Here is a 110,566-nt window from a genome sequence, read left to right as displayed (position 1 = left end):
GTTCACAATTGCGCACCGATCCCCTTTTTTGCTCCCAACCCCTGCCAGGAGACCCCCATGAAAGTCGAGCCCTATCTGATGTTTGAAGGCCGCTGCGAAGAGGCGCTGGATTTCTACCGCCGTGCGCTGGGCGCCCAGGTCAAGCTGCTCATGCGCTACAAGGACAACCCCGATCCGGCCGGTGCCCCGGGCTGTGCGGACGGCAGCGGCGGCGGGCCCACGCCCGAGATGGTGATGCACGCCGAGTTTTCCGTCGGCCAGACCACGCTGATGGCGTCGGACGGGATGGGTTCGGGCAAGGCGAAGTTCGAGGGCATCTCGCTGGCCCTGAGCCCCGCCAGCGTGGCGGATGCCGAGCGCCTGTTCCATGCGCTGGCCGATGGCGGCCAGGTGCAGATGCCGCTCGCCAAGACCTTCTTCTCGCAGGCCTTCGGCATGGTGGCCGACCGCTTCGGCGTGCCGTGGATGGTGGTGGGGCCGGAGTGAACGTGCACGCGCACGCGCGCTGGCCCCGCATCCATCCAACCGTTCTTTCCACTTCCGTTGATCGTTTCACTCCAGGAGACACCCATGATGAATCCCGAACCCCATGCCATGCACCGCTGGCTACAGCAGTTGCTGGGCCACTGGACCAGCACCTCCAGCTGCGACGCGCCGCCCGGCGGGTCGGCCGAGCAATCCGTGGGCGCTGAGCACGGCCGTGCGCTGGGCGATCTGTGGGTGATCCTGGAAGGCACGGGCACCATGCCCGATGGCGGCGAGGCGCGCATGCAGATGACGCTGGGCTACGACCCCGAGAAGCAGGTGTTTCTGGGCACCTGGGTGGGCTCGATGATGAGCCACATGTGGATCTATCGGGGCACGCTCGATGCCGACCAGAAGGTGCTGACGCTGGAGACCGAGGGCCCAAGCTTCAAGGGCGACGGCAAGACGGCGCGCTATCGCGATGTGATCACCATCGTGGGGCCGGGCGAGCGCACGCTGACCTCGTTTGGCGAGCAACCCGACGGCAGCTGGAACCAGATCATGCAAGCAAAATATGTAAAAACCCCCTGAGAGACTGAGAGTCTTTCGTCCACGCCCGTCTGGCACCCAAGAGCGCCCCGGCTCGTCGTTGCAAATGCTCGCCATAGCCCGCGCTATGGCTGTGCTTTGCGCCTAGATCCGGGGCGCTCTTGTGCACCCTTCGGGCGCGCCCAAAAAACTCCCAGTCTCTGAGCCTTGCGCGGCTTCCCCCTGAAAGGGAGCGCACCCGGTGGACTGGCGGAGCCAGATCCACGGGTGCGCGCGCGGTGCGCCGCGCCAGTTGCTGACGCCGCGCGCGTGACAAACTGTGGGGCGCGCCCTCGGCGCTTTCCACATTCCCATTGACCTCCATGACCCTCTCCATCGAAGGCCGCGCACGCTGGCCCGCGCTCATCCTGCTGTGCCTGGGCGAGCTGATGATCGTGCTCGACACCACCATCGTGAACGTGGCGCTGCCCAGCATCAAGGCCGACCTGGGGTTTACCGAGACCTCGCTGGTGTGGGTGGTCAATGCCTACATGCTCACGTTTGGCGGCTGCCTGCTGCTGGGGGGGCGGCTGGGGGATCTGTATGGCCACCGGCGGCTGTTCCTCGCGGGCATCACGCTGTTCACCCTCGCGTCGCTGGGCTGCGGGCTGGCCCACACGCAGGGGCTGCTGGTGGCGGCGCGTGCGGTGCAGGGTGTGGGCGGGGCGGTGGTGTCGGCCGTGGCGCTGTCGCTCATCATGAATCTGTTCACCGAACCCGGCGAGCGCGCGCGGGCCATGGGGGTGTATGGCTTTGTGTGCGCGGGCGGCGGCAGCATTGGTGTGCTGCTGGGTGGAGTGCTTACCAGTGCATTGAGCTGGCACTGGATCTTTTTGGTCAACATCCCCGTGGGCGTGGCGATCTACGCGGCCTGCCTGGTGCTGCTGCCGGGCGGCAAGGGGCAGGCACACGGGCAGCGGCTGGATGTGGCGGGCGCGGTCACCATCACCGCGTCGCTGATGCTGGCGGTGTACGCCATCGTCAACGGCAACGAGGCGGGCTGGGCCTCGCCGCAGTCGCTGGGCCTGCTGGGCGCCTCGGCGGTGCTGTTGCTGGTGTTTCTGTTCATCGAATCGCATGTGGCCACGCCACTGGTGCCGCTGGCCTTGCTGCGGCTGCGCAACCTGGCCATCTCCAACGTGGTGGGCGTGTTGTGGGCGGCAGGCATGTTTGCGTGGTTCTTCCTGTCGGCGTTGTACATGCAGCTGGTGCTGGGCTACGACGCGATGCAGGTGGGCCTGGCGTTTTTGCCGTCCAACCTCATCATGGCGGGCTGCTCGCTGGGGCTGTCGGCCTGGGTGGTGATGCGCTATGGCATCCGCAGCACACTGGGCTGGGGACTGGTGCTGGCCACCGTGGGGCTGGCGCTGTTTGCGCTGGCGCCGGTGGACGGCCAGTTTGTGCTGCATGTGCTGCCCGGCATGGTGCTGCTGGGCGTGGGGGCGGGCATTGCGCTCAACCCACTGCTGCTGGCCGCCATGGGCGATGTGAAGCCAGAGGACTCGGGCCTCGCATCCGGCGTGGTCAACACGGCCTTCATGATGGGCGGCGCGCTGGGCCTGGCGGTGCTGGCCAGCCTGGCCGATGCCCGGACCGGGGCGCTGCGCGAGGCGGGCGCATCGGCGCCGATGGCGCTGAACGGCGGCTACCAGCTGGCCTTCTGGGTGGCGGCGGCGGGATCGCTGGTGGCGGCGCTGCTGGGTGGCCTGGTGTTGCGGCCTGCGCAGCCGCCGGGGGCGGGGGCGCAGGGGGCGCTGCACTGAGAAAAAAATTGCTATCAAAAGTGAAGCTATTGGGGCAATGCCAGCAGGCGGAAGGGCCGAATTCCATTCAGATCCCGTGCTGTGTACACCTGCCAGGGCTGCCCCACTGTCCTGTTCGGTGGATCCCACTGTTCCACGCAGCGCACTTCTGCTCAGGCACCATTGGCGCCATATTCCACAGGCATGCCGCCCGATAGTGGCGGTGCACAACCCAAGGAGCCTTCCATGCCCTCGTCCACTTCTGCCGTTGCCCCCCTGCTGCCCATCGTGCGTGCGCAGCTGCTGGGCCCGCAGTGGCCCACGATGGACCCGTTTCTTTTCTGCGCCCACCACGACGATGCCTACCCCGCAGGCAACGGTGCCTTTGCGCCCGCCGTGCCCGTTGACGACCGCCAGATCGGCAGCGACTTCAGCCGCAAGGATGGCTGGAGCATGTACCACGGCGATCCGGTGCCTGGCTTTCCCGGCCATCCGCACCGGGGCTTTGAAACGGTGACGCTGGTGCGCAAGGGCCTCATCGACCATTCCGACTCGCTGGGCGCCGCCGCGCGGTTTGGCGGGGGCGATGTGCAGTGGGTCACGGCGGGCAAGGGCATCGTGCACTCCGAGATGTTCCCGCTGCTCAACGCCGACGGGCCGAACCCGCTCGAACTCTTCCAGATCTGGCTGAACCTGCCCGCGCGCAACAAGATGGTGGAACCGCACTTCACCATGCTGTGGAACGAGCGCATCCCGCGCCTGGTGCATGCCGACGCCGCAGGCCGCAAGACCACGGTGACGGTGGTGGCCGGTGCGCTGCCCGGCGCACCCGATCCGCTGTCGCCGCCGCCCGAGTCCTGGGCCTCGCAGCCCGAGGGCGATGTGGCGATCTGGACGCTGCACCTGGAGCCAGGCGCCGAGTGGACCTTGCCCGCAGCCAAGGGTGCCAACGGCGATGAAGGCACGCAGCGCATGCTGTACTTCTTTGTGGGCGACAGCCTGCGCGTGGGTCCGCAGGACGTAGACCGCCACGCCGCGCTGCAGGTGCGCGCCGGGCAGGACTGGCTGCTGACCAACACCGGCACCACCGCCGTGGAATGCCTGGTGCTGCAGGGCCGGCCCATTGCCGAGCCCGTGGCGCAGTACGGCCCGTTTGTGATGAACACGCAGGCCGAGATCATGCAGGCCATGAACGACTACCGCCGCACCCAGTTTGGCGGCTGGCCTTGGGCCCAGCAGGACCCGGTTCACGGCGCCACACCACGCCGGTTTGCGCGCTACCCCGGGCAGACCGAGGAAGAGCGTCCGGCCGAAAGCGCGGCTGCTTAGCCCGCCCGCGACGGGTGGAAACGCGGGTCGTGGACAATCCACGGTCCCGATCCGCGTTGTTATGCAAGACCTATGAACATCACCAAAGACTCCGCCGTCACCATCAGCTACAAGGTGACCACGCCCCAGGGCAAGCCGCTGGACGCGGGCCACCTGGCCTACCTGCACGGCGGCTATGAAAACATCTTCCCCAAGGTCGAAGCCGCGCTCGAAGGCCAGGCGGTGGGCTTCAGCACCACGCTGCAGCTGGCCGTGGAGGACGCGTTCGGCGCGCGCGACGAGAGCCTGGTGCGCACCATCCCCAAGAGCGAGTTCCCGCCCGGCGTGAAGGTCGGCGGCCAGCTGCAGGGCGTGGGCAACGACGGCCAGCCCGCCGTGTTCAACGTGGTCAAGATCAAGGGCCCCGAAGTGCACCTGGATGGCAACCACCCGCTGGCAGGCCAGGCCCTGGTATTCAGCTGCAAGGTGACCGAAGTGCGCGCGGCGTCGGCCGAAGAAGTCGCCCACCGCCATGTGCATGGCGGCCATGGCCACCACCATTGAGCCAGCAGGTTCTGTAGTGCAAGGATTCAAGGACCGACTCGGCTACGCGCTGATAGGCGCTTTCTTCGGCGCTCTGGTTGGATTGCTCGGCTGGTGGGTCTATGGATTCGCGCACACCCTGCGCTATCGAGGCCCTGGTATAGACCCGCTGCTGCGTCAATGGATAGTGCTTGGCAGCGTCATTTTTGCTGCGCTGGGCTTCATCCTGCGCGAGCGCGCTGCCGATGTGGTGGCTGGCGCGCTGTCTGCGGTGCTTGGGTCCGAGCCGACCAGCGTATCCGCGCGCGTGGGCTCTGCCGTGCTGCGTGGCGTTGTGCTGGTGATTGTGGTGGCATTGATTTGGATGTTGAACCAGAACAAAGGGTAGTTTGTGGTGGTCGGTACAGACGTGCCGCCGTATTTCTACATCCAACCTGCAGAGGCCCATCTTGCGGCGCTGGCTGAGGGCGCAGCGGCAGCCGTGGAGCGCGGCATTATCAATGAGGCCTGCTTCAGCATTCAGCCCATGTGAATGCCCAGGTCCTGGCATCCCCGCCCCAAGCTGATCGGCAGCTCCGTTGCAACGAATTCCTGACGCGTGCCAGTGAGAAGAAGGCCGATTGATTGGAGCGCAAGAGCGATCAGAAACACTTCTAAAAATCAGCGCCCTTTCCGGCGCAAGCCCCGGCCCTGCAGCACGGGCTCGGCCGCCAGTCGCTCGCGCGCAAACTCCACAAACGCCCGCACCTTGGCGGGCGCGCGCCGCCCGGCGGGATAGACGATGTGCACGGGCACCGGCGGGGGCTCAAACCCGGCCAGCACGATGCGCAGCCGCCCTGCGCGCAGGCTGGCTGCGGCCTGGTAGGCCAGGCAGCGTGTGAGGCCCAGGCCCGCCTCGGCAGCGGCAATGTCCACCTCGTTGGCGTTGCTGATCCACGCGATCTGCGGACTGCCCACCAGTCCGTTGCCAAACTTCCAGGGCGCGGCGGCCCGGGCCTCGAACGAGAACGCAATCGCCCGGTGCTGCACCAGGTCCTGCGGGTGCTGCGGCTCGCCGTGGCGCGCCAGATAGTCGGGCGACGCCACCACCAGATGCCGCAGCGCGCCCACGGGCAGGGCGGTGAGGCCCGAATCCGGCAGGTGGGCAATGCGCACCGCCACGTCCATGTCTTCCTCCAGCAGGTGCACCAGCCGGTTCACAAACAGCGTGCGCGCCTGCACGCGCGGCTGGGCCTGCAAGAAGCTCTGCACGATGGGCGCCACATGCTGGATGCCAAACATCTGCGGCGCGGTGATGGACAGCAGCCCCTGTGGCTGCACTTGCGCGCCGCTGGCGGTCTGCTCGGCCTCGGCCAGGTCGCTCAGGATGGGGCGGCAGTCGGTCAGAAAGCGCTCGCCCGCCTCCGTCAGCCGCACCCAGCGCGTGCTGCGCTGGAACAGCAGCACACCGAGCCGCGCCTCCAGCGCCGCAATGGCGCGCGTGACGGCCGCCGCCGAACAGCCCAGGCGCCGCCCCGCCACGGCAAAGCCGCCCGCATCGGCCACGGTCACAAAGCAGCGCAGGGTGTCGAGGTGGTCCATTGTTGCGTCTCGCGAAATTCTGAAAGACGCACTATCGCTATTCACGCTGTAGAGCGCAATAGATAAGGTTGAGCCCTTCTTTCCACGCCGTTTTGACAAGGACTCGCCCCATGACATCCGCCCCCCTTCCTGCCGCCCCGCTCACGCTGCACCGCACGGCCATCTCCGGCCACTGCCACCGCGTGGAGTTGCTGCTGTCCCTGCTCGGCCTGCCGTATCGGCTGGTGGAGGTGAACCTGCTGCAGGGCGAGCACCAGTTGCCCGCGCACCGCGCGCTGAACCCGCTGGGCCAGGTGCCCGTGCTGGTGGATGGCGAGGTGGTGCTGAGCGACAGCAATGCCATCCTGGTCTACCTGGTGCAGCGCTACGCGCCCGGCAGCGCATGGATGCCGCAGGACCCGGTGGGCCAGGCGCAGCTGCAGCGCTGGTTCAGTCTGGCGGCGGGCTTTCTGGCGCCGGGCATCGGTGGGCCGCGTTTTGCCACGCTGACCGGCAAGCCCATCAACGAGGTGGCGCAGGCCCAGGGCCGGCGGCTGCTGGACTTCATGGAATCCGAGCTGCAGGGGCGTGGCTGGTTGCTGGGCGGTGCTGCGCCCAGCCTGGCTGATGTGGCGATGATCAGCTACACCTCGCAGGCGCACCTGGCGGGCCTGCCTCTGCCTGCCGCCTACCCGCGCATTGCCGCCTGGGTGGCGCGCGTGCAGGCGCTGCCCGGCTATGTGCCGCTGCTGGACCACCTCAGCGGGTTGACTCCCCAGCCTGCGGAGGCCGTATGACCGCCCTGCCCGCAGGCGGCAGCGAAGGACCCGCCCCCAGCGCCTGGCACGCCGGTGAACAGGCGCTGCAAGCCCGCGCTGGCGTGCACGAGCGCATGGCCGCCGTGGGCGAGGTGGTGGTGCGCGACCACATGCCCGACCAGCACCGCGAGCTGTTCGAAAAGCTGCCCACGCTGCTGCTGGGTGCCATCGACGCGCAGGGCCAGCCCTGGGCCACCATGCTGGCGGGCCCGCCCGGCTTTGTGCACACGCCCCACGCGCAGCGCATGGATGTGGGCGCCGCCATCGACGCGGCCGACCCGGTGATGGCGGCGCTGGCCGCGCACGGCACTGGCGCGCCCGTGGGCGTGCTGGGGCTGGAGCCGCACACGCGCCGCCGCAACCGCATGAACGGCCATGTGGTGCGATGGGGGGCGCAGCAGGGCCTGTCGATCACGGTGGCGCAGAGCTTTGGCAACTGCCCCAAGTACATCCAGGCGCGTGCGCCGGGCCTGCGCGCCGCCGTCGCACCACCGCAGCCTGCGCAGGCGCTGGGCCCAGCGCTGGATGCCGACGCGCTGGCCCTCATTGCGCGCAGCGACACGCTGTTCATCGCCAGCGCCTCGGCCGCCCGGCCCGGTGCGCAGCGAGGCGAGGGCGTGGACATCTCCCACCGGGGTGGCGAGCCCGGCTTTGTGCAGGCGAAGCACACCGCAGAAGGCATGGAGCTGTGGCTGCCCGACTATCCTGGCAACCTGTTCTTCAACACCTTGGGCAACCTCGCGCAGCACCCGCTGGCCGGGCTGCTGTGGGTGGACTACGAAGACGGCGGCCTGCTGCACGTGGCCGCGCGCGCCGAGCTGCTGTGGAGCGAGGCCGACCGTGCGCCCTGGCCCGGCGCGCAGCGCGTGCTGCGGCTGCAGGTGCTGGGCGGGGTGTGGCGCGCACAGGCACTGCCCTGGCGGTGGACGGTGGCGCAGCCCGCGCCGCAGTTCCAGGCGATGCGCCAGGCCGCTACGGCAGCACCTGCGGCGCCGGGCGCTTGAGGGGCGCAATCGCCTTGCGTGGCGTGGTGGGCTCGGCCGCCACCATCTGCGCGCTGCGCTCGTGCGCGGTCTGCGCCAGCTCGGTGATGAGCGCGGCTTCGGGCAGGTTGTGCCAATAGCGCGTGGGCATCTCTTTTTTCATCATGTTCAGCTTGAGCCGTGCGGGGTTGAAGATGTGGCGGTAGTAGGTGAGCCACAGCGCCTCGCCCGCATCGGGTGGCGGTGCATCGCTGCGTTGCGCACCCGGGCCGGTGTGCAGCTGCTGCCCGTCCCAGCGCACGCTGGCGTCGGGCGTGAGGATGGCCCAGCGCATCTGCGTGAAGCGGCGGATGAAGAAGCCCGCGTTGGCCACGGTGATGTAGTGGTCGGGCTCGAACCAGGCCATGTGCAGGGTGTTGCCGTCAGGCTCCACCACAGGCCGAAAGCGCACAAAGGCGTGCATCTTGTGTTTGTCGCGCCCCACGGCGCGGACCATGTGGTGGGCCAGCATGCGGTCCGCGTCCAGCGGGTCGTGCCGCGCGGCTTCGGCCTCCGCGCCGCCTTGCGCCATGCGCCACAGCAGGCGGTACATCAGTGCAAAGCGGGCCGGGTCGCGGTGCAGGATGAGCTGCTCGCACAGGTGCACAAAGTCGGGGGGTACGCGCAGCGGCGGCGCATCGGGGGACGGGCTGGGCAAGGTGTGGCTGGCTGCAGGCTCGGGCGCGAACAGGTCTTCCGCGGCATCCGCCGGGCTGCGCCAGTCCACCGCCTGCGGGGGCACGTTGGCTTGCACCAGGGCGCGTGCGGCGGTGCGAAAACCGGGCCAGTCGGTGGCGTGGTCCAGCGTGACGGTGTGGCGCTGCATGCGGGTCGCTCCAGCTCAGAACAGGCTGCGCTGCACCGGCGGCGGCGCCAGCTGCGCGGCGAGGTCGGCAGCGTCCAGCGCACGGCCGGGGCGGTAATCGGCCGCCTCCACAAACGGCAGCACTTTCTTGAGCGGCACATGCAGCCGAGCCAGGTCGGCATGCCGCAGGCGGCGCACGTGGCGGGCGGCCAGCAGGCGCTCCACCGTCTGCACGCCAAAGCCGGGCACGCGCAGCAGCAGCTCGCGCGGGGCGGTGTTGAGGTTGACCGGAAAGCGCTCGCGGTGCGCCAGCGCCCAGGCCAGCTTGGGGTCCATGTCCAGCGCGAGCATGCCCACCATACCTCCGGGGGCGCCTTGGCTGGGCGGCACGATCTCGTCGTGCGTGAAGCCATAGAAGCGCATCAGCCAGTCGGCCTGGTACAGCCGGTGCTCGCGCACCGTGGGCGGCGCAGCCAGCGGCAGGGCGCGTGCCGCATCGGGGATGGGGCTGAAGGCCGAGTAGTACACGCGCCGCAGCCGGTGCACGCCGTACAGCCGCGCGCTGGTCGCCAGGATGGTGCGGTCGTCCGTGGCATCTGCCCCCACGATCATCTGCGTGCTTTGCCCGCCGGGCGCAAACAGCGGCGCGCTGGCCCGGCGCGTGGTGCGCGACTGCGGCATGGACACGATGGCCTGCGCGGCTTGCTCCTTGCGCGCCGCACGCGATTCGCCAATGTGCACCGCCATGCGGGCCATGGACCGGTCGATGGCGGCGCTGTTTTTCTCCGGCGCCAGGGCGGTGAGGCCCTCGGCCGTGGGCAGCTCGATGTTGATGGACAGGCGGTCGGCATAGCGGCCAGCGCGCTGCATCAGTTCGGGCGACGCGTCGGGAATGGTTTTGAGGTGGATGTAGCCGCGAAAGTCGTGCTCCTCGCGCAGCACGCGGGCCACTTCCACCACCTGCTCCATGGTGTAGTCGGGGCTCTGGATGATGCCGCTGGACAGGAACAGCCCCTCGATGCAATTGCGGCGGTAAAAGTCGAGCGTGAGCTGCACTACCTCATCGACCGTGAAGCGTGCGCGGGGCACGTTGCTGGTGACGCGGTTCACGCAGTACAGGCAGTCGTACTGGCAGAAGTTGGTGAGCAGAATCTTGAGCAGCGAGATGCAGCGCCCGTCGGGCGCGTAGCTGTGGCAGATACCCATGCCCTCGGTGGAGCCCATGCCGCGCCCGCCCACTGAGTTGCGCGGCGCAGCACCGCTGGATGCACACGAGGCGTCGTACTTGGCTGCATCGGCCAGGATGGCGAGTTTGGACTGTAAATTCACTGGGTGAATTTACAGTAAACACAATGCCTGATGCCAGTCTGTGGGAAAGCTGGGAGAGGTCAATACTCCTGAATTGATAGCTGCTTGCGCATGATGGATGGGCGCAGGCAGCCAAAAATGCTTGAACTTGACGAGGTCAGACTGTTTCCAGCGCCATCACGGCCGTCGCCGTGTTCGAGATCGGGATGTGGTAGTTGCTGTGCACCCGTCGCACGCCCGCGCTGGCGGTGGCCAGCGCCCCGCGCATGGCCAGCCACATCAGCAGCTCCACGCCCTGGGTGCCGGTCTTTTCCACCAGCTCGTGCACGCTGAACTGCGTGGCCCACTCGGGGTTGGTGGTCAGGCTCTCGATGAACTGCAGGTCAAACGCCTTGTTGATGAAGCCTGCGCGTTCGCCGTCAAGCTGGTGCGAAAGGCCGCCCGACGCAATCACCGCCACCTTCTTGTCGCTGTCCCAGCTCTGGATGGCCTGTCCCACGGCCTTGCCCAGCGCGTAGCAGCGCCTGGCCGACGGCAGCGGGAACTGCACGGTGTTGATGCACACCGGCACCACCGTCACGGGGCAATCGCCCCCGGGCCAGAAGAGCTTGAGCGGCAGCGTGCAGGCGTGGTCCACCAGCATCTCCTGGCAGGTGGTCACGTCAAACTCTTGCTCGATCAGCGTGTTGATGAGGTGCCACGACAAGTCCACCTCGCCTTTGAACGGCGGCAGCGTGGGGATGCCCCAGCCCTCGTCCGCGTTGTTGTATTCGGCCGCAGCGCCCACGGCAAAGGTCGGCATCTTGTCGAGGAAGAAGTTCAGGCCGTGGTCGTTGTAGAACATCACCACCACGTCGGGCTGCTTCTCACTCAGCCACTGGCGGATGGGCGGAAAGCCGTCGAAGAAGGGCTTCCAGTACGGCTCGTTTTGCAGGCCCTTGTGGATGGCGTTGCCAATGGCCGGAATGTGCGAGGTGCCGAGGCCGCCGATGAGTTGTGCCATGTGATGTCTCCTTATTTGCCCGCTGCGACCAGCATGGCTTTGAATTCGTCCTTGGTCATGCCCGTCTGCTGTGCGCCGATGTCCTGCATGTCCAGCTTGAAGATGCCAGCAAACTTGGCCAGGTAGTAGGCGTTGCCACCTGCGGCAATCAGCTGCAGCACGTTCTTGGCGCGGATGGCGGCGGCCTGCTGCTCGTTCAGGCCGTACTTGCGCATGTACGCCTCTTCGTCGGCCAGAAAGGCCTTGCGATTGGCCTCGTCGTTGAACGAAAAGCACATCTTGTTCAGCGCATAGCCCTTGCGGGCCTGGTCGCCATCGAACGGCGTGGTGCCGGGGATCGGGGGCAGTGGGGAAGGCATGGAAGTCTCCGGGGCTTGATGTAAGTCAGCCCGCAGTGTCGCGATGCCATTGCCAAAGATGAAGCCTGAAAACATCATCGAATGCATGAGCAATTTCGATGGATCAGCGCTGGACGGCCACCTGCTCAAGCTGCTGCTGGCCGTGCTGGAGACGGGCAGCATCACGGCGGCGGCTGATCGCCTGGGCGTCACCCAGTCGGCCGTGAGCCACCTGCTCGACAAGCTGCGCGCCATTACCGGCGACCCGCTGTTTGTGAAGCGCGGGCGCGGCATCGTGCCCACCGCACGGGCCGAAGCGCTGGCCCAGCCCGCGCGCGACATGCTGCACCAGATGCAGCTCTTTGCCCAAGGGGCCGAGTTTGATCCTGCCGCGTGGCAGACCGAGCTGACGATTGCGGCGAACGACTTTCAGCGTGATTTGCTGTTGCCCGCACTGGCCATGCGCCTGCGCACCGCAGCGCCGGGCGTCACGCTGCGTATCTTGCCCAGCGGCGCGCCCAGCGCGGAGCTGCTGCGGTCTGACGCGTGCCAACTGGTCATCAGCCCCCGTCCGCCCGATGGCACGGACATCGTGCAAAAGCGTTTGTTTGAAGACCAGTACCGCGTGTTCTACGACGCCAGCGTGCGCAGCGCCCCCGCCACCGAGGCCGACTACCTGGCCGCCGACCACACCACTGTGGCCTACGAGGCGCACCGGGGGTTGGACTTGGACCGCCAGCTGCTGGCCCGTGGCGTGCGCCGCCGCTTTGCGGTGCGCGTGCCGGGTTTTGCGGCGCTACCAGCCTTTGTGCGCGGCACGGCGCTGCTCACCACCGCGCCCTCGCTGCTGGCCCGCACGGCCTTGGCAGGTCTGGCCAGTGCGCCCGTGCCGGTGGTGTGCCCGGCCATGCCGATGTATTTGATCTGGCATGTGCGGTACCAGCAGGATGCGGCGCACCGGTGGCTGCGGGGGGAGGTGGAGGGAGTGGTGGGGCCGGTGTTAACGCTGCGATGTGACGCAAACCGAAAGTAGATTGTCCAATTGCATCGGGTTCCGTCTGGCCCGACTTGGGTCGCCAATACAGCGGGTCTCAACAGATAGATTGGCGAAAAGCGAAAACGCCCCTTTGAAAGGGGCGTTTTCTATTGTTGGTGGGGGCGGGCTCTCTTTGGACCTAAGACAACCAGTTCATCACAGTGACCTCCATGCAGTGTCCAGTGCGCATACCCCCAGAATCCCCGCGCCCTTTCGATTGCTTTGCAGCTTGAATTTGACTTTCATTTTTCCTCCTTTGATTTCTGATTGATCTCCAGGGAGAGATCGAACACCATAAAAAAGGCGGCAATGATCACCAGACACGTGCTGAAGAGGCCCCCCGTGATTGGCATGGTCGCCACGGCACCGAAGACTTGACTGCCCGCATCCTAGACGCTGTTTTGGATCGATGCAAGGCATTTGCAGTTGATCTAGTCAGCAGAGCTACGGATTGTTTTTCTCCTCGGCCCTGTCCCTGCGCAGCGCGCCGCGCAACAGCCGCGTTGCCCGGTCCCGCAACCCCACCGGCTTACCCGGCCGTACCGGGTGCTTGCGTGCCTCCACGCACGCCGCCAGAAAGTCCTGCAGGATGGCCGTGTCGTCCAGCGTGTCCGAGCCCTGTTTGTGGAACTCCGGGTGCCACTGCGTGGCCGCAATGTAGCCGCGCCCGGGCGCAGGCTTGAGGCGGATGGCCTCGGGCACGCCATCGGGCTCGCTCAGGGCCTCGACCTCGAACTCGGGGGCCAGGCGCTTGATGCCCTGGTGGTGAATGCTGTTCACGCGCGCGCGGGGTGCGTCGGGGTAGAGCTGGGCCAAGCGTGAGCCGGGCACGATCTGGATGTCGTGGAAATGCTGGTCGTAGGTGGTGGCGTTGCGGTGCTGCAGCGCGCCCGGGTGCTGGGTCTCGATGTCCTGGTACAGCGCGCCGCCAAAGGCCACGTTGATGAGCTGCAGGCCCCGGCACACGCCAAAGATGGGCTTGCCCACTTCGGCAAAGGCCTTGACCAGGGCCAGGTCGTAGATGTCGCGCACGCGGTCACCCACCCACTCTTCGCGCAGGGGCTCCTCACCATAGTTGCCGGGCCACACATCGGCGCCGCCGTGCATCACCACGCCATCGAGCCACTCGGCATAGTGCTGCAGCGTCACATCGCCGCGCGCCGTTTCGCCGGTGGGGCAGGGCACCATCACCACGATGGCGCCGGACGACATGATCCAGTGCGCGATGGATTGCTCCACATACTGCAGCGTCTTGTTGGTGAACAGCGGGCGGGTGGGGTCGGCGTGCTGGAAACAGGCCGACAGGCCGATCTTGAGGCGGGGGGCAGCGGGCATGGCAAAAGGCTCCGGGCGGCACACGCAGGGCGTGGCGGGCAACAAGAAGAAGGGGGTGGAGGGAGGGGCGAAAGGCCCCCACGGGTTTGTTTGTATCACCGCCTTCTTGGGCCGTCTGTAGGAAAGGGCCGTGCGGGGCAGGCTTCGCCGCTGCGCGGCCCTTTCGTCTGTTACGCGGTGCTACGAAATGTGGCTTTCTTCATGAAACGCGCGGCAGAGGCCCGCGCGCCAAGGGGCTGGAGCGCAGGGCGCTCGCGATAATTTCTGTTTGCCGGGTGCTGAGAGCCTGTTCAAAGCCTTTTTGGAGATCGCATTGGAGTGCAATCGGGATGAGTGGAAGCTTCGGATGCGCCGCATGGGCTCATGCCCATGCAAGCCGCCGAGGCTTCCAATCGCCCGATTTCACTCCAACCCTTCGGGCAAGTGCCTTGCCGGGCGGTCTGCGGCGTTGCGGCGCTTGTGGATAGCCAGGCTATCCACTGCGCACCGCGCCTAGCATCCCATCCCGGCAAGGTACTTGTGCGACTCCAAAAAGGCTTTGAACAGGCTCTGAGGCCCCGGCGAAGTTGATGTGTTTCCTGCCTTCCGCGAAAGCCCCACATGCACCAAAAGAAAAATCGCCTGCCCGCTCTCACCACGCTTGCGGCACTGGCCGCCATGGCCTGGCCCCAGTTCGCCCAGGCCGTTGTGCCTCCAGGTGCCGCCGCCGAGATCGTGAGCCTGCAAGGCACGGGCGACCAGCGCGCCGCCGCTGCGGCCGACTGGGGCCCCGCGCGCCTGGCGCAGCCGCTGGCCACGGGCGACTTTGTGCGCACGCGCCAGGCCGCGCGCATGGCGCTGCTGTTTGCCGACGACACACAACTGCGCCTGCACCAGAACACGGTGCTGCAGGTCAAGGGCGTGGCCACCCCCGCCCAGCCGGTGACCACCTTGCTGCTCAATGCGGGCCGCGCCTGGACCCAGACCAAACGCGCCGATGGCAGCCGCCTGAACCTGGAGACCCCTGCGGCCACGGCTGCGATCCGTGGCACAGATTGGGACATCAGCGTGGAGGACGATGGGCGCACGCTGATCACGGTGCTCTCGGGCACTGTGGAGTTCTCCAACGCACAGGGCGCGGTATCGGTGGGCGCCAACGAAGCCGCCGTGGCCGAAGTGGGCAAGGCCCCGGTCAAGCTGGTGCTGAGCCAGCCGCGCGACCGCATCCAGTGGGTGAATGCGCTGCGCGCCGACCCGCTGCCCCACCTGGCCGCCGAGCCCGTGCCCGACACCCTGGCCCCGGTGCGCACCGCGCTCGCGGCCCGCGACCTGGCCGCTGCACGCGCCGCCCTGGCCCAGGCCCGCAGTAGCGGCGCCCCCGCCGCCTGGCTGGCGGTGATGGACGCGGCCATTGCCCTGCAGGCGGGCGACCTGCTGGCCGCGCGCGAGCAACTGGCCCGCCAGGTAGCGCAACCTGCGGCGCCGCTCCCCGCCTGGCTCATGCAGTCCGACGTGCAGCTGGTGGAGGGCGAAGGCGCCGCAGCCGCCGACACGCTGCGCACGGCTTTGCAGCGCTGGCCCGCCCACTCCGCGCTGACGGCCCAGCGGGCCCGTGTGCTGATGCTGAGCGACCGTGTGGACGAGGCCAGCGCCGCGCTGGCCCCCGTGCAGGCCACGGCCCATGCCGAAGTGGCGCTGGTGCGTGCCGAACTGGCCCGGCGCCGGGGCGATGCGCCCGCCACGCTGGCCGCCTACACCGAGGCCACGCAGCTGGCCGCTGGCGATGCGCGTGCCTGGCAGGGCCTGGGCAGCGCGCATGTGGAGCGCGAAGACCCCCGCCCCGCCCGCGAGAACCTGCAACGCGCACTGGCGCTGTCGCCCCAGCAGCCCGGCGCCTGGGGTGAGCTGGGCACACTCGAAACCTTTGTGAACGAGTTCACCGAAGCCGGTGCGGCCTTTGCCACGGCCCTGGGCGACAACCCGGCGGACTATGTGGCGCTCACCGGCCAGGGCCTGCTGCACCTCAAGCAGGGCCACCCGCAGGCCGCGCTGGATGCGTTCTTGCGCGCGGGCGTGATGGAGCCGCGCTATGCCCGTGCCAAGACCTGGACGGCCGTCGCCTACTACCAGCTGGGCCGCCACCAGGATGCGCTGTCCACCCTGCACCAGGCCATCGTGCTGGACGACAAGGACCCTGTGCCCCACATGCTGCTGGCGCAGATCCACACCGACCTGTTCCAGCCCGGCGAGGCTGTGGAAGCCGCGCGCGCTGCGGTGCAGCGCATGCCCTACCTCAAGTCACTCAACCAAGTCGCCAACGACCAGAAGGGCAGCGCCAACCTGGGTGCGTCGCTGGCCTTTTTTGGCATGGAGGACTGGGCGCTGGAACTGGCGCAGCAGAGCTTTTATCCGTACTGGGGCGGCAGTCACTTGTTCATGGCGGACCGCTATGCGGGCGAGTTCAACAAGAACTCTGCGCTGTTCCAGGGCTTTCTGACTGACCCCATGGCGTTTGGCGCGAGCCAGCGGTACTCCTCGCTTCTGCAGCAGCCGGGGGCGCATGGGGCCGTGGGGGTGACGCTGGACCGCGACCTCTACCGCATGCGGGCCCCCGCCGTCACGCTCAACGGCATGAACAACACCCATGTGCCCGTGTCGTGGTTCTTCAAGGCCCAGTCGGCCCGTGCGAGCGAGTTCCCGTTTGATCTGCAGGTCAACAACGCGCCCGCTGTGCGCGGAGGTTATGGCGATGTGCGGGCGCGTGCCGTCACCATTGGCGCGGGCATGCAGCCCACCGAACGCATCAACCTGTTTGCCTATGTGAACCAGTTCGACATGCGCCTGGCCAGCCAGAACCTGTTCGAGACCGCGCTGGACAACCAGAGCACCCAGGGCGCCGTGGGCCTGGCCTACCGCTGGGGGCCCACCGAGCAGACCTGGATCAAGCTCGGCCGCAGCATGGAGCACATCCTGCTGCAGCGTTACCCCACGCTGTACCTGGAGCCGCCGTTTGTCAGCCTGATGGGCGTGAGCAGCCTGCCCCAGAAACAGTTCAACGACCTGCAACTGCGCCACACGGTGGACACCGCCCCCGGCAGCCGCTGGAGCGTGGCGCTGGAGCATGTGCGCGAGCGCCAGCACAACCTGATCGCAGGCGAGGCCGCCGTGGCGGCCGACATCCCGGGGGTGGGCCCCTTCCGCGACTCTCTTCTGGTGGCCGGCTACAACAACGTGGACCGCCGCTACACCGGCCTGACCCTGGCCACCACCCAGCGCCTGGATGCGGCATGGAATCTGGACGCGGCCCTCGGCCTGCAGCAAATTCGCCACCGGGTGGACGGCCTGACGCAAAGCTACCTGGTGAATCTGGACCACCTGAGCGAAGAGCAGGCACGTCGCGCCGAGATGGAACGGGTAGTCACGCCCCGCGTGGGCCTGGTGTGGCAGCCTGCCGCAGGCACCACGGTGCGCATGGCCTACCAGGACTGGTTGCGGCCGCTCAGTGTGTCCACCCTCACCAGCGTGGAGACGGCGGGCATTCCGGTGGAGGACCGCCTGGTCGAAGCGGGCGGCCGCCACAAGCGTGTGGTGGCGCAGCTGGGCATGGCGCTGGGCCAGAGCACCTTTGTGAGCCTGCGGGCCGACCACCTGCGGGTGCGCAACCCCGGCACCGTGGGCGTGGACCTGCGCACGCCCAGCCTGCCGTTCCTCGAAGAAATGCGCAACGCGCAGATGGTCAACCTCTCGACCACCGACCTGCTGGAAGACACACCCAGCTTCGACTCCGGCACGCTCAAGACCCTGGGCGCAGGTGTCAACCACATGTTCAGCCGCCGCTGGTCAGGCTATGCCAAATATCTGTACCAGGGCAGCGAAAGCCGCAGCTACGACGCCGACGGGGCCGTGGGCCGTATCCCCTACATCCCGCGCCACACGGCCGTGCTGGGCGCCACCTGGGTCGGCCCGCAGCGCTTCTATGTCAGTGGCCGGGCGGTGTACCGGTCAGAGCGGTTTGAGGACAAGGAAAACCTCACGCGCATCGCACCCGGCTGGGGCGTGGACCTGATGGGGTACTGGGAGTCGCAGGACAAACACTGGGTGGTGGGTGTGGCTGCCATGAACCTGTGGGCGCCCAAGTCAGACCGCCGCAAGACCCGCTATGTCCTGGACGCCCGCTACCGCTTCTGACCGGGCCTCGCCCGCCACCTGGCGCAGCCAGCCTTGGTGGCCCCTGGCGGCCTGTCTGCTGGCGCTGCTGCTGGTGGGCGCCGCCACCTTCACGCGCACCTGGCATCTGCTGGAGTTCAAGACCTTTGACGTGCTCACTGCGCTGGTGGCGCCACAGCGCAGCACGCTGCCGGTGGTGATCCTGGCGATTGACGAGCCCACCTTCCAGGAGCTGCAGCAGCCCTGGCCCTTCCCGCGCAGCGTACATGCAGCCCTGTTGCAGCGCTTGCATGCTGACGGCGCCGCTGCCGTGGGGTTTGATGTGGTGTTTGCCGATCCCTCCACCGAGGCCGAGGACGCGGCCCTGGACCGTGCCATTGCCGAGGCGGGCCCGGTGGTGCTGGCCGCCACGCGCGAGAAGATCGACAGCAGCAACGCCGCGCTCTGGCTCGACGTGTTGCCGCTGCAGCGCTTTCTGGATGCGGGCGCCGACGCGGGCGATGCCGGGGTGGAGCCGGACGACGACTTTGTGGTGCGCCGCGCCCCGGTGGCGCGCGAGAGTTTTGCGCTGCGGCTGGCCCAGCGCGCGGCCGAGGCGCGCGGCCAGCAGCGGCCCGCGCTGCGCCATTTCGACTGGATTGGCTACCGAGGGGCGCGCGGCACCTTCGACACGCGCTCGTACTACCAGGCGCTGGAGCCGGGCCTGCTGCCCGCGGGCTTTTTCAAGAACAAGATCGTGCTCGTGGGGCGCTCAGCGCGCACGGCCACCGAGCTGACGCGGTCGCAGGCCGATCTGTTCAACTCGCCGTTTGGCACGGCGGGCGGCGAGCGCCTGTTCCCCGGCGTGGAACTTCAGGCCACGCTGGTGGACAACTACCTCACGGGCGGGGGGCTGCGCAGCGTGCACGAAAGCTGGTCACTGGCCCTGGTGCTGCTGGTGCTGCCCGTGTTGCTGTGGGGCAACCGCAGGCTGCCCCTGGCCGGTGCGGCGGCGCTGGCGGCCGTGCTGGTGGGGGCCATCGCGCTGGGTTCGTGGTGGCTGTTTGCGCGGTTTCAGCTGTGGTGGCCGCCGCTGTTGCCTGCGGCGGCCACAGCGGCGATCTACGGCGGGGCGGCGCTGGCGGGTTATGCGGCGGTGCGCCAGCGCGCGCGCCAGACGCGCGCGATGTTTGCGCAGTATGTGCCGCCCGCCGTGGTGGAGCGTCTCATCGCGCAGCCCGAGCTGATGCGCCTGGGCGGCGAGTCGCGCGAGGTCACGCTCATGTTCACCGACCTGGCTAGCTTCACCACGCTGTCCGAGCAGCTCAGTGCCGACCAGACGGTGGAGGTGCTCACCGCCTACTTCAACGCGATGACGCCCATCGTGCACGCCACCGGCGGCACGCTGGACAAGTTCATCGGCGACGCCGTGATGGCCTTCTGGGGGGCGCCGCTGGACGATGCGCAGCACGCCGAACACGCCGTGGCCGCCGCCATTGCCATGCAGCAGGCCATGCAGGCGCTGGTGGCAGGCCTGGCCGCGCGCGGCCTGCCACCCATCCACATGCGCATCGGGCTGCACACGGGGCGCGTGGTGGTGGGCAATGTGGGCTCGGACCAGCGCTTTTCGTACACGGCGATTGGCGATGCGGTGAACCTGGCGGCACGGCTGGAGGGCGCCAACAAGGCGTTTGGCACCGGCGTCCTGCTGTCGGCCGCCACCGCAGCGCAGCTGCCGCCGACAGTGGCGCTGCGTGCGCTGGACGATGTGATCGTCAAGGGCAAGACCGAGCCTGTGCGCGTGTTCACGCCCTGCGACGACGCCACGGTGCGCGAGGCGAGTAACGCGGCGCTGACCGCATTCCATGCGCGCGACTGGCCCGGCGCCGAGGCGCAGCTGGCGCGGGTGCTGGAGCGGCTGCCCGGTGACCTGGCCGCCACCCGGCTGCGCGAGCGTGTGGCCGAGGCCCGGGCGCTCCCTGCCGATGCGCCCTGGGTACCTGCCGTGTCGCTTGACAAACTCTAGATCGGACGAATTCAACATCCTTTGACATGTGTTTACCGGGGGTATGGACGCCGGTGCCATGATGGGGCCTTCGCAACTTCATCAGGAAGGACCCTCGCCATGCAAGTACAAGTCAACACCGACGACCACATCCACGGCGGCGAATCACTGGCCCGCTGGATCACGGACGAATGCAAGAGCCGGCTGTCGCGTTTTCAGGACCATGTGACGCGGCTGGAGGTGTTTCTGAGCGACCTGGATGCGGGCAAGTCCGGCGCCAATGACAAGCGCTGCCGCATCGAGGCGCGCGTTACCGGCCGCCAGCCCGTCACCGTGACCGACGACGCCGACAAGATGGCCAACGCCTTCATCGGCGCGGCCGACAAGCTGGCGCGCGCGCTCGACACCGACCTGGGCCGCGTGAAGGACCGCAACGGCCGCGAGACCATCCGGGCGGCTGTGGCGGAGTGAAATTTGATTAAAAAATGGCTTCTGCGCTCGATGGATAAGCGCTGATAGCTATTTATTTGATAGCATTCAGGGAAAAGGCGCTGCAACCCACGGTTGCAGCGTTTTTTTGCTTGGGCCACTCACAGATCCAGCACCAGCAGCTTGCTGCGCGCGCGCGAGCAGCAGGGCATGAACTGTTCGTTGGCGGCTTTTTCTTCGTCCGTCAGGTACATGTCGCGGTGATCCACCTCGCCCTCCAGCACGCGCGTGAGGCAGGTGCCACACACGCCTTGCTCGCAGGATGTGAGGATGTCGATGCCCTCCTTGCGCAGCGCCTCCACCACCGACACATCGGCTGCAATCGGGTAGACCTTGCCGGTGCTGGCAATGCGCACTTCAAAGCCCTGGTCGCCCGAGGTGTCCTGCGCCGGGGCGCCAAAGTATTCGAGGTGGATGTTGTCCTGCGCCCAGCCCATGGCCTTGGCGGTGGTCACCACATGGTCGATGAAGCCTGCGGGGCCGCACACATACAGGCGCTTGTCCGCACCGGGCGCGGCGAGCACGGCGGCCAGGTCCAGCTTCTGCTCGGGCGAGCCTGCGTCGAAGTGGAAGTGCACATGGGGGCCCATCGCCGATGCCGCAATCTCGCTGGCAAACGCGGTGCGCTCCACCGAGCGGGTGCAGTAGTGCAGTGCAAAGTCGGCGCCCGTGCGGGCCAGCCGGTCGGCCATGCACAACAGGGGCGTCACGCCGATGCCCCCCGCCAGCAGCAGGGTGCGCTGCGCGGGGTGCAGCGCAAAGTGGTTGCGGGGTGTGCTGATGGTGATCACGTCGCCCTCGTGCACGCTGTCGTGCATGGCCACCGAGCCACCGCGCGATGCCGCGTCGCGCAGCACGGCGATGCGGTAGCGGTGCGACTCGTGCGATGCATTGCACAGCGAATACTGGCGCACCAGCCCACCGGGAACGTGCACGTCGATGTGCGACCCCGCGCTGAACGGGGGCAGCGCGGCGCCGTCCACGCGCGCCAGCTCAAAGCTGGCAATGCCTTCGGCTTCGGTCCGCTTCTGGACGACGCGGACCTGCAGGGTTTCCTGCGCGGTCATGCGGTCACCGCCTGGGGTGCGGGGGCCTGCTCGGCCGCCAGGATGCGGTCCAGGATCTTGCGCGACTGCACGCCGCCCGCGTCGATGTTGAGCATGAGCAGCTTGCGGTCAGGGTAACGCAGCAGGTTTTGTTGCTGCTGTTCCAGCATGTCCTGGTCCTCGGCAAAAATTTTGCCCTGGCCGTCGCGGATCTGGGTGGTGAGCGACGGGTCCTGCGGCTTGAAGTTGCGCGCCATGCCCCAGAAGTAGTGGATAGACGTTTCGGTTTCGGGCGTGATGAAGTCCACCACGATGCTGGATGCTTTCTTGTCGGCCGGGGCGTTGTAGCCGCCGTGGCCGGCCAGCGCCACACCCACTTCGATCAGCACATGGCTGGGCGGTGTGAAGTGGCAGATCTGCCAGCGGTCCACCGGCTGGTCGTCGGGCAGGCCGTTCATGCGCAGCGCCATCTGCCAGAAGGGCGGCGGCTGGATGCCTTCCATGAAGCGGCTGGTGATGACCTCGTCGCCCTCCACGCGGGTCTTGCAGGGCACCTCGTCGATCTCCTTCTGGCCGATGCTGGTGGAGTGCACATAGGTCTCGTGCGTCAGGTCCATCAGGTTGTCGATCATCAGGCGGTAGTCGCAGGCAATGTGGTACAGCCCGCCGCCATAGGCCCACTCGGGGTTGTTGGCCCAGGGCAGGTGGTGGATGGTGGCGGGGTCGGCCTTGTCGGCGTCACCCGGCCACACCCAGATGAAGCCATAGCGCTCCACCACCGGAAAGCTACGCGCCTTGGGAAAGCCCTGCACACGCTGGCCGGGCATGGACACCGACTTGCCCGTGCATTCCACCCGCAGGCCGTGGTAGCCGCACTGCAGGTGGCCCTCGCACACCGTGCCCAGCGACAGCGGGGCACCCCGGTGGGGGCAGAAGTCGTCCAGCGCGGCGACTTGGTCGGGCGCGGGGCGGTAGAACACGATCTTCTCGCCGCAGATGGTGCGGCCCAGGGGCTTTTCGGCGATCTCGTCGGGGGTGCAGGCGACGTACCAGGCGTTCTTGGGATACATGGGGCTTGTCTCTTTGTGTGGTGGGGCCGCGCTGGGGAGCATGCGTCGCCGCGCGGGGTGGGCTTGCTGGGCGGATTGTGCGAAAAAGCGGCACCAATGTATACATTGAATAGTGATAAATCAGCTATTGCGACCTGTGATATCCCATAAATCATTGTTTTTAAAAGATTTTCTTTGAAATCTATGGGGCTGATCCTTTGGCTATGTATACATTAATGGGCGGCGTCTCTCAGGCGAAGCGTCACCCCCAACCTCTTTGACTTGTTTGCCTATGAACCCCAGTGAATCCCCGGTGGCGGAGCCCACCCTTGGCGACGGCGCCGAAGCGGGAGCCTCCCAGTCGGTGAAAGCGCAGCTGCGCCTGCGCGAGATGATCCTGGCGGGCGAGCTGCCCGGCGGCGCGCGCATTGCCGAGCTGGCCATCGTCGAGAAGCTGGGGGTGTCGCGCACGCCCATCCGCGCGGCTCTGATGCGGCTGGAGCAGGAGGGGCTGCTGCAGCGCCTGCCCGGCGGCGGCTACGCCGTGCGCACTTTTTCTGAAGCCGATGTGGCCGATGCGATTGCGCTGCGCGGCACCCTGGAGGGGCTGGCGGCGCGTCTGGCGGCCGAACGCGGGGTGCCGCCCGCCGTGCTGGCCGACGCCCACGCCTGCCTGGACGCCATCGATGCCACGCTGGCACCCCCGGCCCTGGACGACCGGGGTTTTGCGCGCTATGTCGAGCTGAATGCGCAGTTCCATGTGCTGCTGGGCCGCATGCTGGGCGCCAGCGTGGTGGCGCGCGAGCTGGAGCGGGTCAAGGGCCTGCCTTTTGCCTCGCCCTCGGCCTTCGTGCTGGTGCAGACCCATTCGCCCCAGGCGCGCGACATGCTGGTGGTGGCGCAGGACCAGCACCGCCAGCTGCTCGATGCCATCGAACACCACGAAGGCGCACGCGCCGAGGCCATCCTGCGCGAGCACTCGCGCCTGGCCCAGCGCAACCTGCGTTCCGCCCTGTCCGCGCAGGCGGCCGGGCAGGGCGCTGCCAGCATGCCTGCCCTCGCTCTCATCCGCCGCCGATGAACCCGTCCTGCTGCCGTTCTGCGGGTTTCACCGGTTTCATAACGGTCTGGCATAGCTGAAAGTCCGTCATAGAACTGGCATGTGGCCGTGACCGCATGCACAGTGAGGCTCAGATGCGCCCCACGCATGCAGAAAAAGATACAAGTGCAGACCCACGGAGACTGGAGACAAAAATGAACTTCCTCAAGCGACGCGCCGCATTGACGGCCCTCGGGGCAGCTGCCCTGGCCACGGTGGCGGGCAGCGCCATGGCGCAGACCGTGACCCTGCGGCTGCACCAGATGCTGCCACCCCAGGCCACCATCCCGGCCAAGGCCCTGGTGCCCTGGGCCCAGAAGATCGAGGCCGAATCGGGCGGCAAGATCAAGGTGCAGCTGTTCCATGCCATGCAGCTGGGCGGCGCGCCCCCGCAGCTGTTCGACCAGGCGCGCGATGGCGTGGTGGACTTCACCTGGACGGTGCTGGGCTACACCCCGGGCCGCTTCCCCAAGACCGAAGTGTTCGAGCTGCCCTTCATGAGCGGCAATGCCGAAGCCTCCTCGCGCGCCATCCAGGAATACGTCGAGAAGTTCGCGGCCGACGAATTCAAGGATGTGAAGCTGATCGCTGTGCACACCCACGGCCCCGGCCTGTTCCACACCAAGACCCCCGTGACCGGCCTGGAAAGCCTGCGCGGCATGAAGGTGCGTGGTGGCTCGCGCATCATCAGCAACATGCTTACCAAGCTGGGCGCCACGCCCGTAGGCATGCCCGTGCCTGCGGTGACCGATGCGCTCAGCAAGGGCACCATCGATGGCACCACCATCCCGTGGGAGGTGACGCCGTCGCTCAAGGTGACCGAGCTGGTGCGCAACCACACCACCTTTGCGGGCAAGGAAGGCCTGTACACGCAGACCTTTGCGTTCTCGATGAACAAGGCCAGCTACGACAAGCTGCCCCCCGACCTCAAGGCCGTGATCGACAAGAACTCCGGCATCGAGACCGCTGCCATGTTCGGCCGCGCCATGGACGAAGGCGACAAGCTGGGCCGCCAGATTGCCGAGCGCGCCAAGAACAACATCGTGGCCCTGGACGTGGCCGAGACCCAGCGCTGGCGCCGCACCGCCGCCAGTGTGGAGACCGACTGGATCAACGAGGTCAAGGGCAAGGGCATCGACGGTGCCAAGCTCGCGGCCGAAGCCCGGGCCCTGATCGAGAAACACAGCAAATAAGCGTGGTGTTGCTTTTGGGTGCACCCGGGCGTGCCTGGGGCGCCTGTGCACGCCGATCCGCCCTGGCAGGCGCCGGGACGGATCGGTTTGATTTTTCTGACAGGACCCTGCCTTGAAGTTCCTATCGTTTCTCGCCCAGGCCTGCGCGGTGCTGGCCGGGATCATTCTCACGGGGGTGACGCTGATCACCTGCGCCAGTCTCATCGGCCGCAACACCACGGGCTGGACCCTGCTGGGCGACTATGAACTGACGGCCGTGGCCGCTGGTGCGGCCATTGCGCTGTTCATGCCCTGGTGCCAGTTGCGCCGCCAGAACATCATCGTGGACTTTTTCACCGCCCGGGCCTCTTCGGCCGTCAACGCGCGGCTGGACCGCTTTGGCGCGCTGCTGCTGGCCGCCATGTTCATCGTGCTGGCCTGGCGCACGGCCGCAGGCGGGCTCAGCGCCCGCAGCTCCATGACCACGACCATGATGCTGGGCTTTCCCGAGTGGATCACCTACGCCGTCATGGTGCCGCCCCTGCTGCTGACGGGGGTGATTGCCCTGGTGCAGGCCTTCGGCCCGGCGCAGAAAGAAGAAGAGGGCGTCGCATGAGCCCGCTGCTTCTCGCTCTCTGCATCTTTGGCGTGATGCTGGCGCTCATGGTGGTGCGTGTGCCCATTGCGGCGGCGATGTTTGCCGCCGGTGCCTTTGGCTACCTCTACCAGGTGGGGCTGCCGCCGTTTCTGAACAACCTCAATGGCCTGGCGTTTGCACGGTTTGCAAGCTACGACCTGTCGGTGATCCCGTTGTTCATCCTCATGGGCAACTTTGCCACCCAGGGGGGCATCTCCAAGGCGCTGTTCCAGTTCGCCAGCGTGCTCATGGCGCGCTTCAAGGGCGGGCTGGCCATGGCCGCCGTGGGGGCCAGCGCGGCGTTTGGTGCGATCTGCGGCTCGTCCATCGCCACGGCCGCCACCATCACCTCGGTGGCGCTGCCCGAGATGAAGCGGCATGGCTACTCGGGCCGCCTGGCCACCGGCACACTGGCGGCAGGCGGCACGCTGGGCATCCTGATCCCGCCCTCGGTGCCGCTGGTGATCTACGCCATCCTGACCGAGCAAAACATCGCCAAGCTGTTCGCTGCGGCCACCATCCCCGGCATCATCGCCATGCTGGGCTACATGATCGCGATTGCGATCTACGTGCGCATCCGCCCGGGCCATGCGCCCGACCATACGGTGGACCTGCCCAAGATGTCCCTGCAGGCCCTGATGGGTGTGCTGCCCATCGCCATCGTGTTCCTGGTGGTGTTTGGCGGCATCTACGGCGGCCTGTTCACCCCCACCGAAGGGGCAGGCGTGGGCGTGGCCTGCACCTTTGTCGCGGCGCTGCTCAAGCGCGAGCTGACGCTGGAGAAGGTCAAGCAGTGCTTCCTGTCCACCGCGTCTGCCAGCGCCATGATCTTCATGATCTTCATCGGCGCCGACATGATGAACACGGCGCTGGCGCTCACGCAGGTGCCCGGCCAGCTGGCCAGCCTGATCCAGGGCTGGAACGTCTCGCCCTACCTGGTGGTGGCGGGCATCCTGATCTTCTACGTGGTGCTGGGCGCGGTGATGGACGAGCTGTCCATGATCCTGCTGACCATCCCCATCTTCTTCCCGGTGATCATGGGCCTGGACTTCGGCATGTCGCAGGAGCACACGGCCATCTGGTTCGGCATCATGGTGCTCATGACCGTGGGCTTTGGTCTGCTCGCGCCGCCCGTGGGGTTGAACGTGTACGTGGTCAACGGCATGGCCAAGGATGTGCCGATTGCCGAGAGCTACAAGGGTGTGATGCCCTTCCTGGCCAGCGATGTGGTGCGCACCACGCTGCTGCTGCTGTTCCCGCCCATCTCGCTGTGGCTGGTGCAGTTCGTGGGCTGAGGGGCTGAGATGCCCTTGGATCGCCGTACCGCGCTCCGCGCCCTGGCCGCCGCAGGGCTGGCGCCCTGGGGTGGACTGCAGGCCCAGCCCGCCTTTCCTTCCAAGCCGCTGCGCATCGTGGTGCCGTTTGCGGCGGGCGGTGTGGGCGACCTCACGGCACGCGCTGTGGCCACCGGCCTGGCGGCGCGGCTGGGGCAGCCGGTGGTCATCGACAACCGCCCGGGTGCGGGTGGCGTGGTGGCGGCCGATGCCGTGGCCCGTGCCGAGCCCGACGGGCACACCCTGTTCCTCATGTCCAACGGCACGGCCGTCACGGCCAGCCTGTTCAAGGCGCTGCCCTACGACACCGTGGCCGGCTTCACGCCCATCAGCACGCTGGGCGTGTTCGACATCGCCGTGCTGGTGCCTGCCGATTCGCCGCACCACACGCTGGGCCAGCTGCTGGCGCACGCGCGCGCCCATCCGGGGCGGCTCAACATAGGTAGCATCAACACCGGCAGCACCCAGCACCTTGCGGCCGAGCTGTTCAAAAGCAGTGCGGCCATCGATGCGCAGGTGGTGCCCTTCAACGGCACGCCCGCGCTCATCACCGCGCTGCGGGGGCGCCAGGTGGATGTGGGCGTGGAGATCCTCGGCCCCGCACTGCCCCAGGTGCGCGCGGGTGCGCTGCGGGTGCTGGCCGTGGCCAGCGAGCAGCGGTCTGCCGCCCTGCCCGACCTGCCCACGGCGGCGGAGTCGGGGGTAAAGGGTTTTGTGGCCGCATCGTGGAACGCGCTGGCTGCCCCTGCGCGCACACCGCGCGCCGTGGTGGACCGCCTGCAGCGCGAGGTGGTGGCCTCCGTGGCCACGCCTGCGGTGCAGCAGCAGTTGCGCGCCCTCAACGTGGAGCCGCGAACCTCTACGCCCGAGCAGGCCGCCGCGCTGCTCAAGTCCGACATCGAACGCTGGCGCGCCGTGATCGAGCGCGCGGGCATCCCCAGGCAATGACAGAACACCGACCGCACCATGCAGACTGAAGAGAAGCAAGACACGCTCCCAATGCACCGTCTGGGCATCGTTGGCTACGGCGAGGTGGGCCGCATCTTTGCGGCAGGCCTGCGCGCCCGGGGTGTGGGCGATCTGGTGGTGTGGGATCTGAAGTTCATCGACCCCGCGAAGGGCTCCGAGCCGCTGGCCCACGCACAGGCCGCAGGCGTGCGCGCGGCCGACAGCGTGGCCGCGCTGTGCGCCGGGCGCCAACTCATCGTGTCGGCCGTCACGGCCAGCAACACGCTGGCGGTGGCCGAGGCGGTGGCGCCGCACATCGTCCCGGGCGCGTTTTTTCTGGACCTCAACTCCGCCTCGCCCGGCACCAAGCAGCAGGCCGCGCAATGCATCGAGGCGCGCGGCGGGCGGTATGTGGAGGCGGGCGTGATGACCTCGGTGCCGCCCTATGGCATGGCCGTGCCCATGCTGCTGGGCGGCCCCCACGCGGCTGCGCTGGCACCTGCACTGCAGGCCTGGGGCATGGACGCCACACCGGTCAGCGACCGCCTGGGCGTGGCCAGCGCCATCAAGATGTGCCGCAGCGTGATGATCAAAGGCCTCGAAGCCCTGGTCATCGAGAGCTACGCCACCGCCCGCCACTACGGCGTGGAAGACCATGTGCTGCCCACGCTGGCCGAGACCTTTCCGTCCATCGACTGGCACCAGCAGGGCCGCTACTTCTTCAGCCGCGTGGTGCAACACGGCCAGCGCCGCGCCGAAGAGATGCGCGAGTCGGCCCGCACCGTGGGCGAAGCCGGCATGGAGCCTTTGATGACATCGGCCATCGCCGACAAGCAGCAGTGGGTGGCCGACCTGGCGCGTGCCGGGGTGTTCGCGGACCTGCCTCAGGATGCGCGCTGGCAGGACTATGCGGACAGGGTGCTGGGCAGCGTGCGCAAGGCACCTTCTAACGACTGATTCGAAAGCAGGCGGCGCGCGGCGGCCGTTTTGTTTCTTGCGACGCTTGCTCCCGCCCGTTCACGTTGAGCTTGTCGAAACGCTGCACGAGGCTTCGACAAGCTCAGCCCGAACGGGTGGGGCTGCGCGGGCCCGGTCTGCAACTCAACCCGGCGTCTTGTACAGCGCCATCAGGGTCGTGCGAATCAGCTCCGCCATCGCCTGCTGCGTGAGCGTGGCCGGGCGTTGCGAACTCACGGCCAGATAGAGCTTGCTGCGCAGGCGGGCGCCGTCTTCGCTTCCGTCATCGCTGCTCGCGCCGTGGATGGGGCGGGTGCTGAACACCTCGGGCTTGCCCGAGGTGGTGACCGCGTTCATGGGCAGCACGGCGCAGCCCGCGCCGTCGGCCACCAGGTCCAGGATGGCGGCCACGCCGTCAATCTCCAGGCTGATCTGCGGGCGTTTGCCGCGCGTGGCCAGTTCCGACTCCACCAGCATGCGGATCGAGTTGGGGCGCGTGGGGATGACCAGCGGATACCGGGGCAGATCGCCCAGGGGCAGTGGGGTGCTGGTGTCTGCCTCGGCACCGGGTTGTGCGCCACCACGCCGCTGCACCAGGAACAGGTCTTCCTCCAGCAGCGCCGTGATCTCGATGCCCGGCGCGGGCGGTGTGTTGTAGAGCAGCGCAATGTCGAGCAGCCCCGTGGTCAGCGATTCGCGCATGGCCACCGACAGCCCTTCGCTGATGGCCAGCGCCGCGTCGGGCATCTTCACGCGGAAGGCGCGCGTCAGCGGCACCGTCAGCACCTTGGCAATGCTGGGCGGCAGGCCGATGGCCACACGCCCGGCGAGGGCCCCGCGCACGCGGCCCAGCTCCTCGCGCGCGCGCTCCACCTGGTGCAGGATGCCGCGCCCATGCTCCAGCAGCAGCTTGCCTGCCTCGGTGGGCGTGGCGCCCCGGCCGTTGCGCACCAGCAGGTTCTGGCGCAGTTCCACCTCCAGCAGGCGCACTTGGCGGCTCAGCGCGGGCTGGGCAATGTCCAGCACCACCGAGGCACGCGTGAAGCTGCCCAGCTCGGCCACCCGCACAAAGTATTCGATCTGCTTGAGGTCCATGGGCAAGGCTCTCTGCTATTTGCAATAGCTGTAGGTCAACAATCACGGAATGATATAGCTGGTAGTGCGGGTGCCGACTTCATGAATGCAGCCGCCCTCTCCACAATCGGTGCCACAGAAAGCCCCGTTGCGGCTTTCCCTGCGGCCCTTCAAGAGGCCGCGCAGAGCCCGCCAGGAGACAAACACCCATGACCACCGCACCGCTGCTTCGCGGCATCTCATCCATGGCCACCCGCCAGGTGCTGGCCGAGCTGACGGCGGCCTATGCAGCCAGTGCCCCCGGGGCGGGCGCGGTGCAGATCGAATCGGTGGGCGGCGTGGACGCGGCCAAGCGCGTGGCGGGCGGCGAGGTGTTCGATGTGGTCATCCTCGCGTCCGACGCCATCGACAAACTCATGGCCGCAGGCCATTTGCTGCCCGGCAGCAAGGTGGACTGGGTGCACTCCGGCGTGGCCGTGGCCGTGCCTGCGGTGGCACCGCTGCCCGACCTCAGCACCGAAGACGCCGTACGCAATGCCGTGCTGGCCGCGCCCAGCATCAGCCTGTCCACCGGCCCCAGCGGCGTGGCGCTGAGCAAACTGTTCGAGCGCTGGGGTATTGCCGGGCAGATTGCCCCGCGCATGGTGCAGGCACCCCCCGGTGTGCCTGTGGGCTCGCTGGTGGCCAAGGGCGAGGTGGCGCTGGGCTTTCAGCAACTGAGCGAGTTGTTGCACGTGCCGGGCATTCAGATCGCGGGTCCGCTGCCACCGGCCATCCAGATCACCACCACGTTTTCAGCGGGTATCGGCGCGCATTCACAGCAGGTGGATGCCGCGCGTGCCTTGCTGGCCTATCTGGCCTCCCCAGCCGCTGCCGAAGCCAAACGCAAGCAGGGCATGGAGCCCGCCTGACCGATCACAAGAACACCTTCCAGGAGCACCAACCATGAGCCTCATCATCGACTGCCACGGCCACTACACCACGGCCCCCAAGGCGCTGGAGAACTGGCGCAATGCGCAGATCGCCGGCATCAAAGACCCGGCGGCCATGCCCAAAGTGGCTGACCTGAAGATCAGCGACGACGAGCTGCGCGAGTCCATCGAGACCAACCAGCTCAAGCTGATGAAAGAGCGCGGCAGCGACATCACGCTGTTCAGCCCGCGCGCCAGCTTCATGGCCCACCACATTGGCGACTTCAACGTGTCCAGCACCTGGGCGGCCATCTGCAACGAGCTGTGCTTTCGCGTCTCCACGCTGTTCCCCGACCACTTCGTGCCCGTGGCCATGCTGCCGCAGTCGCCCGGTGTCGATCCCGCCACCTGCATCCCCGAGCTGGAAAAGTGCGTGCACGAATACGGCGCCGTGGGCATCAACCTGAACCCCGACCCCTCCGGCGGCCACTGGACCAGCCCGCCGCTGACCGACAAGCACTGGTACCCCATCTACGAAAAGATGGTGGAGTACGACCTGCCCGCCATGATCCACGTGAGCACCAGCTGCAACGCATGCTTCCACACCACGGGCGCGCACTACCTGAACGCTGACACCACGGCCTTCATGCAGCTGATCCAGGGCGACCTGTTCAAGGACTTCCCTACGCTCAAGTTTTTGATCCCGCATGGCGGCGGCGCAGTGCCCTACCACTGGGGCCGCTTCCGGGGCCTGGCGCAGGAGATGAAGAAACCGCTGCTGGACGAGCACCTGATGAACAACGTGTACTTCGACACCTGCGTGTACCACCAGCCCGGCATCGACCTGCTCAACACCGTGATCCCGGTGAAGAACGTGCTGTTCGCCAGCGAGATGATTGGTGCGGTGCGCGGCATCGACCCCACCACCGGCAACTACTACGACGACACCAAGCGCTACATCGAGGCGTCCACGATCCTGAGTGCCGAAGACAAGCACCAGATCTACGAAGCCAACACGCGCCGTGTGTTCTCCCGACTCGATACCCGTCTGAAAGCAAAGGGGCTCTGATATGTACGAACTAGGCGTTGTCTACCGCAACATCACCCGCGCCGACCGCGCAGCCGCCGATGGCCTGGCCGCCCTCGGCTCGGCCACCGTGCACGAGGCCATGGGCCGCGTGGGCCTGCTCAAGCCCTACATGCGCCCCATCCAGAGCGGCGTGCAGGTCAGCGGCACGGCCGTCACCGTGCTGCTGCACCCGGGCGACAACTGGATGATGCATGTGGTGGCCGAGCAGATCCAGCCCGGCGACATCGTGGTGGCCGCCATCACGGCCGAGTGCACTGATGGCTATTTTGGCGACCTGCTGGCCACGTCCTTCCAGGCGCGCGGCGCACGGGCGCTCATCATCGACGCCGGGGTGCGCGATGTGAAGACGCTCAACGAGATGAACTTCCCGGTGTGGAGCAAGTGCATCTCCAGCAAGGGCTGCATCAAGGCCACCATCGGCTCGGTCAACATCCCCGTGGTGTGTGCGGGCCAGCTCGTCACGCCCGGTGACGTGATCGTGGCCGACGACGACGGCATCGTGTGTGTGCCCGCCGCCCGCGCCGTGCAGACGCTCGAAGCCGCGCAAAAGCGCGAGAGCTTTGAAGGCGAAAAGCGCGCCAAGCTGGCCAGCGGCGTGCTGGGCCTGGACATGTACAAGATGCGCGAACCGCTGGCGGCAGCGGGGCTCAAGTACATCGACTGAACCCGGTCTTACAAGCTTTTTTGGCCATCTGCGCGCGTCCATATTGCGCTGATAGCTATCAATTTTGATTCTCTTTGTCTCTGACCCCATGACTTCCTCTTCTGCTGCTTCCTCTTTCCGTATCCGCCGCACGCTGGCCCTGGCGCTGGGTGTGGCCGCCGTCGCGGGCACGCTGGTGCAACCCGCTGCCGCGCAGCAGTTCCCCACCAAGCAGGTGCGCATCATCAGCCCCTTCCCCGTGGGCGGCGGCCCCGACGGCGTGGCCCGCCTGGTGGCCGACAAGCTCTCGCGCACCTGGGGCACGGGCGTGATCGTGGAAAACCGCCCCGGCGGCAACGGCTTCATCGCCATCGACGCCTGGAAGCGCGGCGCCAAGGACGGCCACGACCTGCTCATCCTGGACAACGTGCACCTGGCCGCCTACCCCAGCCTGTTCAAGAAGCTGCCCTACGACCCCGCCAAGGACTTCGACACGCTGCTGCCGCTGTTCAAGACGCATTTCTTCTTCACCGTGGGCACGGGCAGCAAGTACAAGACCGTGGCCGACATCGTGGCCGATGCCAAGGCGCGCCCCGGCAAGCTCAACTACGGCAGCTGGTCCGTGGGCAACCCGGTGCACCTGGGCTCGGAGTTGTTCGAATCGGCCACCGGCACGCAGATGGAGCATGTGATCTTCAAGGAGACCACGCAGCTCTACACCTCGGTGTCCACGGGTGAAATCGACTTTGCGCTGGGCAGCGCCGCCACCGCAGGCCCGCTGTACCGTGCGGGCAAGCTGCGCCTGGTCGCATTTGCCGGGCCCCAGCGCTCGGCCGAGTTCCCCGACGTGCCCACCGTGGCCGAATCCGGTGGCCCCAAGGACTTTGCCGTCACGGGTTGGAACGCCATCGCCGTGCCGCCCGGCCTGCCCGCCGCCGTGGCCGACAAGATCCGCAAGGACATCGAACAGGCCCTGACCGGCCCCGAAGTGGCGGAGAAGTTCAAGACCTTTGGCTACGAGCAGTTCCCCACCACGCGCGCCCAGTTCAACCAGTTCGTCAAGGACGAGAGCCAGCGTTTTGGCGACGTGATCCGCAAGGCCAACGTGTCGCTCGACTGATCTGCGAGCCTGCAAGAAACCAAGGAGTACGCGCATGAGCGAATTCACAAAAACCCCTGGCTGGCTCGACTGGTACGCGGGCCCGAGCAAGCCCCGGTTCCAGGTGCCTGCCGGTGCGGTGGACGCCCACTGCCATGTGTTCGGCCCGGGGGCCGAGTTTCCCTACGCCCCCGAGCGCAAGTACACGCCCTGCGACGCGAGCAAGCACCAGCTCTACGCGCTGCGCGACCACCTGGGTTTTGCGCGCAACGTGGTGGTGCAGGCCACCTGCCACGGTGCGGACAACCGCGCCATGGTCGATGCGCTGGTGCACTCGGGCGGCAAGGCGCGTGGCGTGGCCACCGTCAAGCGCTCGGTCACTGACGAAGAACTGCAGGCCATGCACGACGCCGGCGTGCGCGGCGTGCGCTTCAACTTCGTCAAGCGCCTGGTGGACTTCACGCCCAAGGACGAGCTGATGGAGATTGCCGCGCGCATCCACCAGCTGGGCTGGCATGTGGTGATCTACTTCGAGGCGGTGGACCTGCCCGAGCTGTGGGACTTCTTCACCGCCCTGCCCACCACCGTGGTGGTGGACCACATGGGCCGCCCCGATGTGAGCAAGCCGGTGGACGGGCCCGAGTTCGAACTGTTCCTGAAATTCATGCGCCAGCACCCCAACGTGTGGAGCAAGGTGAGCTGCCCCGAGCGCCTCTCCGTGACGGGCCCCAAGGCGCTGAATGGCGAGCAGAGCGCGTACCAGGACGTGGTGCCCTTTGCCCGCAGGGTGGTCGAGGAGTTCCCCGACCGCGTGCTCTGGGGCACCGACTGGCCGCACCCCAACCTCAAGGACCACATGCCCGACGACGGCCTGCTGGTGGACTTCATCCCGCACATCGCAACGACACCAGAGTTGCAAAAGAAGCTGCTGGTGGACAACCCCATGCGCCTGTACTGGCCCGAAGAAGTCACCGTGGAGGATTGACGCCATGTCGCTCGATAAACCCTACCTGGACGTGCCTGGCACGACCATCTTCGACGCCGAGCAAAGCCGCAAGGGCTACTGGCTCAACCAGTTCTGCATGAGCCTGATGAAGGCCGAGAACCGCGCCCGCTTCAAGGCCAACGAACGCGCCTACCTGGACGAGTGGGCGATGACCGAAGAGCAGAAGCAGGCCGTGCTGGCGCGCGACCTGAACTGGTGCATTCGCCTGGGCGGCAACATCTACTTTCTGGCCAAGATCGGCTCCACCGACGGCAAGAGCTTTCAGCAGATGGCGGGCAGCATGACCGGCATGACCGAAGAGGAATACCGCAACATGATGATCAACGGTGGCCGCAGTGCCGAAGGCAACCGCTACATCGGCGAAGACGGCGACGCCCAGGCGCACCGCCAGCCCCAGGGTAGCGCGGGCAAGAAAGGAATCTGACGATGGCCAAAATCACCGCCTCCGTGTTCACCTCGCATGTGCCTGCCATCGGCGCAGCCATGGACCTGGGCAAGACCCACGAGGACTACTGGAAACCCGTGTTCGCGGGCTATGACTTTGGCAAGCAGTGGGTCAAGGACCACAAGCCCGACGTGATCTTCCTGGTCTACAACGACCACGCCACGGCCTTCAGCCTGGACCTGATCCCCACCTTCGCCATCGGCACCGCCGCCGAGTACGAGGTGGCCGACGAGGGGTTTGGCCCGCGCCCCGTGCCCAAGGTCATCGGCCACCCTGACCTGGCCGCACACATTGCGCAGTCGGTCATCCAGCAGGATTTTGACCTCACCATCGTCAACAAGATGGCCGTGGACCACGGTCTGACCGTGCCCCTGTCGCTGATGTTTGGCGAACAAGACCCCGTGAAGGGCGCCTGGCCCTGCCCGGTGATCCCGTTCGCCGTGAATGTGGTGCAGTACCCCGTGCCCAGCGGCCGCCGCTGCTACAACCTGGGCCAGGCCATCCGCAAGGCCGTGGAAAGCTACGACGAAGACATCAACGTGCACATCTGGGGCACGGGTGGCATGAGCCACCAGCTGCAGGGCCCGCGTGCCGGCCTCATCAACAAAGAGTTTGACAACGCCTTCCTCGACAAGCTCATCAGCGACCCCGAGGCCGCCGCCAGCATCCCGCACATCGACTACGTGCGCGAGGCGGGCAGCGAGGGCATCGAGCTGGTGATGTGGCTCATCGCGCGTGGCGCGATGGCCGACGTGGCCGGTGGCAAGCCGCCCAAGCTGGCGCACCGCTTCTACCATGTGCCCGCGTCCAACACCGCCGTGGGTCACCTGATTCTTGAGAACACCTGAAAGGACACACACCATGACCATCAAAGTCGCACTCGCAGGCGCTGGCGCCTTCGGCATCAAGCACCTGGACGGCATCAAGAACATTGACGGCGTCGAAGTCGTCTCCCTCATCAGCCGCGACCTGGCCAAGACCCAGGAAGTGGCCGACAAGTACGGCATCAAGCACGTCACCACTGACCTGGCCGACAGCCTGGCCATCAAGGAAGTGGACGCAGTGATCCTGTGCACGCCCACGCAGATGCACGCCAGCCAGACCATCGCCTGCCTGGAAGCGGGCAAACACGTGCAGGTCGAGATCCCGCTGTGCGACGTGCTGGCCGATGGCGAGAAGGTTGTTGCCCTGCAAAAGCAGACCGGCCTGGTGGCCATGTGCGGCCACACGCGCCGCTTCAACCCCAGCCACCAGTACGTGCACAAGAAGATCACGGCCGGCGAGTTCAACATCCAGCAGATGGATGTGCAGACCTACTTCTTCCGCCGCACGAACATGAACGCCCTGGGCCAGCCCCGCAGCTGGACGGACCACCTGCTGTGGCACCACGCTGCCCACACCGTGGACCTGTTCGCCTACCAGGCAGGCAGCCCCATCGTCAAAGCCAACGCCATCCAGGGCCCCATCCACAAGGACCTGGGCATCGCCATGGACATGAGCATCCAGCTCCAGGCGGCCAACGGGGCGATCTGCACGCTCTCCTTGAGCTTCAACAACGACGGCCCGCTGGGCACCTTCTTCCGCTACATCGGCGACACCGCCACCTACATCGCCCGCTACGACGATCTGGTGAACGGCAAAGAAGAGAAGATCGATGTGAGCAAGGTGGATGTGTCGATGAACGGCATTGAGCTGCAGGACCGCGAGTTCTTCGCCGCCATCAAGGAGAGCCGTGAGCCGAACGCCAGCGTGGCGCAGGTGCTGCCTTGCTACCAGGTGCTGCACAACCTGGAGCAGCAGCTCAACGCAGGCTGATTGAAAGCCAAATTGGCTGCTGGCGCTTATCCATCAAGCGCTGGCAGCTATTCATTTGATAGTTTTTGGGGTGCGCGGCCTCACCCCTTCAATGCCGTCTTGTGCTCGATGATGCGCGAGACCAGGCCGTAATCCACCGCCTCTTCGGCCGACAGCCAGTGGTCGCGCTCAATGTCGGCCAGCACCACCTCCAGCGGCTTGCCCGTCTGCCGGGCGATGGTGCGCGCAATGCGCTCGCGGGCCTTCACGATCTCCTGCGCCTGGATGGCGATGTCGCTGGCCGGGCCGCCCGCGCCCCCGCTGGGCTGGTGGATCAAAAAGCGCGTATTCGGCAGGCAGAACCGCCGCTCGCGCGGCGCCGCCAGGTACAGGTGCGTGGCCGCGCTGCCCACCCAGCCGGTGCCGATCATGTTCACCGGCGCGGTGATGAATCGCACCAAGTCATGCATCGTGTCGCCCGATTCCAGGTGCCCGCCGGGCGAACTCACCAGCATGTCGATGGGCTCGGCGCTCTCGGCATCCAGCGCAATCAGCCGCCGCGCCACATCGGCGGCCAGGGTGTCGGTGATGGTGCCGAAGACCAGCAGGGTGCGGGCCTTGAAGGCCTTTTCTTCAAGGTACGACGTGCGTGGCTCGGAGCCTGGGGTGGCATGTGGGGTGTTGGTGTCTGGCGTGTCCATGGGGGGCAGGTCCTTGAAAAGAGTGGCAGGACTGCCATGACGAACGAGACACGCCGGGCGTGACAGCCCTCAGCCTGTGGCTACGCGCTGCCCCGGCGCAATGGTGGGCGGCGCCGCATTCAGCGTCTCGATCGCAAACCCCGCCGCCGCCTTGTAGCGGGCCATGAAGCCTTCGCGCTCCTCGCGCGGCAGCACGTCGTCGATGTGGTCGAACACCCCGCCGCAGCGCTCGTCCACCAGCCCCAGCAGGCCGAAGGGGCCGGAGCCCCGGTTGCGCAGCACCAGCGCCGAGATGTCCTTGCACAGCTGGTCGTCATAGGCACGCAGCGCCTGCGGGCCCACGCCATGCGCGATGAACTGCGCCCCCAGCACGCGCGCATCCACAATGGCCTGGCTGGCACCGTTGGAGCCCACCGGGTACATCACATGCGCCGCGTCGCCCAGCAGCGCCACGCGGCCGTCTACCCAGGTGGGCACGGGGTCGCGGTCGATCATGGGGTACTCAAAAATGTCCTTGGCGCCGCGCAGCATGGCGGGCACGTCGAGCCAGCTGTAGTTCCAGCCGTCAAAGTGGTGAGCGAATTCCTCCAGCGCCACACGCCGGTTCCAGTCGCCCTGCTGCCAGCCGCCCTGGTTGTCCACCGTGATCTCGGCGATCCAGTTGATGGTGGCGAGGCCTGTGGCCGGGTCGGGCGGTGTGATGGGGTAGAACACCACACGGTGCCGCAGCGAGCCCACGCCCACAAACGAAGCGCCCGTTCGCACGGGCACCCCCGGTGTGGTGCCGCGCCACATGATGGCTCCGCCCCACTGGATGGGCGGCTGCGTGGGGTGCATCTGCGCCCGCACGGCTGAGTGCAGGCCGTCGGCGGCGATCAGCAGCGATCCGTCCACTTCCCGGCGTTCACCATCGCGTGTCTCGATGATCGCCGTCACACCATCGGCATCTTGCCGGTAGCCCACCACCCGCTGCCCCAGTTGCACGGCGTCGTTTCCCAGGCGCTCTCGCACGGCGTTGAACAGCATCATCTGCAGCTGCCCCCGGTGCACGGAATACTGCGGCCAGTGGTAGCCCGCCTCCAGGCCGCGCGGCTCGGCATACACCTCGTTCCCGTTGCGGCCCACCAGGGCCCATTCGCGCGCCTGCAGGCCAATGGTGTCCAGCACTTCGTTGCCAAACCCCAGGTCGTGCAGCTCCCGCACGGCATTGGGCTGCAGGTTGATGCCCACGCCCAGCGGCTGCAGCTCGGGCACTGATTCAAAGACAATGCAGGGCACGCCGATCTGGTGCAGGGTCAGGGCAGTGGCCATGCCACCAATGCCACCACCGGCGATCAAGACGGGGCGGGCGGAAGAGGGGTGTGAAGTGGTAGGAGGTACGCCAGACATGCCGGGATTGTCCATGCATTGGCGGGTGGAGCTTGTCGCGGACGCCGCAGGCAAATGTGGCACTGGGCGCATGCCGGGGCGGGGGGCGCAGACAGAGGCCACCCGTTCAGAAAGCCGTTTTGTCAGGCGTAGGTATCGACGTTGTTGCCCAGCCCAGCAGGTGGATTCTTTGCCGATGGGGCCTTCTGCTGCTGCGCGGCACCGGCCGCCGCGCCTTCGGCCTTCGCCGCCTGGGCCCGTTGCTGCTCTTGCTGTTGCGCGCGCTGTATCGCCGTGATCTTGGCCTGCACCATCTGAATCTGGGCCTGCAGCAACTTGGCCTTCTGTTGCTTGGCCTTGGCATCCATGTCGGAGCTGGCCAAGCCCTTGAGCTGCTCGGTCAGCTCGCGCAGCTGCTTTTGCAGCTTGGCGATGTCGCTGCTGCCACTGGAGGAAGAGACCGGGCCGGTGGAGGAGGTGGTGCTGCCAATTTGCATCCCTGGTTATCGGCAAGGCGCCGGAAAAGTTGACCATACCCTTTGCGCTGCGGGCTGTTGAACGCCGCCAATCCATGCGATGGAGGTCATGACAACACCTTGCGTGTCATTGCCTGCCGGTGTGCGGCCTGATTCAGCCTGTGGCACCATGCCCCGATGCAGAACGATGAACACCTGATGGCGCTGGTGAACGCCAGCCGCAGCACCCTGCTGCGCGCCGCCACGCGCCTGCTGGGCCCGGCCGAGGCCGAGGACGCCGTGCAGGACGCCTACGTGCGTGCGCTGGAGGCCCAGACCCCGGCGCTCAATGCGGCCCAGGCGTGGCTGCTGACGGTGGTGCGCAACCTGGCCATCGACCGCCTGCGGCGGCGCCAGTGGATGGCGCAGTGGCTGACCGAAGCCACGCAGACCGCGCATGGCGATGTTGCCGGTTCGGTCGCACCCTCGGCAGAGGCCGATGCCGCGCTGGCGCAGCAAGCCACGCTCGCGCTGCGCTGGTTGGCGGCGTGTGTGACGCCCGCCGAGGGCGCTGCGGTGCTGTTGCATGTGGTGTTTGAGGCCAGCCACGCCGAGCTGGCACAGGCCATTGGCAGTTCTGAAGCGGCCAGTCGCCAGCAGTTGCGCCGCGCGTTGCTGCGTCTTCGGCAGGCTCGGGAAGGCGACGGTGTGCACCAAGGTGATGGGCGCGATGAATCCAAGGACGCCGACCCTGCGGTGCTGCGCCTGTACCTGCAGTCGCTGCAATTGCGAGATCCCCAGGGCCTGTGGGCCCTGCTGCGCCCGCCGCCCGTGAGTGCGCTGGCAATGCAGGGCTCCGTGCAGCCCGTGCCACCGCATGCCATGTGCGCACCGGCCAAGGTAGGTGGAGTGGTGCAAGTGGGTGGACAGTTGGGTCTGGTGCTCACGCTGGATGGTGTGACGCTGTGCGTGGTGCCGTTGGGGCCACGCGCCGAGCCAGTGCACGACGCCGTGGTGGCCTGACGTATGCACCCGCAGCTGCAGTTGGTAGAAAGAAGGCCAGACAGAAGGACGTTTGCCGCACCATGACCCAGCCGCCCGCGCCCACCTTCTTTGCCACGCCCCAGGCATTCCGCCAGTGGCTGGAGCGCCATGCGGCCAGCGCGCAGGAGTTGCTGGTGGGCTTTCACAAGGTTGGATCGGGCCGCCCCAGCATGGGCTGGTCAGAGTCGGTGGACGAAGCCCTGTGCTTTGGCTGGATCGATGGCATCCGGCGGCGCATTGACGAGCACACCTATTCGATCCGCTTTACCCCGCGCAAGCCGTCGTCGATCTGGAGCGCGGTCAACATCGCCAAGGTGGAGCAACTGCAGGCGGCAGGGCGCATGACGCCTGCGGGGCTCGCCGCCTTCGCACACCGCAAGGCTGACAAGTCGGCCATCTACTCGCACGAGCAGGCGGGGGTGGCCGAGCTGCCCGCACCCATGCTGCGCGCATTCCAGCGCAACAAGGCCGCGTGGCGGTTCTTTCAGGAATCCACCCCGCCCAGCTACCGCAAGAGCATGCTGCACTGGGTCACCTCGGCCAAGCGCGATGCGACCCGCGAGGCGCGGTTTGCGGAGCTGGTGGCTGCCTGCGCTGCGGGCGAGCGCATCGAGCTGTGGGCCAAGCGGCCACCTGTCGCAAAGCCTTAGACCCGCACCCAAGCCCGAGCCACCCGGTGGGTTGCCGCGCTTGCCGTAAGCTCGCGGCATGCAACAAAGAACCCTTGGACCTTTCTCCGTCTCGGCCATCGGCCTGGGCTGCATGAACCTTTCGCACGCCTATGGCGCGCCCGTGTCTGCCGAGCAGGGCGAGCGCGTGCTGCTGGCCGCACTCGACGCGGGCGTGACGCTGTTCGACACCGCCACGCTGTACGGCTTTGGCGCCAACGAAACGCTGGTGGGCCGCGTGATGAAGCAGCATCGCAGCCGCTTCACCCTGGCCAGCAAATGTGGCATGCAGGGTGTGGATGTGAATGGCGACGGCAAGCTGGTGCGCGTGATCGATGGCCGCCCCGCCACGCTGCGCCAGACCTGCGAAGACAGCCTGCGCCGCCTGCAGACCGATGTGATCGACCTGTACTACCTGCACCGCTGGGACAAGAACGTGCCCATTGAAGACAGTGTGGGCGCACTGGCCGATCTGGTGCGCGCGGGCAAGATCCGCAGCATTGGTTTGTCGGAGGTGTCGGCCACAACACTGCGCAAGGCACACGCCGTGCACCCCATCGCGGCGGTGCAGACCGAGTATTCGCTGTGGACGCGCAACCCCGAGATTGCGGTGCTGGACGCCTGCCGCGAGCTGGGCGCGGCCTTTGTGGCCTTCAGCCCCGTGGCGCGGGGCTTTTTGTGCGGGGACTTGCGCGATGTGAGTACCCTGGACGCCAAGGACATCCGCCGCGCCATGCCGCGGTTTGCGCCCGAGGCCTACGCCGCCAACCTGCAACTGCTGGACGGCTACCAACAGGTGGCGCGCGATGTGGGTTGCACGCCTGCGCAGCTGGCACTGGCCTGGCTGCTGCACCGGGGCGAGCACGTCATCCCCATTCCGGGCACGACGAGTGTGGAGCACCTGCACGACGACCTGGGGGCTGTGGATGTGACGCTGGACGCCGCGACGATGCAGCGCCTGGACGGGCTCATCAACCAGCACACGGTGGTGGGCGCACGCTACAACGCGCAGAACGCGAGCGAGGTGGACACCGAGGCTTTTGCGGGCTGATTGAGTTCCGGGCAAAAAAAAGCCGGCGGCCTTGGCAGGCGACCGGCTTGAACAGGGTAGTCGCTTCTAGCGCTTCGTCATCATCATCATCTTGAGAGGTGTCCACTGCGCAGGGGTAGCCCCGCGCAGCGGACCGTGGCGTGGTTACTTGGCTACCACGCGCACCATTTCCAGGCACTTGTTCGAGTAGCCCCATTCGTTGTCGTACCAGCTCACGACCTTGACGAAGGTGCCGTCCAGCGCGATGCCAGCGTCGGCGTCAAAGATCGAGGTGCGGGTGTCGCCACGGAAGTCGGTGGCCACCACCTTGTCTTCGGTGTAGCCCAGCACGCCCTTCAGCGCGCCTTCGGACTGGGCCTTCATCTCGGCCTTGATTTCTTCGTAGGTGGCGGCCTTTTCCAGCTCCACCGTCAGGTCCACCACCGACACGTCGGACGTGGGCACGCGGAAGGACATACCGGTCAGCTTCTTGTTGAGGGCAGGGATCACCACGCCCACGGCCTTGGCAGCGCCAGTGCTGGAGGGAATGATGTTTTCCAGAATGCCACGGCCACCGCGCCAGTCCTTATTCGAAGGGCCGTCCACGGTCTTTTGCGTGGCGGTGGCAGCGTGCACGGTGGTCATCAGGCCGCGCTTGATGCCCCACTTGTCATTCAGCACCTTGGCCACGGGGGCCAGGCAGTTGGTGGTGCACGATGCGTTGGAGATGATGGCCTGGCCCGCGTAGGTGTCGTGGTTCACGCCGAACACGAACATGGGGGTGTCGTCCTTGGAGGGGGCCGACAGCACGACCTTCTTGGCGCCTGCGTCGATGTGCTTCTGCGCCGTGACCTTGTCCAGGAACAGGCCGGTGGATTCGATCACGATGTCGGCGCCGACTTCGTTCCACTTCAGGTTGGCGGGGTCGCGCTCTTGCGTCAGGCGGATCTTCTTGCCGTTGACGATCAGGGTGTTGCCTTCAACGGCCACGGTGCCTTCAAAGCGGCCGTGCACCGAGTCGTACTGCAGCATGTAGGCCAGGTAGTCGGGCTCCAGCAGGTCGTTGATGCCCACGACTTCGATGTCGCTGAAGTTCTGGATGGCCGAGCGCAGCACGTTGCGGCCGATGCGGCCAAAGCCGTTGATACCAATCTTGATCGTCATAGGGAGCCTCTTCAAAGTTGCAAAGTCGAAATCGGGAATCTGCCGCTGCACGCCCGCTGGCAGCGGGGCACAGCGGGCAGGAGAAGTTTTAGCGGGCCTTCTTGGCGGGCTTCAGGCGCGCAGCGCCGATGGCGACCAGCACGGCATCGGCCACGTTTTCTTCGGTGAAGCCGAAGTGCTTGAACAGCACGGGCGCGGGGGCCGATTCGCCGTAGGTGTCGATGCCCACCACGGCAGCGCAGCCGTATTTCCACCAGCCGTCGGTCACGCCCATTTCCACGGCCACGCGCGGCACGCCGGCAGGCAGCACGCTGCTCTTGTACTTGGCGTCTTCGCGGTCAAAAGTGGTGGTGCTGGGCATGGAGACCACGCGCACCGGCACCTTCTTGTCGGCCAGCAGGCGCTGGGCCTTGAGCGCCAGCTGCACTTCAGAGCCGGTGGCGATGATCACGGCCACAGGCTTCTTCTTGATGCCCACGTCGGCGGGCTCGCTCAGCACATAGGCGCCGCGCGAGATCTCGCCCAGATCGCGCTTGGGCGCGTAGGGCAGGTTCTGGCGCGACAGGGCCAGCACGGTGGGCTTGTTCCGGTTGGAGAGGGCCACGCTCCAGGCCACGGCGGTTTCGGCCGTGTCGGCCGGGCGCCAGACATCGAGGTTGGGGATCAGGCGCAGGCTGGCCACATGCTCGATGGACTGGTGCGTGGGGCCGTCTTCGCCCAGGCCGATGGAGTCGTGCGTGAACACGTGGATCACGCGCTGCTTCATCAACGCGGCCATGCGGATGGCGTTGCGGCTGTAGTCGCTGAAGGTCAGGAAGGTGCCGCCGTAGGGGATGAAGCCACCGTGCAGCGCCACGCCGTTCATGATGGCCGCCATGCCGAATTCGCGCACGCCGTAGTTGATGTGGCGGCCGCCCACGCCAGCCTCGTTCTTCACCACGTGGCCTTGCATGTCAAAACGCAGGTTGGGCGTGCTCTTGGTGTTGGTGAGGTTGGAGCCGGTCAGGTCGGCGCTGCCGCCCAGCAGCTCTGGCAGGGCGGCGGTGAAGGCTTCGAGCGCCAGCTGGCTGGCCTTGCGGCTGGCCACGGTTTCGCCCTTGGTGTGGGCGGCCACCACGGTGTCCACGGCCACCTGGGCAAAGTTGGCGGGCAGGTCGCCGTTCATGCGGCGGGTGAGTTCGGCGGCCAGCTCGGGGAATGCCTTGCTATAGGCGGCAAAGCGGTCGTTCCAGGCAGCTTCGGCACTTTGGCCGTTGGCCTTGCAATCCCAGCTGGCGTAGACGTCTTCGGGAATCACGAAGGGCTCGCTGGTCCAGCCCAGGGCTTCGCGGGTCAGGGCGATTTCTTCAGCGCCGAGCGGTTCGCCGTGGGCCTTGGCGGTGTTGGCGCGGTTGGGGCTGCCCTTGCCGATGTGCGTCTTGCAGACGATCAGGGTGGGGCGCTCGGTCTGCTTCTTGGCTTCTTCGATGGCCGTGACCACTTTGTCGGCGTCATGGCCGTCGATGGGGCCGATCACGTTCCAGCCGCTGGCCACAAAACGCAGGGGGGTGTTGTCTGCAAACCAGGGAGCGACCTGGCCGTCGATGCTGATGCCGTTGTCGTCGTACAGGGCGATCAGCTTGTTGAGCTTCCAGGCGCCTGCCAGAGACACGGCTTCGTGGCTGATGCCTTCCATCAGGCAGCCGTCGCCCAGGAAGGCGTAGGTGTGGTGGTCCACCACGGCATGGCCTTCGCGGTTGAACTCGGCGGCCAGCAGCTTTTCGGCCAGCGCAAAGCCCACGGCGTTGGTGATGCCCTGGCCCAGCGGGCCGGTGGTGGTTTCCACGCCAGCGGTGTAGCCCACTTCGGGGTGGCCGGGGGTCTTGCTGTGCAGCTGGCGGAAGTTCTTCAGCTCGCCAATCGGCAGGTCGTAGCCGGTGAGGTGCAGCAGCGCGTACAGCAGCATCGAGCCGTGGCCGTTGGACAGCACAAACCGGTCGCGGTCAAACCACTGGGGGTTGGTGGGGTTGTGCTTGAGGTGGCGGCTCCACAGCGCCACGGCCATGTCGGCCATGCCCATGGGGGCGCCGGGGTGGCCCGAATTGGCTTGTTGAACGGCGTCCATGGCCAATGCGCGGATTGCATTTGCCATCTGTTGGGATTGCTGGGTGTTGGCCATGGGGAGTGGTTCGGGGTGGGTGGTTCAGGGGAAACCCGGCATTTTACCGGGGCGGCTTTCGCCCGCCTGAATTGGCATGGCAACGCCCCGGGGCACGGCGGCAATGCACTACAGTGCGGGCCATGCAAGGACTGCACCTCACCGCCGATCTCCAGGGCTGCCGCTGCGCCAGCGTCTGGCTGCTGGACGCCGCCGCCCTGGGGGGCGCCTGCACCGACGCCGTGCGCGCCGCCGGGTTGCAGGCCGTGGGGCAGCTGTTTCATGAATTTCCGGCTACTGCGCGCGGCCCTGGCGGGGTGACAGCTACTGTTTTGCTAGCGGAGTCGCACCTGTGTGTGCACACCTGGCCCGAGCAGCGCGCCGTCACCCTGGATGTGTATGTGTGCAATTTCGGCGCCGACCATTCGGCCAAGGCGCATGCGCTGATGGACGCGCTGCTGGCCTTGTTCCAGCCCACCACCGCAGATCGCCACGCGCTGCAGCGGGGTGTGGTGAGTGAGGTGGCCGCATGAGTCCTGCCCAGCACCAAGTCCCGGCCCTGCTGCTGGCTGCTGGCCGGGGCGAGCGCATGCGCCCCCTGACCGACACCACGCCCAAGCCTCTGCTGCAGGTGCAAGGCCAGCCGCTGCTGCAGTGGCACCTCCAGGCTTTGCGGGATGCGGGTGTCCGGCGGGCGGTGATCAACACCGCCTGGCTGGGCAGCCAGATCAGCGACTGTTTTTCAGATGTTTTTGGCCCTTCGCGCGCAACTGGCAAGCCTGAGCAGCTATCAATTTCATACTCCCACGAAGGGGTGGACTTTGGTGATGCTTTGGAAACCGCTGGCGGCATCGCGCGTGCGCTGCCCCAACTGGGGGGCGTGTTCTGGCTCGCGGCGGGCGACGTGTTTGCGCCTGACTTCGTGTTCGACAGCGCGGCCGTGGCGGCCTTCGAGGCCAGCACCCACCTGGCCCATCTGTGGCTGGTGCCCAACCCCGCCCACAACCCGCGCGGCGACTTTGGCCTGTCGGCCGACGGCCTGGCGCTGAACCTGCCCGCCGACGACCCCGCGCCGCGTTACACCTACAGCACCATCGCCCTGCTGCGCGCCGAGCTGTTCGCGGCGCCCTGGTGCGACATCCCGCCGGGCAACCCCGGCGGCATCAAAGCCCCGCTCGCGCCGCTGCTGCGCCGGGCGATGGACAATGGTCGCGTCAGCGCGCAGCTCTATACCGGCCGCTGGACCGATGTGGGCACGCCCGAACGGCTGGCCGAACTCAACACCCTTGCTTGCGACCCCCTCCCATGACCACCACCGTGCCTGCTTCCGTCTACGCTCAGCGCCGCGCGCACCTGGCTGCCCAGCTGGGCCCAGGGGGCATTGCCATCATTCCTACGGCGCCCGAGCGTCCGCGCAACCGCGATACGGACTTTCTGTACCGCCACGACAGCTACTTCTATTACCTGACCGGCTTCACTGAGCCGGGCGCCTGCCTGGTGCTGGCGCATGATGGCCGCAGCACGCTGTTCTGCCAGCCCAAGGACCTGGAGCGCGAAATCTGGGACGGCTACCGCCTGGGCCCCGCCGCTGCGCCCGCTGCCGTGGGCGTGGACGCCGCACATTCGATGGCCGAGATGGACAGCAAGCTGCCGCGCCTGCTCGAAAACACGGCCTGCGTCTGGTACCCCTTTGCCACGCACAGCGGTCTGGCCGCACGCGTGGAGGGCTGGCTCAACGTGGTGCGCGGGCGTGTGCGCTACGGCGCGCTGTGCCCCGCCGTGCAGAACGACCTGTGCACGCTGCTCGACGAGATGCGTCTGTTCAAGGACGCCTACGAGCAGGACATCATGCGCCGCGCGAGCAGCATCAGCGCGCAGGCCCACATCCGCGCCATGCAGCGTGCCGCCCGCATGCTGCGCGCCGGAGAGGATGTGCGCGAGTACCACCTCGAAGCCGAACTGCTGCACGAGTTCCGCCAGCACGGATCGCAGTACCCCGCCTACAACTCCATCGTGGCCGCCGGGGCCAACGCCTGTGTGCTGCACTACCGTGCCGATGCCGCGCCCGTGCGTGACGGGGAGCTGGTGCTGATCGACGCGGGTTGCGAGCTGCACGGCTACGCCAGCGACATCACGCGCACCTTCCCGGCCAACGGCAAGTTCACCGGGCCGCAGCGCGCGCTGTATGACCTGGTGCTGGCCAGCCAGGATGCGGCCGTGGCGGCCACCAAGGCGGGTGCCCGTTTCAACGACCCGCACGATGCCACGGTGGCCGTGCTGGCACAGGGCATGCTGGACCTGGGCCTGCTCGACAAGAACAAGGTGGGCACCGCACAGGACGTGATCGACCAGCGCGCCTACTTCCAGTTCTACATGCACCGCACCGGCCACTGGCTGGGCATGGATGTGCACGACTGCGGCAGCTATGTGGAGCCCGGCGAGGTCGGTCAGACCAGCGAACGCAAAGACCCGCTCTCGGGCGAAACCATCACCAACCGGCCCAGCCGCATCCTGCGGCCCGGCATGGTGCTGACCATCGAGCCCGGCATCTATGTGCGCCCCGCCGAGGGGGTGCCCGAGCAGTTCCATCACATCGGCATCCGCATCGAGGACGATGCCATCGTCACAGACACCGGTTGTGAGCTGATCACGCGCGGCGTGCCCGTCAAGGCCGACGAGATTGAGGCCCTGATGCGATGAGCGCGGCGCAAGGGGCGCTGGCCCGCTCGCCTGGGTGGCGCCTGGGCGCGCTGCTGTGGCTGCTGGGCTTGCCTGGTGTGGTGGCCGTGGTCTGGACGCTGCTGCCACCCCTGCAGGCCAACGCGGCCTTGCTGCCCTTGCCCCTGTGGGCGGTGCTGCTGCTCAGCGGCTTGCAGACAGCCGTGCTGCTGGCGCTGGCCGTGGCCATCGGCGTGTGGCTGGCGCCCCGCGTGGGGCTGCAGGTGCCGGTGCTGTCTGCGTGGCTGGGCGGCGGGCCCGTGGGCCCTGCACTGCGCGCGGTGGTGGCACCCGGCGTGATGGGCGGCGTGGCAGGCGCCGCGTGGCTGTGGGCGCTGGCCCAGGTGGCGCCGCAGGCGCTGCAGCCGTCCGACCCCGCCAGCGCGGTGCCGCTGGTGGTCAAGCTGCTTTACGGTGGCATTACCGAGGAGCTGCTGGTGCGCTGGGGCGTGATGACCCTGCTGCTGTGGCTGGGCTGGCGCGTGGTGCAGCGTGGGCAGGGCCTGCCCGGCAAGGCGCTGGTGGCTGTGGCGGTGGTGCTCAGCGCCCTGTTGTTTGCGGTGGGGCACCTGCCAGCGGCCCAGGCCATGGCCGGTGTGCTGACGCTGCCGGTGGTGCTGTTTGTGCTGGTTGGCAACGCCGCGTTTGGCCTGCTGGCCGGTGCGCTCTATGCCCGCCGTGGACTGGAGGCGGCCATCGTCGCGCATGTGCTGGCGCACCTGTTGTCACATCCTCTGCTGTGACGGTGCTGCGGGTAACCCGCATGTAACCGCTTCGTGTGAGAATTGAAACTCGATTACATCCTCAACGACCGAGAGAAAGAGACATGTCCATGCCTACCCGCCGCGCCACCAAGATTGTTGCCACCCTGGGCCCCGCATCGAGCGACCCGGCGCTGCTGGAGGCCATGATCCGAGCGGGCGTGAACGTGGTGCGGCTGAACTTCAGCCATGGCAAGGCGCAGGACCACATCGACCGCGCCGCCACCGTGCGCGCTGCCGCCCAGCGTGCGGGCCGCGAGGTGGCCATCATGGCCGACCTGCAGGGCCCCAAGATCCGCGTGGGCAAGTTTGCCGAAGGCAAGGTGATGCTCGAATCCGGCGCCCAATTTGTGCTGGATGCCTCGCGCACCGAGCTGGGCGACATCGAAGGCGTGGGCCTGGATTACAAGGAGCTGCCGCGCGACGTGAAGGCGGGCGATGTGCTGCTGCTCAACGATGGCCTGATCGTGCTCACGGTGGATGCCGTGCGTGGCGAGGCCGTGCACACCACGGTGAAGGTGGGTGGCGAGCTGTCCAACAACAAGGGCATCAACAAGAAGGGTGGCGGCCTCACGGCACCGGCCCTCACGGCCAAGGACATGGAAGACATCCGCACGGCCATGAGCTTCCAGGCCGACTACGTGGCGGTGAGCTTCCCCAAGAACGCGACCGACATGGAAATGGCGCGCCAGCTGTGCAACGTGGCAGCCTCCGAGTTCCGCCACAAGCCGGGCCTGATCGCGAAGATCGAGCGCGCCGAAGCCATCCCGCACCTTGAAGCCATCTTGCGCGTGAGCGACGGCATCATGGTGGCGCGCGGCGACCTGGCCGTGGAGGTGGGCAACGCTGCCGTGCCCGCGCTGCAGAAAAAGATGATCCGCATGGCGCGCGACATGGACAAGGTGGTCATCACCGCCACGCAGATGATGGAAAGCATGATCACCAACCCCGTGCCCACGCGCGCCGAGGTGAGCGACGTGGCCAACGCCGTGCTGGACGGCACCGACGCCGTGATGCTGAGCGCCGAGACGGCCGCAGGCCGCTACCCGCTCGAAACCGTGGAAGAAATGGCCACCATCTGCGCAGCCGCAGAAGCGGCGGAAGACCACCAGCTGGATGCCGATTTCACCGGCCAGACCTTTGGCCGCATTGACCAGTCCATCGCCATGGGCGCGCTGTTCACCGCCCACCACCTGGGTGCCAAGGCCATCGTGGCCATGACCGACAGCGGCGCCACGGCGCTGTGGATGAGCCGCCACAGCATCCGCATCCCCATCTATGCCCTCACCCCCAAGGTGGCGACGCAGCGCAAGATGGCCATGTACCGCAACGTGCGCCCTTTGCTCATGGACACCAGCGCCGACCGCGACACCGCGCTGGACCAGGCCGAGCGCCACTTGAAGAGCCGCAACATCGTGCAAAAGGGCGATGTGTACGCGATCACCTGCGGCGAACCCATGGGCGCGCCGGGCGGCACCAACATGCTGAAGATCTGCGTGGCGAGCTGACTGGCCAGGTTCTGAGCCGTTAGCTGGCTGCCTGCGGCGGGTCGTTGGCGAGAGACAACGCCGCCAGGCGTGGGCGCAGGGCCGACGCGGCCAGGTCGCACAGCCAGCCCACCGTCCAGCACAGCCAGCCGGTCCACAGCGTGTGGCTCATGAAATGTGCGCCCCGCACCTGCTGGGCACCACCCAGCGCCAAGCCCGCGAGCACTGCACCCGCCAGCCACCAGCGTGCGGCAATGGGGGCCTTGTGGCGCAGCGCGAAGTAACCCCCGACGAAGGCAAACCCCGCCGAGGCATGGCCCGCAGGGAAACACCGCCCGCCGCCACCGTCGATCACCCCCAGCGCCCAGTGGGAGGCGTAGCGCGCCACGCCGCCGAACTCCGCCAGGTCCCAGGGGCAGCTGGTGGTGCTCAGGTTCTTGCCTATGCTGACGGCCGCCAGCGCCAGCAGGGCGCTCAGGGCCATTTGCAGGCGCTCGCCCGCATCCAGCCGCCGCAGCACGCCCTGGGGCCACCACACCCCCAGCGCCAGCAGCAGCACCAGCAGCCACCCCAGGCGGCGCCCGCCTTCATGGAGTACCTGCACAAAGAACCAGTGGTCCCGCATCGGAAACCCGGTGTCCGAACCAAACAGGCGCGCCAGCGGAACGTCCTGCCCGCCTAGATCCCAGGCCACCACGGCGGCCAGGAGGCAGAGGGTCCACAGGAACAGGGCGCGGGGGCGGTGGACCGAACGGTGGGACGGGGGCTGCATGGTCATCATCCCCGGGACCATAGGGTCCGCCACTTAACACCGTCTTAATGGCCCCCGGTGCGCTGCACGCGGTGACAATGGCGCCATGCGAATACTCGTTGTCGAAGACGATGCGGGCATTGCCACGGGCCTGCGCACCAACCTCCAGCAGCGTGGCTATGCGGTGGATGTTTGCGATGGCGTGGCCAGCGCCTGGGGGGCATTGCGCGCAGAGCGTTTTGATGCCGTGCTGCTGGACCTGGGGCTGCCCGACGGGGACGGCGCGGAGCTGCTGCGGCGGCTGCGCCTGAGCCCGGCTGCGGGCGCGTCGGCTGCAGCGGTCCTGCCCGATCCCTCCACCCCTGTGCTCATCGTCACGGCCCGCGACCAGGTGCACCAGCGCATTGCAGGGCTGGACGGGGGCGCCGACGACTACCTGGCCAAACCTTTTGACATGGATGAGCTGGATGCGCGCCTGCGCGCCCTGCTGCGCCGGGCTGCAGGACGTGCGTCGCCCACCATCCGCCATGGTGATATCGAGATGGACCCCGCGGCGCGCACTGTGCACCAGGGCGGCAGGCTGGTGGAGATGTCGCCCCGGGAGTTTTCGGTGTTGCTGGTGCTGCTGGAGGCGCGGGGGCGGGTGCTGTCGCGCCAGCAGATCGAGGAGCGCCTCTACAGCTGGGACGCAGCCATCGAGAGCAATGCGGTGGAGGTCCATATCCACCACCTGCGGCGCAAGCTGGGCAGCGCCAGCATTCAGACCATGCGCGGCGTGGGCTACTTCATGCCCCAGGAGGCCACCGCATGAGCGCTGCCGCACCGCCCAGCGCCGGTGTGCGCAGGCCGTCGCTGACCCGCCAGCTGCTGCTGTGGTCGCTGGGCGCGCTGGTGCTGGTGTGGGGCAGCTTTGTGTTCATGGGCTACCAGACGGGCGTGCACGAGGCGGACGAGCTGACCGACGGGCACCTGGCCAGCGTGTCGGCGCTGCTGCTGAACCTGCGCGCCAACGCGGTGGGCGAGGCACCCCAGGTCACACCGCGCGTGGCCACGCCCTGGCTCAAGTCGCATGACTACCAGCAATCGCTCAGCGTGGTGCAGTGGGATGCGCAGGGGCGTCTGTTGCACCACAGCGGCTCGGCCCCCATGCCCGCTTTCAGCGCTGCCGAAGGGTTTGCCAACATGGCGCTGGGGGCGGAGGGGGTGGTGTGGCGCAGCTTTTCGCAATGGGATGCGGCGCGCGAGCGCAAGGTCATGGTGCTGCTGGAACTGCGCGAGCGGGACGAGCTGGCCCAGGACATTGCCGAGCAGATGATCGAGCCCGGCCTGTGGCTGCTGCCCGTGGTGTCCCTGGCCCTGGGGCTCGCGCTGTGGCGCGGCCTGCGCCCGCTGTATGCCCTGTCGGCCGACGTGGCGGCGCTGGACCCCGCCAGCACGCAGCGCCTGGCCTCGCGCCATGCCTGGAGCGAGTTCGAGTCGGTGGTGGCGTCGATCAACACCCTGCTGGACCGGCAGCAGGCCGCCATGGTGCGCGAGCGCCGACTGGCCAATGAAGTCGCGCACGAGCTGCGCACGCCACTGTCTTCCATCGCACTGCAGGCCAGCGCCCTGGGCGGGGCGCTGGACGCGGACGCCCGGGCCCAGGCCATTGCCCGCATCGGCCAGGACGCGTTGCGGGCGGGGCATGTGCTTAACCAGCTGCTGGCCCTGGCGCGCGCGAGCAGGGCCGAGCTGCACGAGGCCAAGGCGCCGGTGGACCTGTGTGCCGTGGCCCGCCAGGTCTGCGCCGACTTTGCCCAGGCAGCCTGGCAGCGGGGGGATGACATCGCGCTGTCGGCACCGCAGGCACTCTGGGTGTCCGGGCATGTGCTGCTGCTGGACATTGCGGCCCGCAACCTGGTGGAAAACGCGCTCAAGCACACACCGGAGGGCACACACATCGCCGTGCAGGTGGGGGCATCCGAAGGGGGCGGTGCATGGCTGCAGGTGTGCGACGACGGCGCCCGCAGCCGGGTCGATGACCCCTCTGCCGAAGGTGTGGGAAGCCCCCCGGACAGCCTGCATCTGGGCCATGAAATCCTGCGGCGGGTGGCAGACATCCATGGTGGTGAATTTGGCCCGGCGCCCGCCGTGCCGCCCTTTACCACCTGTTTCCGGTTGGATTTGCCCCCTGCGGTGGTCACGCCCCCCGGTTAAAATCGCGAGTTACCAAGCGGTTACCACCGCCCAGCCCGGCTCACAGCGCCTTCCCCAACCCTCAACGGACCCCACGACCATGCCTCTCGTTTCGATGCGCGAACTGCTCGACCATGCCGCAGCCAACAGCTACGGCATCCCTGCCTTCAACGTCAACAACCTGGAGCAGGTCCAGGCCGTGATGGCCGCCGCCGACGAAGTGGGTGCTCCAGTCATCCTGCAGGCCAGCGCCGGTGCCCGCAAGTACGCGGGCGAGCCCTTTATCAAGCACCTGATCCAGGCGGCAGTCGAGGCTTTCCCCCACATCCCGCTGGTCATGCACCAGGACCACGGCACCTCGCCCAAGGTGTGTGCCGGCGCCATCGATCTGGGCTTTGGCTCGGTGATGATGGACGGCTCGCTGATGGAAGACGGCAAGACGCCTTCGTCCTTCGAATACAACGTGGAAGTGACCCGCAAGGTCGTGGACATGGCCCACAAGGTGGGCGTGACGGTGGAAGGTGAACTGGGCTGCCTGGGCAACCTGGAAACCGGCGAAGCCGGTGAGGAAGACGGCATTGGCGCCGAGGGCAAGCTGGACCACAGCCAGATGCTGACCGACCCCGAAGAAGCCGCCGTGTTCGTCAAGGCCACCCAGCTCGACGCACTGGCGATCGCCATTGGCACCAGCCACGGCGCCTACAAGTTCAGCCGCAAGCCCACGGGCGACATCCTGGCCATCAGCCGCGTCAAGGAAATCCACAAGCGCATTCCCAACACCCACCTGGTGATGCACGGCTCCTCGTCGGTGCCCGCCGAGCTGCTGGCCATCATCAACCAGTACGGCGGCAAGATGAAGGAAACCTACGGCGTGCCCGTCGAGGAGATCCAGGAAGCCATCAAGCACGGCGTGCGCAAGATCAACATCGACACCGACATCCGCCTGGCCATGACGGGCGCGGTGCGCAAGTTCCTGGCCGAGAACCCCGACAAGTTCGACGCACGCGAATGGCTCAAGCCCGCCCGCGAAGCCGCCAAGCAGGTCTGCAAGGCCCGCTACCTGGAGTTCGGCTGCGAAGGCCAGGGCGCCAAGATCAAGGGCCACAGCCTGCAGGTGGTGGCCGCCCAGTACGCCTCGGGGGCGCTGGCCCAAGTGGTGAACTGATTCCCCCGGCACAGGCCCCCGCAGGGCCCTGCACAGCCTGGCTGCGTTCTGCAGCCAGGCTTTTTTTTGCCTGAACGGGACCTGGGCTGGGGAGTTCCCTCTACATCAGACAAAGGCGACAGCGATAAGAATTTCTTCATGTAAGCTCGCGGTCAGCTTTTCCGGAAGGGGCTGTGCAGGGTCTGATACCAGGGCGTGCACCGCAAATACCCTACCGGTTTTGCTCTACCCGAACGGAATGGGGTGGCATTGGATGGGATGATGGAAGGCGAATCCGCATGAACCTTTTTCTATGACTCTGATGATTTCGAAGTTCCGGTATCTGTTGCCCTGCGCCCTGGCTGTCCTGATGGCTGGATGTGCGCCGTTGACCGTTCCGCCCAAGGCGGAGTACCCCGTGGGCCGTGCGCGCCTCGTGCTGCCGCCGGGGGCCTGGCAAGACCTGGGCTCCACCGATGAAGCCCGTGCCACGCTGCAAACCCGGGCCGTGGGCCTGAGCGGTGCGCAAGGGGAATGGCTGGCCGTGCTGCGTGTGCAGACCAACCGCACCGGCGACCTGGCCGGGTTTCCGATCGGGCCCGGTGACTGCCCGCCCCAGCAGAATGTGACGGTGGTGGATGCAGCGGCTGGCAGTCCTGTGCGTGCAGACTGCCTGCGCCTCAAGAACTGGGGCAGCAGTGCCCAGTGGCTGGAAAAGAACCGCCCCGACCTGGCCCAATGGCTGAGCGGCCGCCAGATCGTGCTGAAACAGCCGTATTCGTACCTGAGCTACCGCTACGCCACCCCCACTGGTGCCTGGGTGGTGGTGGATGCGCTGGTGGACCAGCGGCTGCTGGGCACCCGGCCCCGCAACAACGACGAGTTCCTGGTCGCGGGGCGGCCCGCCCAGCAGTGGGGCCAGGACCTGGCCCAGGCCGCACGCCTGAGTGTCAGCATGATGGACGGCTACCTGGCCGTGCCACCGTTCCCGTTTGCCGAAGCCGCATCCAAAAAATAAGCGGCGCAAACAGACAGCCGAACAATAAATAAGACAGCAAGACAACATGAGAGAGGGAGATTCACCATGGGCGTGATCCTGCAAATCCTGGGGCTCATCATCACCTTCACGATGGCGATGGAGGCCCTGCGCCGTTTTGGCATTGATGTGGGCTGGCTGAACCCGCTGGCCTTTTTCCGCCGCCGCGCCTGGGCCAAGAAGGTCACGACACCGCCCTTGTACGCGCTGGAGCACCCGGTGGACGTGGTGGCGGTGATGGCGTTGGCCATGGTGCAGGCGACGGGCGCGGTGACTGTGGAGCAGAAAGAAGGCGTGCTGGCCCTGCTGCGCCAGCACCTGGGCCTGGGGGACGCCGATGCGAACAACCTCTGGGTGGCCAGCTCCCACATGCTGCGCAACCGCGCGCTGGCGCCCACTGAAGTGCCCGCTGTGCTGGAGCGCAGCATCGAAAAGTTCACCGATTACCACGTGCAGACCCTGCGCTCCGTGATGCAGGGCGCGGCGCAGATCGTGCCCCCCACCAGCGCTGCGCAGCAGCAGCTCCTGGAGGCCGTGGACGCCTGCTTTGCCAAGAAGCAGGCCGCTGCGCGCCCCTGGGCGGGCTGACGCTGCGGCAGTCGCGCAGGCCCTGGCCAAAAAGATTTCATCACTTCGAGGAGACCTCCCATGCAGACCAGCCCCGTCCCGCAGCCGCAGCGCATAGGCATCCCCAGGGAAACCTTCCCTGGCGAAAAGCGTGTGGCCACCGTGCCCGATGTGGTTGAAAAACTGGTCAAGCTGGGCTTCACGGTCGCCGTGGAGTCGGGGGCTGGTGAGGCCGCCAACTTCAGCGATGACGCCTACCGCGCCGCAGGGGCGGAGGTGGTGGACGGTGCTGCGGCGCTGTGGGCCGGGTCGGACATCGTTTTCAAGGTGCGCCCGCCCAGCAGCGGCGAAGTGGCGCTGATGCGCGAGGGGACGACACTCATCGACTTCATCTGGCCTGCACAGAATCCGGATCTGATGCAGCAACTGGCGGCGAAAAAGGCCACGGTGCTCGCCATCGACTGCCTGCCACGCACGCTCTCGCGCGCCCAGAAGATGGATGCGCTCACGTCCACTGCAGGCGTCAGCGGCTACCGCGCCGTGATCGAGGCGGCCAACGCCTTTGGCCGCTTCTTCAATGGCCAGATCACGGCTGCGGGCAAGGTGCCACCGGCCAAGGTGTTCATTGCTGGCGCTGGCGTGGCGGGCCTGGCGGCCATCGGCACGGCGGCCAACCTGGGCGCCATCGTGCGCGCGAACGACACGCGTGCCGAAGTGGCCGACCAGGTCAAGTCGCTGGGCGGCGAGTTCGTCAAGGTGGACTACGAGGAAGAAGGCTCGGGCGGCGGCGGCTATGCCAAGGTCATGAGCGAAGGCTTCCAGGCTGCGCAGCGCAAGATGTACGCCGAGCAGGCCAAGGACGCGGACATCATCATCACCACCGCACTGATCCCGGGCAAGCCTGCCCCCAAGCTCATCACCGCCGAGATGGTGCAGAGCATGAAGCCCGGCAGCGTGATCGTGGACATGGCCGCCGAACAGGGCGGCAACTGCGAGCTGACCGTACCCGGCGAGGCCGTGGTGCGCCATGGCGTGACCATCGTCGGCTACACCGACCTGGCCTCGCGCCTGGCCAAGCAGTCGTCCACGCTGTACGCCACCAACCTGCTGCGCCTGACGGAGGAGCTGTGCAAGGCCAAGGACGGCGTGGCTGTGGTCAACATGGAGGACGACGCGATCCGTGGGCTCACCGTGGTCAAGGATGGCGCCATCACCTGGCCCGCCCCACCGCTCAAACAGGCCCCTGCCCCTGCACCCAAGGCCGCTGCGGCGCCTGTGGAGCAGAAGAAGGGTGGACATGGCCATGGCAGCAGCGCGCCGCTGCCCGCCAAGACATTGGCGATCCTGTTTGCCGTAGCTGCCGTGGCCTTCTGGTTCATCGGCGCCTATGCGCCTGCCGCGTTCCTGGGCCACTTCACCGTGTTCGTGCTGGCCTGCTTCATCGGCTACATGGTGGTGTGGAATGTGACGCCTGCGCTGCACACGCCGCTGATGAGCGTGACCAACGCCATCTCCAGCATCATCGCCATCGGTGCGCTGGTGCAGATCGCACCGCCCGAAGCAGGCGTGAACGGGCGGCCCGACGGGCTCATCCTCTGGCTGGCCTTTGCAGGCACTGTGCTCACGGCCATCAACATGTTCGGCGGCTTTGCGGTCACGCGCCGCATGCTGGCCATGTTCCGCAAGTAATCCGATAACGACAAGTACAACGAGGAGCACAGAACATGTCCCAAAGTCTCGCCACCGTCGCCTACCTGGGCGCGGCCATTTTGTTCATCCTGAGCCTGGGCGGGCTCTCCAACCCCGAAACCTCGCGCCGGGGCAACCTGTTCGGCATGGTCGGCATGGCGCTGGCCGTGCTGGCCACCGTGTTTGGCCCGCGCGTGAGCAGCAGCGGCATCGCCTGGATCGTCGGCGCGCTGGTGATTGGTGGCGGCATCGGCCTGTATGCGGCCAAGGTCGTCAAGATGACGCAGATGCCCGAGCTGGTCGCACTCATGCACAGCCTGGTGGGCTTGGCCGCCTGCCTGGTGGGGTTTGCGAGTTACGTCGATACCTCGATCCAGCTGCAAGGGGCCGAAAAAATCATCCATGAAGTGGAGATCTACGTCGGCATCCTGATCGGCGCAGTCACGTTCAGCGGTTCGCTGATTGCGTTTGGCAAGCTCAACGGCAAGATCGGCGGCAAGCCGCTGCTGCTGCCCGGCCGCCACTGGCTCAACCTGGCCGCGCTGCTGATCGTGATCTGGTTCGGCCGCGAGTTCCTGCGTGCTGAAACGGTGGAGCAGGGCATGCTGCCGCTCACGGTGATGACGGTGATTGCGCTGCTGTTCGGCATCCACATGGTCATGGCCATCGGCGGCGCCGACATGCCGGTGGTGGTGTCCATGCTCAACAGCTATTCGGGTTGGGCGGCGGCGGCCACGGGCTTCATGCTCAGCAACGACCTGCTCATCGTGACCGGCGCGCTGGTGGGCTCCTCGGGGGCCATCCTGTCCTACATCATGTGCAATGCGATGAACCGCAACTTCATCAGCGTGATTGCCGGGGGATTTGGCTCTGGCGGCGGCGCCCCGGCCAAGAAGGGCGATGCCGCCGAGCCGCAGGGCGAGGTGGTGCCGGTGGCGGCCACGGAAACGGCCGAGCTGCTGCGCGATGCCAAGAGCGTGATCATCGTGCCGGGCTACGGCATGGCGGTGGCCCAGGCGCAGCACACGGTCAACGAGATCGTGAAGACCCTGCGCGAGAAGGGCACGAACGTGCGGTTTGCGATCCACCCGGTGGCAGGCCGCATGCCCGGCCACATGAACGTGCTGCTGGCCGAGGCCAAGGTGCCCTACGACATCGTGATGGAGATGGACGAGATCAACGAAGACTTCCCCGAAGCCGACGTGGCCATGGTCATCGGCGCCAACGACATCGTGAACCCCGCCGCACAGGACGACCCCGCCAGCCCGATTGCCGGCATGCCGGTGCTCGAAGTGTGGAAGGCCAAGACCTCCATCGTGATGAAGCGCTCCATGGCCTCGGGGTATGCGGGGGTGGACAACCCTTTGTTCTACAAGGACAACAACCGCATGCTCTTCGGCGATGCCAAGAAAATGCTCGACGAAGTGCTCGCCGCGCTCAAGGGCTGACGGGCATAATTCACCGGTGGAAAAAAGCACGACCGTGCTGAAAATGACGACGCGGTCCAATCACCGCCACTAAAAACTTACCAGGAGACAAAACACATGACCGACCGCCCATGGCTGGCCGCCTATCCGCAAGGAGTTCCCGCCGACATCGACACCTCGCAGTACACCTCCCTTGTCGCCCTCATGGACGAGGCATTCAAGAAGTACGCCGACCGTGTGGCCTACAGCTTCATGGGCAAGGAGGTCACCTATGGCCAGACCGACTCGCTCTCCAGCGCGTTTGCGGCCTACCTGCAAAGCCTGGGCCTGGTCAAGGGCGACCGCGTGGCCATCATGATGCCCAACGTGCCGCAGTACCCCGTTGCCGTAGCCGCCGTGTTGCGCGCAGGGTTTGTGGTGGTCAACGTGAACCCGCTGTACACCCCGCGCGAGCTGGAGCACCAGCTCAAGGACTCGGGCGCCAAGGCCATCGTCATCATCGAGAACTTCGCCGCTACGCTGGAGCAGTGCATTGCGCACACGCCCGTCAAGCATGTGGTGCTGTGCGCCATGGGCGACCAGCTGGGCCTGCTCAAGGGTGCGCTGGTCAACTACGTGGTGCGCAACGTCAAGAAGATGGTGCCCGCCTACAACCTGCCGGGAGCCGTGCGCTTCAACCAGGCCGTGGCCCAGGGCACGCGCAGCACGCTCAAGAAGCCCGACATCAAGCCCGACGACATCGCGCTGCTGCAGTACACCGGCGGCACCACGGGCGTGAGCAAGGGTGCGGTGCTGCTGCACCGCAACATCCTCGCCAACGTGCTGCAGTCCGAGGCCTGGAATTCGCCCGTGATGAGCAAGGTGCCCGCCGGTGAGCAGCCCACGGCCGTGTGCGCGCTGCCGCTGTATCACATCTTCGCGTTCACCGTGAACATGATGCTGAGCATGCGCACGGGCGGCAAGACCATCCTGATCCCCAACCCGCGCGACCTGCCTGCGGTGCTCAAGGAACTGTCCAAGCACACCTTCCACAGCTTCCCGGCCGTGAACACGCTGTTCAACGGCCTGGCCAACCACCCCGACTTCAACACCGTCAACTGGAAGAACCTCAAGGTCTCGGTGGGCGGTGGCATGGCCGTGCAGGGCGCCGTGGCCAAGCTCTGGCTGGAGAAGACCGGCTGCCCCATCTGCGAAGGCTACGGCCTGTCGGAAACCAGCCCCTCGACCAGCTGCAACCCCGTGACGGCGACCGAGTACACCGGCACCATCGGCGTGCCGATCCCGGGCACCTACATGAAGTTGCTGGATGACGAGGGCCGCGAGGTCACCACGCTGGGCGAGCCGGGCGAGATCGCCATCAAGGGCCCGCAGGTGATGGCGGGCTACTGGCAGCGCCCCGACGAAACCGCCAAGGTCATGACCGACGACGGCTACTTCAAGTCTGGCGACATCGGCATCATGGATGCACGCGGCTTCTTCAAGATCGTGGACCGCAAGAAGGACATGGTGCTGGTCAGCGGCTTCAACGTGTACCCGAATGAGGTCGAAGAGGTGGTTGCCAACTGCCCCGGCGTGCTCGAATGCGCCGTGGTGGGCGTGCCCGACGAAAAGACCGGCGAGGCCGTGAAGCTCGTCATCGTGAAGAAGGACCCGGCGCTCACCGAAGCGCAGGTCAAGGAGTTCTGCCGCCGCGAACTCACGGGCTACAAGCAGCCCAAGGTGATCGAGTTCCGCACGGATCTGCCCAAGACCCCTGTGGGCAAGATCCTGCGGCGCGAGCTGCGCGACAAGAAGTAACCCCGGGCGTGGCGGCGCGCGGGCTTTTGCGCGCCACAATCCACAGGCGGCTTCGGCCGCCTTTTTTCATGGCCGCGCCACGAGCGGCTGCTGCTGTGCGCCCCGGTGCCATGGCAAGTTTGAGGGTTTTTGTATGAGTACCGCCATCCTGAGTGCGCTGACCGAAGAGCAAAGCTCCCTGGTCGAGCACCTTGCCCACCCGCAGCGCGTGATGCACGCAGGCCGCGCCTTCTGGCGGGGCGAGCTGAACGACCGGCGCGTGGTGCTGGCACTGTCGGGCATCGGCAAGGTGGCGGCCGCCACCACGGCCACGGCGCTGATCGAGCATTTTGGTGTGGCACGCATCGTGTTCACCGGGGTGGCCGGGGGCGTGGGGGACGGGGTGAACGTGGGCGATGTGGTGGTCGCGCAGGACTACATCCAGCACGACATGGACGCCTCGCCCCTGTTCCCGCGCTGGGAGCTGCCGGGCTATGCGCGCAGCCGCCTGTCTTGCGATCCGGCCTTGACTGCTCTGCTTTTGGAAGCTGCAAAGGCATGTGTGGCAGGCGGTAGCAGCCAATTTGGCTTGAAAAAATCGCCCGATCAGGTGCCCCACCGCGTGCACCATGGCCTGGTGGCCAGCGGCGACCGCTTTGTCTCCACCGCTGCCGAGTCGATCCAGCTGCGCGCCGCACTGCGCAGCGCCGGGCACGATGTGCTGGCCGTGGAGATGGAAGGCGCCGCCGTGGCCCAGGTCTGCCAGGACTACGGCCTGCCCTTCGCCGCCGTGCGCACCATCTCCGACCGCGCCGACGACACCGCCCACGGCGACTTCGCGCTGTTCGTGCAGACCGTCGCCAGCCGCTATGCCGAACACATGGTGCAGACATTGCTTCAAAAGCTATAAATTTGATAGCTTGGAAGGCAATATGGACGCACGCAGAGGCCGAATTTTTCTCAAATTTTCAGCAAAAATCAGCCTGTAGTGTCTGTCGTAGCGGCACTCAACCAAGGGCGTGCCCCATACCAGCGCCACCGAGGAACCGGCTTTGCCGGGCCTCGGGTGGCGTCCCCCCTCGGGGGGGAAGGCGCGCAGCGCCACAGGGGGGCTACTTCAACCAGCCGCGCTTGCGGAAGTACCACATGGGCCCCAGCGCACTGGCCAGCATCAGCCCCAGCGCATACGGGTAGCCCAGCGACCAGTCCAGCTCGGGCATGAACTTGAAGTTCATGCCGTACACGCTGGCAATCAGCGTGGGCGGCAGCAAGGCGACGCTGGCCACCGAGAAGATCTTGATGATCTTGTTCTGGTTGATGTTGATGAAACCGACCGTGGCGTCCATCAGGAAGTTGATCTTGTCGAACAGGAAGGCCGTGTGGTTGTCCAGAGACTCGATGTCGCGCAGGATCTGGCGGGCCTCCTCGAACTGCTCGGCGTTGAGCATCTTGGAGCGCATCATGAAGCTCACGGCGCGGCGCGTGTCCATCACGTTGCGGCGGATGCGGCCGTTCAAGTCTTCCTGGCGTGCAATGGCGGCCAGCACCTCGCCCGCACGGGCGTCGGTCACATCGCCGGCCAGCACCTGGGTGCTGACCTTTTCCAGCTCGTCATAGATGCCTTCGAGCGTGTCGGCCGAGTACTCGGCGTCGGCGTCGAACAGCTTGAGCAGCACTTCCTTGGCGTCTTCGATGAGGCCCGGCGCGCGGCGTGCGCGCATGCGCAGCAGGCGGAACACGGGCACGTCTTCGTCGTGGATGGAGAACAGCACGCCCCGGCTCTTGAGGTTGGTGTTGTGCTGGTTCAGGATGAAGGCCACACGCACCGAGCGCGGGTCTTCGTCGTCGTCGATCAGGAAGTCGCTGCGGATGTGCAGCTCGCCGTTGTCTTCCTCGTAGAAGCGGGCGGATTCCTCGATGTCCTCGTCCATCGCATCCTCGGGGATGGACAGGCCGTAGTGCTGCTTGATCCAGCGTTTTTCTTCGAGCGTGGGGGCTTCCAGGTCCACCCAGATCGGCTGGAACTTGGTCAGCTCTTCCAGGGACTCGATTTCTTCCTGGAACAGCCGGCCATTGGCGAGCGTAAAGATGTTGAGCATGGGCTCACTCCCTTGTGTGTGGCATCTGCGGTGGGGGTTGTGGGGTGCTTTCAGCCCCACGGCAGGCCGGGGAGCGGAAAGCTACCAACTCGGGTAGGTTTCCAAGGAGCTGTCTCCGTCAAAAATGGACAAGTCGCGGATTATGGCACCGGGAGGGCGCCGGGCGGCCACGTTGGGCGGGATCACGCGGCGCGAGCGCCCCGCACCAGCGCCAGGGCGTGGCACAGGTCGGCCCAGGCGGCGGCCTTGGTGTCCTGCGAGCGCAGCAAAAAGGCCGGGTCGTAGGTCACCACCGCAGGGCAACCCGCCAGCTCGTGCGGGCCTGCCCGCAGGCGGCCCAGCGGCTCGGTGCGGCCCAGGGCGGCGCGCGCGGCCACATGGCCCAGCACCAGCACCATGGCGGGCTGCAGCGTGGTCACGGCATCGGCCAGGGTGGCGGGGATGTGGGCGCTGGCTTCGGTGCCGGGCCCGGGCCGCTCCAGCGCCGCAAAGTAGACGCGCGGGTGCTTGTGCAGCTGCATGGCGCGCAGCATGTTGTCCAGCAGGCGCCCAGCATCGCCGCCCAGCGGGTCGGCAGGGCTCGGGCTTTCCGCCACGATCAGCCAGCCGCTGCCCAGGTCCGCTGGCGTCTGCGCCGGGTCGGCCGTGGGATACAGCGCCCGGGGGGCATGCAACAGCAACGCCGGGGCGCCCGGGCCTGCGGCAGGCGCGGCCAGTTGGCTGGCGGGTGGTGTGCGTGGTGTGGTGGCGGGCTGGGGCGGTGTGCTGCGGGGCGCTGCCACCACGGGGGGCGGGGCGGGCAGGGGGGCTGCCTGGGGGGCGGCCGGGTGGCGGGCCTCCACAGGGGCGGCAGCGGGGGCGGCGGAGGTGGTTGCCGGTGACGGGCCCCACACGGTGACCCCCATTTCTTGCAGCATGGCGCGCTGGCGCGCATCGAGGTGGAGGCTCATACAGGCAGGCAATCGGTGGGTTCTTGGCGGTTGGGTCAGCGGGCAGTCATAGCCCCAGGCTCATGACCACGGCGTCCTCGCGCTGGCCATGGTCCGCCGGGTAGTAGCGTTTGCGGTCGCCCACGCGGCGGAAGCCGTGGGTCTGGTAGATGGCCTGGGCGCGCAGGTTGCTGGCACGCACCTCCAGCCACAGCCACTGCGCGCCGCGCTCGCGCGACCACAGGGCCAGCGCATCCAGCAGCACACGCGCCCAGCCTTGGCGCTGGAACTCGGGGGTGACGGTGATGTTGAGCAGGTGCACCTCGTCCACCCCCATCATGGCCACGAAGTAGCCCAGCAGGTGGTCTCCTGCCATCAGCACCTGCGCCTGGTAGCCCGAGGCCAGGGCGTCGGTGAAGTTGCCACGCGTCCAGGGGTGCGAGTAGGCGCGCTGCTCCACCGCCAGCACGGCGTCGAGCCGGTCCAGCGTGAGCGCTTCAAAACGCGCCTCGGGGCGTGCCGAGGCCGTGCCGTCTGCAGCCGAGGAGGAAGGGGTGGGCAAGGCACTCATGCGGGGCTCGGGGGCGTGGCCACGGCCTGGGCGGCGCGCAGCGCGGCGCGTTCGGCGGTGGTTTGCGCCACTTTATCGCGGATGTAGCGCGGCAGCGCGTCGCTGGCGGGCACGGCCGCCCCGGCGGCGATCAGCGCGGGCGCCAGGCGCAGCAGTGCGGTGGCGGTGGGCAGCGCGGCGACATGGCGGGCGCCCGCCGCCAGCCGCTCGCCATAGGGTGCTTGGGCATTGCCGGCCACCGTCCAGCCTGCGGGAACCAGCACGGATTCGGGCTTGCCCAGGCCAAAGTCGGCTTCGGCCTCCCATTGGCCGCTGGCGGCCTGCAATCCCGGCACATACCGGCAGCGTGTGTGATAGACCTCGTCCATGCGCGCATCCAGCACGGCCACGACCTGGGTGCAGCCATGCTGGTGGCGGGCTTCCTCGGCCACGGCGAGCAGGGTGTCCACCGGCAGCACAGGCACGCCCTGGCCACCGCGCGCCCCAAAGGCCAGCCCCTGGGCCACGGCGCAGGCCGTGCGCAGGCCGGTGAACGAGCCCGGCCCCCGCCCGAAGGCGATCACATCCAGCGTGTCGAAGGACAGGCCCGCCTGCTCCATCAGGGCGCGCACGGCAGGAATCAGCGTGGCCGAGGCCTGTGCGCCGCCAGGCCCCTGGTGCTGCCAGACGCCGTCGCCGTGCTGTACGGCGATGGAGAGGGTGTCGGTGCTGGTGTCGAAGGCGAGCAGGTTCATGGGCCGGGGGGTGTCTGGTGCATGTGCGGGGGGCGTGGGGTCAGGGAACGGCGCGGCGCGGGGCCGTGCTGGCCGGGGTTGTCGGGGCCGGGCTGGCGCGCAGAACGCCCACAAGGATACCGGCGGTCACCAGCAGCAGCCCGGCGACAAGGCTCCAGTGCATGGGCTCGCCCAGGAACAGCACGGCGCCCATGGCCGACAGTCCGGGCACCAGCGCGGTGATCATGGTGGAGCGCACCGGCCCGAAGTGCTGGATCATGCGCGTGAACGCAATGCCCGAGACCACCACCGAGCCCCCGCCCTGGAATGCCATCTGGAAGGCGATCTCGGTCCACGGCGCCTGGGCCAGGTGGCTGGTGACCGCGCCCAGCGCAATCAGCAGGGCGTAGGCGGGCGCATACACCAGGCACGCAAACGCCGTGATGGCGATGGTGGCCTGCACCGCGTCCACCGCGTGGCGCCGCGCGAGCACGCTGTAGGTGGCCCAGCAGGCTGCGGCCAGCATGAACAGCAGGTCGCCCTTCCAGACATCACCGCCCGAGAAGGCCGCCAGCAGGCTGCGCCCCCCCACCAGCAGGTCGCCCGCCACGATCAGCGCCAGCCCGGCGGCGCGCAGGGGCGTGATGTGATCGCGCAGCAGCCAGGCGGCCAGCAGCGCCGTCCACAGCGGCAGGCTGCCAGGCATGAGCACCGAGGCATGGGTGGCCGGGGCATGGAAGAAGCCCGCATAGGCCAGCAGCGCGTAGAGCAGGCCGCCAAACAGCCCCAGCAGGGCCGTGGTGCGCAGCGGCAGGGGCGAGATGCCCGCCAGACTGGAGGGCGGGGCGGATGTTCCCAAAGCCTGCACGCGCCGCCGCACCATCCACCAGCCCCAGGGCAGCAGCACCAGACTGGCGCCGGTGATGCGCAGCAGGGCAATGTCCAGCGGCGTGAGCGTGCGCTGGGCCGAGGCACGGGCGATGACGATGAAGCCCGTCCAGATGGTGACCGTCACAACGGCTGCCAGCAGGCCCATGGCGCGAGGAGAAAAACGCATGGGGGGATTATCGGTGGCCGCTGCAGACGGCGTTGGTGGCGGGGGCGCGTGGGCGGCCTGGTAGCGGGCGATAGACTCCCGCCATGCTGTCTGTTCCTGTTGTCTGGCGCTCTGCCGCGCCGCGTGGTGTGTTGCTGGGGGCCATGTTGTGGCTGGCGTTGGCAGGGGGTGCTGGCGCCCAGGCACCGGCGCCCTCGCCCAGCCCCTTGCCCGCCGAGGTGGAGGCCGCCCTGGCCCGGGCCCGGTTGCCCCGCGAGGCGTTGTCGGTGCTGGTGGTCGATGCGCAGGGCAGTGCGCGCACCGCCCCCCGCCTTGCGCACCGAGCCCAGGTGCCCGTCAACCCGGCATCGGTGATGAAGCTGGTGACCACTTACGCCGCGCTGGAGCAACTGGGCCCGGCCTATGTGTGGAACACCCCGGTCTATCTGCAGGGCACGGTGCAGGACGGCAGCCTGCGTGGCAATGTCTACATCCAGGGCCAGGGTGACCCCAAACTCGTCATGGAGCGCCTGTGGCTGCTGATGCGGCGCTTGCAGGGCCAGGGCATCCAGGTCATCGTGGGCGACATCGTGCTGGACCGGACGGCGTTCGACCTGCCCGAGCAGGACCCGGCGCGTTTTGACGGCGAGCCACTGCGCCCCTACAACGCAGCGCCCGATGCCTTGCTGCTCAATTTCAAGTCATCGGTCATGACCTTTGTGCCCGACGCGGCCGCCGGGCTGGCGCGCATCCAGTACGACCCGCCGCTGGCGGGCGTGCAGCGCCAGGCCACGGTGGCGCTGGCGGCGCCGGGCACCGAATGTGGCGACTGGCGGGGCGCCCTGCGGGCCGAACTGTCCGACCCTGCCAAGGTGGGCTTTCAGGGCGTGTACCCGGCCGCCTGTGGCGAGCGCGTGTGGCCCGTGGCCGCGGCCGACCCCCGGGGTTTTGCGGCGCGGGCGGTGGAGGGCATGTGGCGCGAGTTGGGCGGCAAGCTCACCGGCACGGTGCGCGACGGCAAGGTGCCTGCGGGCCTCAAGCCCGCGTTTGTGGTCACCTCCCCCGCATTGGCCGAGGTGGTGCGCGATGTGAACAAGTACAGCAACAACGTGATGGCGCAGCAGGTGTTCCTGACCCTGGCGCTGCAGAAGAACGGCGTGGCGACCTACGACAGCGCGCGCGAGGCGCTGCGCCAGTGGTGGCAGGGCCGCCTGGGCGACGTGGAGTTGCCCCAGGTGGACAACGGCGCCGGCCTGAGCCGCGATGCCCGCCTGACGGCCCAGGCGCTGGCCCGCATGCTGCAGCTGGCCTGGGCATCCCCGTCGATGCCGGAATTGCTGGCCTCGCTGCCCATCTCGGGGGTGGATGGCACGCTGCGCCGCAGCCAGAGCCGCGCGGGCACCGCCCACCTCAAGACGGGCAGCCTGCGCGACGTGATGGCCATCGCAGGCTATGTCCATGCAGCCAGCGGGCGCCGGTATGTGCTGGTGGCGGTCGTCAACCATGTCAGCGCGGGCGCCGCGCGGCCCGTGCTCGACAGCCTCATCGACTGGACCGCGCGCGACCAGTGACCGGACAACCCAACCCCCCGGCGCAGCCCGGCTGCCCTGCCCACCATGCAACTCCCTGAACTCATCGGCTATCTGGCCGCCACCCTCACCACCTGCAGCTTCGTGCCCCAGGCACTGCAGACCTTTCGCACACGGGACGTGAGCGGCATCTCCCTGGGCATGTACAGCGTGTTCACGGCCGGGGTGGCCCTGTGGCTGGTCTACGGGCTGGCCCTGGCCGCCTGGCCCATCGTGGTCGCCAACGCCATCACGCTGGCGCTGGCGGGCACCATCTTGGTCATGAAGGTCCGCTACGGCGTGCGTGGCGCGGGTTGATCCGGGCGGCCGCCCGGCGGCGGCTGTCGCGCAGGTGTCATTGGGCCCAGTTTCACGCGTTATCCCCTATGGATGCTGCAGCGCAGGTGCGCGCACGATGCATCGTTTTTCACTGACCCGAGGGACCCATCCATGAACTACTTCCGTCTTACCTGTGTTGCCGCCGCTGCGCTTGTGCTGGTTGCCTGCGGGGGCTCCGACGACCCGGTGCGTGGTGCACTGATTGACCCGCCCGCCACGGTGACCACGCTGACCGCTGCGCAGATCGACGCCAGCACGTCCAGCGCGGGGCTGCAGGCCCTCACCGGCAAGGCCAAGTGCGATGTGAAGGTGGTGGCGCTGAACTACGCCACCGTGGGCGCCAAGAGCGGCGAAAACACCAATGCATCGGGCGTGATGCTGGTGCCCGGTGGCAGCTGCACCACGGCAGCGCCGCTGGTGGCCTATGCCAAAGGCACCGATGTGCAGAAGCCCCGCACGCTGGCCAATCCGCAGGACTCCGAAACCTTCCTGCTGGCCGCCATGTACGCCGCCCAGGGCTATGCCGTGGTGGCCACCGACTACCTGGGCTTTGCCAAGTCCACCTACAGCTACCACCCCTACCTGCATGCCGACTCCGAAGCCACGTCGGTGATCGACTCGGTGCGTGCGGCGCGCAACGCAGCAGGCACCGTGGGGGCCAACCTGTCGGGCAAGGTCATGTTCACGGGGTACTCGCAAGGCGGGCATTCGTCGATGGCGGCCCACCGTGCCGCCGAGCGCGACTACGGCTCGGAATTCAACGTGGTGGCGGGCGCCCACCTGGCGGGCCCCTACAACCTGTCGGGTTCGCTGCGCATCCCCGATGCGATTGCGGGCGTGCAGTTCTTTGTGCCCTACCTCGTGACCTCGTGGCAGAAGGTCTATGGCAATGTGTACACCGATGTAAAGCAGGTCTTCAAGGCGCCGTACTCGGGCTACATCGAGAACCTGCTGCCGAACCCCACGATGACCTACACCACACTGGTCACCTCGGGCACCCTGCCTGCGGGCACGCCCAACCAGGCACGTGATGCGCTGTTCCAGTCCGACTTCATCACGGGCTCGCAGACCAGCACCACCCACCCGCTGTACCTGGCGGCCAAGAAGAACGACCTGCTCGGCTGGAGCCCCAAGGCGCGCGTGCTGCTGTGCGGCGGTGCGGGCGACCCCACGGTACCCCCCGCCGTGCACCAGGCCGTCATGAAGGCCGACTTCGACAGCCGGGGCCTGACCAACGTGAGTTCGGTGGACGTGGACGCCGCCATCCAGGCTACTTTCGGCCCGGGCGGCAAGGCGCCGACCGACCCCACCTCGGCGGCCTTTGCCACCTACTACGGCGCCTACCACGGCACCTACGAGCCACCGTTCTGCCACGCACAGGCCCGTGCCGTGTTCGACACGGTCAAGTAAACCGCCTGGGGCCCCCTGGGCCCTGTACGCCCGTGGTGCAAAGCAAAAAGCCGACCCCCGGGTCGGCTTTTTTTGTGGCTGCAGCCCTGGCACATCCGCGCGCGGCGGCCAGGAATCCAGTCCTGTTACCAGCGTGCGCGCAGGCGGTCGTAGGCGTAGGTGCCAAACTGGCGCTGGGCCGACGGGGTCAGGTACACGGAGTCGGCAAACACATACGACGCTTGGTTGGCGCCGGACAGCAGCGTGGAGCTGTTGCACAGGGCGGAGTTGACCTTGCCTGCGCCGATGCCGATGCCGTTGTTCGCGTCCACCGAGGTGCACACGGCCGTGGTGGCGTTGTTGAAGCCGTAGTTGCCGGGCACGCTGGTGTACAGGTTCACGTAGTAGGCCGAGTCCACGTACAGCACGTTGGCGCCCAGGTCCACGATGCCCACCAGCAGGCCATCGTTGAAGCGGCTGCTGGCGTCGGTCAGCAGGGCTTCGCGGCCAATCGACTTGGCCCAGGGGCTCTTGCTCAGGTCGTAGGTGCCGGTCACCACCACATACTTGGCACCGGCCGCGACCAGGCGGCGCACCTGGGCGGCCAGGTCTTCGCCCGCCTTGCGCGCAGCGGCCACCATGGCGGCCTCGGTCTGTGTGCCTGCGGTCACGGCGGCCATGCCGGCGATCACGTCGCTGACACCGCCGCTCACGATCACCACGTCGGTGTTGGTAAAGCTGCCGCCTGCCAGGAAGGCGTCGATCTGCTCGGTGATGGTGCGGGTGCTGGCGTTGCCTGCGGCGTCGGGCTTGGCGCTGACGCGGGCGTTGCCCGTGGCATAGCTGGTGCCGCCTGCGGATGCAGGGGTGAGGGTCTTGCCGTAGTTGGCGACCACCTGCAGGGTCCAGTTGTTGACGCTGCCGTCGTTGACGGTGTAGCGCGAGCCGTTTTGTCCCACATCGCTCATGGCATCGCCAAACGCGATGAAGCGCTGGGGCGTGATGGCCGATTCAGTGGTGCTGGAACCGCAGGCCGCGAGCAACGCGGCCGATGCACATGCGGCGACCATGACGGTGCGGCGCATCCAATTTGCTGCCATGTATTTCTCCAGAAAAGTGGGGGGTAGTTTAACGACGCAAAGTCAACGCATGTAAAGCAGCGCCTGCGTGGCCGATCAGGCCGCCGCCGCTCGCTGCAGTCGGTCGCGAACCCCTTCCCAATCCGGGCTGGCAGGGGGGGTCTCGATCCAGATGAGCTTCACGCCCTCGTCGTCAAAGCCGCGCAGCACGGCAAACAGCTGCTGGGCGGTGGCGGTGGCATCGTCGGGCATGCGCCGCAGCACGAGCCGGGACGAGTGCGAGCGCAGCGCAGAGCGGGCATACACGGCGATATGGGCCGCGTCAGCGCCGAGCAGGTCCAGGCTGGTCTGCAAGGCCTTGGCGTCCATCAACCGCACCTTGGCGGTGGGGGCGTAGTGGGCCTCCAGCGTGCCGGATGCGCGGGGGGTGAGGGCGGGCAGGTCTTCCTTGGACAGCGGCGCAATGCCGCAGGCCGCAGCGATCTGGGCGCGCGTGATGGCGCCGGGGCGCAGCAGCACGGGCACGCCACGGGTGCAGTCCACGATGGTGCTTTCAATGCCCACGCCGCAGGGGCCGCCGTCCAGCACCAGCAGGTCAGCGCCCAGCTCGTCCTGCACATGCTGGGCGGTGGTGGGGCTCACGCGGCCAAAGCGGTTGGCGCTGGGGGCGGCCACGCCCCACACAGGCGGTCCGCCCTGGTCGGTGCCGTCGATCGGTGCCGCGCAGGCCTCCAGCAGCGCGTGCGCGACCGGGTGCGCCGGACAGCGCAGGCCCACGCTGTCCTGCCCGCCGGTGGCGGCCGTGGCCACGCCGGGCAGGCGCGGCAGGATGAGCGTGAGCGGGCCGGGCCAGAAGGCATCGACCAGTTTCTGCGCGAAGCCGGGCACCTCGCTGGCAAAGTGCGCAATGCCCTGGGCATTGGCCACATGCACGATCAGCGGGTGGTCGCTGGGGCGCCCCTTGGCCGCAAAAATCTGCGCCACGGCCGCATCGCTGCTGGCGTCGGCGGCCAGGCCATACACGGTTTCGGTGGGCAGGCCCAGCAGCGCGCCGCTGCGCACCGCGCGCGCTGCGGCGGCGATGGCCGAAGGATCTTTGCCGTCAAGGATCATGGTCAGAACGCGTCAATGCCCAGCAGGGCGGCCGCCTTCAGGGCGGTGGCGCGCGCTGCTTCGGGCGTGGCGCCGGTCACATTGAGGTGGCCCATCTTGCGGCCCCGCTTGGCATCGCGCTTGCCGTACAGGTGCAAATGGGTGCCGGGCAGGGCCAGCACCTGGTCCCACGGGGGTGTCTGTTCGGTGTCGCTCTGGGCAAACCACAGGTCACCCAGCAGGTTGAGCATGACGGCCGGGCTGTGCTGGCGGGGCTGGGTCAGCGGCAGGCGGGCCATGGTGCGCACCTGCAACTCGAACTGCGACACATCGCAGGCGTTCTGGCTGTAGTGGCCGCTGTTGTGCGGGCGCGGGGCGATCTCGTTGACCACCAGGCTCCCGTCCTGCAGCACGAAGAACTCCACACAGAGCACGCCCACGTACTGCAGGCCTTCTGCTACAGATTTCGCAGCTGCTACTGCTTGTGCAGCCAGTGCAGAGGGCAGATTTTGTTCGTAAACCTCGGTCACGGCCAGGATGCCATCGCGGTGCAGGTTGCGCTGGACGGGCAGGTGCACCATGGCGCCATCAGCACCGCGCGCCACGATCACCGAGCATTCCAGCGCCAGCGGCAGCATCTTCTCCAGCACGCATGGCACCTTGCCCACCGCATCCCAGGCGGCGGCCAGTTCGGCGGTGGTCTTCACACGCACCTGGCCCTTGCCGTCGTAGCCCATGCGGGCGGTTTTCAGAATGCCGGGAAGGAGGTCGGCGGACACGGCGGCCAACTGCTGGGCCGTCTCGATCACCGCATAAGGCGCGCAGGGCACGCCGCAGGCCACAAAATGGGCCTTCTCGCGCGCGCGGTCCTGTGCCACCGATACCGCGCTGGCGGCCGGCGACACCGGGCGCTGCGCAGCCAGCGTGGCCAGCGCGGCGGCAGGCACGTTCTCGAATTCGGTGGTCACCGCATCGGCCACGCGGGCCAGCGCGGCCAAGCCTTGCGGATCTTCGTAGTCGGTCTGGATATGGTGGTGGCTCACCAGCCCGGCAGGGCTGGTGGGGTCGGCGTCGAGCACGGCAGTGAAGTAGCCCATGGCCTGGGCCTGGTGCACGAACATGCGGCCCAGCTGGCCGCCACCGAGCACGCCCAGCGTGCTGCCGGGCAAGAGCGGAGCCCCCACGCTTGCCACTGCGTGTGCGGCGCTGCCCCCCAAAGGGGCCTTCGCGCCTTCGGGCGGCCGTGCGGCGCTCAATGGCTTGGCAGCGTCGGTCATGCGGCGGGCGGCAGGGTCATGTTGCGGGCCACCTCGGTCTGCTCGGCGCGGAAGGCTTCCAGGCGCTGACGCAGTTCGGGGCTTTCGTTGGCCAGCAGGGCCACGGCAAACAGGGCCGCATTGGCAGCGCCCGCCGTGCCGATGGCGAACGTGGCCACCGGGATGCCCTTGGGCATCTGCACGATGCTGTGCAGAGAATCGACGCCCTGCAGGTGGCGGCTGGCCACGGGCACGCCCAGCACGGGCACGGGGGTCTTGGCGGCGATCATGCCGGGCAGGTGGGCAGCGCCGCCCGCGCCCGCGATGATGGCCTTCAGGCCCCGGCTGGCTGCGGCCTCGGCATAGGCGAACATGTCGTCGGGCATGCGGTGGGCGGAGACCACGCGGGCCTCGTGGGCGATGCCGAACTGTTCAAGAATCTGCACTGCATGCTGCATGGTGTCCCAGTCGCTGCTGGAACCCATGACCACGCCGATCTGGATGGGTTTCATGGTGGTTTGGGGGCAGCGGCAGTGCGCAGGGCCTGCCGCACCGCTGTGGGTGGAACCCGCGATTTTACTTTTTGCGCCTCCCTGCCCGGCCTGGGGCTGTTTCCATGCGCCAAAATAGCGCGAACCCACCAGCTCCACCGGCCTTGGCCCGGACACCATCCATCATGATTGACGTCACCGTAGAGAACTTTGAAGCCGAGGTGGTTGCCGCCTCGATGAACGTGCCCGTGCTGGTCGATTTCTGGGCGCCCTGGTGCGGCCCCTGCAAGTCGCTGGGCCCGGTGCTGGAAAAGCTCGAAACCGAATACGCGGGCCGCTTCAAGCTTGCCAAGATCGACTCCGACCAGGAGCAGCAGCTCGCCGGGATGTTCGGCATCCGCAGCATCCCAACCTGCGTGCTGCTCATGAACGGCCAGCCCGTGGACGGCTTCATGGGCGCCCTGCCCGAAGGCCAGGTGCGCGCCTTCCTCGACAAGCATGTGCCCACCGCCGAAGAAATGGCGGCCGAAGCCGAGGAGGAAGAAGCCCAGGAGGCTCTGGCCGATGGCGACACGGGCACGGCCCTCGAAAAGCTGCAGCACGCGGTGGTGACCGATCCCTCCAACGACGATGCACGCTTTGACTACGTCAAGCTGCTGCTGCAGCTGGGCCGCGAGGACGATGCCAAGGTTGCGTTTGCCCCTGTGATCGCCAAAGCCGCCGTGTCGCGCAAGCTCGGCGCGCTGAAGGCCTGGATGGATGCTATTGATTTTGTAGCTAATGGCGCATATGGAGTGAGCGCAGAGGTCGATTTTGAGGCAAAAATCACTGCCAACAAACGCGATTTCGACACCCGCTACGCCCGCGCCCGCTGGCTGATGGCCCAGCAGCGCTGGACCGATGCCATGGACGAACTGCTCGAAATCCTCATGCGCGACAAGGCCTGGAACGAAGAAGCCGCCCGCAAGACCTATGTGGCCATCCTCGAAGTCATCGAAGCCCCCAAACCCAAGGTGGCCGAGGGCCAGATCCCACCCGAGGACCCCGTGGTCGCCACGTACCGACGCCGGTTGTCGAGCGTGGTGCTGAGCTGAAAGCCTGCGGATGGGGGCGCGGTTGAACGGCGTGCAGGCGTTCACCACCGGGATGCTGTTGCCGTGTCGGCCCCTGCTGGTCGGCGGCTTGCATCGCGCGGCAATCGCCCGGCTGTGCGCTGCGGCACTGTGCTGCAGCCTCCTGCTGGGGTGCGCCGGCCGACCGCCTGCCCCCGATGCCATTGTTTCGGGCGTGGCCATGGCCCGAGAGCGCGTGGTGCTGCCGCCGGAGGCCGTGTTCGAGGCTACGCTGCTGGATGTCACCCACCCTGACATGCCCCCGGTGGTGCTGGGGCGCCAGCGCAGCACCCCTGCCGGGCAGGCGCCTTTTACGCTCTGGATTCCCTATCCTTCGTCACGGTTTGTGCCCAAGGGCCGCTACGAGGTGCGCGCCACGGTGACCTTGGAGGGGCGCCTGCTGCTGGCGACGGACAAGCGCCATCCGGTGCCGCAGGACGCCGCGTTTCGCCGTGTGGATGTTCAGTTGCAGCGGTTGCCACCTCTGGCCGCTACGGTGGAAGCCAGTGTGCCCCTGGTGCAGACCTACTGGCGGCTGGTCGAGATGGAGGGCGAGGCCGTGGGGCGCCCGCCCGAGGGGGCGGTTACCCCACACCTGGTGTTGCAAGCGGATGAGCCACGGGTGGCGGGCTCGGGCGGGTGCAACCGGTTCCTGGCGGACTACGCTTTGCAAGGCGGGCGGCTGCGTTTTGAGCGCCTCGTCTCCAACATCACACTGTGCCTGCAGGCCAGCGGGATGGAAACGCGTTTTTTCGAGGCGCTGTTGGCGGTGCAGAGCTTTCGGCAGCAAGGATCCCAGCTGGTGCTGCGGGGCGGCGAAGGGCAGGCACTGCTGCGCTTCGAGTCCGCCGAGACATTGCTGGACTGACCGCCCTGTGAGGGGGCCGGGGCTAGGCGCCGACGGCGCCCGCCGTTCAGCGGGAGGTCAGCCGTTCCAGCGCCTCGCGGTACTTGGCGGCCGTCTTCTCGATCACCTCCTGGGGCAGGCGCGGTGCGGGTGCGGTCTTGTCCCAGAGCTTGCCGCCCACCTTGGCCTGTTCCAGCCAGTCGCGCACGAACTGCTTGTCGTAGCTGGGCGGGTTGGCGCCCTGGGCGAGCGCGTCGGCGTAGCCTTCCACGGGCCAGTAGCGCGAGCTGTCGGGGGTGAGCACCTCGTCCATCAGCACCAGCGTGCCGTCAGGCGCCAGGCCGAATTCGAATTTTGTGTCGGCAATGATCATGCCCTTGGTCAGCGCGATCTCAGCGGCCGCCTGGTAGATGGCGATGCTCAGGTCGCGGATGCGGGTGGCCAAGTCCAGGCCGATCATCTCCACAGTGCGCTCGAAGGTGATGTTTTCGTCGTGCTCGCCCACAGCGGCCTTGGCGGCGGGCGTGTAGATGGGCTCGGGCAGCTTGGCCGCATTGGTCAGGCCTTGGGGCAGCGGCACGCCGCAGACCGAACGCGATTCCTGGTACTCCTTCCAGCCGCTGCCAGCCAGGTAGCCGCGCACCACGGCTTCCACCGGGATGGGCTTGAGGCGCTGCACCAGCATCGAGCGGCCGCGCACCTGGGCCACTTCCTCGGGCTTGACCACGCTCTCGGGGGCGTCGCCGGTGAGGTGGTTGGGGCAGATGTGGCCGAGCTTGTCGAACCAGAACAGCGCCATCTGCGTGAGCAGCTCGCCCTTGCCGGGGATGGGCTCGCCCATGATCACGTCAAAGGCCGAGAGGCGGTCGCTGGCCACCATCAGGATGCGGTCGTCGCCCACGGCGTAGTTGTCGCGCACCTTGCCGCGTGCCAGCAGGGGCAGCGACGTGAGGGCAGAGGTGTGCAGGGCGTTGGAGCTGGGCTGGGTCATGGTGTCGGTGTGGGCGGTCGATATCCGCAGCGGGCAATCCGAAGAAGAACGGGTGGGGCGAAGCGCTTGTGGGCGGGACCCGGCGCAACCTGCGGATTTTACGCGCCGGGCCCGGCCGCGCCTGCAAGGCCCCGGGTGCGGGCAAAAACGGGGTGGGCGCACGCGGCGGGGGCTGCGTGGTACGCGGGGTGCGCGAGGGGGGCGTCCTTGGGGCACACTGTGCGGCCCTGACTTTGACCAGGCCACCTGCGGCCTTTGCTCGTGTCCACCACCACTGCCCCTGCGCTCACTCCCCGCCGCGAACTCTGGCTGCTGCTGACCCTGGCGGGCATCCAGTTCACCCACATCCTCGACTTCATGATCATGATGCCGCTCGGGCCGCAGTTCACGCGGCTGTTCGCCATCAGCGACGCGCAGTTCGGCCTGCTGGTGTCGGCCTATACGCTGTCGGCCGGGGCATCGGGGCTGCTCGCGTCCACCTACATCGACCGCTTCGGCCGCAAGCGGCTGCTGCTGGTGCTGTATGTGCTGTTCGGGCTGGCGACGCTGGCCTGCGGCGTGGCGCCCACCTACGGCACGCTCATGGCGGCGCGCATCCTGGCGGGGGCGTTTGGCGGCGTGCTGTCGGCCCTGTCGCAGACCATCGTGGCGGATGTGGTGCCGTTCGAGCGGCGCGGGCGGGCGATGGGGATCGTCATGACGTCGTTTGCGGTGTCCACCGTGGCGGGTGTGCCTCTGGGGCTGATCCTGGCCGAGCATGGGGGCTGGAACCTGCCCTTCATCGCCATCGCGGCCCTGGTCGGGGTGCTGGCCATCCAGGCCGCCCGCACCCTGCCGCCCCTGACGGCCCATGTGCAGGCGGCCGGTGGCCGCTCGGCGCTCTCGGGCATTGCACATGTACTGGCCGACCCGAACCACCGCTGGGCCTTTGTGTACTCCGCGCTGCTGGTGTCCACGGGGTTCACGGTGATTCCCTACATCACCATCTACATGCAGGCCAATGCCGGGGTGCGGGCGGACCAGATTCCGCTGGCCTATCTGTGCGGGGGCATCGCCACGTTGTTCACGGCGCGCTGGTTTGGGCGCTGGACCGACCGCTGGGGCAAGGTGCGCACCTTCCGTGCGCTGGTGGTGGCCTCGGTGCCGTGCCTGCTCGGGATCACGCTGTGCCAGGGGCTGCCGCTTGGGGGCGTGTTGCTGGTGTCCACGCTGATGTTTGCCTTCGTGAGCGGGCGCATGATTCCGGGGATGGCCATCGTCACCTCGGCGGCGCAGCCCGCCTTGCGGGGCACGTTCATGACCCTGAATGCGTCGGTGCAGTCTGCCGCCATGGGGGTGGCGTCTTTTGTGGGCGGGGTATTGATCAGCCGCGATGCGCAGGGGCTGGTGCAAAACTACTGGGTGGCGGCCCTGGTGGGCATTGCGGCCGGTGTGCTGTCGATGTGGGTGGTGGGGCGCCTGCACCTGCATGGGGCCACCCCTGCGGCGCGCTAGAGGGGCTTGGGCGGCGGGGTGGCGGTTTCAGCCCCCTGCGAACTCGCCCATTGTGCGCGCTTTTTGGGGGCTTGGCACCTGGGCAGGCATAACCCAGCGGGCCGGGGCGGTATGGGATTGCTTTTCGGGGAGGGCGGGGGCATAGTGAACTCACGTCAACGGATGCATCCAAGTTCGCCGAGCCGCTCCTCTGATCCAGGGCGGCGTTTTTCCCACCGAGAGCTACAGGAGACTTATTTATGAACTTGACGATCAGCGGTCACCACCTCGAAGTTACCCCCGCCTTGCGCAGCTATGTCACCACCAAGCTGGATCGGATCACCCGCCATTTTGACCAAGTTGTTGATGTCAAGGTACTGCTGACGGTAGAGAAGCAAAAGGAAAAGGAAAAGAGACAGCGAGCGGAATGCAACATCCACGTGAAGGGCAACGACCTGTTTGCCGAAAGCTCCCACGCAGACCTCTATGCCGCCGTGGACGAGCTGGTGGACAAGATGGACCGCCAGGTGGTGCGCCACAAGGACCGTTTGCAGGACCACCACCACGAAGCCGCCAAGCGCGAACTGCACGCCTGATGCGCCAGCCTTGAGCCTGGCATCGCAGCCGCCCCTTCGGGCGGTTTTTTGTTGCCCAGGCCCTGGCGCTCAGGGTTTCTGCCAATATGTGCATAATTGTTACCCTTCACCATGAACCGACTCGCCTCCATCCTGCCCTCCGCTCAAGTGCTTGTGAGCGTTGACGCCACCAGCAAGAAGCGTGCTTTTGAAGAAGCGGGTCTGCTGTTCGAAAGCCAGCACGGCCTCTCGCGTGCGCTGATCACCGACAGCCTGTTTGCGCGTGAGCGGCTGGGCTCCACGGGGCTCGGCCACGGTGTGGCCATCCCGCACGGGCGCATCAAGGGGCTCAAGGCGCCCATGGCGGCTGTGTTCCAGCTGCTCAATCCGATTGGTTTTGACGCGCCTGACGAATTGCCTGTGGGGCTGCTGATCTTCCTGCTGGTGCCCGAGGCGGCCACGCAGAAGCACCTGGAAATCCTCTCTGAAATTGCGGAGCTGCTGAGCGACTCGGCCCTGCGCGAAAAGCTCAAGGCCTGCACCGATGCCGCCGAGCTGCACGGCATGATTGCAGGCTGGCAGTCCACACAGACCGCCTGATTGCCCACCCCACGCGCTGTGGCCCCTCCTCTGATCTGATTGAGCACTGACCCGCCGTGAAGCCCAATGTTGTCAGTGCCGATGTGCTTTTCGAGGAATTCCGCGGCCTCCTGAAATGGGAGTGGGTCGCGGGCCTGGGGGCATCGGAGCGGCGGTTTGACGAAGTGGCCGTGCGTTCTGCGCGGTCCGGTGCCGATCTCGTCGGCTACCTCAACTACATCCATCCCTACCGCGTCCAGATACTGGGCGAGCGCGAAATCGCGTACCTCAGCAACGCGTCGCCCGACGACTGCAAGCGCCGCATTGCGCGCATCGTGACGCTGGAGCCGCCCGTGCTGGTGCTGGCCGACAACCAGACTGCCCCCGATGCGCTGGTGTCCATGTGCGAACGTGCGCAGATCCCGATGTTCTCTACGCACGAGTCGTCGGCGTTTGTCATCGACGTGCTGCGCGCCTACCTGTCCAAGCACTTTGCCGACCGCACGACCATGCACGGCGTGTTCATGGACATCCTGGGCCTGGGGGTGCTGATCACCGGCGAATCGGGACTGGGCAAAAGCGAGCTGGGCCTGGAGCTGATCTCGCGCGGCAACGGCCTGGTGGCCGACGATGCCGTGGATTTCTTCCGTATCAACCAGACCACCATCGAGGGCAAATGCCCCGAGCTGCTGCAGAACCTGCTGGAAGTGCGCGGCATCGGCCTCCTGGACATCCGCGCCATCTTTGGCGAGACGGCCGTTCGCCGCAAGATGCGCCTCAAGCTCATCGTGCACCTGGTGCGCAAAGAGACGCTGGAGCGCGACTACGAACGCCTGCCCTACGAGCCGCTCACTCAGGACGTGCTGGGCGTGCCCGTGCTCAAGGTCGTGATCCAGGTGGTGGCCGGCCGCAACATCGCCGTGCTGGTCGAAGCCGCTGTGCGCAACACTATCCTGCAGCTGCGCGGCATCGACACCTACCAGGAATTCGTCGAACGCCACCGTCGCGCCATGGAGCGCGACACGGGGGGCTAGTCCGCTCTTTATTTGATAGCTTCTTGCGTTTGATGGATAGGCGCTGGCGGCTATTCAGACCACAATCCTTCCAAAACTGGCGCGCCCGACGCCAGTGCTCCCGCGCAAGGGCCGCCCCGCCGCGCTGGGGGCGTCCCCCTTCAGGGGGATGGCGCGAAGCGACTCAGGGGGTTACCCTTTTTTCGCGCAGGCGGCGCATTGGCCGTACAGCGCCATCGTGTGGTCCTGCACCAGCCAGCCCTTGGCCTTGGCCACGGCGTGCTGGCGCTTTTCGATCTCGGCGTCGTAGAACTCCTCCACCTTGCCGCAGGACGTGCAGATGAAGTGGTCGTGGTGCTGGCCCTCATTGAGCTCGTACACCGCCTTGCCGCTTTCGAAGTTGCTGCGGATCAGGATGCCCGCCTGCTCGAACTGCGTGAGCACGCGGTACACGGTGGCCAGGCCAATGTCCGAGCGCTCCTCCAGCAGCACGCGGAACACGTCTTCGGCCGTCATGTGGCGCTGCGTGCCTTTCTGGAAGATCTCCATGATCTTCAGGCGGGGCAGCGTGGCCTTGAGTCCCGTGCTTTTGAGTTCGTCGATATTGGTCATGGCATGCTCCTTCGGGTGCTGGCCCCCACCTCAAGGCCTGGGGGGCAGCCGCTACAATGCGGCGATCATATCCTCAGCCCTTTTACCCATGCCCGTCAAAGCCCGTTGCAGCGCCCGCCTGGGCCAGGTCCTGTTGATCGGCGCCAGCGTGGCCGCCCTGGCCGGTTGTGGCAGCCTGGATGGCGCCAGCAGCCGCATCGCCGGCATCGTGAAGCCCTACAAGGTCGATGTGGTGCAGGGCAATTTTGTGTCGCGCGAGCAGGTGCAAGCCCTGCAGCCCGGCATGAGCCGCCAGCAGGTGCGCGAAATCCTGGGCACGCCCCTGGTCACCAGCCTGTTCCATGCCGACCGCTGGGAGTATGTGTTCACCCTCAAGCGTCCGGGGGAAGACATTCAGACCCGCAAGCTGACTGCGTTCTTCAAGGGCGATGTGCTGGACCGCTCCGAGGGCGACGAAATGCCTTCCGAAACGGAGTTCGTCGCCACGCTGGGGGCCCGGGACGGCGCCAAGGGCAAGGTGCCCACGCTGGAAGCCACGCCGGAGCAGCTGGCCAAATACCCGCCTTCCGCACGGCCCGCCCAGGCACCGGCAGTTGCGACCACTGCGCCTGCCCCCACCAGTTACCCGCCGCTCGACGCGCCTGCGCGCTGACGCCAGTGGCCCCCCGCAGCACAGGGTGTGAGCCCTGAGCTGCCACCCAACCGAACAGGATTTTCATGACAGGGACACCAACACCCGCCGCCGTGACCACCCCTTGCCGCGTGGCTGTGGCCGGCGCGTCGGGCCGCATGGGCCGCATGCTGATCGAAGCCATCCGCGCCAGCGACGACTGCGTGCTGGCCGGTGCACTCGACATCGCCGCCAGCCCCGCCGTGGGCTCGGACGCTACCGCCTTTCTGGGCCATGCGAGTGGCGTGGCCATCACGGCCGACATCGCGGCAGGCCTCAAGAACGCCGACGTGCTGATCGACTTCACCCGCCCTGAAGGCACGCTGGCCCACCTGGCCGTGTGCAGCCAGCTGGGCGTGAAGGCCGTCATCGGCACCACCGGCTTTACCGATGCGCAAAAGGCCGAACTTGACGCCTACGCACAGCGCACCGCCATCATGTTCTCGCCCAATATGAGCGTGGGCGTGAACGTCACGCTCAAGCTGCTGCAGATGGCTGCCAAGGCCATGGCCACCGGCTACGACATCGAGATCATCGAAGCCCACCACCGCCACAAGGTGGATGCGCCTTCGGGCACCGCGCTCAAGATGGGGGAGGTGATTGCCGAAGCCCTGGGCCGCGATCTCAAGGACTGCGCCGTGTACGCCCGCGAAGGCGTGACGGGCGAGCGCGACCCCTCCAGCATCGGCTTTTCTGCTATCCGTGGGGGCGACATCGTGGGCGATCACACCGTGCTGTTTGCCGGCATTGGCGAGCGCATCGAGGTCACGCACAAGTCCTCCAGCCGGGCCACGTATGCGCAGGGCGCCTTGCGCGCCGTGCGCTTCCTGAAGGCCCACAAGACCGGCATGTTCGACATGTTCGACGTGCTGGGCTTGCACTGATCCGTCGATTTTCATGGACGCCCTCCACTGGTGGCGCCAGGGCGATGCCGTGACCCAGGGCGCGGCCCTGGTGTTGCTGGCGATGTCGGTGGCGAGCTGGGTGGTCATCGTCTGGAAGCTGCGGCTCATGCGCCGGGCCACGGCCGATGTGGCGCGTTGCACAGCGGCGTTCTGGCAGGCGCCCTCCATGGATGCCGCCGCGCAGCGTTTGCAGGCTTTTGACCGCTCTGCGCTGGTCCTGCCTCTGGTGGTTGCTGCAAATTCGATAGCAATCCATTCCGTTCGCGGTGCCCCGGCCTCGCTCGCCAGCGCGGGCAGCCTGTCTCAGCGGCTCACCCGCGTGCTGCGCGATGCCCTGCATGACGTGCTGGGGCGCCTGCAGTTTGGCCAGGTGCTGCTGGCCACGGTGGGCTCCACGGCGCCTTTTGTGGGGCTGCTGGGCACGGTCTGGGGCATCTACCACGCGCTCACGGCGATGGCAGGCGCGGGGCAGATCACCATTGACCGCGTCTCCGGCCCCGTGGGCGAGGCGCTGGTCATGACGGCGGCCGGGCTGGCCGTCGCCATTCCAGCCGTGCTGGCCTACAACGTGTTTGGCCGCCTCATTGGCCGCATTGAGGCCGACCTGGAAGGGTTTGCACGTGATCTGCGCGAGCTGCTCATCGACACGGCGCAACCCGCCGATGCGAAGACCTGAATTCCAGACGCTCGCTTCAGCCATGGCCTTCGGACGACTCGAACGCACCCCCGGGCCACAGCCCATGAGCGACATCAACATGACGCCCCTGGTGGATGTGATGCTGGTGCTGGTGGTCATCTTCATCCTTACGGCACCACTGCTGGCCAGCTCCATCCGGCTGGACCTGCCCCGCACCGAAGGCGCCACACCGGGCACGGCGCCGCAGTTCGTCACGCTGGTGGTGGACGCCTCGGGCCAGGCCTTTCTGGATGACCAGCCTTTGTCGCAAACCGCCCTGGCCGAGCGTCTGCGCCGCATTGGCGCCGAGCGGCCCGACACCGAAATCCAGCTGCGCGCCGATGCTGCCGTGCCCTATGGGCGTGTGGTCGAGGTCATGGGGGCGGCCCATCTGGCGGGGCTGCAGCGCATTGGATTTGTGGCCGAACCGGCGGCCACGCCCACCCCGCCTGCATCCCCGGCCCTACCGCGCTGACACGCGTTGGTGGGTGGCCCGCCAGCGCCGGGCCCTGACCGCCTAAAATCCCCGCAGCGCGGCCAGCGGCTGCACTCTTCTCTCACCCCGAGCCCCCATGCAAGACAAATACTCTCCCCAAGACGTCGAGCGCGCTGCGCACGACCACTGGACCGCCACCGACGCCTACCGCGTGACGGAAGACACCAGCAAGAAGAAGTTCTACGCCTGCTCGATGCTGCCCTACCCCAGCGGCAAGCTGCACATGGGCCATGTGCGCAACTACACCATCAACGACATGCTCACGCGCTACCTGCGCATGAACGGCCACAACGTCTTGATGCCCATGGGCTGGGACGCCTTCGGCCTGCCCGCTGAGAATGCCGCGCTGAAGAACGGCGTGCCACCCGCCAAGTGGACGTACGAAAACATCGCGTACATGAAAAAGCAGATGCAGGCCATGGGCCTGGCCATCGACTGGAGCCGCGAAGTCGCCACCTGCGACCCCGAGTACTACAAGTGGAACCAGTGGCTGTTCCTGAAGATGCTCGAAAAGGGCATTGCCTACCGCAAGACCCAGGTCGTGAACTGGGACCCGGTGGACCAGACCGTGCTGGCCAACGAGCAGGTGATTGACGGCAAGGGCTGGCGCACCGGCGCCACGGTCGAGAAGCGCGAGATCCCTGGCTACTACCTCAAGATCACCGACTACGCTGAAGAGCTGCTGGGCTTTGTGACCGGCGACAAGCTGCCCGGCTGGCCCGAGCGCGTGAAGCTGATGCAGGAGAACTGGATCGGCAAGAGCGAGGGCGTGCGCTTTGCGTTCACGCACGACATCGCGGGCGACGACGGTGCGCTGATCGGCGACGGCAAGATGTACGTGTTCACCACGCGCGCCGACACCATCATGGGCGTGACCTTCTGCGCCGTGGCGCCCGAGCACCCGCTGGCCGCACATGCCGCCAAAACCAACCCTGCGCTCCAAGCCTTCATCGAAGAGTGCAAGAGCGGCGGCACCACCGAGGCCGAGCTGGCCACGCAAGAGAAGAAGGGCGTGCCCACGGGCCTGTTCGTCACCCACCCGCTGACCGACGAAAAGGTCGAGGTCTGGGTCGGTAACTACGTGCTGATGGGCTATGGCGATGGCGCCGTGATGGGCGTGCCCGCCCACGACGAGCGCGACTTCGCGTTCGCGCTCAAGTACGGCATCGAGATCAAGCAGGTGGTGCTGGTCGATGGCGAACACTTCGACTACCACCAGTGGAACGACTGGTACGGCGACAAGCAGCGCGGCGTGACCATCAACTCCGACAGCTTCAGCGGCCTGAACTACAAGGACGCGGTGAACGCCGTGGCCCATGCGCTGCAGCAAAAGGGCCTGGGCGAGAAGAAGACCACCTGGCGCCTGCGCGACTGGGGTGTGAGCCGCCAGCGCTACTGGGGCACGCCGATCCCCATCATCCACTGCGACGAGCACGGCGCCGTGCCCGTGCCCGAAAAAGACCTGCCCGTGGTGCTGCCGCAAGACTGCATTCCCGACGGCTCGGGCAACCCGCTGCACAAGCACGAAGGCTTCCACGCGGGCGTGACCTGCCCCGTGTGTGGCAAGCCTGCCCGCCGCGAGACGGACACCATGGACACGTTCGTGGACAGCTCGTGGTACTTCATGCGGTATTGCGACCCCAAGAACGCCGATGCGATGGTGGCTGGCGGTACCGCTTACTGGATGCGTGACCAGAAAAATGCCGCTGGCGGCAGCGGCATGGACCAATACATCGGCGGCATCGAACACGCCATCCTGCACCTGCTGTACGCCCGCTTCTGGACCAAGGTCATGCGTGACCTGGGGCTGGTGAAAGTGGACGAGCCCTTCACCAAGCTGCTCACGCAGGGCATGGTGCTCAACCACATCTACAGCCGCCGCACCGCCAAGGGCGGCAAGGACTACTTCTGGCCGCACGACGTGGAGCATGTGCTGGACGAAGGCGGCAAGATCATCGGCGCCAAGCTCAAGAACGAAGCCACCAGCGGCGACGGCCTGCTGCCCGTGGGCACACCCATCGACTACGAAGGCGTGGGCACCATGTCCAAGTCCAAGAACAACGGCGTGGACCCGCAGGACCTGATCGAGAAGTACGGCGCCGACACGGCCCGCCTGTACACCATGTTCACCGCCCCGCCCGAGGCCACGCTGGAGTGGAACGACGCCGCCGTGGAGGGCAGCTATCGCTTCCTGCGCCGCGTGTGGAACTTTGGCGTCAAGCTCTCGGCGATTGACCGCGATGCGGCTCTGGCCAGCGTGGCGGGCGCCAAGAGCCTGCAGGACGTGCAGTTTGGCAAGGAAGCCAAGGCCCTGCGCCTGGAGATCCACAACGTGCTCAAGCAGGTGGACTACGACTACCAGCGCATGCAGTACAACACCGTGGTGTCGGGTGCGATGAAGATGATCAACGCGCTCGAAGACTTCAAGGCCACCGACTCGGCCGGTGCCCAGGTGGCGCTGATCGAAGGTTTTGGCATCCTGCTGCGCTGCCTGTACCCCGCCACGCCCCACATCGCCCACAGCCTGTGGACGGGTCTGGGCTATGCCGGTGCGCTGGGCGATCTGCTGGATGCACCCTGGCCGCAGGTCGATGCTGGCGCCCTGGTGCAAGACGAGATCGAACTCATGCTGCAGGTCAACGGCAAGCTGCGCGGCTCCATCCACGTGCCGGCGCAGGCCGACAAGGCCGAGATCGAGCGTATTGCGCTGGCCAGCGAAGCCTTCACGGCGCATGCGGCGGGCGCTCATCCGAAGCGCGTGATCGTGGTGCCCGGGCGTCTGGTGAACGTGGTGGTCTGACCCCATGAACAAACGCATCCTGCTCAGCCTGGCCCCCGTGGCCCTGTTGTCTGCCTGCGGATTCCGGCTGCGTGGCGTGCCGGAGTTCGGGTTTGGCTCGCTCTACATCGTGGCCCCAGCCAGTTCGCCGCTGGCGCGGGAGCTGCAGCGCACGCTCGACGGGTCGGGCAGCCAGCTCAAGGTGCTGCGCGACCCGGCCAGCATGCCGACGGCGGAGGCCATCTTCGACCTGCTGCAGGAGCAGCAGGAGCGTGTGGTGGTGGGCCTCAACGCGTCGGGCCAGGTACGCGAGCTGCAGCTGCGCCTGCGCATCAAGTTCCGCCTGCGCACCCCGGCGGGCGCCGAGCTGATTCCCGAGACCGAGCTGCTGCAGCAGCGCGACATCAGCTACAACGAAACCATTGCCCTGGCCAAGGAAGCCGAAGAGGCGCTGCTCTACCGCAACATGCGGACCGATCTGGTGCAGCAGCTCATGCGGCGCCTGTCGCTCACCCGTCCTGCCAAATAGCCGGACTCAAAAACAGCGCTCAAAAATGCCGCCTGCGCGCGATGGGCATGCCTTTTAAGCTATTTCTTTGATAGCTATCGAGGCGCGCCCTTGCTATGGCGTGTCCCCCAGGGCCGCGTTCTGGCGCCGCACAAAGCGGCCCGCCCGCGCCCCCGTGGCGCGCTGCGCGGCGGTGTAGCTCAGCACACCATTCACCCACACCTGCTCGATGCCCTCGCTGAACTGCTGGGGCTGCTCGAACGTGGCCAGGTCGCGTACGCGCTCGGGGTCCAGCACCACCACATCGGCCATGTGCCCCGCCAACAGCAGGCCACGCCCGCCCAGGCGAAAGCGCTGGGCCGACAGGCCCGTCATCTTGTGCACGGCCTCTTCGAGTTGCAGCAAGCCTTTTTCACGCCAGTAACAGGCCAACACGCGCGGGAACGCGCCCCACAGGCGCGGGTGTGGTCGTTCGTCGTGTGGCAGGCCATCTGAGCCAATCATGGACAGCGGGTGCGCAATCACGCGCTCCACATCGTCCTCGCGCATCTGGAAGTAGCAGGCCCCGCCGGGCTGGAGGCGCACGGCGGCCTCCTGCTGGGGCACGCCCCACTCGCGCGCAATGTCCGCCAGGTAGCGCCCGGCCATCTCGGGGTGCGGCTGGCTGCCGGTGATGAGGATGTCGATGATGCCGTCCACCAGGTCTTCGCGCAGCACCGTGGAGCCTGCGGTGTACGGGTACACGTCCATCGCAATCTCTTGCTGCTCGGCGAGCTGGTCGATCAGCGGCAGCGTCTCGCGCGTACGGCCCCAGTTGGCGGGCCCGGCGCATTTGTGGTGCGAGATGACCAGCGGCAGGCCCGACTGGCGGGCCGTGAGGGCGGCCTCCTGCAGCGCAGGCAGGATGCCCGCCAGCTCGTCGCGGATGTGCGTGGCATACACACCGCCGTGGCGCGCCGCCACCGAGGCCACGGACACCAGCTCTTCGACATCGGCCGCATAGGCCTCGCTGTAGAAGATGCCCGACGACAGGCCCAGCGCCCCGGCGGCCATGGCTTCTTCCATGTCGGCGGCCATGGCGGCGCGCTCGTCGGCGGTGGCGGTCTGGCGCAGGTTGGCCAGGTGGCGCATGCGCAGGGCCGTGTGGCCCATCAGCGCGGCCACGTTCACGGCGGGCTGGGCGGCGTTCACGGCGCGGGCGTATTCGGCCATGCTGGCATGGCGAAACTGCAGGCGCCCCAGCAGCGAGAGCGGAGCCAGCGGGCTGTCGGTGACCACGGGGGCCAGCGAAATGCCGCAGTTGCCCACGATGACGGTGGTGATGCCCTGCGAGAGCTTGGGCAGCATGGTGGGCGCGTCCAGCACGGCGGCGTCGTCGTGCGTGTGCACGTCGATGAAGCCCGGGGCGATCACACGGCCGGTGCAGTCCACCTCGGTAAAGTGTTCGTTGGCCCGGGCACGGGCCAGGGCGGCGGGGGCGATCTGGCCATGCGGGGCCAGGGCGGTGATGTGATCACCCTCGATCAGCAGGTCGCCCACCCAGCCGGGGCGGGGCGTGCCGTCCACGATGCGGCCGTTGCTCAGCAGCGTTGCATGCGCCATGTCATTCCTCAGCGGCCCGGCCGCGCGATGGGTCTGTGGGGTGGCTGGCGGTGCTGGAGTGGCTCTGGCCCGCGTGGCTGTCAAACGCGCCAACGTATTCGGCGCTGTCAAAACCGTGTTTGTGCAGCAGCTGCTTGAATTGCTGCAGCCCGCGGGTGGCCACGGGGCCCAGCTTTTGCGCCAGGCGCACGGTCAGGATTTCAATCACCACCAGGTGGGCCAGATAGGCCTCGGTGCCTACGCGCATCACCGCGTCTTGCGGCACGGACACGGCCAGCACCAGGTCGGCCACCTCGGCCAGCGGCGTGCCGGGCTGGGTCAGCGCCACCACGGTGGCACCTTGCGAGCGGGCAAAGCGCGCGGCCTCCAGCGCATAGGGCATGCGCCCCACGTGCGAGATGACAAAGGCCACGCCATCGGGCCCCAGCGTGCTGGCCGACACGAGCTGCTGGTGCGCATCAAAAATCGCGTTGGCCGTGCAGCCCAGGCGGAACAGGCGGCTTTGTAGCTCGCTGGCCATGAAGGTCGATGCCGCACCGACCGAGTAGCAGTCGATGCGCCGCGCCTGCGCCAGCCGCTCGGCCACGCGGTCGAGCACTTCGGCGTCGAGGTTGCGGCCCAGCTCGGTCAGCGACGACACGGCCGCGTGCACGATCTTGCTGGCCACGTCCTGCGCGCTGTCGTCGGCCAGCACGCTGCGGTGCAGGTGCGAGCCCGAGACGGCCAGATCCTGCGCCAGGGCGACCATGAATTCGCGCACCGAATCGTGGCCAAAGCTGCGGCAGGTGCGCACGATGGTGGGCATGGACACGCCCGCCTGCTGGGCCAGTTGTTCCACGGTGGCGACCACGGCGGCACGCGGGTCGTCCAGCACCACACGCACCACGCTGCGCTGCGCCTCGGGCAGTTCGGGCTGGCGCTCACGCAGTTGCTGCAGCAGGCTGGTAGGGGTAGCTTTGGACATGGTCAAAAACGGGTGCTGATGGCGCGGGTGATGGTGCCTTCGTCGTCCACGACGGGCAGCCAGCGCCATTTGTCAAAAGTGGTGCAGGGGTGCGAGATGCCCAGGGCCACCCTGTCGCCCACGGCGGGGGCGGGGCCTGTTGCGGGGTCGTAGCGCAGGTAGGCGTGGTGGTCGTTGAGCGCGCTCACCGTCCACCCGGTGGGGATGCTGGCAGCGCGGCGCTCGTGGCGCGGCGCCCAGCGCACAGGCACGGGCATCTCCAGATCGTACGAGACATCACGCCGCCCGCCGCTGAGCAAGGCCAGCCCGGGCTCGGGCACCGACTGCACCAGGGTCCAGACTTCGAGCGCCGGGCGCAGCGAGTCGTCCAGCCCCTCGCGCTGCTCCACATGCTTCAGAAAGCGCTGGTAGTTGCCATGGTCGTGTGTGATGTAGCAGCCCGAGCGCAGCACGCCCAGCACGGGTTTGGACAGACCCTGCGTGCGCAGCAGCGGAATGACGAGGTCGAACACGGCCGAGCCGCCTGCGGTGAGCAGGATCTCGGCATCGGCAAACAGGCCCTGCGCATCGCAGGCGCGGGCCACCTCGGTCACGCGGCGCACCAGCGCCGTGACCTCGCGTGCATCGTGTTCGCTGTCGCAGCGGGCCACGCCGCCTTCGTAGCACTCCACCCCGCCCAGCTGCACGGCGGGCGACGCAGCCATGGCCTGGGCCAGCGCCAGGGCTTCTTCCAGCGTGCGGCAGCCGGTGCGCTGGCCGGGCACGCCCATCTCCAGCAAGGTATCCAGGCGCCGTTCACCACGCGCAGTGTGGCCGCGCCGCTCGACCCAGTCTTCAATGCAGCGCAGCTGCGCCAGGCTGTCGATGAGGAACCACACGCGCAGGTCGGCGTGGCGCTGCAGCAGCGCGTGCAGGCCGTCCAGGTCGGCATCGCACAGCACCTGGTTGGCGATGATGGCGCGGCGTGCACCGGCCTCCACCCCCACGCAGAGCTGGTACACGGTGGCAAAGGTCAGGCCCCAGGCGCCCGCCTGCAGCTGCTCGGCAAACAGCTCGGGCGACAGGGTGGTCTTGCCATGCGGCGCCAAGGCCACGCCCTTGCGCTCGGCATAGGCCTGCATCCAGGTCAGGTTGTGGGCCAGGGCGCTTTCGCGGATGACGGCAATGGGCAAGGGCAGGTCGCCCGCCAGCACGTTCCAGCCGCGCTGGCCCAGGTCGGCGGGGCGGCTGGGGGCTGCGTGCAGCGGGTAGCCCTTGCAGCGGTGGTCAAGCAGGAATTCGTCGGTCATGGTGCGGGGTGAGAAGGTGCTGTTTTCCAGCAGGCGTGCAGGTGGCCGGGGGCCACTTCGTGCAGTTGCATGTCGGCGCTGGCGCAGCGCGCCTCGGCCTGGGGGCAGCGGGTGCGGAACACGCAGCCCGAGGGCGGATTGGCCGGGCTGGGCAGGTCGCCTTGCAGCAGCGCAATGCTGCGGCGCTGGGCGGGGTCAGGGATGGGCGCGGCGGCCAGCAGGGCCTGGGTGTAGGGGTGCTGGGGTGTGGCATACAGCGCCTCGGTGGGGGCGATTTCCATCACCCGGCCCAGGTACAGCACCACCACGCGGTCGCACAGGTACTCCACCACATCGAGGTCGTGCGAGATGAACAGCAGCGTGAGGCCCAACTGCTCCTTCAGCTCACCGAGCAGGTTCACCACCTGTGCCTGGATGGACACGTCCAGCGCCGACAGCGGCTCGTCGGCCACGATGAACTGGGGCTCCACCGCCAGCGCGCGCGCAATGCCGATGCGCTGGCGCTGCCCGCCCGAGAACTCGTGCGGAAAACGCTCGGCATGCTCGGGCCTGAGGCCCACCTGCTCCAGCAGCTGGTGGATGCGCGGCAGGCGTGCAGCGCCCTTGGCCAGGCCGTGCGTATCCAGCGCCTCGGCCAGCACTTCGCGGATGCGCATGCGGGGGTTCAGGCTGGCGTACGGGTCCTGAAAAATGATCTGGATCTGCGAGCGCAGCGGCCGGTATTGCGACTGCGAGAGCTGGGCCAGGTCTTGGGGCACGGGGCCGCCGTGGTAGCGCATCTGCCCGTTGGTCGGGTCCACCAGGCGCGTGAGCAGGCGGCCAATGGTGCTTTTGCCCGAGCCCGATTCGCCCACCAGGCCCAGGGTCTCGCCCCGGCGGATGGTGAAGCTCACGTCGTCCACCGCGCGCACGGGGTGCGGGCCGCTGCCAAAGTGCTTGCGCAGGTGGGCAATTTCCAAAAGCGGTGCGGCGGTATCGGTCGGGGCCATGGTGGGGTGCGGGTTCAGGACGGCGTTCATGCGCTCACCTCGGCGGGTTCGGGGTGTTCCTCGCGGTGCAGGCAGCGCACCATGCGGCGGGGGCCAGCGGCCTCCAGCGCGGGCATGGCGTGGGTGCAGTCGGCTTGCTGGCGGGCGCAGCGCGGCGCAAAGGCGCAGCCGGGTGGCGGCGAAAGTGGGCTGGACACCTGGCCCGGTATGGCGACCAGTTGCCGCCGGCCGTGGGCGGGCGTGCCTGCCGCCAGGGATTGCCGCCGGGCCACGCCGGGCAGGCAGGCCAGCAGGCCGCGCGTGTAGGGGTGCTCGGGCCGTGCAAACAGGTCGTGCACAGGTGCGGACTCGACAATGCGCCCGGCGTACATCACGGCCACGGCGTCTGCGTATTGCGCCACCACGCCCAGGTTGTGCGTGATGAACAGCATGCTCATGCCGGTCTCTTTCTGCAGCCGCCCCATCAGCGCCAGGATCTGCGCCTGGATGGTCACGTCCAGCGCGGTGGTGGGCTCGTCGGCAATCAGCAGCGTGGGGTTGCAGGCCATGGCCAGCGCAATCATCACGCGCTGGCGCATGCCGCCCGAGAGCTGGTGCGGGTACTCATGCACGCGCTGCGCGGCCGCCGGGATCTCGACCAGCTCCAGCATGCGGCGGGCGTGGGTCAGCGCGGTGCTGCGGTCCATCTTCAGGTGCAGGCGGGCCGACTCGGCAATCTGCTCGCCCACTGTCAGCACCGGGTTCAGGCTGGTCATGGGCTCCTGGAAGATCATCGCCAGCTCGTTGCCGCGCAGCGTGCGCTTGTCGGCCTCGGGCATGGCCAGCAAATCGACCTTGCGGCCGTCGCGCTGCACAAACCAGGCCTGGCCCGTGACCTGTGCCTGCGAGGTGCGGGCGTGCAGGCCCATGAGGGTGAGGCTGGTCACCGACTTGCCCGAGCCCGACTCGCCCACCAGCGCCAGCGTCTCGCCGGGGTGGATGGCAAAGGACACATCGGCCACGCTCTGGATGCGGCCCGCATCGGTGGCAAACGAGGTAGACAGGCCGCTGACTTCGAGCCGGGGCGCGGCGCTCATCGTGGAGGAGGTCATACGGTCTTCTTCAGTTTGGGGTCAAGCAGGTCGCGCACTCCGTCGCCCAGCATCTGCAGCGACAGGGCCGTGAGCACGATGGCCACGCCGGGGGCAAAGATGGTCCAGAACGCCTTGTCGGCATAGTCCAGGCTGCCCGCAATCATGGTGCCCCAGGTGGGGATGTCGGGCGGCACGCCCACGCCCAGAAAGGACAGGCCCGCCTCGGCCAGGATGGCGTAGGCAAAGATGAACGTCACCTGTACCAGGATGGGCGACATCAGGTTGGGCAGGATGTGGCGCCACAGGATGAGGTGCGTGCGCACGCCCAGGGCGCGTGCTGCGTCCACAAACAGCAGCTCGCGCAGCACCAGCGTGGTGGCGCGCACCACGCGGGCCACGCGTGGGGTGTAGACGATGACCAGCGCCAGCATCACGTTCCACAGCGACACGCCCAGGATGGACACCAGCGCAATGCCCAGCAGGATGTCGGGAAAGGACATCATCGCGTCCACCAGGCGCATCAGCGGGGCATCGAGCTTGCGGAAGAACCCCGCCAGCATGCCTAACAGCGTGCCCAGCAGCACGGCGCCCGCGGCGGTGACCAGGCCAATCAGCAGCGAGTAGCGCGCGCCGTGCACGATGCGCAGCAGCACATCGCGGCCCAGTTCGTCGGTGCCCGCCCAGTGCGTGCCCGAGGGCGCGCGCAGCCGCTCGCTGATCGACAGGGCGTTGGGGTCCGCATCGGACACCCAGGGGAAGACGACCGCAATGCTCGCCACCAGGGTTATCACGATGGCGGCGGCCAGCACCACCTTGCGGGCGAACAGGCGGCGCAGCACGGCCCGCAGGCGGTGCCAGAAGGAAGGGCTCGGGTTCATGGTGCTTCCAGGCGGATACGGGGGTCCACCAGCGTGTACAGAAAGTCGATGGCCAGGTTGATGAAGACGTAGATGGCGGCAATCACCAAGAGCGTGCCTTGGATCACGGGGTAGTCGCGCCGCAGCACGGCCCGCACCACCAGGTTGCCTACGCCGGGCAGGTTGAAGACCGTTTCGGTCACCACGGTGCCGCCAATCATCAGCGCCATGGTCAGCCCCAGCACCGTGACGATGGGCACCAGCGCATTGCGCAGCACATGCTTGACCATGATGGTGCCCTCGGGCAGGCCCTTGGCGCGGGCGGTGCGCACATAGTCTTCGCCCAGAATGTCGAGCATGGAGGCGCGCGTGAAGCGGATGATGAGCGCCGAATTGAGCAGTCCCAGCACCAGCGCAGGCAGCATCAGATGCGACAGCCGCTCGCCCAGCGTGGCCGTGGGGTCGCCATAGCCTGAGGCCGGAAACCACCCCAACTTGACCGCAAACAGCTGGATGAGGATGAGGCCCAGCCAGAAGCTGGGCACGCTCGCGCCCAGCATGGCCACCCCACTCACGGCCTGGTCGGTGGCGCTGCCGCGCCAGACGGCGGCGGCCATGCCGCAGGGCACGCCCACCAGCGCGGCAATGCCCACGGCAAACAGCGCGAGGAACAGCGTGGGCTCGGCCCGCTCCAGCAGGGCCTGGGCCACGGGGCGCTGCAGAAACAGCGAGTGCCCCAGGTTGCCCTGCAGCAGCTCGCCCACCCACAGCGCAAACTGCACGGGCAGGGGCTTGTCCAGCCCATACTGCGCGCGGGCCTGGGCAATGTCGGCGGCGGTGGCCTGGTCACCCAGCAGCAGCGCCACCGGGTCGCCCGAGGCCAGCCGCGTGAGGCAGAACACCAGCACTGCCACCAGGGCCAGCACCACCACGGCGCCGCCCAGGCGCTTCAACAGAAATCGCATCATGGTGCTGTCTGCCCCTGCTTACTTGGCCAGGCCCGTGTTCCAGAAGAACGGCCAGATGGCCGGTGTGTAGCCCTGCAGCTTGGCCGAGCGGGCCGACAAACCGTTGAACTTGCCCACTTCGATGAAGGGCACTTCGTCGTACACCACCTGCTGCACCTTGCCCCACAGCGCGCCACGCTTGGCGGGGTCCGTTGCTTGGTTGAATGCAGACAGCGCGGCCTTCTTGGCATCAGATTCCCACCAGCCTGGGGCACCGTCACCCAGTTGTGGTGGCGAGAGCATGGGCTCCGGGAACAGGCCCGAGTGGGTGAAGTACACGTCCCACAGCTTGGGGTCGTTGCGGCGCTGCACCAGCGTGGCCCAGTCCACCACCTGCAGTTCGGTCTTGAAGCCCGCCTTCTTGAGCTGCTCGGACATCACCAGCGCCATGTTGTAGTGGAACTCGTACTGGCGGCTGGCCATGATGCGCACGGGCTGCCCGTTGTAGCTGGCCTTGGCTGCCTGGTCTTTGGCCGCTTGCGGGTTGCGCTCGTTGTAGAGCTTGCTGCCCGCGTCCGAGTAATACGGCGTGCCCTTAGGGAAGAAGTTGGGTTCCACCACAAAGAAGCGGTTGTCGCCAAAGCCTGCGGCCAGCAACTCGCCCGTGCCCACGGCGGTTTGCACCGCGCGGCGCAGTGGCTGCGAGGCCAGAACGCCTTCCTTGGTGTTGAACACGATGTACGGAAAGCCAAAGTTCTTCGTCACGATGGGCACCACGGCCGGGGCGCCTTTTTCGATGCGGCCAATGGCCTCCACCGGCAGCAGGTCGGCGTACTGGAACTGGCCCGAGAGCGCGCCTTCAACGCGCGTGTTGGCGCTGGGCACGGGCACGAAGCGCAGCTCGTCGAGCAGCGCCTCGCGCTTGCCGGCGTAGCCGCTGGCGGCTTCCTTGCGGCTGGCGTAGCCGTCAAATCGCACCAGCACGGTGAACTGGTCGGGGCGGCGTTCCTTGAACTGGTAGGGGCCGGTGCCGACGAAGTCCTTGAGCTGGGGCGCAATGCTCTCCTTGGCCATGATGGCGGCCATGCCGCTGGGCAGGGCCAGCTGGGCCAGCAGCGGCGCGTAAGGATTTTTCAGCTTCAGTTCCACCGCCAGTGCACCCTTGGCGGTGAGCGAGGCCACTTCCTTGCCCACGGCCTTGCCACGGGGATTCAGCTCCATCCAGCGCTGCAGCGAGGCCACCACGTCGTCGGCCGTCATCTCGCGCCCGTTGTGGAACTTCACGCCCTTGCGCAAGGGGATGGTGTAGGTCAGCCCGTCCTTGGAGACGGTGGGCAGGCCCTCGGCCAGCATGGGGGCGATGGCCCAGTTGGCGTCGAAGGTGTACAGCGGCTCGTACACGTGCTGCATGATGGTGCCCACCAGGTCGGCGGTGCTCACCATGGGGTCCAGGCCCTGGGGCTCGCCCACCATGGCGAGGTTGGCGGCGCCGCCCTTGACTGGGGCGGTGGCGGCCGTTTGGGCCCAGCTGGCGCTGCAGGCCAGGGTGAGGGCCGCGGTCAGCGCCGCAGCACCCAGCAGCTTGCGGCGGCCCCGCAGTTCAGGCGTTGGCAGCGGATGCTGCACCAGGTTGGTTCCAGACGTTTGCATTGCACACCTCGAAGTAATAGGATTACACAAATAAGCACATTCGATGCCAGAATTGCGAACGAGATGGGCATTTCTGGAAGGAAGTGTGTAATATCTTTACTCAAAGGAGCGTTTTCCATGCCAGTAGAAACCCTCGGCCAAGCGCCGCTCGCGTCCGATCGCCTCGCACGCCCCCTCTCGCCCGGCACCCGTGCCGGCGACTTCGTTTTTGTCTCGGGCCAGGTGCCCACCGACGACCAGGGCCAGGTGGTGGTCGGCGGCATCGAGGCGCAGACACGCCAGGTGTTCCAGCGCGTCAAGGACGCTTTGGCCCTGGCCGACTGCACCCTGGACGATGTGGCCAAGGTCAGCGTCTGGCTGGCCGATGCGCGGGACTTCGGCAGCTTCAACCGCGTGTACATGGAGTGTTTTGGGGACCACCGCCCCGCACGCTCCACCGTCGAATCGCGCCTGATGATCGACGCCAAGGTCGAGATCGACGTGACGGCCTACAAGCCGCGCGGCTGAGCCATGACCGCAGCCAAGCAAGCTGTGTGGGACGTGGTGGCGCTGGGCGAGGCGCTGGTGGAGTTCAACCAGACGCGTCCTGGCGAGCCGCAGTACCTGCAGGGCTTTGGGGGCGACACCAGCAACGCCGTGATCGCCGCCGCCCGCGCGGGCGCACGCACCGCATACCTTACCCGCCTGGGCAGCGATGCCTTTGGCCAGGCCCTGCTGGACCTGTGGGCGCGCGAAGGTGTGGACACCACGGCGGTAGAGCGCGACGCGCAGCACCCCACGGGCATCTACTTTGTGACGCATGGTGCGGCCGGGCACGAGTTCAGCTACCTGCGCGCGGGCTCGGCCGCCAGCCGCATGGCGCCTGCGTGGTTGCTGGATGCGCCCACAGCGGTGCTGCAGCAGTGCCACATCCTGCATGTGTCGGGTATCTCGCTGGCGGTGTCGGCCTCGGCCTGCGACACGGCCTTTGAGGCCATGCGCGTGGCGCGGGCCGCCGGTGCACGCGTGGCGTTCGACCCCAACCTGCGCCTCAAGCTCTGGCCGCTGGCACGGGCGCGGGCCTGCATCGCGCATGCGGTGTCGCTGTGCGACATCTTCCTGCCGGGGCTCGATGACATGGCCGCGCTGCTGGGCCTGAGCGATGCGGATGCGATTGCCGACTGGGGCCACGCGCAGGGCGCGGCCACGGTGGTCGTCAAGCTCGGGGCGGATGGCGTGCTGCTGAGCAGCGCCGACCCCGCCGTGCCGCGCCAGCGTGTGGCGGGCCGCAGTGTGGCGCTGGTGGATGCCACGGGGGCGGGTGATTGCTTTGATGGCAACCTGCTCGCGCGCCTGGCGCTGGGCGATGACCTGGCCGCCGCCGTGAGCTATGCCAACACGGCGGCATCGCTGGCCGTGCAGGGCTTTGGCGCCGTGGCGCCGCTGCCCACAGCGCAGCAGGTGCAGGCGCTGCTGTAACGCTGGGCCGCTGCGCCCACCCGTTCGGGCTGCGGCCTGCTGTCTGAACGGGTGGCGGTGGCGATTTTCTTCAGGCAAAAATGGCCGTTACCGCGCGACCATCATGCCTTTGCAGCTATTAAATTGGTAGTAAACGGGCCTGCGCCCGCTGTGCCGTGCCTCACACAGGCCGTGTGCGCATCAGCGTGCTCTTGCCAAACAGCGACTCCACCAGGTCCACCGCCAACACAGCGGTCTTGTTGCGCACGTCCAGCGCCGGGTTCAGCTCCACGATGTCGAGGGACGCCAGGCGGCCGCTGTCGGCAATCATCTCCATGCACAGCTGCGCCTCGCGGTAGGTGGGGCCGCCAGGCACGGTGGTGCCCACGCCAGGGGCAATGTCGGGGTCCAGAAAATCCACGTCAAAGCTCACATGCAGGTGGGTGTGGGTGTCCACGCCCGCCAGGGCCCGTTCCATCACCTGGCGCATGCCCACCTCGTCGATGGCGCGCATGTCAAACACTTCCAGGCCCTGCTCGTGCACAAAGCGTTTTTCGCCTGCGTCCACGCTGCGGATGCCGATCTGGCGGATCTGCTCGGGCCGCAGTGCCGGGCCACCGCCGGGCATGGCCGCCAGCTGCGTCAGTTCGGCCGGGCCAAAGCCGCACAGGCAGGCCACGGGCATGCCGTGCACGTTGCCGCTGGGGGTGAGTTCGCTGGTGTTGAAGTCGGCATGTGCGTCGAGCCAGAGCACGCGCAGTTTCTTGCCGCTTTCTGCGCAGTGGCGGGCCACGGCGCTGATGCTGCCCAGGCCCAGGCTGTGGTCGCCGCCCAGCAGGATGGGCAGGTGGCCCAGTTGCAGCTCGGCATACACGGCGTCGTACACCAGCCGGTTCCACTGCGCCACCTCGGGCAGGTGGCGGTAGCCGTTCACCGGGGGCAACCAGGGGTTGGAGGGGCCGCCAAGGTTGCCCCGGTCAAACACCTGCAGCCCGTGCAGCTCCAGCGCCGCCTGCAGCCCCGCCACGCGCAGGGCCTCGGGGCCCATCGACGCGCCGCGCGCGCCCGCGCCGATGTCGGTGGGCGCGCCAATCAGGCTGGTGGGCTGGGCGCTGCGCAGGGTGTTGGGGGGCATGGTCAAGGCTTTCTGTGCGGGGTGGACAAGGGCAGCGGCCAGGCCGCAGCGCGGGCGGTGGCGCCCGGGCATTCTCGGGGCTTTGGGTGCCAATGAACAGTGCGCGGGCTGATCAGTCCGCCATGGCCTTTGTGCACTGTGCGGGTGCACACTGGCCATTTGCACAAAACCCGGCGGGGCAAGGCGATAAACTTTGCCGCATGCAAGTCGCCATGGCCCAACTCTCATCGCATCTTCAACGGGGCCTGTCGCCGCTTTATGTATTGCATGGCGACGAACCCTTGCTGCAGCAAGAGGCCGCCGACGCCATCCGCGCCACGGCCCGCGCCCAGGGCTACACCGAACGCAGCAGCTACACCGTGGCCGGGGCGCACTTCGACTGGAGCGCCGTGCTGGCCGCCGGTGGCTCGCTCAGCCTGTTTGCCGACAAGCAGATCGTCGAGATCCGCATCCCCTCGGGCAAGCCCGGCAAGGACGGCAGCGTGGCCCTGCAGCAGGTGGCCGAATCGGCACGTGGCAACGACAGCACCCTTACTCTGGTGATGCTGCCGCGCCTGGACAAGGCCACCAAGACCGGCGCTTGGTTCGCCGCACTCGAATCTAGCGGCACCTCCATCCAGATCGACCCCATCGAGCGCGGCATGCTGCCCCAGTGGATCGCCCAGCGCCTGGCCGCGCAGGGCCAGCGTGTGGTGGCGGGCGAGGAAGGGCAGCGCACCTTGCAGTTCTTTGCCGACCGCGTGGAAGGCAACCTGCTGGCCGCGCACCAGGAGATCCAGAAGCTCGCGCTGCTGCACCCGGCGGGCGAGCTGACCCAGGCCCAGGTCGAGGCCGCCGTGCTCAACGTGGCGCGCTACGACGTGTTCAAGCTGTCCGAATCCGTGCTCTCAGGCCACACCGCCCGCGTGCAGCGCATGCTCGACGGCCTGCAGGCCGAGGGCGAGGCCGAGGTGCTGGTGCACTGGGCGCTGGCCGAAGACATCCGCGCCCTGAAACGCGTGAAAGACGCCATGAACGCAGGCCGCCCCTTGCCCATGGCTTTGCGCGAGAACCGCATCTGGGGCCCCAAGGAGCGCCTGTTCGAGCGCATCCTGCCCAAGGCCAGCGACGCCGCCCTGGCGCGCCTGCTGCAGTCGGCGCACACGGTGGACGGCATTGTCAAAGGCCTCAAGCAGCCCGACTGGCCGCAGGATGGCTGGCAGGCGCTGCAAAGGCTGGCGCTGCAGGTGTGCCGGTTGACGCAGGCGGCGCGCTGAGGGCTCGGCGGCGAACAGGCTGCTGGCGCTTTTCTATCAAGCGCCTTGTGCTATCAAAATGGGAATCTTTGGTCAGGCGGCTGCCAGTGCCGAGCGCGCCTTCTCCACCCACATCTGCAAATTCGCCACCAGATCCTTCTGGCTGAACGAGCAGCTTTCCTCCGAAAACAGCGCGCTCGATTCCAGCCGGTCCAGCAGGTTCAGCAATACCTCGCCGTAGCGCGGGGGCAGGGCGGCGAGCAGGGCCGTCTGCTGGCGGGCCAGGGTGCTCAGGGTGGCGGCGGTATGGGCGCCGCGTTCAAAGGCCTGCAGGGCTTCGGTCAGGGTGGCGAGCTGGGCGGGGGCGGTGGTGGTCATGGCCAGGGATGTGCGAGTAGGGCAAGTCCGCAAGGGTAAAGCCAAGTGCGGCAAAATCGCCGGATGAACGCCCTCCACGTCGCTGAATACACGCATTCTCTCGGTCTCCAGGCAAAAACAGCCTCTGCGCTGATGGCCAAAGCGCCAGCAGCTATCAAAAACAAAGCACTCAAGGCGCTGGCCCGGCTGCTGCGCGAGAACGTGGATGCGCTGCAGATCGACAACGCCAAAGACCTGGAGCGTGCCCGCGCCGCCGGGCTGGCCGAGCCCATGGTGGACCGTCTCAAGCTCAGCCCCAAGGTGCTGGAGACCTGTGCCGAAGGCTGCGAGCAGCTGGCCGCCATGCCGGACATCATTGGCGAGATCCTGGGCATGAAGCAGCAGCCCAGCGGCATCCGTGTGGGGCAGATGCGCGTGCCGATCGGTGTGTTCGGCATGATCTACGAGAGCCGCCCCAACGTGACCATCGAGGCGGCCAGCCTCAGCATCAAGAGCGGCAACGCCTGCATCTTGCGCGGCGGCTCCGAGGCGATTGACTCGAACAAGGCGCTGGCCAAGCTGGTGCAGCAGGCGCTGGCCGAAGCCGGCCTGCCGCAGGACGCGGTGCAGCTGGTGCAGACCACCGACCGCGAGGCCGTGGGCCAGCTCATCGCCATGCCGCAGTTTGTGGATGTGATCATCCCGCGCGGTGGCAAGGGCCTGATCGAGCGCATCAGCCGCGACGCCAAGGTGCCCGTGATCAAGCACCTGGACGGCAATTGCCACACCTATGTGGACGACCCCTGCGACATCGCCATGGCGGTGAAGGTGGCTGACAACGCCAAGACCAACAAATACAGCCCCTGCAACGCGAGCGAAGGCCTGCTGGTGGCGCGCGGTGCGGCGGCCGAATTCTTGCCCCGGATCGGCGCGGTGTATGCCGCCAAGGGCGTGGAGATGCGCGGCTGCCCCGAGTCGCTGGCGATTCTGGCGGCCGTGCCCGCCGCGAAGCTGGTGCCCGCCACCGAGCAGGACTGGAGCGAGGAATACCTGGCGCCGATCATCAGCGTGAAGATCGTGGCAGGTGTGGACGAAGCCATTGCCCACATCAACCACTATTCCAGCCACCACACCGATGCCATCCTGACGACGAACCATGTCCACGCCCAGCGCTTCCTGCGCGAGGTGGATTCGGCCAGCGTGATGGTGAACGCGAGCACGCGGTTTGCCGATGGCTTCGAGTACGGCCTGGGCGCCGAAATCGGCATCAGCACCGACAAATTCCACGCGCGTGGGCCGGTGGGCATCGAGGGGCTGACCTCGCTCAAGTACGTGGTGCTGGGCGAGGGCGAGGTGCGGGGCTGATTCGCTATCTATTTGATAGCTATCAACGCATATCAGTCGCGCGCAGAGCCCCAATTTTTCTATGAAAATCATCATCCTCGGCGCAGGCCGTGTGGGCCAGAGCGTGGCAGACAGCCTGGTGTCGGAGCGCAACGACATCACGGTGATCGACACCGACGCCGCGCGCCTGCGCGACCTGGAGTCGCGCTTTGACCTGCGCGGGGTGGTGGGCAATGGCATAGAGCCCGCCGTGCTGGCCGAGGCGGGTGCCGAGGACACCGACCTGCTGATCGCCTGCGCCGCACAGGACGAGACCAACCTGGTGTGCTGCAAGATCGCGCAGCTGCTGTTCAACATCCCCAAACGCATTGCGCGCGTGCGCTCCAGCGGCTTTCAGGGCGACGACCGGCTGGTGGGCCCCGAGGGTTTTGCGGTGGACCGCATCATCTGCCCCGAAGAATCGCTCACCCGCTATATCGGCAAGCTCATCGACTACCCCGAAGCCATGCAGGTGCGCGAGTTTGCCGGTGGCCGCGCCTGCCTGGTGTCGGGCCGGGCCCGGCCCGGCGCGCCCATGGTGGGCCCCACGATTGGGGAGCTGCGCGAGCGCGCGCCCGAGATGGCGATGCGCATGGTGGCCATCTACCGCCGTTTTGCCGACGAGCCCGACCGCTTCATCGCCTGCGACGGCGCCACCCGCATCGAACCGGGCGACGAGGTGTTTGTGCTGGCGGCGCACGAACACATCGCCCAGGTGCTGGCGGCCCTGCACCGCCCGGCCTCGCTGCAGGCCCAGCCGGTGCGCCGCATCATGATTGCGGGCGGCGGGGGTGTGGGGCTGCGGCTGGCGCGGCAGCTGGCGCAGACACCGGGGCGTTTCCACACCAAGATCATCGAGGGCGATGCCGAGCGCTGCGTGGCGCTGGCGTCGGCACTGCCGTCCGACGTGCTGGTGCTGCAGGGCGACACCACCGACGAGGACCTGCTGGGCGACGAGGGCATCGAGGAGGTGGACCTGTTCCTCGCACTCACCGACGATGACGAGGACAACATCATGTCCTGCCTGCTGGCCAAGCGCATGGGCGCAAGCCGCGTGCTGGCCCTCATCAACCGGCGCAGCTATGCCGACCTGATGCACGGCACGCAGATCGACATTGCGTTGTCGCCCGCGCAGGCCATGCTGGGCGAGCTGCTGGCCTATGTGCGCCAGGGCGATGTGCAGGCGGTGCACAGCCTGCGCCGGGGCGTGGCCGAGGCGCTGGAGATCGTGGCGCGCGGCGACCGCAAGAGCTCGCGCGTGGTGGGCCGCAAGGTCAGCGACCTGCAGCTGCCGCGCGATGTGCACATCGGCCTGATCGTGCGCGGGCTGCCCGATGCCTCGGACCCGACGGGCGCAGCCGCCGCCAGCCTGCGCGAGCCCGAGGTCATCATCCCGCGCAGCGCGACGGTGATCGAGAGCAATGACCATGTGGTGTTCTTCCTGCCCAACAAGCGGCTGGTGCGCGACGTGGAAAAGCTCTTCCGCGTGAGCGCGACTTTTTTCTGACGCCGGGCCAGCGAGCGACCCATGGTGGACATGTTTCCCGTGCTGCGGGTGCTGGGCATCCTGATCATGATCTTTGCGCTGACCATGGGGCTGCCGCTGGCGGTGTCGCTGTGGACGGGCGATGGCGTCTGGTTTGTGTACCCGCTGTCCATGGGCGCCACGCTGCTGGCGGGCGCGTGGCTGTGGTGGCGGCTGCGGCTGTTCCGGCAGGAGCTGCAGCCGCGCCACGGCGTGATGCTGGTGTCGCTGGTGTGGGCGCTGCTGCCGCTGTCGGCCGCGCTGCCGCTGATGCTGGCGGGGCACTACACGGGGCACCCGCTGTCGTTCACGCATGCCTATTTCGAGGCCGTGTCAGGGCTCACCACCACGGGCTCCACCGTGCTCACCGGGCTGGATGCGCTGCCGGTGTCGGTCAATGTGTGGCGCACCTTTTTGCAGTGGATGGGCGGCATGGGCATCCTGATCCTGGCCGTGGCCGTGCTGCCGCTGCTGGGCGTGGGCGGCAGCCAGCTGTTCAAGGCCGAGGCGGCAGGGCCGCTGAAGGACACCAAGCTCACGCCGCGCATGACCGGCACGGCCAAGGGGCTGTGGGGCGTGTACGCGCTGTTTTCGGTGCTGTGTGGTTTGGCCTACTGGGCCGGGGGCATGGCGCCACTGGATGCACTGATGCACATGTTCACCACCGTGAGCCTGGGCGGGCTGTCGTCGCACGACCTGAGCTTTGGCTACTTCCAGTCGCCCCTGCTGGAGGTGATCTGCATCTTCTTCATGCTGGTGGCCAGCTGCAACTTTGCGCTGTACTTTGTGGCATTTCGCAAGGGCCACTGGGGTGGTTTCTGGCGTGACCCGGAGCTGCGGGCCACGCTGTTTGCGCTGATCGGCGGCGGGCTGGTGGTGGCTCTGCTGCTGTGGGCCAAGGGCGTGTATGGGCCGCTCGATGCGCTGCGCCACGGCATGTTCAACCTGGTGTCGCTGGCCACCACCACCGGCTACGCCACGGTGGACTACCTCGCCTGGCCGGTGTTTGCGCCCGTGTTCATGCTGCTGCTGTCGGGCGTGGCCACCAGTGCCGGATCGACGGGCGGCGGGATCAAGATGGTGCGCATGCTCATCCTAGCCAAGCAGGCGCGCCGCGAGATGAACCGCCTGGTGCACCCGCGCGCCGTGCAGCCGGTGTGCCTGGGGGGCGGCGTGGTGGACAACCGGGTGATCTTCTCGGTGCTGGCCTTCATGCTGGTCTATGGCGGCACGGTGTTCGGCCTGAGCATGGTGCTGCTGCTCACCGACCTGGACCCCGTGACCGCGTTTTCGGTGGTGCTGGCCAGCGTCAACTGCGCGGGGCCGGGGCTGGGCAGCGTGGGCCCCGCGTCCAACTACGCGGTGCTGACCGATTTCCAGATCTGGGTGTGCACACTGGCCATGCTGCTGGGGCGGCTGGAGATTCTGAGTTTCATGGCCTTGCTCACCCCCGCTTTCTGGCGCCGCTGACATTGCTTTTCGTGGCCGTGCCTTGCGAAACAGGAAGACGGCCCCAAATCCCTACAATCCGTCCGCAATTTGCTTCCCGAGGGCATCTATGGTTCCGCATCTCATCACGGCCCTCACGGGGCCGATCAACGAACTCGAACAGCGCGTTCTCGACTCGATGCCCGCCATCGAACGCTGGTTCCGCCTGGAATGGATGGAACACACGCCGCCGTTCTACACCTCGGTGGACATCCGCAATGCGGGCTTCAAGCTCGCGCCTGTGGACACCAACCTCTACCCCGGTGGCTGGAACAACCTGACCAAGGAGATGCTGCCCCTGGCCGTGCAGGCCGCCATGGCCGCCATCGAGAAGATCTGCCCCGAGGCGCGCAACCTCTTGATCATTCCGGAGAACCACACGCGCAACACCTTCTACCTGGCCAACGTGGTGCAGCTGCAGCGCATCTTCAACATGGCCGGCCTGAACGTGCGTGTGGGCTCCATCAGCCCCGAGATCAAGAAGCCCACGCTGATCGAGTTGCCCAATGGCGATACCGTGACACTGGAGCCCGTGGTGCGCACCAAGCGCCGCCTGGGGCTCAAGGATTTCGACCCCTGCACCATCCTGCTCAACAACGACCTGTCGGCGGGCCCGCCGGGCATCCTGGAAGACATCCACGAGCAGTACCTGCTGCCCCCGCTGCACGCGGGCTGGAGCGTGCGTCGCAAGAGCACCCACTTCAAGAACTACGAAGAAGTGGCCAAGCGCTTCGGCAAGATGCTGGGCATCGACCCCTGGCTCATCAACCCCATGTACAGCCAGTGCGACGGTGTGGACTTTGCCGAAGACAAAGGCATGGACAAGCTGCAGACCACGGTGGATGCCCTGCTGACCAAGGTGCGCCGCAAGTACAAGGAATACGGCATCAACGAAAAGCCGTTCGTGATCGTCAAGGCCAACAACGGCACTTACGGCATGGGCATCATGACGGTGCGCGATGCCAAGGAGCTGGACGCGGTCAACCGCAAGACCAAGAACAAGATGGCCGTCATCAAGGACGGCCAGCCGGTCAATGACCTCATCATCCAGGAGGGCGTGCTGACCCAGGAGCGTGTGCACGAAGCCGTGGCCGAGCCCGTGGTCTACATGATGGACCGCTATGTGGTGGGTGGCTTCTACCGCATGCATGCCGAGCGGGGGGTGGACGAAAACCTGAATGCGCCCGGTGCGAGCTTCGTACCCCTGGCCTTTGAGCACAGCACCCACATGCCGCAGCCCGGCGTGCGCCCCGGGGTGAGTGCGCCCAACCGCTTCTACATGTATGGCGTGGTGGCACGGCTGGCGATGCTGGCGGCCAGCTACGAGCTGGAGGCGACCAACCCCGACGCCGAGGTGTACGACTGAACGCGCCCCCTGAGTCGCTTCGCGCCTTCCCCCTCTCTCGCTGCGCGGGAAGGGAGCGCACCCGGTGGCCTGGCCAAGCCAGTTCATGGCGCAGGGGCTCTATCCATCATGGCGGGTGAACGTCAAATGATGGCCTGCCACGCCCGCACCCGCCTGCCAAGGGGGGACAGCCAGGTCCAGTTGCTGCGTCGCAACATTGGGCGGATGCCTCCAGGCGCTTGATCTGGCGCAGGCGCACAATAGCGTTCCCAAAAGTAACAGAACCCCGGCGGCCCCGCGCATGCCGGGTGCGGTCAGTGCAAAGCTCCAAATCTTCGCTCGCAGCGCTCACGCTGGGCGCTATCGGTGTGGTGTATGGCGATATCGGCACCAGCGTGCTGTATGCCGTCAAAGAGGTGTTTGGCTCCGGCCATGTGCCTTTCACCCCGGACAACATCTACGGCATCCTCTCCATCTTCTTCTGGACGCTCACGGTCATCGTGTCGCTGAAGTACGTGGTGCTGGTGCTGCGCGCCGACAACCATGGCGAGGGCGGCCTGATCGCGATGCTGGCGCTGGCCTCGCAGGCCGTCAAGGACAAGCCCCGGCTGCGCGGCGTGCTGCTGGCGGTGGGAATTTTCGGCACCTCGCTGTTCTATGGCGACGGGGTCATCACCCCGGCCATCTCGGTGCTGTCGGCGGTGGAGGGGCTGGAGGTGGTCTCGCCCCACTTCAAGCAGTATGTGATTCCTATCACCCTGGTGGTGCTGTTCTGCCTGTTTGCGGTGCAAAAGCGCGGCACCGGGGGCATCGGCAAGTTCTTCGGGCCCATCACCCTGGTGTGGTTCATCAGCCTGGCCTTGCTGGGGGTATCGCACATCGTGGGCCACCCCGAGATCCTCTGGGCGCTGAGCCCGCACCACGCGCTGGGCTTCATGTGGGCCAACCCGGGCACCAGCTTCATCATCCTGGGCGCGGTGGTGCTGTGCGTGACCGGCGCCGAAGCCCTGTATGCCGACCTGGGCCACTTCGGCAAGCGGCCCATCCGCCTGGCCTGGTTCACCGTGGCCATGCCGGCGCTCACGCTCAACTATTTTGGCCAGGGCGCCCTGCTGCTGGCCGAGCCCGAGGCGGTGAAGAACCCCTTCTACATGATGGCCCCCGACTGGGCGCTGATCCCGCTGGTGGTGCTGGCCACCATGGCCACAGTGATCGCCTCGCAGGCCCTGATCACCGGCGCCTTCAGCGTGACCAAGCAGGTCATCCAGCTGGGCTACCTGCCGCGCCTGAACATCCAGCACACCAGCGTGCGTGACACGGGGCAGATCTACATGCCGCTGGTGAACTGGGGGCTGTTTGCCGCCATCGTGCTGGCGGTGGTGATGTTCCGCTCGTCCAGCAACCTGGCCGCCGCCTACGGCATCGCCGTGACGCTGGACATGCTGATCACCACCACGCTCACCTTCTTCGTGATCCGCTACGGCTGGCGCTATCCGCTGGCGCTGTGTATCGCGGCCACGGGCTGCTTCTTTGTGGTGGACCTGGCGTTCTTCGCCTCCAACATGCTCAAGCTGTTCCAGGGCGGCTGGTTCCCGCTGCTGATCGGCGGCATCGTGTTCGCCTTCATGATGACCTGGAAGGAAGGGCGCCGCCTGCTCAACGACAAGCTGCGCGCCGATGCCATCGACCTGAAAGACTTCCTGGAGTCGGTGTTCATCAGCCCGCCCACGCGTGTGGACGGCACGGCCGTCTTCCTCACGGCCGAAACCGGCGCCGTGCCCAACGCGCTGCTGCACAACCTCAAGCACAACAAGGTGCTGCACCAGCAGAACCTGTTTGTCACGGTGCACAACCACGAAACCCCCTGGATCGGCCTGGACAAGCGCCTGCAGGTCGAGTCTCTGGGCCACGATTGCTGGCAGGTGGTGATCCACTACGGCTTCAAGAACGACCCCGATGTGCCGCGCGCCTTGGAGCTGCTGCGCGGCCGGGGCTGCGAGCTGGAGGCCATGACCACCAGCTACTTCCTCTCGCGCGACACCGTCATCCCCACCATGGGTGGCGGCATGGCGCCCTGGCGCGAAAAGCTGTTTGCACAGATGCACCACAACGCCAGCGGCGCGGCGGACTTCCTGCACCTGCCCAACAACGCGGTGGTGGAGCTGGGGTCCAAGATCGAGATCTGAGCGGATTTTTTGAGGTTTTTGGCCTCATGCGCGCGACCATCAAGCGAAATTTGCTATTTAAAATATAGCATTCGTGATGGACGGCGCTCCAGGCGAGTCCTCCCGCAGGCGGCTGTGGGGGCGCGGTGCCAGAATCCAGCCCATGCAATTTTTCAAAGACCTGAGCCTCTCGACCTTTGTCGCGGGGTTCGTGGCGGTGCTGGTGGGCTTCACCAGTTCGGTGGCCATCGTGTTCCAGGCCGCGCAGGCGTTTGGCGCCACACCCGCCCAGGTCACCTCCTGGATGTGGGCGCTGGGTCTGGGCATGGGCCTGTGCTCGCTGGTTCCTTCCTTGGTCCTGCGGCAACCCGTCATGGTGGCCTGGTCCACCCCCGGCGCGGCTGTGCTGGCCACGGCCGGGTTGGCCGGGGGCTTCAGCATGGGCGAGGCCGTGGGGGCATTCATGGTGAGTGCGGTGCTCATCACCTTGGCGGGCGTCACCCGCTGGTTCGAGCGCGTGATGAACCGCATCCCCATGGAGATCGCTGCTGCCTTGCTGGCCGGTGTGCTGGCGCGGTTCGGCCTGCAGGCATTTGCCGCCGCCCAGACGGCGCTGCCGCTGGTGCTGCTCATGCTGTTGGTGTACCTGGTCAGCCGCCGCTGGCTGGCGCGGTATGCCGTGGTCATCACGCTGGCGGTGGCCGTGGCGTACGTGGCGGCCCGTGGGCAAATGGCGTGGTCGGCGGTGCAGCTGGAGCTGGCCCTGCCGGTGTTCATGGCGCCCGATTTCAGCGTGGCGGCCCTGGTCAGCCTGGCCATTCCGCTGTTTGTGGTCACCATGGCATCGCAGAACCTGCCGGGCGTGGCGGTGATCCGCGCATCGGGCTACGACCTGCCGGTGTCCCGCCTCATCACCCTCACCGGGCTGGCAACCCTGGTCCTGGCACCGTTTGGCGCCTTTGCACTGAACTTCAGCGCCATCACCGCCGCCATGTGCATGGGCCCGGAGGCACATGAAGACCGCAGCCGCCGTTACACCGCTGCCGTGTGCTGCGGTGCGCTGTATGTGGCCATCGGGTTGTTTGGTGCGGTCATTACTGGATTGCTGACGGCGTTCCCCAAGGAACTGGTCGTGGCCATTGCAGGGCTGGCGCTGTTGGGCACCATCGGCAACGGCCTGGCCGCTGCCTTGCGGGACGAGTCCCACCGGGAGGCTGCGCTCATCACCTTCCTGGTCACGCTCAGTGGTGTGGTGGTGGCGGGCGTGGGGTCGGCCTTCTGGGGCGTGGTCGCCGGCAGCATTGCCTTATTTGTGCAACAGTACAGGCGTTCGCAGGCGGGGCTTGCCTAGTCTCGTTCGCTGCCCGGGCCGCTGGCCCCATCCACTTTTCTGATCCGACACCATGAAACTGCTTTTCATTGCCGACCCGCTGCACAGCTTCAAGATCTACAAGGACACCACCTTTGCCATGATGCGCGAGGCGCAGCGGCGCGGTCACACCCTGGCGGTGTGCGAGCCGCAGCATGTCACCTGGCTGCGGGGCGGCAAGGTGACGGCCCGGGTCCGGGACATCCGTCTCACGGGGGATGCGGAGCACTGGTATGACGTCCAGCCAGAGTGCAGCGCTGTGCTGGCCGATTTCGACGCGGTGCTCATGCGCAAGGACCCGCCCTTCGACAGCGAATACTTCTACGCCACCCACCTGCTGGAGCAGGCCGAGCGCGAAGGCGCCAAGGTGTTCAACAAACCCCGGGCCCTGCGGGACCACCCGGAAAAGCTGGCGATCATGGAGTTTCCCCAATTCATCGGCCCCACCCTGGTCACGCGTGATGCGACAGACATCCAGCGCTTTCATGCTGAGCATCAGGACATCATCCTCAAACCGCTGGACGGCATGGGTGGCATGGGCATCTTCCGCGTCGGCCCCGATGGCCTGAACCTGGGCAGCATCACCGAAACCCTCAACCGCCATGGCGCGCAGAGCGTGATGGTGCAGAAGTTCCTGCCCGAGATCGTTGATGGCGACAAGCGTGTGCTCATCATCGGCGGCAGGCCCGTGCCTTTCTGCCTGGCCCGCATCCCGCAAGGCAGCGAAGTGCGTGGCAACCTCGCGGCGGGTGGCAAGGGCGTGGCCCGGCCCTTGTCAGCACGCGACCGTGAGATCGGAGAGGCCTTGGGCCCCATCCTGCTGGAGCGGGGCCTGCTGCTGGCGGGGGTGGACGTGATCGGCGACTGCGTCACCGAGATCAATGTGACCAGCCCCACCTGCTTCCAGGAGATCTTCGATCAGACGGGCTGCGATGTCGCCTTCCTGTTTGTGGATGCGCTCGAAGCCGCTGTTGCAGCCCACCAGGGCTGAGTCGCCTGATCCTTCTCAACCCCCTTCAATTCGTGCTATAGTCGAGGGCTTCGCTTCTGAAGCACTTGCCCGAAC

At 67.2% G+C, this 110,566-nt stretch carries 103 protein-coding genes and 1 pseudogene; 68 read left to right on the top strand and 36 right to left on the bottom strand.

Annotated elements, in window-relative coordinates:
• Positions 1-57 precede the first annotated feature (57 nt).
• The 6 genes from CBY09_RS23010 to CBY09_RS23795 all read left to right on the top strand — a co-directional run bounded on the left by CBY09_RS23010 (position 58) and on the right by CBY09_RS23795 (position 5,034).
• Positions 58-486, top strand: coding sequence for a VOC family protein (locus CBY09_RS23010; RefSeq protein WP_094291898.1), 429 nt, complete (start codon positions 58-60; stop codon positions 484-486).
• Positions 487-570: 84 nt separating this feature from the next.
• Positions 571-1,056 (top strand): DUF1579 domain-containing protein, encoded by a 486-nt coding sequence (locus CBY09_RS23005; protein WP_094291897.1) that lies wholly within the window; start codon positions 571-573, stop codon positions 1,054-1,056.
• 320 nt (positions 1,057-1,376) lie between these two features.
• A complete protein-coding gene (locus CBY09_RS23000) occupies positions 1,377-2,816 on the top strand; it encodes an MFS transporter (protein ID WP_094291896.1) in 1,440 nt (479 codons plus the stop codon).
• A gap of 225 nt (positions 2,817-3,041) precedes the next feature.
• Positions 3,042-4,124 (top strand): pirin family protein, encoded by a 1,083-nt coding sequence (locus tag CBY09_RS22995; protein ID WP_094291895.1) that lies wholly within the window; start codon positions 3,042-3,044, stop codon positions 4,122-4,124.
• 72 nt (positions 4,125-4,196) lie between these two features.
• Complete coding sequence (locus CBY09_RS22990) at positions 4,197-4,667, top strand: FKBP-type peptidyl-prolyl cis-trans isomerase (RefSeq protein WP_094291894.1); 471 nt, start codon at positions 4,197-4,199, stop codon at positions 4,665-4,667.
• Positions 4,651-5,034, top strand: coding sequence for a hypothetical protein (locus CBY09_RS23795; protein WP_133066335.1), 384 nt, complete (start codon positions 4,651-4,653; stop codon positions 5,032-5,034). Before CBY09_RS22990 ends, CBY09_RS23795 begins: the two co-directional genes overlap by 17 nt.
• Positions 5,035-5,306: 272 nt before the next feature.
• Here the strand turns inward: CBY09_RS23795 and CBY09_RS22980 are convergent, their stop codons facing one another.
• Positions 5,307-6,227: a LysR family transcriptional regulator gene (locus tag CBY09_RS22980; protein ID WP_094291892.1), complete on the bottom strand. Its 921-nt coding sequence runs from the start codon at positions 6,225-6,227 to the stop codon at positions 5,307-5,309.
• Between the two features lie 110 nt (positions 6,228-6,337).
• On the opposite strand from CBY09_RS22980, the gene CBY09_RS22975 reads away from it, so the two are divergent.
• Together CBY09_RS22975 and CBY09_RS22970 are read left to right on the top strand one after the other, a co-directional pair.
• Complete coding sequence (locus tag CBY09_RS22975) at positions 6,338-7,003, top strand: glutathione S-transferase family protein (protein ID WP_094291891.1); 666 nt, start codon at positions 6,338-6,340, stop codon at positions 7,001-7,003.
• Positions 7,000-8,028, top strand: coding sequence for a pyridoxamine 5'-phosphate oxidase family protein (locus CBY09_RS22970; protein WP_094291890.1), 1,029 nt, complete (start codon positions 7,000-7,002; stop codon positions 8,026-8,028). The genes CBY09_RS22975 and CBY09_RS22970 overlap by 4 nt, the downstream gene beginning before the upstream one ends.
• On the opposite strand, the gene CBY09_RS22965 is transcribed toward CBY09_RS22970, so the two are convergent.
• The 4 genes from CBY09_RS22965 to CBY09_RS22950 form a co-directional block, all read right to left on the bottom strand.
• Positions 7,997-8,872 (bottom strand): TIGR03915 family putative DNA repair protein, encoded by an 876-nt coding sequence (locus tag CBY09_RS22965; protein WP_094291889.1) that lies wholly within the window; start codon positions 8,870-8,872, stop codon positions 7,997-7,999. The two genes, CBY09_RS22970 and CBY09_RS22965, sit on opposite strands and share 32 nt — an antisense overlap.
• Positions 8,873-8,887: 15 nt before the next feature.
• On the bottom strand, positions 8,888-10,180 hold the full coding sequence (locus tag CBY09_RS22960; RefSeq protein WP_094291888.1) for a putative DNA modification/repair radical SAM protein: 1,293 nt from the start codon (positions 10,178-10,180) through the stop codon (positions 8,888-8,890).
• A gap of 136 nt (positions 10,181-10,316) precedes the next feature.
• Positions 10,317-11,162 carry a class III extradiol dioxygenase family protein gene (locus tag CBY09_RS22955; RefSeq protein ID WP_094291887.1) on the bottom strand — a complete coding sequence of 282 codons (846 nt, stop codon included), beginning with the start codon at positions 11,160-11,162 and terminating at the stop codon, positions 10,317-10,319.
• Between the two features lie 11 nt (positions 11,163-11,173).
• Positions 11,174-11,521, bottom strand: coding sequence for a protocatechuate 4,5-dioxygenase subunit alpha (locus tag CBY09_RS22950; RefSeq protein WP_094291886.1), 348 nt, complete (start codon positions 11,519-11,521; stop codon positions 11,174-11,176).
• A 58-nt stretch (positions 11,522-11,579) separates the two neighbouring features.
• On the opposite strand from CBY09_RS22950, the gene CBY09_RS22945 reads away from it, so the two are divergent.
• Complete coding sequence (locus CBY09_RS22945) at positions 11,580-12,533, top strand: LysR family transcriptional regulator (protein ID WP_205734204.1); 954 nt, start codon at positions 11,580-11,582, stop codon at positions 12,531-12,533.
• A gap of 447 nt (positions 12,534-12,980) precedes the next feature.
• Here the strand turns inward: CBY09_RS22945 and CBY09_RS22940 are convergent, their stop codons facing one another.
• Positions 12,981-13,871 carry a gamma-glutamyl-gamma-aminobutyrate hydrolase family protein gene (locus tag CBY09_RS22940; RefSeq protein ID WP_094291914.1) on the bottom strand — a complete coding sequence of 297 codons (891 nt, stop codon included), beginning with the start codon at positions 13,869-13,871 and terminating at the stop codon, positions 12,981-12,983.
• 600 nt (positions 13,872-14,471) lie between these two features.
• Between CBY09_RS22940 and CBY09_RS22930 the strand changes: the two genes are divergently transcribed.
• From CBY09_RS22930 to CBY09_RS22920, 3 genes are all read left to right on the top strand, one after another.
• On the top strand, positions 14,472-18,038 hold the full coding sequence (locus tag CBY09_RS22930; protein WP_094291884.1) for a TonB-dependent receptor domain-containing protein: 3,567 nt from the start codon (positions 14,472-14,474) through the stop codon (positions 18,036-18,038).
• Complete coding sequence (locus tag CBY09_RS22925) at positions 18,010-20,022, top strand: CHASE2 domain-containing protein (protein WP_094291883.1); 2,013 nt, start codon at positions 18,010-18,012, stop codon at positions 20,020-20,022. The genes CBY09_RS22930 and CBY09_RS22925 overlap by 29 nt, the downstream gene beginning before the upstream one ends.
• Positions 20,023-20,121: 99 nt before the next feature.
• Positions 20,122-20,472 carry an HPF/RaiA family ribosome-associated protein gene (locus CBY09_RS22920; RefSeq protein ID WP_094291882.1) on the top strand — a complete coding sequence of 117 codons (351 nt, stop codon included), beginning with the start codon at positions 20,122-20,124 and terminating at the stop codon, positions 20,470-20,472.
• A gap of 119 nt (positions 20,473-20,591) precedes the next feature.
• Here CBY09_RS22920 and CBY09_RS22915 read toward each other — a convergent pair whose 3' ends face one another.
• Together CBY09_RS22915 and CBY09_RS22910 are read right to left on the bottom strand one after the other, a co-directional pair.
• Positions 20,592-21,557: a PDR/VanB family oxidoreductase gene (locus CBY09_RS22915; protein ID WP_094291881.1), complete on the bottom strand. Its 966-nt coding sequence runs from the start codon at positions 21,555-21,557 to the stop codon at positions 20,592-20,594.
• Entirely contained in the window at positions 21,554-22,606 is a 1,053-nt protein-coding gene (locus tag CBY09_RS22910; RefSeq protein ID WP_094291880.1) for an aromatic ring-hydroxylating dioxygenase subunit alpha, read from the bottom strand. The genes CBY09_RS22915 and CBY09_RS22910 overlap by 4 nt, the downstream gene beginning before the upstream one ends.
• Before the next feature lie 271 nt (positions 22,607-22,877).
• On the opposite strand from CBY09_RS22910, the gene CBY09_RS22905 reads away from it, so the two are divergent.
• The 6 genes from CBY09_RS22905 to CBY09_RS22880 all read left to right on the top strand — a co-directional run bounded on the left by CBY09_RS22905 (position 22,878) and on the right by CBY09_RS22880 (position 28,732).
• The gene (locus CBY09_RS22905) at positions 22,878-23,666 is read left to right on the top strand and encodes a GntR family transcriptional regulator (RefSeq protein ID WP_094291879.1); all 789 of its coding nucleotides are present in this window, start codon (positions 22,878-22,880) and stop codon (positions 23,664-23,666) included.
• 173 nt (positions 23,667-23,839) lie between these two features.
• Complete coding sequence (locus CBY09_RS22900; RefSeq protein WP_094291878.1) at positions 23,840-24,877, top strand: TRAP transporter substrate-binding protein; 1,038 nt, start codon at positions 23,840-23,842, stop codon at positions 24,875-24,877.
• A 112-nt stretch (positions 24,878-24,989) separates the two neighbouring features.
• Positions 24,990-25,472: a TRAP transporter small permease gene (locus tag CBY09_RS22895; RefSeq protein WP_094291877.1), complete on the top strand. Its 483-nt coding sequence runs from the start codon at positions 24,990-24,992 to the stop codon at positions 25,470-25,472.
• Positions 25,469-26,788: a TRAP transporter large permease gene (locus tag CBY09_RS22890; RefSeq protein WP_063459764.1), complete on the top strand. Its 1,320-nt coding sequence runs from the start codon at positions 25,469-25,471 to the stop codon at positions 26,786-26,788. Before CBY09_RS22895 ends, CBY09_RS22890 begins: the two co-directional genes overlap by 4 nt.
• Positions 26,789-26,803: 15 nt before the next feature.
• A complete protein-coding gene (locus tag CBY09_RS22885; protein ID WP_240515825.1) occupies positions 26,804-27,775 on the top strand; it encodes a Bug family tripartite tricarboxylate transporter substrate binding protein in 972 nt (323 codons plus the stop codon).
• An 18-nt stretch (positions 27,776-27,793) separates the two neighbouring features.
• Positions 27,794-28,732, top strand: coding sequence for an NAD(P)-dependent oxidoreductase (locus CBY09_RS22880; RefSeq protein WP_094291875.1), 939 nt, complete (start codon positions 27,794-27,796; stop codon positions 28,730-28,732).
• 144 nt (positions 28,733-28,876) lie between these two features.
• Here the strand turns inward: CBY09_RS22880 and CBY09_RS22875 are convergent, their stop codons facing one another.
• Positions 28,877-29,827 carry a LysR substrate-binding domain-containing protein gene (locus tag CBY09_RS22875; RefSeq protein ID WP_094291874.1) on the bottom strand — a complete coding sequence of 317 codons (951 nt, stop codon included), beginning with the start codon at positions 29,825-29,827 and terminating at the stop codon, positions 28,877-28,879.
• Between the two features lie 188 nt (positions 29,828-30,015).
• Here CBY09_RS22875 and CBY09_RS22870 point away from each other — a divergent pair, with 188 nt between their 5' ends.
• The 8 genes from CBY09_RS22870 (at position 30,016) to CBY09_RS22835 (ending at position 36,815) form a co-directional block, all read left to right on the top strand.
• Positions 30,016-30,717, top strand: a complete 702-nt coding sequence (locus CBY09_RS22870) for a substrate-binding domain-containing protein (RefSeq protein WP_240515824.1) — start codon at positions 30,016-30,018, stop codon at positions 30,715-30,717.
• Positions 30,718-30,751: 34 nt separating this feature from the next.
• Positions 30,752-31,786 (top strand): amidohydrolase family protein, encoded by a 1,035-nt coding sequence (locus CBY09_RS22865; protein ID WP_094291872.1) that lies wholly within the window; start codon positions 30,752-30,754, stop codon positions 31,784-31,786.
• Position 31,787: 1 nt separating this feature from the next.
• Positions 31,788-32,471 (top strand): 4-carboxy-4-hydroxy-2-oxoadipate aldolase/oxaloacetate decarboxylase, encoded by a 684-nt coding sequence (gene ligK / locus CBY09_RS22860; protein WP_094291871.1) that lies wholly within the window; start codon positions 31,788-31,790, stop codon positions 32,469-32,471.
• A gap of 88 nt (positions 32,472-32,559) precedes the next feature.
• The gene (locus CBY09_RS22855) at positions 32,560-33,570 is read left to right on the top strand and encodes a Bug family tripartite tricarboxylate transporter substrate binding protein (protein ID WP_094291870.1); all 1,011 of its coding nucleotides are present in this window, start codon (positions 32,560-32,562) and stop codon (positions 33,568-33,570) included.
• A 34-nt stretch (positions 33,571-33,604) separates the two neighbouring features.
• The gene (locus CBY09_RS22850) at positions 33,605-34,534 is read left to right on the top strand and encodes an amidohydrolase family protein (protein ID WP_094291869.1); all 930 of its coding nucleotides are present in this window, start codon (positions 33,605-33,607) and stop codon (positions 34,532-34,534) included.
• Between the two features lie 4 nt (positions 34,535-34,538).
• Entirely contained in the window at positions 34,539-34,979 is a 441-nt protein-coding gene (ligA, locus tag CBY09_RS22845) for a protocatechuate 4,5-dioxygenase subunit alpha (RefSeq protein WP_094291868.1), read from the top strand.
• Between the two features lie 2 nt (positions 34,980-34,981).
• The gene (locus CBY09_RS22840) at positions 34,982-35,848 is read left to right on the top strand and encodes a class III extradiol dioxygenase subunit beta (RefSeq protein WP_094291867.1); all 867 of its coding nucleotides are present in this window, start codon (positions 34,982-34,984) and stop codon (positions 35,846-35,848) included.
• 13 nt (positions 35,849-35,861) lie between these two features.
• Positions 35,862-36,815, top strand: coding sequence for a Gfo/Idh/MocA family oxidoreductase (locus CBY09_RS22835; RefSeq protein ID WP_094291866.1), 954 nt, complete (start codon positions 35,862-35,864; stop codon positions 36,813-36,815).
• Positions 36,816-36,895: 80 nt separating this feature from the next.
• Here the strand turns inward: CBY09_RS22835 and CBY09_RS22830 are convergent, their stop codons facing one another.
• The 3 genes from CBY09_RS22830 to CBY09_RS22820 all read right to left on the bottom strand — a co-directional run bounded on the left by CBY09_RS22830 (position 36,896) and on the right by CBY09_RS22820 (position 39,360).
• Entirely contained in the window at positions 36,896-37,495 is a 600-nt protein-coding gene (locus CBY09_RS22830; protein WP_094291865.1) for an ATP-dependent Clp protease proteolytic subunit, read from the bottom strand.
• Positions 37,496-37,564: 69 nt separating this feature from the next.
• Positions 37,565-38,884, bottom strand: coding sequence for a flavin-dependent oxidoreductase (locus CBY09_RS22825; protein WP_094291913.1), 1,320 nt, complete (start codon positions 38,882-38,884; stop codon positions 37,565-37,567).
• A gap of 122 nt (positions 38,885-39,006) precedes the next feature.
• On the bottom strand, positions 39,007-39,360 hold the full coding sequence (locus tag CBY09_RS22820; RefSeq protein ID WP_094291864.1) for a FlxA-like family protein: 354 nt from the start codon (positions 39,358-39,360) through the stop codon (positions 39,007-39,009).
• A gap of 156 nt (positions 39,361-39,516) precedes the next feature.
• Between CBY09_RS22820 and CBY09_RS22815 the strand changes: the two genes are divergently transcribed.
• From CBY09_RS22815 to CBY09_RS22805, 3 genes are all read left to right on the top strand, one after another.
• Complete coding sequence (locus tag CBY09_RS22815) at positions 39,517-40,341, top strand: sigma-70 family RNA polymerase sigma factor (RefSeq protein WP_094291863.1); 825 nt, start codon at positions 39,517-39,519, stop codon at positions 40,339-40,341.
• A 62-nt stretch (positions 40,342-40,403) separates the two neighbouring features.
• Complete coding sequence (locus tag CBY09_RS22810) at positions 40,404-41,012, top strand: YdeI/OmpD-associated family protein (RefSeq protein ID WP_094291862.1); 609 nt, start codon at positions 40,404-40,406, stop codon at positions 41,010-41,012.
• Between the two features lie 58 nt (positions 41,013-41,070).
• Entirely contained in the window at positions 41,071-42,081 is a 1,011-nt protein-coding gene (locus tag CBY09_RS22805) for an aldo/keto reductase (RefSeq protein WP_094291861.1), read from the top strand.
• A 144-nt stretch (positions 42,082-42,225) separates the two neighbouring features.
• Here the strand turns inward: CBY09_RS22805 and gap are convergent, their stop codons facing one another.
• A complete protein-coding gene (gene gap, locus CBY09_RS22800) occupies positions 42,226-43,224 on the bottom strand; it encodes a type I glyceraldehyde-3-phosphate dehydrogenase (protein ID WP_094291860.1) in 999 nt (332 codons plus the stop codon).
• 88 nt (positions 43,225-43,312) lie between these two features.
• A pseudogene (tkt, locus tag CBY09_RS22795) lies at positions 43,313-45,385 on the bottom strand (transketolase); the annotation flags it as partial.
• Positions 45,386-45,504: 119 nt separating this feature from the next.
• On the opposite strand from tkt, the gene CBY09_RS22790 reads away from it, so the two are divergent.
• From CBY09_RS22790 to pyk, 5 genes are all read left to right on the top strand, one after another.
• Positions 45,505-45,894: an S-adenosylmethionine decarboxylase family protein gene (locus CBY09_RS22790; RefSeq protein ID WP_094291858.1), complete on the top strand. Its 390-nt coding sequence runs from the start codon at positions 45,505-45,507 to the stop codon at positions 45,892-45,894.
• On the top strand, positions 45,891-46,670 hold the full coding sequence (locus CBY09_RS22785) for a nucleotidyltransferase family protein (protein WP_094291857.1): 780 nt from the start codon (positions 45,891-45,893) through the stop codon (positions 46,668-46,670). The genes CBY09_RS22790 and CBY09_RS22785 overlap by 4 nt, the downstream gene beginning before the upstream one ends.
• The gene (locus CBY09_RS22780) at positions 46,667-48,061 is read left to right on the top strand and encodes an aminopeptidase P N-terminal domain-containing protein (protein ID WP_094291856.1); all 1,395 of its coding nucleotides are present in this window, start codon (positions 46,667-46,669) and stop codon (positions 48,059-48,061) included. Before CBY09_RS22785 ends, CBY09_RS22780 begins: the two co-directional genes overlap by 4 nt.
• Positions 48,058-48,822: a CPBP family intramembrane glutamic endopeptidase gene (locus tag CBY09_RS22775; RefSeq protein WP_094291855.1), complete on the top strand. Its 765-nt coding sequence runs from the start codon at positions 48,058-48,060 to the stop codon at positions 48,820-48,822. Before CBY09_RS22780 ends, CBY09_RS22775 begins: the two co-directional genes overlap by 4 nt.
• Positions 48,823-48,911: 89 nt before the next feature.
• Positions 48,912-50,348, top strand: coding sequence for a pyruvate kinase (gene pyk / locus CBY09_RS22770; RefSeq protein ID WP_094291912.1), 1,437 nt, complete (start codon positions 48,912-48,914; stop codon positions 50,346-50,348).
• A 19-nt stretch (positions 50,349-50,367) separates the two neighbouring features.
• Here the strand turns inward: pyk and CBY09_RS22765 are convergent, their stop codons facing one another.
• Positions 50,368-51,108: a phosphatase PAP2 family protein gene (locus tag CBY09_RS22765; RefSeq protein WP_205734203.1), complete on the bottom strand. Its 741-nt coding sequence runs from the start codon at positions 51,106-51,108 to the stop codon at positions 50,368-50,370.
• Positions 51,109-51,184: 76 nt separating this feature from the next.
• Between CBY09_RS22765 and CBY09_RS22760 the strand changes: the two genes are divergently transcribed.
• The 9 genes from CBY09_RS22760 (at position 51,185) to CBY09_RS22720 (ending at position 61,802) form a co-directional block, all read left to right on the top strand.
• Positions 51,185-51,889: a response regulator transcription factor gene (locus CBY09_RS22760; RefSeq protein ID WP_094291854.1), complete on the top strand. Its 705-nt coding sequence runs from the start codon at positions 51,185-51,187 to the stop codon at positions 51,887-51,889.
• A complete protein-coding gene (locus tag CBY09_RS22755) occupies positions 51,886-53,274 on the top strand; it encodes a histidine kinase dimerization/phospho-acceptor domain-containing protein (RefSeq protein ID WP_094291853.1) in 1,389 nt (462 codons plus the stop codon). The genes CBY09_RS22760 and CBY09_RS22755 overlap by 4 nt, the downstream gene beginning before the upstream one ends.
• A gap of 79 nt (positions 53,275-53,353) precedes the next feature.
• Complete coding sequence (gene fba, locus CBY09_RS22750) at positions 53,354-54,418, top strand: class II fructose-bisphosphate aldolase (RefSeq protein WP_094291852.1); 1,065 nt, start codon at positions 53,354-53,356, stop codon at positions 54,416-54,418.
• Positions 54,419-54,710: 292 nt separating this feature from the next.
• Positions 54,711-55,415 (top strand): hypothetical protein, encoded by a 705-nt coding sequence (locus CBY09_RS22745; protein ID WP_094291851.1) that lies wholly within the window; start codon positions 54,711-54,713, stop codon positions 55,413-55,415.
• Between the two features lie 66 nt (positions 55,416-55,481).
• Complete coding sequence (locus CBY09_RS22740) at positions 55,482-56,021, top strand: phenylacetic acid degradation protein (RefSeq protein ID WP_094291850.1); 540 nt, start codon at positions 55,482-55,484, stop codon at positions 56,019-56,021.
• 60 nt (positions 56,022-56,081) lie between these two features.
• The gene (locus CBY09_RS22735) at positions 56,082-57,689 is read left to right on the top strand and encodes a Re/Si-specific NAD(P)(+) transhydrogenase subunit alpha (protein ID WP_094291849.1); all 1,608 of its coding nucleotides are present in this window, start codon (positions 56,082-56,084) and stop codon (positions 57,687-57,689) included.
• A 35-nt stretch (positions 57,690-57,724) separates the two neighbouring features.
• Positions 57,725-59,137 carry a Re/Si-specific NAD(P)(+) transhydrogenase subunit beta gene (gene pntB / locus CBY09_RS22730; protein ID WP_094291848.1) on the top strand — a complete coding sequence of 471 codons (1,413 nt, stop codon included), beginning with the start codon at positions 57,725-57,727 and terminating at the stop codon, positions 59,135-59,137.
• A gap of 96 nt (positions 59,138-59,233) precedes the next feature.
• Positions 59,234-60,913 (top strand): long-chain-fatty-acid--CoA ligase, encoded by a 1,680-nt coding sequence (locus tag CBY09_RS22725; protein ID WP_094291847.1) that lies wholly within the window; start codon positions 59,234-59,236, stop codon positions 60,911-60,913.
• A 133-nt stretch (positions 60,914-61,046) separates the two neighbouring features.
• Positions 61,047-61,802, top strand: coding sequence for a 5'-methylthioadenosine/adenosylhomocysteine nucleosidase (locus tag CBY09_RS22720; protein ID WP_094291846.1), 756 nt, complete (start codon positions 61,047-61,049; stop codon positions 61,800-61,802).
• Between the two features lie 202 nt (positions 61,803-62,004).
• Here CBY09_RS22720 and corA read toward each other — a convergent pair whose 3' ends face one another.
• The 5 genes from corA to CBY09_RS22695 form a co-directional block, all read right to left on the bottom strand.
• Complete coding sequence (gene corA / locus CBY09_RS22715; protein ID WP_063461711.1) at positions 62,005-62,991, bottom strand: magnesium/cobalt transporter CorA; 987 nt, start codon at positions 62,989-62,991, stop codon at positions 62,005-62,007.
• Between the two features lie 182 nt (positions 62,992-63,173).
• A complete protein-coding gene (locus CBY09_RS22710; protein WP_094291845.1) occupies positions 63,174-63,941 on the bottom strand; it encodes a uracil-DNA glycosylase family protein in 768 nt (255 codons plus the stop codon).
• A gap of 46 nt (positions 63,942-63,987) precedes the next feature.
• Positions 63,988-64,491 carry a ribosomal protein S18-alanine N-acetyltransferase gene (gene rimI, locus CBY09_RS22705; protein WP_094291844.1) on the bottom strand — a complete coding sequence of 168 codons (504 nt, stop codon included), beginning with the start codon at positions 64,489-64,491 and terminating at the stop codon, positions 63,988-63,990.
• On the bottom strand, positions 64,488-65,225 hold the full coding sequence (gene tsaB / locus CBY09_RS22700; RefSeq protein ID WP_094291843.1) for a tRNA (adenosine(37)-N6)-threonylcarbamoyltransferase complex dimerization subunit type 1 TsaB: 738 nt from the start codon (positions 65,223-65,225) through the stop codon (positions 64,488-64,490). Before tsaB ends, rimI begins: the two co-directional genes overlap by 4 nt.
• A 40-nt stretch (positions 65,226-65,265) precedes the next feature.
• Positions 65,266-66,261 carry a DMT family transporter gene (locus CBY09_RS22695; protein WP_094291842.1) on the bottom strand — a complete coding sequence of 332 codons (996 nt, stop codon included), beginning with the start codon at positions 66,259-66,261 and terminating at the stop codon, positions 65,266-65,268.
• An 83-nt stretch (positions 66,262-66,344) separates the two neighbouring features.
• Here CBY09_RS22695 and dacB point away from each other — a divergent pair, with 83 nt between their 5' ends.
• The 3 genes from dacB to CBY09_RS22680 all read left to right on the top strand — a co-directional run bounded on the left by dacB (position 66,345) and on the right by CBY09_RS22680 (position 69,557).
• A complete protein-coding gene (dacB, locus tag CBY09_RS22690) occupies positions 66,345-67,811 on the top strand; it encodes a D-alanyl-D-alanine carboxypeptidase/D-alanyl-D-alanine endopeptidase (RefSeq protein ID WP_094291841.1) in 1,467 nt (488 codons plus the stop codon).
• Positions 67,812-67,856: 45 nt separating this feature from the next.
• Complete coding sequence (locus tag CBY09_RS22685) at positions 67,857-68,126, top strand: SemiSWEET transporter (RefSeq protein ID WP_094291840.1); 270 nt, start codon at positions 67,857-67,859, stop codon at positions 68,124-68,126.
• A gap of 132 nt (positions 68,127-68,258) precedes the next feature.
• A complete protein-coding gene (locus CBY09_RS22680) occupies positions 68,259-69,557 on the top strand; it encodes a lipase family protein (protein ID WP_094291839.1) in 1,299 nt (432 codons plus the stop codon).
• A 125-nt stretch (positions 69,558-69,682) separates the two neighbouring features.
• On the opposite strand, the gene CBY09_RS22675 is transcribed toward CBY09_RS22680, so the two are convergent.
• The 4 genes from CBY09_RS22675 to purE form a co-directional block, all read right to left on the bottom strand.
• Complete coding sequence (locus CBY09_RS22675) at positions 69,683-70,636, bottom strand: SGNH/GDSL hydrolase family protein (RefSeq protein ID WP_094291838.1); 954 nt, start codon at positions 70,634-70,636, stop codon at positions 69,683-69,685.
• Between the two features lie 75 nt (positions 70,637-70,711).
• On the bottom strand, positions 70,712-71,728 hold the full coding sequence (locus CBY09_RS22670; protein ID WP_094291837.1) for an L-threonylcarbamoyladenylate synthase: 1,017 nt from the start codon (positions 71,726-71,728) through the stop codon (positions 70,712-70,714).
• Positions 71,729-71,730: 2 nt separating this feature from the next.
• A complete protein-coding gene (locus tag CBY09_RS22665) occupies positions 71,731-72,984 on the bottom strand; it encodes a 5-(carboxyamino)imidazole ribonucleotide synthase (protein ID WP_240515822.1) in 1,254 nt (417 codons plus the stop codon).
• Positions 72,981-73,475, bottom strand: a complete 495-nt coding sequence (gene purE / locus CBY09_RS22660) for a 5-(carboxyamino)imidazole ribonucleotide mutase (RefSeq protein WP_015016135.1) — start codon at positions 73,473-73,475, stop codon at positions 72,981-72,983. Before purE ends, CBY09_RS22665 begins: the two co-directional genes overlap by 4 nt.
• Before the next feature lie 164 nt (positions 73,476-73,639).
• Between purE and trxA the strand changes: the two genes are divergently transcribed.
• A complete protein-coding gene (gene trxA, locus CBY09_RS22655; protein ID WP_094291836.1) occupies positions 73,640-74,548 on the top strand; it encodes a thioredoxin in 909 nt (302 codons plus the stop codon).
• Positions 74,549-74,600: 52 nt separating this feature from the next.
• On the top strand, positions 74,601-75,434 hold the full coding sequence (locus tag CBY09_RS22650) for an META domain-containing protein (protein WP_094291909.1): 834 nt from the start codon (positions 74,601-74,603) through the stop codon (positions 75,432-75,434).
• Between the two features lie 46 nt (positions 75,435-75,480).
• Here the strand turns inward: CBY09_RS22650 and CBY09_RS22645 are convergent, their stop codons facing one another.
• Complete coding sequence (locus tag CBY09_RS22645) at positions 75,481-76,404, bottom strand: phosphoribosylaminoimidazolesuccinocarboxamide synthase (protein WP_094291835.1); 924 nt, start codon at positions 76,402-76,404, stop codon at positions 75,481-75,483.
• 261 nt (positions 76,405-76,665) lie between these two features.
• Here CBY09_RS22645 and CBY09_RS22640 point away from each other — a divergent pair, with 261 nt between their 5' ends.
• From CBY09_RS22640 to hprK, 4 genes are all read left to right on the top strand, one after another.
• A complete protein-coding gene (locus CBY09_RS22640) occupies positions 76,666-77,898 on the top strand; it encodes an MFS transporter (protein WP_094291908.1) in 1,233 nt (410 codons plus the stop codon).
• Between the two features lie 239 nt (positions 77,899-78,137).
• Positions 78,138-78,473, top strand: a complete 336-nt coding sequence (gene hpf, locus CBY09_RS22635; RefSeq protein WP_063461723.1) for a ribosome hibernation-promoting factor, HPF/YfiA family — start codon at positions 78,138-78,140, stop codon at positions 78,471-78,473.
• A 111-nt stretch (positions 78,474-78,584) separates the two neighbouring features.
• The gene (locus CBY09_RS22630) at positions 78,585-79,052 is read left to right on the top strand and encodes a PTS sugar transporter subunit IIA (protein WP_063461724.1); all 468 of its coding nucleotides are present in this window, start codon (positions 78,585-78,587) and stop codon (positions 79,050-79,052) included.
• A gap of 56 nt (positions 79,053-79,108) precedes the next feature.
• Positions 79,109-80,065, top strand: a complete 957-nt coding sequence (hprK, locus tag CBY09_RS22625) for an HPr(Ser) kinase/phosphatase (protein WP_063461725.1) — start codon at positions 79,109-79,111, stop codon at positions 80,063-80,065.
• A 171-nt stretch (positions 80,066-80,236) separates the two neighbouring features.
• On the opposite strand, the gene fur is transcribed toward hprK, so the two are convergent.
• The gene (gene fur / locus CBY09_RS22620; RefSeq protein ID WP_094291834.1) at positions 80,237-80,656 is read right to left on the bottom strand and encodes a ferric iron uptake transcriptional regulator; all 420 of its coding nucleotides are present in this window, start codon (positions 80,654-80,656) and stop codon (positions 80,237-80,239) included.
• Between the two features lie 88 nt (positions 80,657-80,744).
• Here fur and CBY09_RS22615 point away from each other — a divergent pair, with 88 nt between their 5' ends.
• The 6 genes from CBY09_RS22615 to CBY09_RS22590 all read left to right on the top strand — a co-directional run bounded on the left by CBY09_RS22615 (position 80,745) and on the right by CBY09_RS22590 (position 86,711).
• Positions 80,745-81,308, top strand: coding sequence for an outer membrane protein assembly factor BamE (locus tag CBY09_RS22615; protein ID WP_094291833.1), 564 nt, complete (start codon positions 80,745-80,747; stop codon positions 81,306-81,308).
• Positions 81,309-81,373: 65 nt separating this feature from the next.
• Positions 81,374-82,210: a 4-hydroxy-tetrahydrodipicolinate reductase gene (dapB, locus tag CBY09_RS22610; RefSeq protein ID WP_094291832.1), complete on the top strand. Its 837-nt coding sequence runs from the start codon at positions 81,374-81,376 to the stop codon at positions 82,208-82,210.
• A 13-nt stretch (positions 82,211-82,223) separates the two neighbouring features.
• On the top strand, positions 82,224-82,907 hold the full coding sequence (locus tag CBY09_RS22605; RefSeq protein ID WP_094291831.1) for a MotA/TolQ/ExbB proton channel family protein: 684 nt from the start codon (positions 82,224-82,226) through the stop codon (positions 82,905-82,907).
• A 22-nt stretch (positions 82,908-82,929) separates the two neighbouring features.
• The gene (locus CBY09_RS22600; RefSeq protein WP_094291830.1) at positions 82,930-83,382 is read left to right on the top strand and encodes an ExbD/TolR family protein; all 453 of its coding nucleotides are present in this window, start codon (positions 82,930-82,932) and stop codon (positions 83,380-83,382) included.
• Between the two features lie 97 nt (positions 83,383-83,479).
• Positions 83,480-86,203: a leucine--tRNA ligase gene (gene leuS / locus CBY09_RS22595; RefSeq protein WP_094291829.1), complete on the top strand. Its 2,724-nt coding sequence runs from the start codon at positions 83,480-83,482 to the stop codon at positions 86,201-86,203.
• A gap of 4 nt (positions 86,204-86,207) precedes the next feature.
• On the top strand, positions 86,208-86,711 hold the full coding sequence (locus tag CBY09_RS22590; protein ID WP_094291828.1) for an LPS-assembly lipoprotein LptE: 504 nt from the start codon (positions 86,208-86,210) through the stop codon (positions 86,709-86,711).
• Positions 86,712-86,804: 93 nt separating this feature from the next.
• Here the strand turns inward: CBY09_RS22590 and CBY09_RS22585 are convergent, their stop codons facing one another.
• Genes CBY09_RS22585 through CBY09_RS22550 form a run of 8 tightly spaced genes read right to left on the bottom strand, consistent with a single transcriptional unit; the run spans position 86,805 to position 96,061 of the window.
• Positions 86,805-88,292: an N-acyl-D-amino-acid deacylase family protein gene (locus tag CBY09_RS22585; protein ID WP_094291827.1), complete on the bottom strand. Its 1,488-nt coding sequence runs from the start codon at positions 88,290-88,292 to the stop codon at positions 86,805-86,807.
• Position 88,293: 1 nt separating this feature from the next.
• Complete coding sequence (locus CBY09_RS22580; protein WP_094291826.1) at positions 88,294-89,256, bottom strand: MurR/RpiR family transcriptional regulator; 963 nt, start codon at positions 89,254-89,256, stop codon at positions 88,294-88,296.
• 2 nt (positions 89,257-89,258) lie between these two features.
• Positions 89,259-90,545 carry an amino acid deaminase gene (locus CBY09_RS22575; RefSeq protein WP_094291825.1) on the bottom strand — a complete coding sequence of 429 codons (1,287 nt, stop codon included), beginning with the start codon at positions 90,543-90,545 and terminating at the stop codon, positions 89,259-89,261.
• The gene (locus CBY09_RS22570; protein ID WP_205734202.1) at positions 90,542-91,564 is read right to left on the bottom strand and encodes an ABC transporter ATP-binding protein; all 1,023 of its coding nucleotides are present in this window, start codon (positions 91,562-91,564) and stop codon (positions 90,542-90,544) included. The genes CBY09_RS22575 and CBY09_RS22570 overlap by 4 nt, the downstream gene beginning before the upstream one ends.
• Positions 91,561-92,625 (bottom strand): ABC transporter ATP-binding protein, encoded by a 1,065-nt coding sequence (locus CBY09_RS22565; protein WP_094291824.1) that lies wholly within the window; start codon positions 92,623-92,625, stop codon positions 91,561-91,563. The genes CBY09_RS22570 and CBY09_RS22565 overlap by 4 nt, the downstream gene beginning before the upstream one ends.
• Positions 92,622-93,485: an ABC transporter permease gene (locus tag CBY09_RS22560; protein WP_094291823.1), complete on the bottom strand. Its 864-nt coding sequence runs from the start codon at positions 93,483-93,485 to the stop codon at positions 92,622-92,624. The genes CBY09_RS22565 and CBY09_RS22560 overlap by 4 nt, the downstream gene beginning before the upstream one ends.
• Entirely contained in the window at positions 93,482-94,432 is a 951-nt protein-coding gene (locus tag CBY09_RS22555) for an ABC transporter permease (RefSeq protein WP_094291822.1), read from the bottom strand. The genes CBY09_RS22560 and CBY09_RS22555 overlap by 4 nt, the downstream gene beginning before the upstream one ends.
• Positions 94,433-94,450: 18 nt before the next feature.
• The gene (locus tag CBY09_RS22550) at positions 94,451-96,061 is read right to left on the bottom strand and encodes an ABC transporter substrate-binding protein (protein WP_094291821.1); all 1,611 of its coding nucleotides are present in this window, start codon (positions 96,059-96,061) and stop codon (positions 94,451-94,453) included.
• Positions 96,062-96,178: 117 nt separating this feature from the next.
• Between CBY09_RS22550 and CBY09_RS22545 the strand changes: the two genes are divergently transcribed.
• Entirely contained in the window at positions 96,179-96,568 is a 390-nt protein-coding gene (locus CBY09_RS22545) for a RidA family protein (protein WP_094291820.1), read from the top strand.
• 3 nt (positions 96,569-96,571) lie between these two features.
• A complete protein-coding gene (locus tag CBY09_RS22540; RefSeq protein ID WP_094291819.1) occupies positions 96,572-97,519 on the top strand; it encodes a sugar kinase in 948 nt (315 codons plus the stop codon).
• A gap of 160 nt (positions 97,520-97,679) precedes the next feature.
• On the opposite strand, the gene rocF is transcribed toward CBY09_RS22540, so the two are convergent.
• Entirely contained in the window at positions 97,680-98,633 is a 954-nt protein-coding gene (gene rocF, locus CBY09_RS22535; protein WP_094291906.1) for an arginase, read from the bottom strand.
• Positions 98,634-98,833: 200 nt separating this feature from the next.
• Here rocF and holA point away from each other — a divergent pair, with 200 nt between their 5' ends.
• A complete protein-coding gene (gene holA / locus CBY09_RS22530; RefSeq protein ID WP_094291818.1) occupies positions 98,834-99,889 on the top strand; it encodes a DNA polymerase III subunit delta in 1,056 nt (351 codons plus the stop codon).
• A gap of 72 nt (positions 99,890-99,961) precedes the next feature.
• On the opposite strand, the gene CBY09_RS22525 is transcribed toward holA, so the two are convergent.
• The gene (locus tag CBY09_RS22525) at positions 99,962-100,246 is read right to left on the bottom strand and encodes a hypothetical protein (RefSeq protein ID WP_094291817.1); all 285 of its coding nucleotides are present in this window, start codon (positions 100,244-100,246) and stop codon (positions 99,962-99,964) included.
• A gap of 63 nt (positions 100,247-100,309) precedes the next feature.
• Between CBY09_RS22525 and CBY09_RS22520 the strand changes: the two genes are divergently transcribed.
• From CBY09_RS22520 to gshB, 7 genes are all read left to right on the top strand, one after another.
• Positions 100,310-101,590 carry a glutamate-5-semialdehyde dehydrogenase gene (locus CBY09_RS22520; protein WP_094291816.1) on the top strand — a complete coding sequence of 427 codons (1,281 nt, stop codon included), beginning with the start codon at positions 100,310-100,312 and terminating at the stop codon, positions 101,588-101,590.
• A gap of 61 nt (positions 101,591-101,651) precedes the next feature.
• Entirely contained in the window at positions 101,652-103,115 is a 1,464-nt protein-coding gene (gene trkA / locus CBY09_RS22515; RefSeq protein WP_094291815.1) for a Trk system potassium transporter TrkA, read from the top strand.
• Positions 103,116-103,136: 21 nt separating this feature from the next.
• A complete protein-coding gene (locus CBY09_RS22510) occupies positions 103,137-104,603 on the top strand; it encodes a TrkH family potassium uptake protein (RefSeq protein WP_094291814.1) in 1,467 nt (488 codons plus the stop codon).
• 88 nt (positions 104,604-104,691) lie between these two features.
• Positions 104,692-105,987, top strand: a complete 1,296-nt coding sequence (gene gshA / locus CBY09_RS22505) for a glutamate--cysteine ligase (protein ID WP_094291813.1) — start codon at positions 104,692-104,694, stop codon at positions 105,985-105,987.
• A gap of 296 nt (positions 105,988-106,283) precedes the next feature.
• Positions 106,284-108,152 carry a potassium transporter Kup gene (locus CBY09_RS22500; protein ID WP_094291812.1) on the top strand — a complete coding sequence of 623 codons (1,869 nt, stop codon included), beginning with the start codon at positions 106,284-106,286 and terminating at the stop codon, positions 108,150-108,152.
• Between the two features lie 142 nt (positions 108,153-108,294).
• Entirely contained in the window at positions 108,295-109,482 is a 1,188-nt protein-coding gene (locus CBY09_RS22495; protein ID WP_094291811.1) for a benzoate/H(+) symporter BenE family transporter, read from the top strand.
• Between the two features lie 52 nt (positions 109,483-109,534).
• A complete protein-coding gene (gshB, locus tag CBY09_RS22490) occupies positions 109,535-110,491 on the top strand; it encodes a glutathione synthase (protein WP_094291810.1) in 957 nt (318 codons plus the stop codon).
• Positions 110,492-110,566 lie beyond the last annotated feature (75 nt).

Source organism: Acidovorax kalamii, from assembly GCF_002245625.1.
Lineage (GTDB): Bacteria > Pseudomonadota > Gammaproteobacteria > Burkholderiales > Burkholderiaceae_C > Acidovorax > Acidovorax kalamii.
The sequence above is the reverse complement of the archived record's forward strand: the minus strand, read 5'-3'. Positions and strand labels throughout refer to the sequence as shown.

Excerpts from the sequence above, each read along its gene's own strand:
- CBY09_RS22950 (WP_094291886.1), bottom strand. The coding sequence starts at position 11,521 with ATGCCTTCCCCACTGCCCCCGATCCCCGGCACCACGCCGTTCGATGGC.
- CBY09_RS22575 (WP_094291825.1), bottom strand. The coding sequence starts at position 90,545 with ATGACCGACGAATTCCTGCTTGACCACCGCTGCAAGGGCTACCCGCTG.
- CBY09_RS22615 (WP_094291833.1), top strand. The coding sequence starts at position 80,745 with ATGCCCGTCAAAGCCCGTTGCAGCGCCCGCCTGGGCCAGGTCCTGTTG.
- CBY09_RS22995 (WP_094291895.1), top strand. The coding sequence starts at position 3,042 with ATGCCCTCGTCCACTTCTGCCGTTGCCCCCCTGCTGCCCATCGTGCGT.
- CBY09_RS22550 (WP_094291821.1), bottom strand. The coding sequence starts at position 96,061 with ATGCAAACGTCTGGAACCAACCTGGTGCAGCATCCGCTGCCAACGCCT.
- CBY09_RS22765 (WP_205734203.1), bottom strand. The coding sequence starts at position 51,108 with ATGATGACCATGCAGCCCCCGTCCCACCGTTCGGTCCACCGCCCCCGC.
- CBY09_RS22830 (WP_094291865.1), bottom strand. The coding sequence starts at position 37,495 with ATGGACACGCCAGACACCAACACCCCACATGCCACCCCAGGCTCCGAG.
- CBY09_RS22555 (WP_094291822.1), bottom strand. The coding sequence starts at position 94,432 with ATGATGCGATTTCTGTTGAAGCGCCTGGGCGGCGCCGTGGTGGTGCTG.
- CBY09_RS22805 (WP_094291861.1), top strand. The coding sequence starts at position 41,071 with ATGCAACAAAGAACCCTTGGACCTTTCTCCGTCTCGGCCATCGGCCTG.
- CBY09_RS22955 (WP_094291887.1), bottom strand. The coding sequence starts at position 11,162 with ATGGCACAACTCATCGGCGGCCTCGGCACCTCGCACATTCCGGCCATT.
- CBY09_RS22925 (WP_094291883.1), top strand. The coding sequence starts at position 18,010 with ATGTCCTGGACGCCCGCTACCGCTTCTGACCGGGCCTCGCCCGCCACC.
- CBY09_RS22815 (WP_094291863.1), top strand. The coding sequence starts at position 39,517 with ATGCAGAACGATGAACACCTGATGGCGCTGGTGAACGCCAGCCGCAGC.
- CBY09_RS22630 (WP_063461724.1), top strand. The coding sequence starts at position 78,585 with ATGAACCGACTCGCCTCCATCCTGCCCTCCGCTCAAGTGCTTGTGAGC.
- CBY09_RS22865 (WP_094291872.1), top strand. The coding sequence starts at position 30,752 with ATGAGCCTCATCATCGACTGCCACGGCCACTACACCACGGCCCCCAAG.
- hpf (WP_063461723.1), top strand. The coding sequence starts at position 78,138 with ATGAACTTGACGATCAGCGGTCACCACCTCGAAGTTACCCCCGCCTTG.
- CBY09_RS22520 (WP_094291816.1), top strand. The coding sequence starts at position 100,310 with ATGAACGCCCTCCACGTCGCTGAATACACGCATTCTCTCGGTCTCCAG.
- CBY09_RS22545 (WP_094291820.1), top strand. The coding sequence starts at position 96,179 with ATGCCAGTAGAAACCCTCGGCCAAGCGCCGCTCGCGTCCGATCGCCTC.
- CBY09_RS22670 (WP_094291837.1), bottom strand. The coding sequence starts at position 71,728 with ATGATCCTTGACGGCAAAGATCCTTCGGCCATCGCCGCCGCAGCGCGC.
- CBY09_RS22600 (WP_094291830.1), top strand. The coding sequence starts at position 82,930 with ATGGCCTTCGGACGACTCGAACGCACCCCCGGGCCACAGCCCATGAGC.
- CBY09_RS22605 (WP_094291831.1), top strand. The coding sequence starts at position 82,224 with ATGGACGCCCTCCACTGGTGGCGCCAGGGCGATGCCGTGACCCAGGGC.
- CBY09_RS22665 (WP_240515822.1), bottom strand. The coding sequence starts at position 72,984 with ATGACCGACGCTGCCAAGCCATTGAGCGCCGCACGGCCGCCCGAAGGC.
- leuS (WP_094291829.1), top strand. The coding sequence starts at position 83,480 with ATGCAAGACAAATACTCTCCCCAAGACGTCGAGCGCGCTGCGCACGAC.
- CBY09_RS22820 (WP_094291864.1), bottom strand. The coding sequence starts at position 39,360 with ATGCAAATTGGCAGCACCACCTCCTCCACCGGCCCGGTCTCTTCCTCC.
- CBY09_RS22525 (WP_094291817.1), bottom strand. The coding sequence starts at position 100,246 with ATGACCACCACCGCCCCCGCCCAGCTCGCCACCCTGACCGAAGCCCTG.
- CBY09_RS22565 (WP_094291824.1), bottom strand. The coding sequence starts at position 92,625 with ATGACCTCCTCCACGATGAGCGCCGCGCCCCGGCTCGAAGTCAGCGGC.
- CBY09_RS22590 (WP_094291828.1), top strand. The coding sequence starts at position 86,208 with ATGAACAAACGCATCCTGCTCAGCCTGGCCCCCGTGGCCCTGTTGTCT.
- rocF (WP_094291906.1), bottom strand. The coding sequence starts at position 98,633 with ATGCCCCCCAACACCCTGCGCAGCGCCCAGCCCACCAGCCTGATTGGC.
- CBY09_RS22975 (WP_094291891.1), top strand. The coding sequence starts at position 6,338 with ATGACATCCGCCCCCCTTCCTGCCGCCCCGCTCACGCTGCACCGCACG.
- CBY09_RS22650 (WP_094291909.1), top strand. The coding sequence starts at position 74,601 with ATGCTGTTGCCGTGTCGGCCCCTGCTGGTCGGCGGCTTGCATCGCGCG.
- CBY09_RS22905 (WP_094291879.1), top strand. The coding sequence starts at position 22,878 with ATGAACCCCAGTGAATCCCCGGTGGCGGAGCCCACCCTTGGCGACGGC.
- CBY09_RS22785 (WP_094291857.1), top strand. The coding sequence starts at position 45,891 with ATGAGTCCTGCCCAGCACCAAGTCCCGGCCCTGCTGCTGGCTGCTGGC.
- CBY09_RS22790 (WP_094291858.1), top strand. The coding sequence starts at position 45,505 with ATGCAAGGACTGCACCTCACCGCCGATCTCCAGGGCTGCCGCTGCGCC.
- gap (WP_094291860.1), bottom strand. The coding sequence starts at position 43,224 with ATGACGATCAAGATTGGTATCAACGGCTTTGGCCGCATCGGCCGCAAC.
- CBY09_RS22675 (WP_094291838.1), bottom strand. The coding sequence starts at position 70,636 with ATGGCAGCAAATTGGATGCGCCGCACCGTCATGGTCGCCGCATGTGCA.
- CBY09_RS22855 (WP_094291870.1), top strand. The coding sequence starts at position 32,560 with ATGACTTCCTCTTCTGCTGCTTCCTCTTTCCGTATCCGCCGCACGCTG.
- CBY09_RS22850 (WP_094291869.1), top strand. The coding sequence starts at position 33,605 with ATGAGCGAATTCACAAAAACCCCTGGCTGGCTCGACTGGTACGCGGGC.
- CBY09_RS22880 (WP_094291875.1), top strand. The coding sequence starts at position 27,794 with ATGCAGACTGAAGAGAAGCAAGACACGCTCCCAATGCACCGTCTGGGC.
- CBY09_RS22835 (WP_094291866.1), top strand. The coding sequence starts at position 35,862 with ATGACCATCAAAGTCGCACTCGCAGGCGCTGGCGCCTTCGGCATCAAG.
- CBY09_RS22825 (WP_094291913.1), bottom strand. The coding sequence starts at position 38,884 with ATGTCTGGCGTACCTCCTACCACTTCACACCCCTCTTCCGCCCGCCCC.
- ligA (WP_094291868.1), top strand. The coding sequence starts at position 34,539 with ATGTCGCTCGATAAACCCTACCTGGACGTGCCTGGCACGACCATCTTC.
- CBY09_RS22780 (WP_094291856.1), top strand. The coding sequence starts at position 46,667 with ATGACCACCACCGTGCCTGCTTCCGTCTACGCTCAGCGCCGCGCGCAC.
- CBY09_RS22900 (WP_094291878.1), top strand. The coding sequence starts at position 23,840 with ATGAACTTCCTCAAGCGACGCGCCGCATTGACGGCCCTCGGGGCAGCT.
- fur (WP_094291834.1), bottom strand. The coding sequence starts at position 80,656 with ATGACCAATATCGACGAACTCAAAAGCACGGGACTCAAGGCCACGCTG.
- CBY09_RS22710 (WP_094291845.1), bottom strand. The coding sequence starts at position 63,941 with ATGAGCCTCCACCTCGATGCGCGCCAGCGCGCCATGCTGCAAGAAATG.
- CBY09_RS22510 (WP_094291814.1), top strand. The coding sequence starts at position 103,137 with ATGGTGGACATGTTTCCCGTGCTGCGGGTGCTGGGCATCCTGATCATG.
- dacB (WP_094291841.1), top strand. The coding sequence starts at position 66,345 with ATGCTGTCTGTTCCTGTTGTCTGGCGCTCTGCCGCGCCGCGTGGTGTG.
- CBY09_RS22910 (WP_094291880.1), bottom strand. The coding sequence starts at position 22,606 with ATGTATCCCAAGAACGCCTGGTACGTCGCCTGCACCCCCGACGAGATC.
- CBY09_RS22695 (WP_094291842.1), bottom strand. The coding sequence starts at position 66,261 with ATGCGTTTTTCTCCTCGCGCCATGGGCCTGCTGGCAGCCGTTGTGACG.
- CBY09_RS22940 (WP_094291914.1), bottom strand. The coding sequence starts at position 13,871 with ATGCCCGCTGCCCCCCGCCTCAAGATCGGCCTGTCGGCCTGTTTCCAG.
- CBY09_RS22970 (WP_094291890.1), top strand. The coding sequence starts at position 7,000 with ATGACCGCCCTGCCCGCAGGCGGCAGCGAAGGACCCGCCCCCAGCGCC.
- holA (WP_094291818.1), top strand. The coding sequence starts at position 98,834 with ATGCAAGTCGCCATGGCCCAACTCTCATCGCATCTTCAACGGGGCCTG.
- CBY09_RS22725 (WP_094291847.1), top strand. The coding sequence starts at position 59,234 with ATGACCGACCGCCCATGGCTGGCCGCCTATCCGCAAGGAGTTCCCGCC.
- dapB (WP_094291832.1), top strand. The coding sequence starts at position 81,374 with ATGACAGGGACACCAACACCCGCCGCCGTGACCACCCCTTGCCGCGTG.
- CBY09_RS23000 (WP_094291896.1), top strand. The coding sequence starts at position 1,377 with ATGACCCTCTCCATCGAAGGCCGCGCACGCTGGCCCGCGCTCATCCTG.
- CBY09_RS22980 (WP_094291892.1), bottom strand. The coding sequence starts at position 6,227 with ATGGACCACCTCGACACCCTGCGCTGCTTTGTGACCGTGGCCGATGCG.
- CBY09_RS22965 (WP_094291889.1), bottom strand. The coding sequence starts at position 8,872 with ATGCAGCGCCACACCGTCACGCTGGACCACGCCACCGACTGGCCCGGT.
- ligK (WP_094291871.1), top strand. The coding sequence starts at position 31,788 with ATGTACGAACTAGGCGTTGTCTACCGCAACATCACCCGCGCCGACCGC.
- CBY09_RS22735 (WP_094291849.1), top strand. The coding sequence starts at position 56,082 with ATGCAGACCAGCCCCGTCCCGCAGCCGCAGCGCATAGGCATCCCCAGG.
- CBY09_RS22720 (WP_094291846.1), top strand. The coding sequence starts at position 61,047 with ATGAGTACCGCCATCCTGAGTGCGCTGACCGAAGAGCAAAGCTCCCTG.
- CBY09_RS22870 (WP_240515824.1), top strand. The coding sequence starts at position 30,016 with ATGACCACCGCACCGCTGCTTCGCGGCATCTCATCCATGGCCACCCGC.
- CBY09_RS22990 (WP_094291894.1), top strand. The coding sequence starts at position 4,197 with ATGAACATCACCAAAGACTCCGCCGTCACCATCAGCTACAAGGTGACC.
- CBY09_RS22930 (WP_094291884.1), top strand. The coding sequence starts at position 14,472 with ATGCACCAAAAGAAAAATCGCCTGCCCGCTCTCACCACGCTTGCGGCA.
- CBY09_RS22540 (WP_094291819.1), top strand. The coding sequence starts at position 96,572 with ATGACCGCAGCCAAGCAAGCTGTGTGGGACGTGGTGGCGCTGGGCGAG.
- CBY09_RS22755 (WP_094291853.1), top strand. The coding sequence starts at position 51,886 with ATGAGCGCTGCCGCACCGCCCAGCGCCGGTGTGCGCAGGCCGTCGCTG.
- CBY09_RS22570 (WP_205734202.1), bottom strand. The coding sequence starts at position 91,564 with ATGAACGCCGTCCTGAACCCGCACCCCACCATGGCCCCGACCGATACC.
- CBY09_RS22685 (WP_094291840.1), top strand. The coding sequence starts at position 67,857 with ATGCAACTCCCTGAACTCATCGGCTATCTGGCCGCCACCCTCACCACC.
- trxA (WP_094291836.1), top strand. The coding sequence starts at position 73,640 with ATGATTGACGTCACCGTAGAGAACTTTGAAGCCGAGGTGGTTGCCGCC.
- CBY09_RS22810 (WP_094291862.1), top strand. The coding sequence starts at position 40,404 with ATGACCCAGCCGCCCGCGCCCACCTTCTTTGCCACGCCCCAGGCATTC.
- purE (WP_015016135.1), bottom strand. The coding sequence starts at position 73,475 with ATGAAACCCATCCAGATCGGCGTGGTCATGGGTTCCAGCAGCGACTGG.
- CBY09_RS22875 (WP_094291874.1), bottom strand. The coding sequence starts at position 29,827 with ATGGACCTCAAGCAGATCGAATACTTTGTGCGGGTGGCCGAGCTGGGC.
- gshB (WP_094291810.1), top strand. The coding sequence starts at position 109,535 with ATGAAACTGCTTTTCATTGCCGACCCGCTGCACAGCTTCAAGATCTAC.
- CBY09_RS22890 (WP_063459764.1), top strand. The coding sequence starts at position 25,469 with ATGAGCCCGCTGCTTCTCGCTCTCTGCATCTTTGGCGTGATGCTGGCG.
- fba (WP_094291852.1), top strand. The coding sequence starts at position 53,354 with ATGCCTCTCGTTTCGATGCGCGAACTGCTCGACCATGCCGCAGCCAAC.
- trkA (WP_094291815.1), top strand. The coding sequence starts at position 101,652 with ATGAAAATCATCATCCTCGGCGCAGGCCGTGTGGGCCAGAGCGTGGCA.
- rimI (WP_094291844.1), bottom strand. The coding sequence starts at position 64,491 with ATGAGTGCCTTGCCCACCCCTTCCTCCTCGGCTGCAGACGGCACGGCC.
- CBY09_RS22560 (WP_094291823.1), bottom strand. The coding sequence starts at position 93,485 with ATGAACCCGAGCCCTTCCTTCTGGCACCGCCTGCGGGCCGTGCTGCGC.
- CBY09_RS22580 (WP_094291826.1), bottom strand. The coding sequence starts at position 89,256 with ATGTCCAAAGCTACCCCTACCAGCCTGCTGCAGCAACTGCGTGAGCGC.
- CBY09_RS22920 (WP_094291882.1), top strand. The coding sequence starts at position 20,122 with ATGCAAGTACAAGTCAACACCGACGACCACATCCACGGCGGCGAATCA.
- CBY09_RS22945 (WP_205734204.1), top strand. The coding sequence starts at position 11,580 with ATGAAGCCTGAAAACATCATCGAATGCATGAGCAATTTCGATGGATCA.
- tsaB (WP_094291843.1), bottom strand. The coding sequence starts at position 65,225 with ATGAACCTGCTCGCCTTCGACACCAGCACCGACACCCTCTCCATCGCC.
- CBY09_RS22915 (WP_094291881.1), bottom strand. The coding sequence starts at position 21,557 with ATGACCGCGCAGGAAACCCTGCAGGTCCGCGTCGTCCAGAAGCGGACC.
- CBY09_RS22745 (WP_094291851.1), top strand. The coding sequence starts at position 54,711 with ATGACTCTGATGATTTCGAAGTTCCGGTATCTGTTGCCCTGCGCCCTG.
- CBY09_RS23010 (WP_094291898.1), top strand. The coding sequence starts at position 58 with ATGAAAGTCGAGCCCTATCTGATGTTTGAAGGCCGCTGCGAAGAGGCG.
- CBY09_RS22760 (WP_094291854.1), top strand. The coding sequence starts at position 51,185 with ATGCGAATACTCGTTGTCGAAGACGATGCGGGCATTGCCACGGGCCTG.
- gshA (WP_094291813.1), top strand. The coding sequence starts at position 104,692 with ATGGTTCCGCATCTCATCACGGCCCTCACGGGGCCGATCAACGAACTC.
- pyk (WP_094291912.1), top strand. The coding sequence starts at position 48,912 with ATGCCTACCCGCCGCGCCACCAAGATTGTTGCCACCCTGGGCCCCGCA.
- CBY09_RS22775 (WP_094291855.1), top strand. The coding sequence starts at position 48,058 with ATGAGCGCGGCGCAAGGGGCGCTGGCCCGCTCGCCTGGGTGGCGCCTG.
- CBY09_RS22680 (WP_094291839.1), top strand. The coding sequence starts at position 68,259 with ATGAACTACTTCCGTCTTACCTGTGTTGCCGCCGCTGCGCTTGTGCTG.
- CBY09_RS22585 (WP_094291827.1), bottom strand. The coding sequence starts at position 88,292 with ATGGCGCATGCAACGCTGCTGAGCAACGGCCGCATCGTGGACGGCACG.
- CBY09_RS23795 (WP_133066335.1), top strand. The coding sequence starts at position 4,651 with ATGGCCACCACCATTGAGCCAGCAGGTTCTGTAGTGCAAGGATTCAAG.
- CBY09_RS22740 (WP_094291850.1), top strand. The coding sequence starts at position 55,482 with ATGGGCGTGATCCTGCAAATCCTGGGGCTCATCATCACCTTCACGATG.
- CBY09_RS22495 (WP_094291811.1), top strand. The coding sequence starts at position 108,295 with ATGCAATTTTTCAAAGACCTGAGCCTCTCGACCTTTGTCGCGGGGTTC.
- CBY09_RS22645 (WP_094291835.1), bottom strand. The coding sequence starts at position 76,404 with ATGACCCAGCCCAGCTCCAACGCCCTGCACACCTCTGCCCTCACGTCG.
- CBY09_RS23005 (WP_094291897.1), top strand. The coding sequence starts at position 571 with ATGATGAATCCCGAACCCCATGCCATGCACCGCTGGCTACAGCAGTTG.
- pntB (WP_094291848.1), top strand. The coding sequence starts at position 57,725 with ATGTCCCAAAGTCTCGCCACCGTCGCCTACCTGGGCGCGGCCATTTTG.
- CBY09_RS22840 (WP_094291867.1), top strand. The coding sequence starts at position 34,982 with ATGGCCAAAATCACCGCCTCCGTGTTCACCTCGCATGTGCCTGCCATC.
- corA (WP_063461711.1), bottom strand. The coding sequence starts at position 62,991 with ATGCTCAACATCTTTACGCTCGCCAATGGCCGGCTGTTCCAGGAAGAA.